An 88,215-nucleotide genomic window follows, 5' to 3' on the forward strand; every position below is an offset into this window, starting at 1 on the left:
CTGACCGACGAGTTCTGTCGGGTTCGGTACGCGGCCGCCCCCGTCACGGCCGACGTCGAGTCCCGTGTCCGGTGGGCGCTCGACCGCCTCCGTACCGACGAGGAGGTGCGGTCGTGACTCTCGCACGGCGACTCGCGACGGGTGTCGGCTTCCTCGCCGTCCTCGGGGGCCTCACCGTCGCCGCGGTCCCGTCGCTCGCGCCGGCGCTCCCGTCGGTGACGGCCCTGACGGCGGCGGTCGGCCTCGGTGCACTCCTCGTCGGCGGGCACGCGGCGTACGGCCGCTCGCGGGCGGCCGGCAGCACTCACCACGAACTCGCGGCGACGCCGACGTCGACTCCGCCTCCCGAGGCGGCGCTCGCGGTCTACCTCGACGACGTCACCGGCGTCCCCGGTCCGGTCGACGAGCAGGCACGGGCGGCGGCGTACCTCGACGTACGACGGCTGACGGTCGCGGCGCTCGTTCGGAGCGAGGGCTGCTCACCCGCGGCCGCCCGCCGTCGACTGACGACGGGCGAGTGGACCGACGACACGGTCGCGGCCGCGTTCTTCACGGGAGCGTCACCGTCGCTCCGGGACCGTCTCCGGGAGTGGGTGACCGGCGAACCGACGTTCGAGCGCCGCGGGACACGTGCCGTCGCGGCCGTCACTCGAATCGACGCGGCTCCCGAACCGGCCCCATGACGGCGGGTGCTCCCGACGAGCGGACGTTGGCGACCCGACGCTGGCACGGCGTCGCCGCGCTCGCGGTGGTGACGACGGCCGTCGGCGTCGTCACCGCGCGACCGGGGCTGCTGCTCGTCTCCGTCGTCGGGGTCGCGGTCGCCGCCTACGCCAGCACGGCGAGCGCACCGGCGACGACGCTCGCGCTGACTCGGACGGTCGACACCGAGCGCCCGAGCGACGGCGAGACCGTCACCGTCACCGTGACCGTCGAGAACACCGGGGAAGCGGCCGTCTCCGACCTCCGACTGGTCGACGGCGTCCCCTCGGGACTCGCCGTCGTCGAGGGGACCGCACAGTTCACGACCGCGCTTCGACCGGGAGCGATCGCCCGCTTCGAGTACGACGTGCGGGCGGCCCGTGGCGACCACCGGTTCGACCCGGCGACCGCCGTCGTCCGCGACGCCGGCGGTGCACGCGAACGCCGGGTCCGCCTCGTGGCTCCGACGCGACTCCGGTGTGTCCCACGACTCGGACCGCTCGCGCCGCCCGCGCTCCGGGCGCTCACGACCCGACACAGCGGCCCGCGCCGGACGCCGACGCCCGGTGCCGGGACCGAGTTCGTCACCGTCCGGGAGTACCGACGCGGCGACCCACCCTCGCGCATCGACTGGCGACGACGCGCCCGGACCGGCGACCTGGCGACCGTCGAGTTCGCCGAACCGCGGGCGCTCCGCGTGCTCGTGCTGGTCGACGCTCGACCGGTCGCGTACGCGGCCCCAGGCGACGACGAGGTCGGCACGCCGGACGCGTCGACGGGTCACAGCGACACCGCCGTCGACCGGAGCGTCGCCGCGGCCGGCCGCCTGTTCGCCGGTCTCCTCGACGCCGGCCACACCGCCGGTCTCGCCGCGCTCTCCCCGCGGTCGTTCTGGCTCGCTCCCGGCGGTGGTGCGGGCCACCGCGCTCGTGGCCGCCGCGAACTCGCGCTCCACCCGGCGTTCGACGCGACTCCGCCCGACGCGGACGTCGACGAGCGGCGCGCGGTCGACCGTCTCGTGGCCCGTCTCGCGAACGACACGCAGGTCGTCGTGCTCTCGCCGCTGGTCGACGAGAGCGTCCTCGGGGCGATTCGGCGACTCGACGCGGCGGGCCACCGTGTGTCGGTGCTGAGTCCCGACGTAACCGGGACGGCGACTCCGGGCGAACAGGCCGCCCGACTGGAACGGGTCGGACGAATACGGTCGCTCCGTGGTCGGGGCGTGCCGGTGCTCGACTGGCGGTCCGGGACGTCGCTCGACCGTGCGCTCGCCGGGAGGCGGTGGCTGTGAGTCGTGTCGTCCGGGTCTGTCGTGCCGGCCGGGTCGGACTGGTCGGGGCGGCGGGCGCGGGGACCGGTGCGGTGGTCCTCGTCTCGCCGTCGCCGACCGCGGCCGCCGTCGGTGGCGGTGCCGTCCTCGCGCTCGTCGGGGGCTGTCTCCGCTCCTCGCGGCGACTGCTGACGCTCGCGGCGACACTGCTGTTCGGCTGCGTGCTGACGGCGGCCGTCCTCGGCGTCCCGACGCCGCTGGTGCTCGTGGCGACGGTGCTCGCCGTCCTCGCTTACGACCTCGCGGAGAACGCCCTCGCGCTCCGTCGACAGGTGCCCGACGCCGCCACGACCCGAGTCGAACTCGTCCACGCGACGGCGACGACGACGCTCGCTGGCGGGGTCGCGGGTGTCGCCTACGCGCTGTCCTCGCTCGCGCCCTCCGGACTGCCGGGGGTCGCGTTCCTCGGTCTCCTCGCGGGTGCGGTGGTGCTCGTGTTGGGGTTGCGAGCGTGACCGGGACGCAACCGTCTTGCCCGCTCGCTCGGAGCACCGAGTGATGCCCTCCGACGACGGCTCTCCCGACGACGGTCCACCGAGTCTCGCGCACGCTGCGCTCCCGCCGTTCTCCCTCGTGGCCGCTGCGAACGCGCTCGCGCCGCCGGACGCCGTCACGCAGTTGTACTACCTCGGGCCGGCGCTCGTCGCCGCGACGTTCCTCACCGTCTGGCTGGCACGCGGGGGCGGGTGGGAGCGTCTCGGGCTGTGGACGACGCCCTACACGCTCCGTGTGTTCGGCGGGTCGTGGTTCCTCGTCGCCGTCGTCGGTGGCGTCGTCGCTGCGTCGCTCGACGGCGTGGCGGGGCTGGTCGTGGGCGTGCTGGGCTACACCGTCGCCACCGTCCTCGCGACGTGGCTGGCCTACCGTGGCGGGGCTGGGACGCTCCGCCGAGCAGTCCGCCGGTAAGTTCCGACGGGCACACAACGCTTAATCGCCGGACGTGCGACGTACGCACATGCGAATCGCGCTCTGTGGCGGCACGGGTGACGTCGGCGAGGGACTCGCGCTCCGGTGGGCGTACCACACCGACCACGAGGTGCTCGTCGGGTCGCGGGACCCCGACCGCGCCCGCGAGAAGGCCGAGGAGTACGAGACCGAACTGTCGAGTCGCGGCGTCGACTGCACGGTCAAGGGGTTCGACAACGCGATGGCCGCCGACCGCGCGGACGTAATCGTCCTCGCGGTGCCCGCGTACCACCTCGTCGACACCGTCGAGGCAATCGCCGACCGTCTCGACGGCGACGACGTGCTCGTCACGCCCGCCGTCGGGATGAAACGCGACGACGACGGTTTCCACTACAACCCGCCGAGCGCGGGGAGCGTCAGCGCACTCGCCGCCGACGCTGCCCCCGACGACGTCTCGCTCGTCGGCGCGTTCCACAACCTCGCGGCCGGCAAACTCGCCAACCTCGACGCCGACCTCGACTGGGACGTGCTGCTGTTCGGCGACGACCCCGACGCGAAGGACATCGTCTCGATGCTCGCCGAGGAGATTCGCGGTCTGCGAACGCTCGACGTCGGCGGCCTCGCCAACGCGGACGAGGTGGAGGCGTTGACGCCGCTGCTCATCAACGTCGCGACGAACAACGACGGGATGCACGACCTGGGCGTTCGGTTCCAGTAGCGACTCGCCGAGGTGAGCAGTGTCGAAAAAGCGGTTCTCGTCTACGCGCCGGCGGATTCGAGCGCGCCTTCGATGTCGTCACGCTGGGTGACGCCGACGAAGCGCTCGACGACGCCGTCGTCGTTCTCGATGATGAGCGTCGGGAGCGAGCGGACCTGGTACTCGTTGGCGACGTCCTGTTCCTCGTCGACGTTCACCTTCTCGACCTCGAAGCGGTCGCCCCAGTCCTCCTTGATGTCGTCCAGGATGGGGTCCTGGGTCTTACACGGGCCACACCAGTCGGCGTAGAAGTCCTTGAGTGTCACCGTCATCGGTACGACGACGTTGCCGTCCGCTCCGAATAAGGGTTTCCACTGTTCGCGAGCGGCGCGCCGAGACGGCCACCGACGGTCGTTCGCGGCGACGTCTCGGTGACGAAACGTTTAGGGCGTCGCGTCGCTCACCGTCGCACATGAGTGGAAGCAATAGCGGTGGGCTGATGTCCAGTGCCGGACTCGTCCGGTACTTCGACTCCGAGGACCGCAACGCCCCGCGCATCGACCCGAAGACGGTCGTCGCCTTCGGCGCGATGTTCGGCCTCCTCGTGATGGTCCTGACGGCCGTCGCCGTCTGAGGACGCCCCGACCGCTTTCTCGTCTCCGCGTGCCGTCGTCAGCGACCGCTCTCCGGTGTCGGCTCCGCCGCGAGACGACGTCACGACCCCACGACCGCCGTCCCGCGACACTTTTCCCCGGAACTCGCCTAGCAGGGCCATGACACTCGTAGCCGGCGTCGTCGCGGTCCAGGGCGACGTCTCGGAGCACGCCGACGCCATCCGGCGGGCGGCCGCGGCCCACGACGAGGACGCCGAGGTCAGGGAGATACGCACCCCCGGCGTCGTTCCGGAGTGTGACGTGCTGTTGTTGCCCGGCGGGGAGTCGACGACCATCTCCCGACACCTCGCGACCGACGGTATCGACGCGGAGATTCGCGAGCACGTCGCCGCCGGCAAACCGCTGTTGGCGACGTGTGCGGGGCTCATCGTCGCCTCGACGGACGCCAAGGACGACCGTGTCACGACGCTCGACGTGCTCGACGTGACCGTCGACCGCAACGCGTTCGGCCGGCAGGTCGACTCCTTCGAGGCTCCCCTCGACGTCGACGGCCTCGACGACCCGTTCCCGGCGGTGTTCATCCGCGCGCCCGTCATCGACGAGGTCGGTGCGGCCGTCGAAGTGCTTGCGTCGTGGGAGGGGCGGCCCGTCGCGGTCCGGCAGGGGCCGGTCGTCGCCACGTCGTTCCACCCCGAACTCACCCCGGACCCTCGACTCCACGACCTCGCGTTCTTCGAGTCGGTGCTGGCGTAGCGGCGCGACGTTCGGAGCGCCGTCGTCGGTCGGGAACTCCCGACGCGGCCGCACAATCCGTCCGGAGAGTGAGAGGTGTTATCCGTCGGGGTCTCCGAGAGGCGGCTATGAAAGCAGTGATAGAGTCGGTCCGGGTCGCCGGGACCCCTCGGGGACCCGCACCAGTCGTCCTCCTCGACGTCGAGGGGCAGGCCGACGTGCTCCCCATCTTCATCGGTTTCGAGGAGGCGACGAGCATCGCCCGCGGGATGGACGCCGCGGACATGGGTCGGCCGTTGACCCACGACCTCCTGCTGGACGTCGTCGAGGAACTCGGCGGCCGGGTCGACCGTGTCCACGTCGCCCGGCTGAACGAGGGGACGTTCATCGCGGACCTCCACCTCAACACGCCCCGCCAAGACGTCACCGTCGACGCTCGACCGAGCGACGCGCTGGCGCTGGCCGCCCGGACGAACTGCCCGGTGTCGGTCGCCGACGAGGTGTTCGCCGAGGCGAGCGACGACCCCGACCGCTACGCCGAACTCGACGACATCCGCGACGTCATCCGCGCGGAGATGGACGCCGAGGAGGAGGGGTTCCTGTGAGCGAGGGGTCGACGGGCGGGACCGGCGAGACCGGCGAGACCGCCGAGGACGCCCCCGCCGCCGACGTGCTCGACGACCTGTTCGCGGTCGTCGAGGAGCGCAAGGAGACGCTCCCCGAGGGCTCCTACACGACGTCGCTGTTCACCCACGAGAAAGGCGAGAACGCGGTGCTGGAGAAACTCGGCGAGGAGGCGACCGAGATCGTCCTCGCGGCGAAAGACGACGACGACGAGGAGTTGGCCCACGAGGCCGCCGACTTCGTCTACCACCTGCTCGTCCTCCTCTCGATGAAGGGGATGAGCCTCGACGACCTGCGCGCCGAACTCGAAGAGCGTCGCTGAACGCCTCGAACGCCGCTGAGCGCTCTTCTCTCGGCTTCTCGTTCCGACTCAGTCCCGTCGCTCGAACCGGTGGCGGACCACGTCCGCGTCGTCGTTCCACTCGAAGCCGTCGCTGTGGGCGTGTTCGAGTCGCTTCCGGTACGCGTCGAGGTCTTCCGAGCCTTCGGCGCGGGCGTCCGCGTCGGTCAGGTCCCCCAGCGTCCGGTGGGTCACCTCGACGACCTCGAACGTCGTGTCCTCGATGTCGAACGTGTCGCCTTCCTCCGCGTAGGGGTTCCCGCGGTGGATTTGGGTGATGTCACCCGACAGCGCCAACTGCTCGACGTGGTCGTTCGGCAACAGCGTCTCGGCGTCGATTCGCGTCATGGGCCGGCTACGTGCGGCGTGTGCAAACCGCTACTGGTGTCGTCACTCTCGGGTCGCAGTCGTTCGGAAAAACTGGGAGTATCAGGCCGCGGGTCGGCCGGTCTCGGTCGGTTCCTCGCGGGTCATCATGCCGCCGATAGCGCCACCGATGGCTGCCGGGACGGCGGCGAGGATGGCGAGCATGACGGCCGCGAGCGCGATACCGATGGACGCGAACACGCCACCGAGCGAGAGCGAGACGACCGAGACGGCGAGGCCGAGCACCGCGAGCACGGCGATGAGGACGAGCGCCCCGATAGCGCCGGCGAGCAGGCCGTTCCACGCGCCGTTGGCGGTCCCCATCCGGGCGAAGTACCCGGCGGTGAACCCGCCGATGATGCTACCGAGGACGGTGCCGAAGATAGCGAGCGACTCCACGTACGCGCCGACGATGCCGAGCACGGCGATGACCACGAAGCCGATTGCTACAGCGCGCCAGTTAGTTTCTACCATAACGGATACTCCTTGGCCGTCTGAGACGATAAACTATGTAACGAGACCGCCAGAAACTCCAGAAATTCGGTCTCTACCCCCGGAGTTAGCGCCAGAACAGTCGGTCAGTCCGATTGCCACGTGCCGGCCAGTTTGGCCGGTTCTCACGCCACCGCAGCGCCGAGCAGTCCCCCGACGGCGCTCGGGACGGAGACGAGGAGCCAGAACACGACGGCGAGCGCCGTGCCCGTGACACCGAGCACTGCCCCGCCGGGACCGCCCAGGAGGGTGAGAATCGCGGTTCCGAAGACGCCGACGAGCAACGCGATGACCAGTCCGCCGAGCGCGCCGGCGAGCAGGCCGTGCCACGCGCCGTTGCCGAGGCTGCCGCCCGCGATGTAGCCCGCGACGAACCCACCGACGACGGCGGCGAACAGTTGGCCGATGCCGGGGAGGACGAAGCCGACGATACCGAGCACCACCTCGACGGCGAAGCCGACGACGACGGCGTACCAGTTGACCATACCCCCGGTAGGGCGGCCGAGCGGATGAGGTTGGTGTCGGAACCGGCCTCCGCGACGGGGTATCCCAGCGGCGGGGACGGGCCCCCGGCCGACTGAGTGTCCCGTTGGCACGCCGACGACGGGAGGGACGCGCTTTTGCCCGTTCGTCCGATACGAGGGGTATGACCTTCGAAGACCTCCCCACCACGCCGCGTGCGGAGGAACTCATCGACAAGGCGTTCTCGCGGGCGGCCCGAGCGGGCCACGCGAAGTCCGGACTAGAGGCCCAGCAGTCGATGCTCCAGACGGCGTCGAACATCATCTCGGACAACCTCCAGAACGTCACGACGTCGTGGCCCGACTTCGACGTCGTCGACCCGTTCTACCGCGACCTGGCGGACGCGACGGTCGACGCTCACGGGGACTGTCCCGGCGGCGTCGACGGCCTCCGCAAGCACCTCTCGCAGGTGATGTGGGCGGGGCGGCAGGCCGACAAGATCCGCGACGAGTACCAGTCGAAGCTCCGGAACACCGACCCCGACACCGCGAAGAAACACCGCAAGCAGGCGTTCGCTCGTCTCGCCAGCATCACCGAGTCCGTCGGCGACGACCTGCTCGCACTCGGGGAGGCCCGCAACACGCTCCGTGACCTCCCCGACATCCGCCCCGACGAACCGACCGTCGTCATCGCGGGCTACCCCAACGTCGGGAAGTCGACGTTCGTCAACGCGGTGACGAACGCGCGCAACGACATCGACTCCTACCCGTTCACGACGACGCAGGTCCACGTCGGCCACGTCGAACGCGACCACATCCGCTACCAACTGGTCGACACGCCGGGCCTCCTCGACCGCCCGGCCGAGGAGCGCAACGGCATCGAGCGTCAGGCGGTCAGCGCCGTCGAACACGCCGCCGACACCCTGCTCGTCTTCGTCGACGCCAGCGAGGAGTGTGGCTACCCCCTGGAGACCCAACTCGCCCTGCGCGACGAACTCCAAGCGCACTTCGACGCCCCCGTCCTCACGGTCTGCTCGAAGGCCGACCGCTCGCGGGACGTCGAGGCCGACGTCTACCTCAGCGCCGAGACCGGCGACGGTCTGGACGACGTCGTCGACGCCGCGGTCGAGGCCGTCGACTACGAGATCGAGCTTCCCTTCGACGGCTGAACCGGTCGGGCGACCGAATCGGCCACCGAAGCGGCGGCCCGACCGCCGACCGTCGCCCTGCCGACGCGTGCCGTCTCTATCTCGACGTACCTGACCTGCACCTCGACGTCACGACCGGCCGCCTCGTCGACCGCCTGGTCGATCTGGTCGGCGAGCCCCGGCGGCCGGTTCCCCGGCGGCGCGCCGACGGTGACGACGACCCGCTGTGGTTCGGTGAACAGGACGGTGCGCGTCTCCAGTTCGATCTCGGTCTCCAGGAGTGTCAGCTGGGAGCTGTTGTTGACGACGCTCCCCGCGGCGTCGCGAATCGCCTGCTCGTCGGTCGCGGTCGTGTAGCTGTCGTAGGTGACCCCGCCGAGGAACACCGAGAGGACGGCGATGGCGACGACGAGCGTCAGCAGTCGCTTGACGGTCGCGCTCCGGGCCTGGTCGCGCTGGAAGAACCGCTCCGGGCGGTAGCCGCTGTACCACAGCACGACGAGCGCGGCGAAGTTGATGGAGAGCAGGTTGACGAGCGTCAGCACCGCCGAGCTGATGGCGGCGCTCGGGATGCCGTACGCGATTGCGAGCCCGACGGTCGCGGCGGGTGGGATGAGCGCGACGGCGATCATCACGCCGACGAGCGCCGTCGAGACGCCGGTCGTGAGGCTGACGACGCCGGCGACGCCCGCCCCGAGCGCGACGGCCAGCGAGAGCGCGTCGGGCGCGAGGCGTTCGCGCACCTGCGCGAGGTTCGTCGGGTCGAGCGACGGCGGCACGATGCCCGTGAGCTGGACGACCCACGCGAACACCGCGGCCGCACCGATCGACAGCCCGACGCCGAGGATCTGGTACCGGACGCCGCGGCCGAACAGTTCGTCGTCGTCGATGACCGTCCCGACGGCCGTCGCCATCGCCGGCCCGATGAGCGGGGCGATGACCATGCTCCCGACGACAGTCGCGGGGGAGTCCAGCAGGAGACCGGCGGTCGCGATGATGGCGCTGACGACGGTCATGACGACGTACGTCGAGAAGGTGCTCGCGAGCCCCTCGGCCTTCGACCGGAGCTCCTCGCGGGCGATGCGGTCGCCGTTGCCGTGGTCGGCGTACTCGTTCTCCAGCGCGTCGAACCGGTTGGAGACGACCGTCTCGGCCTCGGTCACGACGGTGTAGGCGCTCTCGTCGACGCCGACGTCACGGAGCGCTTCGAGCACCTCCTCGACGGCGTTCGTCGGTAGCGGGAACGCGACGATGGCCTCGTAGTCGTGGTTGCCCGTCTCGTCGCTGACGACGTACTCGACGTCCTCGTCGTCCAACACGCCGAGCACCACCGCCCGGCGGCCCTCCGGCACGCCCACCTGAACGAGTCGCACGCTCGGTGTCGACTCCCGGCGACGCGTTATAGCTACGGGTCGACGGCGGCGAGACCGTCCGTGAACCGACGGCTGGAGCGAGGTGGCTCCGATACTAGCGGCAAGCGTTATAGTTCTGAATTCGTGAGTGTCTGGTATGAAACGACGACGGTTCCTCGGACTCTGTGGCGTCGCGGGCGTCGGGGGCGTCTCCGCGATGACGCTGTACGACGACGGCGTCGCGGCGGGCGCGCCGGCGTTTCCACGCTCGGCAGCGGGGCACCCGCGACTCCGCGAGGACGACGGGGCCGAGTGGTCGATTCTCGACGAGGCGACCCGGACGGTCTCGGGCGGGAAGTTCGGCGTCGACGTCTCCGCGACCATCTCCTCGACGCTGTTCTCGTACGACGCCGCCAGCGAGCACGCCGCCGCCCGAACCGACGGGGCGTTCGACCGCTCGGTCGTCCTCGCCTCGCTCTCGCGTATCGACCTCGACAGCTACGTCAACCTCGCGGTGACGGCCGACCGTATCGAGGGGCAGGTGCTCCCGGCCGTCGAGTCGCAGTTGCGCGAGCGCGACGTCGGCGAGGTCGACTACGAGCGGACGACGCTGGCCGACGACCTCCGTGGCGTCCAGCGGACCTACGACGTGGGCGGGACGATGGGGGTCGGCCCCATCTCCTACGACGACCCCGACGCACCGGACGTCTCCGTCGACGTCCCCGGGTTCGACCTCGACGTCGCGGGCGTCGTCGCGCTCTGGAAGGCCTCGGTGGGGACGGTGTACGTCCTCGGCGGCGTCTACCCGGCCGCGTCCGTCACGCGGACGGCGACGGCGACCGCCGAGGGGCCGGACGGCGAGCACCACGAGACCGACCGCGAGGTCACGATGGAGTTCGAACCGGCGACCTATCGCGACGCGCTGCTCTCGTTGCTTGACGACGAACGGGCAGCCTCTGAGTAGCACGCCCCCGTCGACACGACCGCGACCGACACGACGTTACCGTCGCGCTTTCACTCGCGGACCCTCGCGAGCACCGGTATCTCCTCGATTCGCTCCTCGTCCAGCGCGTCCCAGTCGACGCCGTCGGGGCGGCCCGTCGCCCCCGTTCGAACCGTTCGTTCGGGGGTGACGACGACGTCCATCGGCACGTCGTGGTCGGCCGTCTCGAACGCCTCGTCGACGACCTGCCGCTCGTGGACCGTCGTGACGACCGTCGTCGTCTCGTCGACCAGTCCCAACTCCCGGAGCACGGCGAACTCCAGGTCCGAGTAGCCCTCGCCCTTCCCGATACGGTCGCCGGTCTCGGTGACGGCGACGCTCCCCGAGACGACGAGGTCGACGTGCGGGAGGGCGTCCGGACCGACCTGGACGCCGTGGTCGTCCATGCCGCTGACGGTCGCCGCGGCGTCGGTGTCGGTCAGTTCCGCGGGGTCGAGTTCGACGAAACACTCCTCGTCGCGCAGTCGCGGGACGGCCATGTAGACGGTCTTGCCCGCGTCGAGTGCCGCGCGGCGGACCGGCAACTGCGGCGCGTCGGGGTTCGCCTTGATGGCCGTCGCCGCCTCCCACTGGGGGAGCGCGGCGAGACGCTCGGCCGCCTCCTTCGCCCCGTCGAAGTTCGGGATGCGCCCGTGTGGCGGGAACGGGAACCGGGCGATACCCTCCGCCTCCAGCGCGTCCCAGATGCGCTCGCGGATGTCCTGCTTGTCCATGCGCTCGGGAGGGTCGGCCGGTCCAAAGGCGTGTCCACGTCCGTCCCGGCGCACTTATCGGCCGTGACGCGATAGGTGGGCCATGTTCGAAGGTCGCCCGGAACGGGGTGCCGAGGTCGTCCTGGTCGGACGGTCGAACGTCGGGAAGTCGACGCTGATGCGCGAACTCACCGGCAAGCAGTTCTCGACGGGCGGCAAGCCCGGCGTGACCCGCTCGCCGAACCACTACGACTGGTCGTCTCACGACTTCGTGCTCACCGACCTGCCCGGCTTCGGGTTCATGGAGGGCGTCGAGTCGGGCCACCGCGAGGCCATCAAGACGAACATCGTCCACTACCTCGAGGACAACGCCGACAGCATCCTCGTGGGCGTCGTCGTCGTCGACGGGAAGAGCGTCATCGACATCATCGACCGCCACTCCGGCCCCGACGAGATTCCCCACGTCGTCGAACTGTTCTACCTGTTCGAGGACCTCGGCATCCCGTGTGTCGTCGCGGTCAACAAGATGGACAAGGTCGACGACCGCGACGACCGCCTCGATGAGGTGTGTGACCGTCTCGGTCTCTACCCGCCGTGGAAACAGTGGCAGGACACCATCGCGCCCATCACGGCCAAGCGTGGCTCCATCACGCCGCTCACCGAGGCCGTCCGCACGCACCTCCACGACGCCGGTCGGGACGACCTGTTCCAGTTCTTCTAAGCGACCTTTTATCCACGAGCGGGGCGGCTTCGCCGCCCCACGGGGTAAAAGCTCGACCAAAAGGATTCGTCGCTCACTTCGTGCTCTCCGAGCACTCCGTTCGCTCCTCACCCCGCTCGCTCGTTCGCCTCTGGCTCACTCGCTCGCGGTACGGCACACCAACGGTCCCGCCTCGGCACCGCGACCGCTCCGGACGTTCAAGTACCAGCACGCGACCAGCGCCGACGTGTTCTGAGAACTGTGGCGTGACCGGTCGGGGTGCTCCCCAGCCGTGGTGTCGGTCCCACGGAGCGCGACACGCGGTCACGTCTCGGTTCGGTGTGTCGCCTGCTCGTCGACCGACTCGGAGCGCGCCGCACTCGCCGGACGCCCTCACCTGCTCGCCGCGGTTCCGTTGTCCACCCGAACCGCGTCGTCGGCGTCGTCGGGGATGTCGACGGTCACCGGGTCGCCGTAGCCGCTGAAGCGGAGGTCGACCGACCGCTCGAACTCGAACGACTCGCCGCGTGCCTGCCGGGTTCCCGCCAGGTCGACCTGCGAACGGACGAGCGTCGCGTTCGCGACGCTCACGTAGAACGTCGCCGAGACGGTCGAGACGTTGAGCACGCCCGCCGAGCGGAGACCGAGTCGTTCGTACTCGCTCTCCTCGACGGTCCCGTTCAGGACGTAGACGTCGGTGCCGTTCAGCCGCTCCGTCCCCTCGAGGGTGACGTTCGAGGCGTTCAACAGGGCGCGCTGGCGAGCGAGCGTGTCGTACTGCTCCCAGGTCGCCGAGAAGTTCCCCGAGACGTCGCTCCTGAGCCAGTTGGAGTCGAAGTCCTGAGCGTAGGCGGGACTGTACTGGTACAGCGTCTGGTTCTCGCCGTCGACGTACGTCTCGACGGTGAGCGAGACGCCGCTGGCCGAGACGTTGTTGACGAGGGCGGCGTCACGGACCGTCCGGTTGAACCGACCCGTCGCGGTCGTGTTCTCGGACTCGTTGCGCGCGACGTAGTCGGTGCGCTGGTCGACGGCGAGGCGGTACGTCGTCACCTCGTCGAGCGTCGCGAGCGTCTCGTTCTTGACGCTCTGAGCGGTGACGTTCTCGCCGGGAGGTGCCGGCGTGCCGGTGGCGGTGGCGTTCGGCGCGACGGTCGTGTCGTCCGCCCCGCCCGGGAGGCCGAGGCCGTTGCACCCGGCGAGGACTACCAGCGCGGCGAGGAAGAGGGGGAGAAGACGGCGCATGGTCCGACGTGTCTGCGCGTCGGGTTAAGGATTCCGTGACGGTGAGTCGACCACTGGAGGGCGGTCTGCTCTTTCGTCGCGGCGACCGACTACCGGACCGTCCCGCTGAGGACGCTGACGAACCCGAGGGCGTGCTCGTCGTACCGGCGGTCGAACGTCCGGTCGGCGAGCGCGCTGCGGGCCGCTCGGACCTTCCGGTCGAGACCGGTCCGAGCCTCGCCGCCGCCGAGCGCCTGCCGGGCGGAGTCCCCGAGCGAGTCGGCGGGTGCGCCCGCACCGACGAAGGCACCGAACAGCGGGTTCGCCAACGCGCCGACGGGGTGGTCGCTGCTCGTCCCGTCGAGGAGGGCGACTCGCCCCTCGGTGAGCGCACACCAGTCGGCGACCGTCTCGGCGGGGTCCGGGAGCATCCCGACGACGAACGACCCCAGGACGGCGTCGGCACAGGCGACCGGTGGCGCGGTGGCGTCGGCCTGGACGACGGCGACGTTCGACCAGCCGTGGCGTTCGACACGGTCACGTGCCCGGCCGAGTAGCGGCCGCGTGAGGTCGATGCCGAGCACCCGCCCGTCGGGGCCGACCCGCTCGCGGAGGAACGGGAGGTTCGCGCCCGTCCCACAGCCCATCTCGACCACGGTGTCGCCCGCCGAGAGGTCGAGCGCGTCGGCGGCGGTCCGTCGCCACTCCGCCACCCCGGGTGCGGTCGCGATGGCGTCGTACAGCGCGGCGTACCGACCGTAGAACTCCTGGACGGGGTCGTCACGGCCGCCGTCGGGGTCGCTCACACCAGCCTCCGGACGCGCTCGGCGGCCGACGCCGCGTCGTCGCCGAGGACGTAGACGACCGGTTCGATGCCGAACGCACCCGACTGGTACAGCACGTCGGGGTCGGTGCCGTCCGCGAGCGCCGTCGCGATGGCGTCGTCCAGCGAGGCCTCGGGGTCGAACGCGACGGTCGTCAGCCCCTCGGCGTCGAGCGCCTCGACGATCGCCTCGTCGTAGCGGACGTTGAGCGCCGCTCGGGCGCTGGCACCGTGTTCGCGGGCGGCGAGCAGCACACGGGCGACGTGTTCGCTCACGCCGAACTCCGGGTCGCCCGGGACCGTCGCCCGCCCCTTCACGTCGAGGATGCGCCCCGGAACGCCGGCCACGTCGTCGATACCGCCGGCCTCGGGGAGACACATCACCAGGTTCGACCCGACGGCGGGGATGAGCGTGGCGAACCCGCTGGTGTTCTCCAGGACGCGGAGCCCCCGGCGCACGGACGACAGCGCGCGCTCGGCCGCTCGGAGGTCGCTGTCGGCGTCGTGGATGGAGAACGAGCCGTCGTAGGCGGCGAGTGCGGGCATCGCCTCCTCGTGGAGCGTCGCCAGCAGGTCGCCGCGTTCGAGTCGCCGGACGAGCACCTCGGCGTCCGCGAGCGCCTGGACGGACGTCATCTCGCCGGTCGCGAGGCCCTCACCGAGGCGTTCGACGAGCGACACGACGCGTTCGTCGGCGAGCACGCGGTCGTTGCGCTCGACGTCGCCGTGGGCGTACTTCGAGACGGCGCTCTGAGAGATGCCCAGCAACCCGGCGACCTCGCTCTGGGTCAGTCCGCGCCCCCGGAGGTCCTCGGCGAGCATCGAGCGGAACGTCGGCAGGAACTCGTCGACGACGACCTCCTCGATGAACTTCATACCGGGGCCTCGTCACGCACCGGTCGACTCGCTCGCCGGGTGTGGTCCGCGGTGACCATCACTGGTCGCCTCCGAACTCCCGGTCCCCACGAATTCGGGACGCCTGCGGGCCGGCCTGGTCCTGGTACTTCGACCCGCGGCCGCTGCCGTAGGGGCGCGCCGCGGGGGAGGTCAACTCGGTGAACACCAACTGCGAGACGCGCATCCCCGGCGAGAGGGCGACGGGCGCGGTCCCGAGGTTCGACAGTTCGAGCGTGACGTGGCCCCGGAACCCGGGGTCGATGAACCCGGCGGTGGCGTGGACGACGACGGCGAGTCGCCCCAGCGAGGAGCGTCCCTCGACCTGTGCGACGAGGTCCGAGGGCACCTCGACACGCTCGTGGGTCGTCCCGAGCACGAAGTCCCCGGGATGCAGGATGAACTCTCCCCCCTCCTCGACTATCGTCTCGGTGACGTAGTCGTCGACCTCCGTCTCGCGATTGGGGTGGATACACGGGATGTTGGCGCGCTGGAACTCCAGGAACTCCCGGCCCAGGCGAACGTCGACGCTCGCCGGCTGGACCTGTAAGTCGGGGTCGTCCAGCGGTTCGACGACGAGGTCGCCCGCCTCCAGTCGCCGGAGGATGTCCGTGTCCGACAGTATCATGCGGGTACGAGCGACCGACAGCGGGTAAAACCTCCCGGTCGCGCGGGCGGCGGGGCGGCGGGGGGTCGTCGGCCGAGTCGCCAGCGCTTTGACCCGTCTCACCCAGCCTCGGGTATGAAACAGGCCATCGTCGCCCGCACGGACATCGGGATGGGCACCGGCAAACTCGCCGCGCAGGTCGCCCACGCCTCGCTCTCCGCCTACGAGAACGCCGGACCGGACGCCCAGCGGGCGTGGAAATCGGGCGGCCAGAAGAAGATCGTCCTCAAGGCCAGCGGCGAGTCACAGGTGTTCGAACTCGCCGAACAGGCCCGTCGCGAGGGCCTCCCCCACGCGGTCATCCGCGACGCGGGCCACACCCAACTCGACCCCGGCACCGTGACGACGCTCGCGGTCGGCCCCGCCCAGGAGTCGCTCGTCGACAAGGTCACCGGCGACCTCTCGCTGTTCTGAGACGGCACGCCGCCTCGCGGGTCGGCCGCGGTTCTCAGAACCCCCGGCCGTACTGGTCGGGTACGTCGACGGCGTCCATCCGGTCCAACTCCTCGGCGGCGTGGAGCGTGAAGTGCGGGTCGTTGAGGTGCTCGCGAGCGAGGATGGCGAGGTCCGCGCGCTCGTTGCGGATGACCTCGTCGGCTCCCTGTGGCGTCGTGATCTTCCCGACCGCACCCGATGGGACGTCCGCCTCGTGTTTGACGCGCTCGGCGTAGGGCACCTGGTAGTGTGCGCCCGTCTGTGGCACCTGCTGGTCGGGGTGGATGCCGCCGCCGCTCACGTCGACGAGGTCCGCGCCGGCCTCTTCGAGGTCCTGCGAGAGGCGGACAGTGTCGTCGACGGTCCACGACTCGCGGTCGGGGAGCCAGTCGGTCGCCGAGAGACGGACGAAGACGGGTTTGTCGTCGGGCCACACCTCCCGGACCGCGGCGGTCACTTCGCGGATGAGGCGCGTGCGGCCGTCGTAGTCACCGCCGTAGTCGTCCTCGCGGGTGTTGGTCACCGGCGAGTAGAACTCGTGGAGCAGGTAGCCGTGTGCGCCGTGGACCTCGGCGATATCGAAGCCGGCCTCCAGCGACAGCTCTGCGGCCCGCCGGAAGTCCTCGATGACCTGCTCGATACCGCCCTGGTCGAGTGCCTCCACGTCGTGCGGGTCGTCGTGGGGGTACGGCTCGTCGGTCGGGCCGACGGGCGTCCAGCCGGTCTCGTCGCGGACGGGCCCGGACTCGTCAGCGAACGGGCGGTGCGTCGAGGCCTTCCGCCCGGCGTGGGCGAGCTGGATGGCCGACGTCGCACCCTGCTCGTGGACGAACTCGGTGACGGGCGCGAGCGCCTCTGCGTGCTCTCGATTCCAGATGCCGAGGTCGTGTGGCGAGATGCGTCCCTCGGGGTTCACGGCCGCGGCCTCGGTCATGACGATGCCCGCTCCACCCCTCGCCAGCGAGCCGAGGTGGACGAGGTGCCAGTCGGTCGCCTGCCCGTCGAGGTCACAGGAGTACTGGCACATCGGCGACACCATCACGCGGTTCCGCATCTCGGTGCCCCGCAGCGTCAGGGGCGTGAACAGGTCCATCGACTGTCCCTCCGGGCGTCGGTAGAAAAGGCGCGTCGGAATCGGCAGCCCTTCCGGGTCTCGTCGGCGAACCGATACGACGGCCCTCCGCGATGGACAGTCCCTTACCAGCCCCCCGAGTACGCCGGGTATGATTTCGAGTTCGCGTCAGGGCCGTGAGGGTGGTCGATGACCCGTCCCGGTCACCCCGTCGAGCGCGCCGTCGGGATGGACCACTACGTCAGCGACGCCGACGGCATCGGCGGCCGCCTGCGCGCCCGCCCCGAGGACTTCCGGGTCCGCGAGTTGGAGGCCGTCGACGTCGAACCCGTCGACGCCGACCCGGGGTCGTACGGCCACCTCGTCTTCCGCGCGACGCTCTACAACTGGGACACGAACGACTTCGCCAGCGCGCTCTCGGACAAACTCGGGATGAGCCGCGAACGCCTCTCGTGGGCGGGGACGAAGGACAAACGCGCCGTCACGACCCAACTGTTCTCGGTCCGGAGCGACGAGAACGACCTCCCCGACCTCTCGGACGCCGACGTCGAGGTACTGGGGCGGACCGGCCGGCCCGTGCTGTTCGGCGACCTCCGGGGCAACGAGTTCGAACTGGTCGTCCGCGACGTCGAACGCCCCGACGACGTCTCCGAAATCGCGACGCAACTCGCTGCGTTCTGCGCCGGTGGTGACGACGAAGCACCACCTCTCGACTCGCTCCCGCTGGAGGCGTCGGTCTGCGTCCCGAACTACTTCGGCCACCAGCGCTTCGGGTCGAAACGACCGGTCACCCACGAGGTCGGTCTCGCCATCGTCCGCGAGGACTACGAGGGGGCGGTGCTGGCGTACGTCGGCAACCCCAGCGAACGCGAACCCGAGTCGACGCGGGAGGCCCGGCGGTACGTCGAGGAGACCCGCGACTGGCAGGGCGCGCTCGACCGCCTGCCGAAACGGCTGGGCTACGAACGCGCCATGTGTCACCGACTCGTGGAGGGCGACGACTCGCCCGAGGACTTCCGCGAGGCGCTGGAGACTGCCCCCTCGAACCTCCAGCGACTGTTCGTCAACGCCGCGCAGTCGTTCCTGTTCAACCGTATCTGCTCGGAACGGCTGGAGCGAGGGCTGCCGTTCGACCGCCCAGTCGCCGGCGACGTGGTCTGTTTCGCCGACGACGAGGGCCGCCCCGACACCGACCGTCTCCAGCGCGTCGACCAGCGCCGGGTCCGAACGGTCACCCGCCACTGCGAGCGTGGGCGGGCGTTCGTCACCGCGCCGCTGGTCGGCACCGAGACCGAGTTGGGCGACGAGGAACCGGGCGATATCGAGCGGTCGGTCCTCGCCGACGCCGGCCTCGAACCGGGGGACTTCGCGAACCCCCACGGCTTCGAGTCGACCGGGACGCGTCGCGCGATTCGCCTGCGGACCGACCTGAGCGTCGAGGCGACGGCAGACGACCGTGCCGACGGGGACGCCGACCCCGAGACCCTCCGGTTCACCTTCGGACTCCCCTCCGGGTCCTACGCGACGGTCGTCCTCCGGGAGTTCCTCAAGGCCGACCCCGAGACGCTCTCCTGAGCGGCACGAAACTCGTCGCTCTCGTCGGTCGTCGGCTCTCGCTCACGCCGTTCGCCCGAACCGTCCGCCTTATCCCGCGTACACTCCACCGTCCGACAATGACGTGTCGGCAGTGCGCGAGCGACCTCGACAGACCGGGAGACTTCTGTCTGGTCTGTCGAACCGCCAACGCCGACACCGTCGTCCTCGACCTCGACCGCGACCGGGCGCGCGTCGTCGCGCTGTTCGACGACGACGTCGTCTCCGACCGGACGGTCACCACCACCCCCGAGACCGGCGACCTCGAAGGCACGGAACTGCGGAACTTCGCGGGGTTGGTCGCCGACGAGATCCACCGCAAGCGCCCCGAGGAGGTGTACGCGACCGGCGAGCGCGACGTGCTCTCGGCGGTCCGCGCCCAGGCGCACTACCCGTTCTACCGCGTCGAGGGCGAGGACCCGGTCGAGGCCGTCGTCGAACGCCGTGGCGAACCCGCCCTCGAGACCGTCGACAAATCGCCCCACGAGAAACTGGGCGGCTCCCACAGCACGCTCATCGGGAACCGCGACGGCCGCCGCGCTATCGAGACGGCCGCTGCCCACCCCCACGTGAAGAAGCTCATCCCCGGTCCCATCGACGCCGGTGGCTCCGGTTCTCGCTCGGGCGTCCGCGCCAAGGCCACCCGCGCCGACGAACACGGGAACGTCCGACTGCTCATCCGTGACGGCTCCAGCGTCCAAGAGAATCGCGTCGTCACCACCGCCAGCGACCGCGAGATGGGTGAACGCATCCGCGACGACCTCGACCAGGCCCTCCGCGAGGAGGGCCTGCAGGACGACTGAACCACCACACGACGCTCGATTCCACGGACACCACGGGTGGGACTGAAAGGGGCCGGACGGTCGGCGAAGCAGGGCGACGCAAGCACCGAAGGAGCGAACGAAGTGAGCGACGAGGCGCGCAGCGAGCCGCGCGAGTCGACCGTCTGGGGGCTTTCGGGTTCTCGTCGTTCCGAACGATTCCGATGACCACGACACCGAATCACACGCCACAGACGAATCCTAGCGGCGACTCAACGGATTTATACCTGTGTCGAAGGTAGCGACACGTATCATGGCCAAGAAGAAAGGAACGGTCGGCTCTGCCGGTCGCTTTGGCGCTCGCTACGGCCGCGTCGCTCGCCGTCGCGTCGCGGAGATCGAATCGGACATGCACGACGACCACACCTGCCCCGACTGCGGGTCGGACGCCGTCGACCGCAAGGGCACGGGCATCTGGGCGTGTGGCCGCTGTGACTACACGTTCGCCGGCGGTACGTACCGCCCCGAGACGCCCGGTGGCCGTCAGGTCCGACGCTCCATCCGCGCCGCGCTGTCCGACAGCGAGTAACCCCCCGACCCCCTACACCAGCTATGAGCTACAAGTGTTCTCGATGCAAGCGTGACGTCGAACTGGACGAGTACGGCGGCGTCCGGTGTCCGTACTGTGGGCACCGCGTGCTCCTCAAAGAGCGTAGCCGCGACGTGAAGGAAGTCCAGGTCGAGTAGCCGTGACCGCCGGTCGGGGTGACGGCCACGCCGACCCGCCACACAGCGTCGTTCTCACGTTCACCTACCCCGACAGCCGAACGGCCGAAATCGTCGAGCGGAGCGTCCGTCAGGAGGTCGACGACATCGAGGGCGACCGAACCAGCGCGACCGTCTCGCGAGCGGGGACGGTGCTCACCGTCGACGTGGCGGCCGAGGACCTCGTCGCCCTGCGAGCGGGCCTGAACACGTGGTGTACGCTGGTGGAGGTCTCGGAGCGAAGCTCCGAGGCCAGTGAGCCGTAGTCTCGGGACGTTGCAGAACGAAGCTCCGAGGCCAGCGAATCGTGACGGGACCGGTCTCGGGGTGTCACGCCGCGTCCGTCGGAAAATCGTGTCGTCCGGTCGACGAGCCGAATAGCGGCCCTTTTTCACTCTGGAAGGCGAGTGACCGGACATGCAAGGAAATCTGCCGCCGGAAGCGCAGGAGAAGATCGAGGAACTGCAGGACCTGCAGGAGACGGCCCAGAACGTCGCGATGCAGAAACAGCAGGCCGACTCGACGCTCGCGGAGTCCGAGGCCGCTCTCGACCAGTTCGAGGAGATCGACGAGGACACGACGATGTACCAGGAGGTCGGCGAACTGCTCGTCCAGACCGACTACGACAACGCCAAGGACGACCTCGAGGAGAAGGTCGACAGCCTCGAGATTCGCGTCGAGACGCTGAACAAGCAGGAAGAGCGCGTCCAGGAGCGTTTCGAGGAGCTCCAGCAGGAACTGCAGGAGATGCTCCAGGGCGGCGGCGCGGGCGGCCCGCAGGGTCCCGGCGGCCCCGGCATGGGCGGTCCCGGCGGCGACTGAGCGATGCCGACGGAAGCAGACCGAGAACCGACCGACGAGGAGGTCGTCCAGACGGCCAGCGACGCCGCGGAGGGCGTCGTCCTCTCCCGGTACAAACAGAGCGAGGTGCGTGACGTCGACGTGACCGTCCACTTCGAGGACGGCACGCTGTCGGTCGACGTCTACCTCGACGCGCCCGGCGACGCCGAAGCGGTCGCCGACGAAGCGGCGCTCGCGGCACGCAGCGCGGTCGACGACCTGTTCGCCGAAGCCGAGGCCGACGCCGACGCGAACTGAGTCGTCCGCGGGCCGATTCTCTCTCCCGTTCGTCTCCACCGCGAGCGACGTGCTCGCGACGAGGGGCCGCCGTCAGTCGTCGGCCGGCGTGGGTGTCGTCGGAACGGGGTCGGCGTCGACGCCCAACTCGTCGATGACGGCCTGTGCGCCGACCTTCCCCGAGAGCAACATCGCGCCGAACGTCGGCCCCATCCGCGGGAGGCCGTGGGCGGTGGCGACGGCCATCCCCGTCGCGACGACGCCGTCGTGGACGACGCCGGTGTGTTCGACGACGGCGTCCTCGCTCCGACCGACCCACATCGAACCGTGGCCCGGCGAGTCGTGACCGGGGGCACCGTACTCGTCGTCGCCGCTGGCGTCCATGACGGTGCCACGGTCGCGGGCGGCCGCGATACCGGGGGCGTCGAGCGCACCGCGTTCGTCGAGTTTCGAGACGACCAGCGCCTCGTGGCCCGTCGCGTCGACGACGACGTCGGACTCGACGGCGACGGGGTCGACGCAGGTCAACTCCCGAGGGAGGGCGTGAACCGGCGTCCAGTTCATCACGATGCCGCCCACGCGGTCGTCCTCGCGGACGACGACGTCGGTGAACTCGGTCATGTTCTGGATGGCGACGCCCGCCGCACATGCGCGCTCGATGAGCGCCGAGCACGCGTGAGGGCCGCTCGCGACGTACAGTCCCTCGACGTCCTCGACGGGGTCGTACGGAACGCCCAGGTCGTCGAGAACCGTCTGAGCGGGCGCGCGGACGGTCACCTTGTTCATCAGGAACCCGCCCAGCCAGAACCCGCCGCCGAGGTAGTTGTTCTTCTCGACGACGGTGACGTCGACGCCGCGGTCGGCCAACTCGGTCGCCGCCATCAGCCCCGACGGGCCGCCGCCGACGACGATGACGTCGGTGTCGATGCGTTCTTCGAACTCCGCGGACCACGCGCCGGCGATGGCGCGGGTCACGTCTGCCTCGTCGACCGGACTGAAGCCTTCGAACTCGGGCATACGACTAGGTAATATTACTCAGTGATTTAGCGGTTGCGGTACCGTTCGGTCGAAGGGACTGTGTCCGAGCAGCGAGCGAGGGGACGAGTCTCGGGCGAGGGGACGGGTAACGGGGCGTGACGACGACCGACCGCTCTTCGCGGGTCACACGGCCGCGACACGAACGCTGATGGTGACGGGGACTGTCCGGTCGGACGGACAATGGGGTTCAGGCAGGACTTCGTCAACGCCGTTCGGCGACGCGTCTGGCCGAGGATTCACCATCTGCTCGCCGGGACGGTCGACGGCTACGCGGTGACCCACACGACCGAAGAGGAGTACGTGATGACGGTCCACTGCTCGGAGGCCGACCTGGAGCGAGTGCTCGACGAGGAACTCGGCTTCTCGCGGAACCCGATTTCGGCGCTGAAGGTCCGTCTCGACGGCAACACCGCCGAGGGGTCGTGGGTGTGGCGTGACTCCCTCCTCGCCGACTGGCAACTCCACGTCGTCCTCCACGCCGTCGACGGCGGCGCGGTCGACGTCTACGCCCACTGGGAGTACTCGTGGGTGACCCACCCGCTGGAACACTACGCCGGCCGGGGGTACGACGCGGAGAAGGGCGTCAGACTCGCTCGGTCGTGGCTCGCCGACCACGACGGCGAGCAGTTCCCCGAGGGACTCCCCTATCGCGTCGAGTCCGCGGCCTACCGCCGGGGCCGAGAGCTACTGTACGCCGTCTACCACGAACTCGAAGGGACCGAGGTCGCCCGCTACCTGGACCCGTTCGTCGCCGACCGGCGGGCACGGGGTGTGGACGGCCGACCGAACGTCTCCCCGCGCATCGTCGACTGACGCTCATGCCTCTTCGTCGACGCCACCACGAATCGCCCGCTCCGCGTCGGCCAGGGTCGCGTCGGCGTCGAACGCCTCGACGACGTCGCGCAGTTCCTCCTCGCTCGCGTCCGCGAGGTCGCGGGCGTGGCGCGTCACGTTCGGCACCGCCCGAATCACGTTGTCGACGATGGGGACCGTCGCGACCTGTGCCGACCGCGAGAGCGGGTTGAGGTCGACGACCAGTTCCACCTTCCCCATCGCCCCGAGCGCCTCCGCCCGGTCGCCGTCCTCCAGCGGGACGAGCACGACGTCGGCCGAGCCGATGCCGTCGGCGTCGACCTTCGCTCGCTCGTGGTCGATGCCGGGGATGCGCCCGTCGGCGGTGAGGCCCTTCACGTCCTCGGCACCGTGCTCGCGGAGGTGCTCGACGATGGCGCGCATCCGCTCGTCGGTACGGTTGAACAGGTTCACTTCGAGGTCGGCGTCGACCACCTCGGCGAGTTCGACGAGTTCGCCGGGACAGAGCGCGGCGACGTTCCCGTTGACCGAGAGCACGGGGTGGCCGGCGAGCAGGAGGTGGGCGGCCGCGGCACGGGCGGCGTCGTCGGCGCTCTCGGTCGTGCGTTCACCGAGCAGGTAGTCGAACGCCTCGCCGCGGCCCTGCGCGATGAGACCCTGTCTGCTGGTGATGCCCTTCTCGACGCCCTCCTCGATGCGGTGGCGCGTCAGGAGGGACTCGTACCGGGGGTGGCTCTCCGGGACGTCGATGTCGCTCATGGCCGACGGTTGGCGGGTCCGGGGAAAAGCGGTACGTTGTGTCGTGTTCGTCGTCGCGGCGACTCACTCCCCGACCAGCGCCGCACCGTCGGTCACTCGACACGAGCGGGCGTCGTAGCCCGCCCGCGAGAGGCCGTCGTCGAGCGCGAACACGGTCTGGCCGAGCATCGCCATCGCCGCCTCGCCGCCGGCCGCCTCGACGGCTTCGATGGCCGTCCGGACCTCGTCGGTCTGGAGGCTCGCTTCGCGGGAGAACCGGCGCGCCGCCCGCATGAACGTCTCGACGGTCGGGGTCTCGCGGAGCGTCGCGAGTGCCTCCTCGCCGGCCCGCGAGAGCGTCTCGGTGTCGCCGCCGATGACCGCGGCGGTGTCGAGGCCACCGAAGGTGACGTACTCGACGGCGGGCCGGGCGGGGAGGCCGTCGAGGTAGCCGTGTGGCGGCGCGCCCGGTTCGAGACGGACGGGCAGCCCGCCCCGGGCCTGCCCGACCACGTCGCCGAGGCCGGTACCGGCCTCGACCTCGCTGGCGTGGGCGATGGCGACGAGTTCGCGCTCGGTGTGGCCACCGGCGGTCGCCGCGTCGAGCGAGAGCGCGGTCCCGAGCGCGCACGCTCCCGAGACGCCGAAGCCGGCGCTGAGGGGGAGGTCGGTGTCGGCGACGACCCGGGCGTGGGCGTCGAGACGGTTGAGGACGCCAGTCACCGCTGGCATCTCGACGGTCTCGCCGTTCAACTCGACGGCGCGCTGGTCGGCGGAGGCGACCGGGTCGGCCGTGACGGTGACGCCGTCGGAGAGGGCGAGGCCCGCGCCCCGAGAGCCCGCGACGACCGGGTCGTCGTCGGGGTGGACGCTGAAGAAGCCGGTGACGTGGCCGGGGACGAACGCGCGCGGTGTCATCTGCCCGGAGTCGGCCCGTCGCGCACTAAAACGTTACAATCCGTCCCGCACCCGAAGGTCGTCTCGCCGTCAGGTCAGTCGGTGTCGGACGTCGGGTCGTCGTCGGGGGCGTCCGCCTCGTCGTCCGTGAAGAAGCCGGTCAGTTTCGCGGTCTCGTCGTCGGTCCCCCACGGCGGGTCGAACTCCTCGATGGCGAGTCGGGGCAGGTGTTTCGCGCAGTGGACGTACGCTTCCTCGACGTCGACGCGGACCCACAGCTTCTGGCGGTCGGTGTCTGCGGGGTCGATGGCCCCCGGCAGGTCCTCGTGGAGCGTCGCCTCGCCGTTGACGTGGAGGCCGACAGTCGTGTCCCACCAGTCGACGAACGTCAGGCTGGCGCTGGGGTTCTCCCGGACGTTGCCCAGCGAGGCGTGGACGCCGTTGCCCCGGTACTCCGGGTAGGCGACGGTTGTGTCGTCGAGGACGTTGACGAACCCGCGCGGCCCGAGCCGCGGCGAACAGTCGGTGTGGCCCTCGGCGTCGGCCGTCCCCAAGAAGAACATGATACGGTCGGCGAGGAACCGTTGCATCCGTGGCGTGAGCGCCTCGTGCATCGACCGCTCGTAGAACCCGTCGGCACGTGCTTCGGTCCCCAACTCCCGTTGCAGGTCGTGTTCCCCCGTACTGCCGGGTCGGTCCCGTCGGTCCGACATGACCGTCCGTTCGTGCGCACGTGGCAAACCCGTTCTGATTCTCCGAATTTCCGGGGCTCCGTGGGCCGTCCAGCACCCCGTCACCGCGACTCGCAGTGCCGGGTCGCGCCGCCAGAGCGGTCGACTCAGTCGTCGGCGGGTTTCGCGCCCTCGCTCCCGAGGCCCTGCCGGGTCACCGTCGGTTGCTCGACGGCGAGGAACCGCACGAGCAGGAACGCGAACACGAACTTCGCGCCCACGTCGAGGAGGCTGTAGAGCCACGACGTCACCGCGAGGCCCGCGATGCCCGTTCCGAACAGCGCCAGCCCCTCGGTACCGATGGCCCAGACGACGGGGTAGCCGACCCACAACACGACGGTCAGGTACTTCAGCCGGCCGAACAACCGCTGGACGGCGGCGTCCTGGCTCTCGACGTCGCGCGACCACGACCCCAGGATGACGGCGAGCACGACGAGGAAGAACGCCGTCGAGAGTGCGAACCACACCCAGCGGAGCCAGAGCGCTTGGGAGGTCATCGCCGCCGCCAACCCCGTCACGCACATCGCGACGTCGAAGACGACGGCCGTGAACAGCTTCGTGAAGTTCGTCCCCGCCAGCAACCCGAGCGCTGCGAGGATGAGCGGCGTCGAGAACGTCCACGTCAGGTAGCGACCCCACAGCGTCACCAACTCCCCGCGCCCGGGGATGTCGACGACACCGACGGTCAACCCGCTGATGAGCGCCAGATAGCTCGCGATGGACACCGCCGGGATGGCGATGGTAGCGACGACGATGAGCTTGGCGTACTCGTCGGTGACGGTCCGACCCATGTAGGTGAACGCGAGCAGCGCGAACCCCATCAGCGCGACGTTCACCCAGAGCGATCCGGCGAGCAGCGGGTCCGAGAGCGCCTCTCCGACGAGGTCGTCGGCCTGTAGTGTCGCGACGCTCGCAGCGAAGCCAGTTTGCACGACCATATAGTTCACAGAGGTGCCGCTCGTACTTGTAGCATCGACAACATGCAGGCAGGATTCGCCGCTCTCCGGGCTCACGGACTGTCTCGGCGGGTAAAGCGAGTGATTCGGTCTCGCGGGAACTGACTCGTAGTGAACTGCTCGCCGTTCCCGCTCGACGCTTGCGGTGTCGCTTACGGCGACAACCGCTGCCGGTCTCGCGGGAACACGGTCGCTTCGCTACGCTTCACTCCCTGTCCCCACCCTCGGACAGCGGCCTCGCCTCACGGCGAGAGCCGCTGTCGGTCGCGTGGGAACAACACAGCCTCCCGGATGTTGTCGAGTCCGAGCATCGTCATGACGAGGCGCTCGCCACCGAGGCCGAAGCCGGCGTGGGGCGGCATGCCGTAGCGGAACATCTTCGTGTAGTACTCGAACGCCTCGGGGTCGAGACCCTGCTGTTCGAACCCGGCGACGAGTTCGTCGTAGCGGTGTTCACGCTGGCCGCCCGAGACGAGTTCCATGTCCGGGTGCATCATGTCGAAGCCCGTCGAGAGGGACTCGTCGTCGTCGTGGTCCTTGATGTAGAACGGCTTGACCTCGCTGGGCCAGTCGGTGATGAAGTAGTGACCGCCGACGTCGGCTCCGAGCGCCTTCTCGGCCTCCGTCGAGAGGTCGTCGCCGAACACGAGCTGTTCGTCGAGTTCGCCCGTCGCGTTGACGCGCTCGATGGCCTCCTCGTAGGAGAGCCGCGGGAAGTCCTCCTCGGGCACCTCGAACTCGTCGGCGAGACCGAGCGTCTCCAGTTCGTCGGCGCACTCCTCGGCGACGGCCGCGTAGGCCGCCTTCAGCGCGCCCTCACAGACGTCCATCGCGCCCTGGTGGTCGGTGAACGCGCTCTCGAAGTCGATGGAGGTCGCCTCGTTGAGGTGTCGCGGCGTGTTGTGCTCCTCGGCACGGAAGATAGGGCCGATTTCGAAGACGCGCTCCAGTCCGGAGCCGACCATCAGCTGTTTGAACAGCTGTGGCGACTGGTTCATGAACGCCTCCTCGCCGAAGTACGTGATGGGGAACAGTTCGGTGCCGCCCTCGGTGCCGGTGGCGACGATCTTCGGCGTGTTGATCTCCGTCGCGTTCTGCGAGCGGAAGTAGTCGCGGACCGCTTCGAGGACGGTCGCGCGAATCTCGAAGATGGCCTTCGGCTCGTCACGGCGCAGGTCGAGGGTGCGGTTGTCGAGTCGCGTCGGGAGTTCGGCGTCGACCTTCCCGGAGGGGTCGAGGGGGAGTTCGGGGTCGGCGGGTGCGACGACCTCGACGCTCTCGGGGACGACTTCGACGCCCGTGGGGGCGCGTGGCTCCTCCTCGACCGCACCGGTGACCTGCACGACGGACTCTCGCGAGACGTTCGTGCCCGTCTCGACGAGGTCTTCGTCCATCTCGTCTTTCGCGAACTTGACCTGAATCTTGCCGGTCTTGTCGCGTACGATGAGGAAAGCGATGCCGCCGAGGTCGCGGATCTCGTGTGCCCAGCCGGCGACGGTGACGTGGTCGCCCGGTTCGGCGTCCGCTGTGTACGTTCGGTCGTCCATACGCCAGCGTGTCGGTCGAGCGGCTAAAGTGGGTCGGATTTACTTCCCGTAGTTCCCGGCGACCAGTCGCGAGTACGCCCGACGGAGGCGCTGGCTGATGGCCTGTTCGCTCACGTCGAACTCGACGGCGAGGTCCGCGAGCGTCGCCTTCCGCGGGACCTCGAAGTAGCCCTTCTCTAGCGCGAGGACGACGGTCTCGCGCTGGCGTCGGGTGAGGTTCGGCCCCTCGTCGTCGTCGTCCTCGACGTAGACGTTGTCGAGGTGGACGGCGGCGTCGCGCTCGGTGAGCCACGTCCGGTAGCTGTCGAGCGCGTCCTGGTCGGGGAACCGGGACTCGGTGTGCCACCAGTCGTCGTCGTACTGGAGGGTGAGCCAGGTGGCGTCGGACTCCTCGCTCGCGGCCGTCAGCGTCGCCCGAGTCTCGACCTGCGCGCTGTACAGTCGGTCCCCGGCCCCGTCGTCGTCGAGTCGAACCACCCCCGAGACGGTGCCGTCGGACTGGAGTCGTCGCTCGAACCCGTCGAGGTCGACGCCGTTGGCCCAGAAGTGAAGCCGTGACTGACCGGCAGTCGTCTGTCTCGCTCGTTCCAACGACACGCTCACGTCGCTCGCCGCGAGCGTGTCGGCCATCGCCAACGCAGGCGACTGGACGCGGTGTGCGGCGATGAGTGACATAAGCACCCTGCGTGAGCAAGGTGTATATATTGTCGGGTTAGTTGTTCGCGGCTGTCACGCCCTCGACGGTCTCTCTGACGGCCGCACAACCCGCGTCGTGGACGAGGTCGCCGACGACGACGACGTCCGAGTGCTGGCCCATCTCGAACGCCGAGTCGTAGTCGTGGACGCCCCCACCGTAGAACAGCGTCGCCTCGTCGAGTGCGTCGTGGGCCGCGCCGACTATCTCCGGGTCGCCGAGCGTCCCCGAGTACTCCACGTAGACGATGTCCTGGCCGAACATCTGCTCTGCGACCTCCGCGTAGGCGGCGACGTCCGCGGCGTCGAGGGTGCAGTCGGCCTGCGTGTACTCCGCGACGGAGGCCTCCTCGTTGAGCACGATGTACGCCTCGGTGTGGGTGACGTCCCACTGGATGTCGCCGTCCATGCGGACCCACTCCTTGTGCGCGCCGGTCACCCACGCGATGTCGCCCGCGTTGAAGACGATGGGGACGAGGTAGCCGTCCAGACCGTCGGGGTGGACGACGACGCCCGCGCTGCTCGGTTCGATGTACACCGGGATGTCGTGGCCGCGGGTGCCCTCGATACAGCCCTCGACGTACTCGGCCATCTTCTCCTCGGTCATCCCGAGAGTCCCGCCGACCATGATAGCGTCCGTCCCGGTCGCCGCCACGTCCTCGAACGTCTCGTCCTCGTACAGCGTCTTGTCCGGGTCCACCTTCACGATGTGGTCCCACTCGCTCCACGCGTTCATACTCGGAGGACCGAACGCCCGGACAAAACCGCTTCGACACGTTCACACACCGGGGCTATGTGTATTGCCTCCCGTTCGCGAGGGGCTACGTCTGTGGGCCCCACCCTTATCCCCCGTGCCGGTGGAGCGGTTGACATGTCCCACTGCGCCGACGGCGACCCCCCAGTTCCCGCCGACGCCGGTTCCGACACCGGTTCCGACGCCCGCCCCGACATCGAGCGCGTGAGCCGTCGGGACTTCGAGGAGGTCTGGCACGAGCAAGACCCCAGCGTCATCCCGGACCTCTACCACGCCGACTACCGCGGCCACGGGTTCCCGCTCCTCGGCACCGTCTCCCGTACCGGCTACCGTCGGGTGTCGGGACTGTTCCTCCGGGCGTTCCCCGACATCCGGTTCGACATCCACCGCCTCGACTCCGCGACCGGCCGGGTCGAGACCGACTGGACGTTCGAGGCGACGCACTCGGGGTGGGTCGGCCCGCTCCCGCCGAGCGGCGCGCGCATCAGCGTCGACGGCTGGGGTCGCCACCGCTACGAGGGCGACCGCGTCGCCGAGACCTGGCTGGACCTCGACTGGGCCGACCTCGCCGGCCAACTCGGTCGAGGGTACCTCGCCGCCGCCCGCGAGAAGGTCGGCACGCTGGTCTGAGCGTCGCTGCTCCCCCGTCGACTCGCCCGCCTGCACTCTCCCGCACGTTCTCCCCCGTCCTCGTGACGCTCTCCCCGTCGAGTGACCACCGCTACGGTCGTCGAGCACCATCCTCCCACATGGCTCCGAGACGCGAGTCGACCCGCCCGTCGCGCTCGGACGCGGGCGACGACCTCACCGAGCGACTCGTCGCGGCGATTCGGGACGCTCCGCGACCGGTGGTGAACACGGGGTATCTGGTCCGACAGTTGGACCGACCAGCCGCGGACCTCCGCCCCGAACTCGACGCGCTCGTCGAGGCGGGGGTCCTCGACCACCACGAGGTCCGCGGGCGGGGCCACCTCTGGTGGCTCACGCTCGACGCCGAACTGGAGGGGTAGTGTTCGTCCCACCCGTCGACCGTCCAGCGAGCGGTTCCTCCCGTCGGTCCGGTCGGGAGTGTGTACGACGAAAACCACCATCGAACGCTGTCGTAGGGTCTGGCGAGCGATGTCCGTTCAGGTCGCCGCCTGACTCTGCCACTCGCGAATGCGGTCGGCGCTGACGCCCTGGACCTCGCCCGCGACGGCGTCGGCCTCGGCGTCCCGGAGGTCGTCGAGGCTCTCGATGCCCGCCGCCGCCAGTTTCTCGGCGGTCTTCGAGCCGACGCCGTCGAGGTCCTCGATGTTCCGCATCGCGGTGCGCTCTCTGTACTCGGCGTAGTTGCAGATGGGACAGCCCAACTCCCACGGGTCGTCACCGTTGTGGACGACGAGTTCGGGCAGGTCGTGTTCGTCGCAGTACTCGTCGGTCACCTCGATGTCGCCCTTCCGTGGGAGGGGCAGCGAGTACTCGCAGTCGGGGTAGCGGGTACAGCCGACCAGTCTGGACCCCGAGCGGAGGGTCTTGATGGCGAGCTCCCCGTCGTGCTCTTCGCCACAGTCCGGACAGACGCCGATGACGCGGTCCTCGGCGTCGTCGGCCTCCTCGGCCCGACAGAGCGGGCAGCCGTGGGTGTAGGTGTCCCGGCCGGCGAGCATCTTCACCTCGTGGAGGCCGTGGTCTGCACACTCGTCGTCGAGCACCATCGGCTCGCCGTTGCTCGGGAGGGGTAGCGTGTACTCGCAGTCGGGGTAGCCGTCACAGCCGACGAAGTACGACCCGTAGCGCGAGCGCCGGACCAACAGGTCCTCGCCGCAGTCGGGACACGGGCCGAGCAGTTTGTCGGCCTTCAGCGCCTTCCGGAGGTGGTCGCCCACCTCGTCGCGGGAGGCGTGGAGGTCCTCGAACACACGTTTGAGGATGGCGCGGGACTCGTCGGTCACCTCGTCGAGCGTCGCCTCGCCCTCGGCGATGGCGCTCATGTCCGACTCCAGTTGCGCGGTCATCTCCTCGCTGACGACGAGGTCCGCGAACCGCTCGGCGGCCTCGACGACGCCCGTCGCCAGCTTGGTCGGGCGGGGCGGGTCGCCCTCGATGTAGCCGCGGTCGTAGAGCTTCTGGAGCGTGCCGTGGCGGGTCGCCTTCGTCCCGATGCCCATCTTCTCCATCGTCTCGATGATGCGCGACTGGCCGCGCCGACGGGGTGGCTGGGTCTGTTTGGCGTCGAGGCGGGCCTCGGAGACGGCGAGCGTCTCGCCCTCCTCGACGGCGGGGACGTAGTTCTCGGTCGTGGAGTGGTACGGGTACACCGCGTGGTACCCCTCCTCGACGAGACGCTTGCCGTTGGCCTTCAGCAGGCAGTCGTTCGCCTCGGCGACGACCTTGAGGTGTGCCCACTTCGCGGGTTCGGCGCAGGTCGCGAAGAACCGACGGACGACGAGGTCGTAGACGTCCCACTCGTCGTCGGAGATGTCCGTCGGGAACTCGCCGGTCGGGTGGATAGGCGGGTGGTCGGTGGTCTCCTTGTCGCCGCTGGTCGGTTCGATGTCGTCGCGCTCCAGCAGCGAGGCCGCGTCGTCGCCGAAGCGGGCGTGCTCGGCGAACCGTTCGAGCAGGTCGCGCTCGTCGAGGTCGTCGGGGTAGACGGTGTTGTCCGTCCGGGGGTAGGTGATGTACCCCGACGTGTAGAGGTCCTCGGCGATGGACATGGCGCGCTGGGCGGAGTAGCCGATGGAGCCCGCGGCACGGATGTACTGCGTCGTGTTGAACGGTGCGGGTGGGTCGTCGGTTCGGGTGCGGCGGTTGACCGACTCGACGTGGGCCTCGCTCGCTCCCTGGAGACGCTCGAAGGCGCTCTCGGCGTCGGCCTCGACCCAGACGCGGTCCTGTTCGTTGTCGTCCTCGTCGTACAGGAAGTACTGCGCCTCGAACGGCTCGTCGTCCTCGTCGTGTTTGGCGAGGTTCGCGTACAGCTCCCAGTAGTCCTCGGGGTCGAACGCCTCGATCTTCCGTTCGCGGTCGACGATGAGCTTCAGCGTCGGCGACTGGACCCGACCCACCGAGATGAAGTCGTTGCCCAGCTGTTTCGCCGACAGCGAGAGGAAGCGCGTCAGCGCCGCCCCCCACATCAGGTCGATTATCTGGCGAGCCTCACCCGACGCGGCGAGGTCGAAGTCCAGTTCCTCGGGGTTCGCGAACGCCTCGGTCACCTCGCGGTCGGTGATGGAGGAGAACCGGACGCGCTTGATGGGCGCGTCGCTCTCCTCGCGGACGAGTTCGTACGCCTCCTTCCCGATGAGTTCGCCCTCGCGGTCGTAGTCGGTCGCGACGATGGCGCTGTCGGCGTCACGGGCCAGCGAGCGCAGCGCCGCGACGATGTTCTCCTGGGTCTCGGTCTTGACGACCCGCGCGTCGACCAGTTCGACGGGACGGACGTCCCGCCAGTCGTTGTACTCCGGAGGGAAGTCGACGCCGACGACGTGCCCCGACAGCCCGATACAGCGCTTGCCGCCCCACTTGTACACCGGGACGCCGTTACGTCGGTCGACGCTCGCGCCACCCTCGCTGAGGATCTCCGCGATGCGCCGCGCCGCGTTGTCCTTCTCCGTGATGATCAGCTCCACCACGGCCCACCTCGTTCGGTCATTGGGGTCGCTAAGCCGACCCGGTACGTAACGTTTTCGCCGTCAAAACCGCAACACAGCGCGCGTGTGCGCCGGGCGCGAGCGAGCAGGCGACGGGCGCACTCGCGTCGCGCGCTCGGGCGCGCGGGAGGTGTCGTGTGGCCGGCGACACGGTCGACCGGCGGGCGACGTCGACCGCCGGTGACGGCCATCGGGTCCGGCGCGAAACTGACAGCCACTTATTCGTGCGGACCACACCTCCGGTATGGACGACGACCTGCTGGGCGGGCTTCACCTGTTGGTGCTCCAGTTGCTGGCACTGGACGCGGTGGTCCACTTCGAGGTCATCTGGCCGCGCCTCGTCGCGGTGATGCAGTCGGGAACGTACCCACGCGTGGCGACCACCCTGATGTTGCTGGCGGTTCTCGCCGTCGTGGCGGGAGTCGTCGCGTTCCGCCTCGACCTCGTCTCCCGTCGGACGCTCTACCTCGCCGGCGTCGCGCTCGTCCTGGGCCAGTTGTTCGCGTGGTTCGTCTACCACAACGTCCAGACGGCCAACTTCGGCCACAGCCACGGGACGGGACCGTTCGCGTTCGTCACGAGCACCTGGGAACACCTCACCGACCTCGACGAGGACCCACTGGAGACCGTCTCGAAGGTCGCCGAGGTCATCGCGCTCGGACTGCTGCTCGTGTTGCTCCGCGTCGACCCACGGGCGCGCTCCGGCGAGCGGAGCCGCGCACTCGGCGACCACGAGACCGACGTGGACGCCTGAACGAGTCCCACTTCTATCGCCCGTTCGACGCCACTGTCGGTCCCCTCCAGCGACGGTCAGCCGCGGGCCACGACGGCCACCGCGCCCGCTTTCCTCGTCTCGGCGTCCGCCTCCGCGGGCGTCGTCTCCGTGTCGTCGCTCGTCTCGTCGGCGTCGTCACCGGTGGCTGCGAGGATGCCGGCCGCCGACACCACGCCATGGCCCGACCCGTCGTCGATGCCGTCGACGCCGAGGTCGACGGCGGTGTCGTAGAGGTGCTGGCGGACCTCGGTGGCGTTCATCTCGGGGTTGGCGTCGACGGTGAGCGCCGCGACCCCGGCGACGTAGGGGGCGGCGAAGGAGGTGCCGCCGTCGATGGACGCTCCGGAGAGTGCGACGCCGTCGGGGGCGACGAGGTCGACGTTCGTCCGGGCGCTGAACGGCCGGAGCGTTCCGTTGTCGACCGCACCGACGGTGACGACGCCAGCGGCGCTCGCGGGTGCGGTCGTGCCGCCCGTCGAGCGGTTCGACAGGTCGTGACTGGTGAACAGTTCGACGCGGTGTGGCTCGCTGACGTTCTTCGCGTGGATGCCGACGTAGTACCGCCCCTCGGCGACCGTCGTCGAGAGGTGTTCGAACGGTTGGCCCTCGTGGCCCGTCGCCTTCGCGACGGCGTAGTCGCCGCCCGGGTAGTCGCGGTAGAGGTAGACGTCGAAGTCGTCCGCCGTCGTCGGCCAGCCGTCCCAGCGCACCGAGACGTCGACGGCCCCCGAGAACGACTCCCCGTCGTTGAGGTAGTTGCGGTCGTCGGTGTCGGTGAAGTTCACGAAGCTCCCGTCGGTGTAGTTGCCCGCCCAGTACCGGTTGGCGTGGTTGCCCGCGCTCGTGACGAACACGACGTCCTCGGAGACGTTGGCGACGATGCGCCCGAGCGTCCCGGTGCCGTCGCCAGGCTGGGCGTAGTAGCTCCCGGAGTCGACGACGACGTCCGCGCGGCCCTCGACGAGCCAGTCGACCGCCTCGCGGTACTCCTCGGGCGAGGTGGTCGGTCCGACCGCCGCGAGTCTGAGGTCGGCGTCCGGTGCCGTATCGGCGACGACGCTGGCGACGGCGGTGCCGTGTTCCCAGTCGCCGCCGGCGTCGAACGCGCGGTAGGTCGTGTCGGTCCTCGCGACGGCCGGGTGGCTCATCCGGAAGTCGCTGTCGATGATGCCGACGGTGACGTTCTCGCCGGTGACGTTCGCCGCGTGGAGTTCGTCGGCTCCGACGACGCTCACACCCGGTGAGACCGTGTCGGTGCGGTCGAGGGCTGCCCCGGTGATGCTGACGGAGGTGATGCGCGGGTTCCGTGAGAGCTGACGGATCTCGGTGTACGACACCGACCCCTCGACGATGCGGTCACCCGCCCGCGTGTACGTCCGCTCGACGTCGATTCTGGCGGTGTCGGGGACGCTCGCGGTTCCTTTCAGCCTGAGGATGACGGCGGCCGGCTGGTCGACGGTCGGGGGTTCCTGTCGCTGTTCGTCGAGACCGACGCGGAGGCTGTCGACGGGGTCGACGTTCACCGCGCGGTCGTCGGCCGTGGCCGGGAAGTCCGTGACTGGCGCGAGCACCAGCGCACAGACCAACGCGACGACGACCACGCGACGGGAACTCATCGGGGAGGCTCAGACGGTCGGGCCACTCACCCGTTGCCAGCGTCGATACGCGAGTGCGAGTCCCAGCACCAACAGCCCCCCGGCGAAGAACACCAGTCCAGGCGGGACGACCAGCGGACCGCTCGCCCCACCGGCGGCACCGTCGGCCATCCGGGGGAACACCTCCGACTGGACGGCGTCGGTGACGACCAACTGCTGGACGACGTAGCTCACCAGTCCGAGGACGCCCACGGCGGCCATCAGCCCCTTCAGCGAGTCGAGGAAGCTCGTCTTGCGCTCCTCGTTGCCGACGAACACGACGAGCGGCTCCTCGCTCGGGGCGTAGACGTTCATCTCTCGGCCCTTCTGGGAGTAGCGGGTGTCCGCGACGCGGACGAGGCCGGCCTCCTGGAGGTTGGTGAGGTGGTGGCGGGCGTTCTGCAACGAGGTGTCGACGCGGCCGGCAACCTCCGAAGCCGTCGCGGGGTCCTCGTGCAGGGACGTCAAGATCGCACGGGCCGTATCCGAAGAGAGCGAAGAGAGCAGTTCCCCGGTGTCCTCGCCGTCGAGCCAGAACGTCCGGAGGTCACCCTCCTGCTCAGAGCTGGCATCCGTGCTAGTAGGCAACAGCCCTGACATTGTTCGTGATAAACCCTCATCATACAAATATCTGCGGTCCAGCGTCCGACGGAACGCCGAGTACGTCCAACAGTTGAACTTATATTTTGAGGAGTTATATTTTTAGAAGTAGTTGCTGAAAAGTGCAGTACAGCTTAGCTGTCTAACTTCTCGCGGAGTAGTTCGTTCACCGCGCCCGGTTCGGCGCTTCCTCCGGTCGACTGCATCACCTGCCCGACTAGGAAGTTGAGCGCTCCCCCTTCCCCGTCGTGGTAGTCCTCGACGGCGTCCGGGTTGTCGGCGATCGCCTCCTCGACGGCCTCCTCGACGGCGTCGCCCGAGGTCTTCCCGAGGCCCTCCGCTTCGACGACGGCGTCGGGGTCCGAACCGTCGTCGAGCATCGCGCGCAGGACGACCTCCTCGGCGTTCTTGACGGTGATGTCGTCGCTATCGACGAGTTCGAGCAGGCGGACGAACGCCGCGCGGTCGACGCTGCCGACGCTCCGGTCTCGGTAGTTCAACTCGCCGAGCAGGCGGTCGACGACCCACGACGCCGCGAACCCGGCGTCGAACTCGTCGGTGAGCGCCTCGTAGAAGTCCGCGACCTGCTTGGTGGAGGTGAGCTTCGACGCCTCCTCCGCCGAGAGGTCGTACTCCTCGCGGAACCGCTCGCGTCGGGCGTCGGGGAGTTCGGGGATGGCGATCTCCTCTTTCCACCCCGAGACGCGCATCGGCGGGAGGTCCGCCTCGGCGAAGTAGCGGTAGTCCTTCTCCTCTTCCTTCGAGCGCATCGAGACGGTGATTCCCCGGGACTCGTCCCAGTGGCGCGTCTCCTGTTCGACCGCGCGCCCGCGACGGACGGCGTTCTTCTGGCGCGTCTCCTCGTAGCTCAGCGCCTTGGCCGCGCCCTTGTGACTGGAGATGTTCTTCACCTCCGTCCGGTTGGCGTCGGCGAGCACGTCCGTCGGGATGGTGCCGTCCTCCGCGACCTCTTCGGCGTCCACGACCGAGAGGTTCGCGTCGATTCGCAGCGAGCCGTCGCGTTCGGCGTCGAACACGCCGAGGTACTCCAGCACCTCTTCGAGTTTCTCGAGGAACGCGCGGACCTCCGTCGGCGACCGGAAGTCCGGGTCGGTGACGATCTCCATCAGTGGCATCCCGGCGCGGTTGTAGTCGACCATCGTGTACTCCGCGCGGTCGATGGCTCCGCCCTCGTGTTTCAGGCTGCCGGGGTCCTCTTCGAGGTGGGCGCGCTCGATGCCGATGGTTCGGCGCTCGTCGGCGACGGCGACCTCCAGACTGCCGTCCTGACAGATGGGTTCGTCGTACTGCGTGACCTGGAAGTTCTTCGGCAGGTCGGGGTAGTAGTAGTTCTTCCGGTGGAAGCGGGTCTCCTCGGGGATGTCGGCGTCGAGCGCCTTTCCGACCTTCACCGCGGCCTCGACGGCGGCCTCGTTGACCACCGGGAGCGCCCCCGGCAGACCGAGACAGGTCGGACAGGTGTGGGTGTTTGGCTCCGAGTCGGCGGTGTCGGTCGAACAGCCACAGAACAGTTTGGTGGCCGTCTCCAGTTGGACGTGGACCTCCAGTCCGATGACGACGGCGAGGTCCCGCGCCTGGGTCGTCTGCGCGGTCATTGATTGGTCGTGGTTTTCGGCGGGTGGGGTAAAACGTGTCGGGACTAGGATGGTGCGATGGTAGTATCGGAGCCGCTGAAGTCGAGTCTGTGACCTCCGAAGCCCTCGGGCGCTCGACTCGGGGGCCACACACTGCGCTCCTCGCTCGCTTCGGTGCTTGTGGTGTCCGCCATCGTAGAGCTCCCTCGCCCTTCGATTCCGCCAGGAACCGCACCGCGCCTACCTGTCCCGTCGGCCGCGCCTGAACGCGCGGCCAGCCGTCCGTGCTGTGGCCGGAAGCGCGTGGCTGAACACCGTGAAGCCCGCGCGACTCGGGGAAGGGCAGGGCAGCCTCGGAGGACTGAAAGGGCGAGTGCTCCCATCGAGGGCTTTCGAGATGTCGCCCTCGACTCTGGAGTCGACTGCTTTCAGCCCAGAAACTCGACCAACCGCTCCGACACCGCCTCGGCGCGTTCGTGTTGGAGCCAGTGGGACGCACCGTCGAACCGCTCCAGTGACCCGTCCGCACAGAACTGGAGGCTCCGCTCGGCGTTCTCCTCGACGAGCGCCACGTCGTCGGTGCCCCACAACACGAGCGTCTCGGGTTCGATACGCGTGTCCCGGGAGAACAGCCCGCTCCCGACACCGTTGGCGCGATACCAGTTGACCATCCCCGTCAGCGCGCCCTCGCGACTCCACGCCGTCCGGTACCGTCGCAGGTCGTCGTCGGAGAACGTCCCCGGACGGGCGCTCTCGGTGAGCATCCGGGTCAACAGTCGGTAGTCCCGCGCGCCCATCGCCGCCTCCGGGAGTCGCGGCACCTGGAAGAACCCGGCGTACCACGAACGGAACACCTGCTCCCAGTTCGAGCGCAGCGTCTCGCCGAACGCCGCTGGGTGGGGGACGTTGAGGATTCCCAGCCGCTCGACGCGCTCGGGGTGCTCCTGGGCGAGCACCCACGCAACCATCGCCCCCCAGTCGTGCCCGACGACGGCCGCCGACTCGTGGTCCAGCGCGTCGAGCAGTCCCGTCACGTCGTCGGCGAGTCGTTCGACGTGGTAGGCGTCGCGTCCCTCGGGTTTCTCCGAGAGGTTGTAGCCGCGCTGGTCCGGCACGAGCACGCGGTGGCCGGCGTCGGCGAGCGCGTCCAGTTGGCGGTGCCAGCCGTACCAGAACTCGGGGAAGCCGTGGAGGAGCACGACGGGCGGCCCGTCCGCCGGTCCGCGGTCACTCTCGCTCTCCGGTCCCGCCTCGCTCCGCTCGTCGGGACCGGCGGTCCGGACGTGCAGTCGGACGTCGCCCACGCGGACGTACTCGGAGTCGCCGGGGACCGTCTCCGTGCGCATGGTCACGGATACGGGGTCGTCCCCGGAAGCGCTGTCGCAACCGGCAGCGAGCGGTCGACCCCCACCGAGACGTGAGTGACACGAGACGGTGTTATTGTCTGACGCAGGTTTATACGTCTGGGACAGCCGACACTAGACATGAGCAGCGGGAACCGCGTCGAGGAGCTCGAAGCGCGCGTCAAACAGCTGGAAGCGTCGGTCACGGGCCTGACCGACGAACTCGTCGAGTGCAAGGAGCGTCTGCAGGCGCTCGAAGACGAGGTCGACCCCGAGATGGACATCATCGAGGGTCAGCCGACGCGTGTCGACGACGAGTCAGAGACCGACACATCCAAATCCGCACAGGAGAACGGAGAGGAAAGTACGGACTCCGACACCGACGAGATCATCGTCGCGTAACGGGGTTCGCACCACGAGCGCCCCCATGCACATCAAAGAGCTCGTCCTCGACGACTTCAAGAGCTTCGGCCGGAAGACGAGAATCCCGTTCTACGAGGACTTCACCACCATCAGCGGCCCGAACGGCTCGGGGAAGTCGAACATCATAGACTCCGTGCTGTTCGCGCTGGGTCTCGCACGCACCTCGGGCATCCGCGCGGAGAAACTCACCGACCTCATCTACAACCCCGACGACGACGGGACGGAGTTCACCGGCGAACGCGAGGCGAGCGTCGAGGTCGTCCTCGACAATTCGGACGGCACGCTCTCGCACTCGCAGGTGACGACCGCCGCCGGGACGGACAACGTCGGCGACACCGACGAGATAACCATCAAACGCCGGGTGAAACAGACCGAGGACAACTACTACTCGTACTACTACCTCAACGGTCGCTCGGTCAACCTCTCGGACATCCAGGACCTGCTCGCACAGGCCGGGGTCGCCCCCGAGGGCTACAACGTCGTGATGCAGGGCGACGTGACGGAGATCATCAACATGACCGCCGGGTCTCGTCGGGAGATCATCGACGAGATAGCGGGCGTCGCGGAGTTCGACGCCCGGAAGGCCGACGCGATGGACGAACTGGAGGTCGTCGAAGAGCGCGTCGACGAGGCCGACCTCCGCATCGAGGAGAAACAAGAGCGCCTCGCCCAACTCGAAGACGAACGCGAGACCGCCCTCCAGTACCAGGGGCTCAAGGAGGAACGCGAGGAGTACGAGGGCTACCTGAAGGCGGCCGAACTCGAAGACAAGCGCGCCGACCTGGGGAAGACCGAGGGCAAAATCGAGCGCGACGAGGAGAAACTGGCCGACCGTCAGCGCGCCCTCGACGAGAAGCAGGGCACCGTCGTCCGCCTCGAAGAGGACCTCGAGGACCTCAACGCGGAGATCGAACGGACTGGTGAGGACGAACAGCTCCGGGTCAAACGCGAGATGGAGGAGGTCAAAGGCGAAATCTCGCGCCTCGAAGACCAGGTGGAGAGCGCTCGCGAGCGCATCGAGGAGGCCGAGAACAAGCGCCGACAGGCGTTCGTCAAGGTCGACCGCAAGCAGGAGACCGTCGACGACCTCCACGCGAAGGTCCGGAACATCAAGGTCGAGAAGGCGTCGCTGAAGGCCGACGTCCAGGAGAAGGAGGCCGAACTCGAATCCGTCGAGGCGGACATCGCCGCCGTCGACGACGAGTACGAGCAGTTGAAGACCGACCTCGCGGACGCCCGAGAGCGACTGGAGGACGCCAAGGCCGAGAAGAACGAACTCCAGCGCGAACAGGACCGCCTGCTCGACGAGGCGCGACGACGCTCGAACGAACAGCGCGAGTTGCGAGAAGAAATCGAGGAACTGGAGGCCGAGATTCCGGACCTGAAGGCCGACCTCACCGACCTCGAAGCCGAACTCGGGAAACTGGAGCAGAACAAGGAGACCATCGAGTCGGTCGTCGACGACCTGCGCGGCGAGAAGTACGAACTGCAGGACGACCTCGACGCCATCGAGGACGAGGTCAGCGCGGCCCAGGCGGAGTACGCCGAACTCGAAGCGAAGGCCGGCCAGTCCGGCGACACCTCCTACGGGCGTGCGGTGACGACCGTCCTGAACGCCGACGAACAGGGCGTCCACGGCACCGTCGGCCAGCTCGGGGGGGTCTCCGCACAGTACGCCACCGCGTGTGAGACCGCCGCCGGCGGTCGCCTCGCGAACGTCGTCGTCGAGGACGACGGCGTCGGCCAGCGCTGTATCGAGTTCCTGAAGTCCAGAAACGCGGGCCGGGCGACGTTCCTCCCGATGTCGAAGATGCGGGGACGCTCGCTACCCTCGCTGCCGAACGACGACGGCGTCGTCGACTTCGCGTACAACCTCATCGACTTCGACCCGATGTACGCGGACGTCTTCTCGTACGTCGTCGGCGACACGCTCGTCGTCGAGGACATGGCGACCGCCCGCGACCTGATGGGGAAGTTCCGGATGGTCACGCTGGAGGGCGACCTCGTCGAGAAGTCCGGCGCGATGACTGGTGGCTCCCGGTCGGGGTCTCGGTACTCGTTCGCTTCGGGTGCGGGCCAACTCGAACGCGTCGCCAAGCGCATCAACGACCTCGAAGAGAAACGCCAGTCCGTCCGCGAGGACCTGCGCGACGTGGAGTCGCGTCTCGACGACGCCCGCGACCGGCAGGCGAACGCCGCCGACAAGGTCCGGGACGTCGAGAACGACATCGCCCAGACCGAGAGTCGTATCGAGGAGATTCACGACACCATCGCGGCGAAGGAGGAGGAACTCGACGCTATCGACGACGACCGCGAGACGGTGTCCGAGCGCATGGACGCCCTCGAAGCCGACATCGCCGACCAGGACGAGACCATCGAGGGAATCGAGTCCGAAATCGCCGACCTCGAAGCCGAACTGCGGGACTCGGAGGTCGCCGAACTCACCGAACGCGCCGAGGCCATCCGCGAAGAGGTCGCGACGCTCGACGAGGAGGCGGACGACCTCGACGGGACGCTCAACGAACTCCAACTGGAGAAGCAGTACGCCGAGGAGGCCATCGAGGACCTCCACGACGACATCGAGAGCGCCCAGAACCGCAAGGCCGAGGCCGAAGAGCGCGTCGCCGAACTCGAAGCCGAAATCGAGGACCAGAACGAACTGCTGGAAGAGAAACGCGAGCAGGTCGCGGACCTCGAAGACGAACTCGCCGACCTCAAGGAGGAACGCAACGACCTGAAGGCGGACCTCCGCGAGGCCAGAGAGGAACGCGACGCCGCCAAGGAGAAACTGGGTCGCGTCGAGTCCCGTCTGGAGAACGCCCGCGAGAAGCGCGACCGCCTGGAGTGGGAGGTCGACGAACTCGCCGCCCAGGTCGGCGAGTACGACCCCGAGGACGTGCCCGACCACGAGACCGTCGAGAAGGAGATCGCCCGCCTCGACGGCGAGATGGAGGCGCTCGAACCGGTCAACATGCTCGCCATCGACGAGTACGACGCCGTCGCCGAGGACCTCGCGGACCTCGAAGACAAGCGTGCGACGCTCGTCGAGGAGCGCGACGGCATCGTCGAACGCATCGAGGGGTTCGAGGCGAAGAAGAAGGAGACGTTCATGGAGTCGTACGAGGCCATCCGCGAGCACTTCGAGGACATCTTCGAGCGCCTCTCCAGCGGGTCGGGCACGCTCGTCCTCGAAGACGAGGCCGACCCGTTCGACGGCGGTCTGACGATGAAGGCCCAACCCCGAGACAAGCCCGTCCAGCGTCTGGACGCGATGAGCGGCGGGGAGAAGTCCCTGACCGCACTGGCGTTCATCTTCGCCATCCAGCGCCACAACCCCGCGCCGTTCTACGCGCTCGACGAGGTCGACGCCTTCCTCGACGCCGCCAACGCCGAGGCCGTCGGCGAGATGGTCGACGCGCTGGCCGACGACGCGCAGTTCGTCGTCGTCTCCCACCGCTCGGCGCTGCTCGAACGCTCCGAGCGCGCCATCGGCGTGACGATGATGGACGACAACGTCAGCGCCGTGACAGGCATCGACCTGAGCAGTCAGGGGGTGCCGGCGGATGATTGACGACGAGGAGTCACGCGAGCAGGAGCGAGCCGACCGCGAGGCGTTCTACACCGACGGCGGCCAGGAGATAGCAGACGGCGTCTCGCTGAACATCGCGGGCCACGACGAGCGCAAACGCGAGCGCGAGAACGGGCACGACGACGCGGCCGCGCTGTTCGGCGACGAGGACGGCGACACGGAGGACACACCGACCGTCGACGCTCCCTCGGACCTCCCGACCGACGACGACGGCGAGGAGGTCGAACCCGTCGAACTGCTCGTCCAACTGGCCGACCGTGGCGAGATAGAGCCGTGGGACATCGACATCGTCGCGGTCACCGACGCGTTTCTCGACGCACTCGACGACGCCGACATCCGTACCGGTGGCCGCGCGCTGTTCTACGCGAGCGTCCTCCTGCGGATGAAGTCCGACGCGCTGATGGAGTCCGACGACCCCGAGGAACCGGAACCGTGGGAAGAGCCGTGGGACGCCCCACCCGCAGACGCCGACGAGGACTGGCGACCGGACCCGTTCGACGCGCTCGACCGGGAGATGGACCGCCGACTCGAACGCAAGCGCGCTCGGGGGATGCCCGAGACGCTCGACGAACTGGTCCGAGAGTTGCGCGAGGCCGAACGCGGGTCGTGGTGGAAGGAGTCGCGAACCTACGACACGAGCGACTCGCCGAAGGGCTTTCGACGCGGGACCCAGACCCTCGACTACCACACCGCCGACGACCTGCGCCTCGACGACGAACCCACCGCCGACGACGTGACCGGCACCGCCCACCAGGAGGACATGGAGACGACTATCCAGCACGTCTACCGCGACCTGCGCGAGCAGTACGACGCGGGCCGGAGCGAGGTGCTGTTCGCCGAAGTCGAGCAGTCCGGCGGCGCGCGCGTCGAGACGTTCCTCGCGTTGCTGTTCCTCGCACACCGCAAGCAGATTCGCCTCGAACAGGACGAACTGTTCGGCGACCTCTGGATTCAGGACCCGGCGGCGGCGGACGCGCCCGCCGAGGCCGTCGCCGACTGACGCGACTGGACCTGTTCTCCCCACGATTTATCACTCGCCATACACACGTCCGTCCATGGCCCGCCCCCGGTCCCTCTCGGATGCGGTGGGAGACCTCCTCCCGATTGCCGCGTTCGTCCTCCCGGCACTCGCGTACAGCGCCGCACACGACGCCGGAATCGTCGGCGAGACCGCGGGCTACGCGCTCGCCACGTTCTACGTCGTGGTGGCAGTGCTCGCCAACCACCGTGAGTATTCGGTGTCGACGTTCGGGTGGACACGGAGCGTCGACACCGAATCGGTCGAAGAGTGCGACGACCGCTGTGCGTCCTGCGACGGTCCCGTCGCGACCGGTCTCGAACGGACCTACGCCGAGCAGTTCGTCGCCTTCGGCTACCCCCTGACGACGGGCGACTGGGGCGAGAACACGTACTGTGCGGCGTGTGCCACCGAGGAGTTCCCGGGTGAGCACCGCCGTTCGCACGACGAACGCGATGTCGCACAGGACGCAGAGGAACGGACCGACGAACTCGACACCGCGTAGTGTGACGAGAGCGCCGTTCTACAGGTACTCGCCGGCGAGCAGGTCCACCTGTTCTTTGGTCGCGTCGGGAATCTCCTCGCTGGGCGTGTTGATGGTGCCGTCGAGCGCGTGCCCGCAGTCACAGTCGCGCTCTGCGGGGAGGTGCTCGATGGCGTGGTCGATGACCCGCTTGATGGCCGTCTCGTTGGCGGCGGCGTTCTCCAGCACCTCGTCGAGCGTGACTTCGGCGTCCTGTTTCCAGACGTCGTAGTCGGTGATGCCGGTGATGGTCGCGTAGCACATCTCGGCCTCGCGGGCGAGTTTCGCCTCGGGGATGGCGGTCATTCCGACGACGTCCCAGCCCTGCTGGCGGAAGAACTCGCTCTCGGCGCGCGTCGAGTACTGCGGGCCTTCGATGCAGACGTAGGTGCCGCCCTTCTCCGCGCCCTCCTCGGTCGCTTCGTTCGCCGAGTCGGTGAGGTGGTCGACCATGTGCGGGCAGTACGGGTCGGCGAACCCCATGTGGACGACCATCCCGTCGCCGAAGAAGGAGTACGGCCGGTGGGAGGTGCGGTCGAATATCTGGTCGGGCACCAGCAGCGCCTGTGGCGGGAGGTCCTCGCGGAGGCTCCCCACGGCGTTGGAGGCGAGGATGCGCTCGACGCCTAACTGCTTCAGGGCGTGGATGTTCGCGCGGTACGGCGCGTTCGTCGGGTTGTACTGGTGGTTGCGGCCGTGGCGCGGGAGGAAGGCGACTTCAGTCCCGGCCATCTCGCCGACGGTGACGGGTGCGCTCGGTTCGCCGAACGGTGTCGTCACGTCCTCCTCGCGGACGTTCGAGAGGTCGAGCGCGTCGTAGATTCCACTGCCACCGATGAACCCTATCATACCTCTTGCTCCCGCGTGCGCCGCTAAAGCCTGACGGAAAACGACCATGCCGTTCGCGCGTCTCTTGGCGCCCGTGACTTCCGTGCCCCTCGCCGCGACGGTCGACAACGACCCGCTCGCGCTGGCCGCCGACTTCCTCCGGGCGGTCCGGTACGGCGACCCGACGACCGCACACGAGCGCACTCTGCGTGACCTCGACCCCGACGTACTCGCGGCGACGCTCGACACCGACGAACGCAGGCTGGCGTTCTGGCTGAACGTCTACAACGCCTCCGTTCAGGTGCTCCTCGACGCCGCGCCCGAGCAGTTCGCGGACCGTCGTCGGTTCTTCTCCGCGCCGGTCGTCGCCGTCGCCGGCCACGACCTGAGCCTGGACGACATCGAACACGGCATCTTACGCCGGTCACGGCACTCGCTGGGGCTGGGGTACCTCCCGCGTCGGGCCGACGCGTTCGAGCGGACCCACCGCGTCGACGAGCGCGACCCGCGAATCCACTTCGCGCTCAACTGCGGGGCCGAGAGCTGTCCGCCCATCCTCGCGTACGACCACGAGACCGTCGACGAACGACTCGACACGGTGACTGCGGGCTACCTCGACACGGAAGTCGAGTCCGACGCCGAGGGCGACGTGGTCCGGGTTCCCCGACTGTTGCTCTGGTACCGCGGGGACTTCGGCGGTCGTTCGGGTATTCTCGACCTGCTCCGGGAGTACGACGCGGTCCCGGCCGACGCGTCCCCCCGTCTCCGCTATCGCTCGTACGACTGGTCGCTCGCGCTCGACCGGTTCGCCGACCGAGCGGGCGGTCGCAGGCCCGAACGCACAGGCGGGAGCGAGGACGACGACTCAGACGGTGCACCACGCGAGTAGCTGGACGACGACGAGCGCGACCATCGCGGCGACGCTCGGGAACGGCACGCGCCGTTCGGTGTACCCCGCCGCGCCCCACACGGACAGCGGGAGGACGAGCAGGCTCGCACCCGCGACGACGACCGGGAGTACGCCCCCCGCGAGGAGCGCGAGCGACCCGAACGCGACCACGACGCACCCGACGTACAACGTTCGGAGGCGTCGCGGTGCGAGTCGGGTGACGAGCGTCCGTTTCCCGACGGCGGCGTCGGCCCGCCGGTCGGGCCACTGCGTCGCCAGCAGGTTCGCGAACACGAGTGAGAACAGCGGGACGCACGCGAGCAGTGTCGTCGCCAGCGGCCCGCCGAGCACGGCCGCGCCGTACGTCGGCAGGAGGAGACCGCCGAGTACGGCGTTGTCGAGTTCGCCCCACCCCCGCCAGGCGAGTTTCAACGGCCCGACGGAGTACTGCCAGCCGAAGACGGCGACCACTGCGAGCAGCGCGAGCGCGGGGAGCGGGAGGACGCCGAGCACTGCACCGACGAGCGCGAGCGCCGACCCGACGCCGAGCGCGACGACACCCGCGCGGAGGGCCATCGTCCGCGGGAGACCGGTCCGAGCCAGTGCACCGCTCCCGCCGGAGAAGGGCGTCCGGTCGGTCAGTGCGTCGGTCTCGTGGTCGGCGAACTCGTTGGCGTCGTGGACGCTCGCGGCGACGCCGAGCAGGGCGGCCGCCCCGACGACGAGCGCGGCCCAGTCGAGGGTCGCGCCGCTCGCCAGCGCTATCTTCGCACCCAGCGCGTAGACGGCGAGTATCAGGAGGAGCTGTGAGGGGCGGCTCAGCTTCCAGTACGCCCACAGGCGGGTCCGTGGCCCCAGCGACGGCTCGGCGGCCGCGCTCGTCGTCGGTGCCCGGTCCATACGCGAGAATCGGTCGCTCGGTGCCTAAACACGCCGGTCGGGTCCGGAAGTCGTCGGTCGCTGTGCGTGTCGGAGGTCGGTCGCGCGCTCGTCAGTCGGCGAGTCGCCAGGTGCCGCCCGAGGAGGCGATGACGTCGCGGCGTTCCATCTCCTGAAGGACCTCGTCCATCCGGCCCGGCTGGGCGATCTCCATCTCGATGCGCTCGACCTGGTGGTACTCGTTGAGGAGGTGGCGGATGTCGTCGCGGGTGTAGGGACCGTCGTCGTCGCGCTCCATCACGCCCGAGATGACGTCGGTCATGTCCTCGATGAAGTTCCACGGGTAGACCATCCACGTCCACTCCTCCAGGCGCTCGCCGATGAAGTCGGGTTCGAACCCGCTTGTCTGGAGCAGTTGGAGCGAAGCGGTGCGGACCTCGCCGGGGTCGCGTTCGGCGACGTACTCCTCGGCGCGACGGAACGACCCGCCGGTGTCGGCGATGTCGTCGATGATGAGGACGTCCTTGCCCTCGACGCTCCCCTCCGGCATCGGGTAGCGCACCGTCGGTTCGCCGGACTTCTGGGCGGTGCCGACGTAGTGTTCCATCTTCAGGCTCGCGAGGTCGTCCAGTCCGAGGAAGTCACAGACACACCGACCCGCGAACCAGCCCCCGCGCGCGAGCGCGACGACGACCTCTGGCTCGAACTCGGCGCGCTTGATGTCCTCGCTCACCTCGCGACAGAGGTCGTAGACGTAGTCCCAGTTGGTGATGGTGCACTTGAAGTCGTCCGGGAGGTCGCTCATTCCTTCCGTCAGTCCCCGGCCACCGACCATAAGGGTTTACAGCCGTGGTTCGTGCGGTGACGCCACGCACACCTCACGACGCGCCGCCGAGACCGTCTCGACCCGGTCAGTAGCTCCGGTGGGTCGCCGACCCGACGTCGACGCGGACGAGCGTGTTCTCGCCCTCCCAGGCGTCCTCGGGGACGCCGTACCGACGGTTGATGGCACGGTTCGCCGTCCGGGTCGCCGCCTCGTCGTCGACGACCGACGCGGTCCCGAGCACCGTGACGTGCCACTCGGGGATGCCCGCCGAGGCGCGCTCTATCGACAGCGCGACCCGCGGGTTCGCCCGCAGGTTGGCGAGCTTCCGCCCGCTGGTGACGAGTTCGACGACGCCGTCCTCGTAGCGGAACCACAGCGGCGCGACGTGGGGTCGACCATCGTCGCAGGTCGCGAGGTGGGCGGTCACGGGGTCGCCTGTGAGCAGTCGTTCGGCCTCCGCGGGGACGTTGGCTCCCATACCCGACGGGACGTGTCGAGCGAGGAAAACGTTCGTCCCGTCGACGTGGTTCGTCTCGACTCGCCGCCACGTTTCCCCCACTCACCGCCACGGCACGTCTGCCGCCCGTCAGACGACGACACCGACCGGCTACAGGTGTAGACGTGAACCACAAATACATCCACTCGTGAGTGTGCGACATGACACCAAACGCCAGCACGCCCGTCGACGGTGCAGTCGAGCGCCCTCGCTCGTGGCTCTACTGTGAGACCTGCGAGTGGACGCGGACGGTCCGGTCGGCGTCCTGCCAGTCGGCGTTCGCGCTGGCCGAGGAGGACGCCCGGATGCACGCGGCGCTGACCGACTACGAGGGCGAGAGCCACCGCGTCCACGCCATCGACGCCGAGACGGGGCAGGTCGTCGTCCGTGACTGACCACCAGTAGTCGGCGCGTCCCCGCCCGCCTCGACTCTCCCGGCCCCGAGATTGAAACCACCCCGCCGCGATTGGGTCCGTATGGACACCCGACGCACGCTCCTCGTGGACGCGTTCACCGACGACCCGTTGGCGGGGAACGCCGCGGGACTGGTCCCCGACGCCGAGGGCCTCGACGAGGGGCAGATGCAGGCCATCGCCCGCGAGTTGAACGCCAGCGAGACGGCCTTCCTCACCGACAGCGAGGAGGCCGACCGCCGCATCCGCTACTTCACGCCCGAGACGGAGGTGAACCTCTGTGGGCACGCCACCGTCGCGGCCCACGCGTTCCTCCACCGGGCCGAGGCCATCGACGACGGGACGCACTCGCTGGCGACGAACGTCGGCGTCCTCGACGTCGAGGTCGAGAGCGACGGGACGGTGTGGATGACCCAGGCCCCACCCGAGACCCACGCCGTCGACGTGGACTACGAGGAGGTGGCGGCGGCCATCGGCGTCGACCTCGACGCGCTGACCGACCTCGAAGCCGACCTCCCGCTGGGGTGGGCCTCGACCGGTCTCGCCTTCCTCTGTGTCCCCGTGACGTTCCTCGACGCACTCGGGGAGGCCGACCCGGACATGGCCGCCGTCGAGGCGCTGTGTGAGGCGGTCGACGCCACGGGCGTCTACGCGTTCACGTTCGACACCATCGACCCCGACGCGACGCTCCACGGCCGGATGTTCGCGCCCGGCGCGGGCGTCCCCGAGGACCCCGTGACGGGCACCGCCAGTGGGGCGGTGACGGCGTACCTCCGCGAACACGACGCGCTCGATTCGTACGCCGACCTCGCCTACGAACAGGGCCACTTCGTCGACCGGCCCGGGCGGGTCCACGTCCGGTACACCGAGGAGGTCCACGTCGGGGGACGCGCGGTCGTCACGCTCGACGGAGAACTCGCCGTGCCCGACCCCGACGAGGAGGACATCGTCGTCGCGTAACCCCACCAGCGACCCGGAGAGTACGCGATTTCGTATCTGCGTGAACTGTCCCGATGTCGTGGGTAGCGGCCCGCTACCGCCGGGTTACGCGGTGGGAAACGGTTGGGAGGTTCGGAAGGTTCTTTAGCGGTTCCGTTGACGGACCCGATACGCAATGGCTGTACTCTGGCTCGACGAAGTGGGGTCCGACGACCTCGCCGCCGTCGGTGGAAAGGGCGCGTCGCTCGGCGAGTTGACGGGCGCGGGCCTCCCCGTCCCGCCCGGGTTCGTGGTGACGGCGGGCACGTATCGTACCTTCATCGAGGAGACCGGCATCGACGAGGAGCTGTTCGCAGCCGTCGACGTCGACTCCGACGACTCGAAGGCGCTGGCTGCGGCCTCGAAACGGGCCGAAGAACTCATCCTGGAGACCGACATCCCCGAGGAGATGCGCCAGGGCATCCTCGACGCCTACGACGAGATGGGCGACGGCGAGGCGTTCGTCGCGGTGCGTTCCTCGGCGACGGCGGAGGACCTTCCCGACGCGAGTTTCGCCGGCCAACAGGAGACCTTCCTCAACATCACCCGGAAGGACCTGGTCCAGCGCGTCAAGGAGTGCTGGGCGTCGCTGTTCACCCAGCGGGCTATCTACTACCGCGAGGAGCAGGGGTTCGACCACGACATCGTCGACATCGCCGTCGTCGTCCAGCAGATGGTCGACGCCGAGAAGTCCGGCGTGATGTTCACCTCCCACCCCTCGACCGGCGAACCCGAGATCATCATCGAGGCGGCGTGGGGTCTCGGCGAGGCCGTCGTCAGCGGTTCGGTCTCCCCCGACAACTACGTCGTCGACCGCGAGAGCGCGACCGTCGAGGAGGTCACCGTCGCGGACAAGAAGATGATGATGGAGAAGGACGCCGAGACGGGCGAGACCGTCGAACGCGCCGTCGCCGACGACATGCGCAACCAGCAGGTCCTCGACGACGCCGAGATTCGACGTCTCGTCGAACTCGGGCGCATGGTCGAGGACCACTACGGCGTCCCCCAGGACGTCGAGTGGGCTATCTTCGAGGGCGAGGTGTACATGCTCCAGTCCCGCCCCATCACGACCATCTCGGAGTCGAGCGCGGCCGCCGCCAGCGCCACCGACGGCAGCGGCGTGCAGGCGATGGACGAGGGCGACAACGAGGTCATCCTGAAGGGGCTCGGCGCGAGCCCCGGCGTCGCCAGCGGTCCCGTCCGCATCGTCGACAAACTCGACGAACTCGACAAGGTCGGCGAGGGAGACATCATCGTCACCGAGATGACGACTCCCGACATGGTGCCCGCGATGAAGCGCGCGGCGGGCATCATCACCGACGAGGGAGGGATGACCTCCCACGCCGCCATCGTCTCGCGTGAGCTCGGCGTTCCGGCGGTCGTCGGCACGTCCAGCGCGACCCGCGAACTGGAGGACGGCCAGGTCATCACGCTCGACGGCGACAAGGGCACCATCCGCAGCGGGAAGGTCGCCTCGAAGGACGAGGAGAGCGACCCGCTCGACGACGTGCGCCCACAGAACCCCGTCAAGCCGATGACGGCGACGGAGGTGAAGGTGAACGTCTCCATCCCCGAAGCGGCCCACCGTGCGGCCGTGACGGGCGCGGACGGCGTCGGCCTGCTCCGCGTCGAGCACATGATCCTCTCGACGAACAAGACGCCCGAGCGCTACATCCGCGACCACGGCGCGGACGAGTACATCGAGGAGATCGTCGGCGGCATCCAGTCGGTCGCCGACGAGTTCTACCCGCGACCGGTCCGGGTCCGCACCCTCGACGCGCCGACCGACGAGTTCCGACAGTTGCAGGGCGGGGAGGACGAACCCAAAGAGCACAACCCGATGCTCGGCTACCGGGGCATCCGGCGCTCGCTCGACACGCCCGACGTGTTCGCCCACGAGTTGGAGGCGTTCCGCCGCCTCTACGACATGGGCTACGACAACGTCGAGATCATGTTCCCGCTGGTCAACGACGCCGAGGACGTCATCCAGGCGCGGAACCTCATGCAGCAGGCCGGCATCGACCCCGACAAGCGCTCGTGGGGCGTCATGATCGAGACGCCCGCCAGCGCGCTCTGTGTCGAGGAGATGGCGAAAGCCGGCATCGACTTCGCCTCGTTCGGGACGAACGACCTCACGCAGTACACGCTGGCCGTCGACCGGAACAACGGCAACGTCGCCGACCGGTTCGACGAACTCCACCCCGGCGTCCTCAAACTCATCGGCGAGACCATCGAGACCTGTCGCGAACACGGCGTCAACACGAGCATCTGCGGGCAGGCCGGCTCGAAGCCCAAGATGATTCGCTACCTCGTCAACGCTGGCGTCTCCTCCATCTCGGCGAACATCGACGCGGTGCGCGACGTCCAACACGAGGTCAAGCGCGTCGAACAGCAGCTCCTGTTGGACTCGGTGCGGTAACCGGGGTCCGACGCGGCGGCCCCGGTTCCCGGGGACTGCCACCCACTCATCTACTTTCTGGCCGGTCGCGAACCCCACGTGCTTTTTCCCGTCGCCGACGGACGAGGGCGTATGTCCACCCGACAGCTTCGACGCGCCCTCCCCGTCGTGGCGATGGCGCTGCTGCTCGTCACGGCCGGCTGTTCGCTCCCCGGTGGTGGCGACGGCACGCCGACGGCCGGGTCGCCCGAGCCGACGACCGGGACGACGACGCCGAGCGCGACCCCGACGACGAACGGGACGCCGGGCGACGTCTCGATAGCGGGCGTCGAGGACGGCCGGGTCGTCGACGCGAGCGCGCTCGCCGCGGCCCACGAGGAGGCGCTGGCCGCCGACAGCATGGAGACGCGACTCGTCCAGGACGCGAGCATCATCGTCCCGACGGGGCCGAACTCCTCGCAGGTGGCGAACGCGACCATCGTCCAGCAGGTCGTCGCCGAGGCCGGCGGGCAGCCGTACCGCTACCGCCTCGAACAGCGAGGTATCGGCTTCACCGCGCAGGTCTGGGGCAACGACTCCGTCGAGGTGACGCTGCCGAGTCAGGCCGGCGAGACCCAGCCACCGCGCGTCGGCGAGCCACAGGACCGCTCGCTCATCACCTCGACGAACGCCATCGGGACCTACCTCGACCGCGGGAACTACACCGTGACCGGGACGACCACCGAGGGCAACCGGACGCTCGTCACGCTCGAAGCCGACGAGTTGACCGTCGAGAACGACACCGACCTGTTCGTCCGCGGAGCGAGCGACTTCGAGAACTACCGTTCGACGGTCGTCGTGAGCGAGGACGGCGTCGTTCGGTCGCTGGAGATCACCGCGGAGTACACGCTGCGCGGCGAGCGCCGGGACCTCTCGATCACCTACGAGGTCCTCCGACAGGGCAACGTGAGCTTCGAACAGCCGGAGTGGGCCCGAACGGCGCTCGCGTCGACGACGGCGACCGAGGAGCCCGTCGGGACGGCCACACCCGCCTGACGGTCCGACAACGCAACCGATAAACGCGCGAACCCGGTATCGAGGGGTAATGCAGCGGCCGGAACCGCAGGAGTTCGCACGGGTGCTGTCGTCGATGTGCACCGAACCGCACCCAGCGGCCCGTGCGGCGGCCGAACGCTACCTCGCGACCAACCCCGGCGACCCGGGCACCTACGGGGCGGTCGCCGACCTCGAACGGGAGGCCGTCGAGATGCTCGGCGCGGTCACCCGCCTCGACGACCCGACGGGCTACGTCACCTCCGGGGGGACCGAGGCCAACATCCAGGCGATTCGCATCGCCCGCAACCGAAAGCGCGACGTCGTCGACCGGCCGAACGTCGTCGTCCCCGACCACGCCCACTTCTCGTTCACGAAGGCCGCCGACCTGCTGAGCGTCGACATCCGCCGTGCACCGCTCGACGAGGACTACCGTGCGGACCCCGAGGCGATGACCGCACTCGTCGACGGGGACACCGTCGGCGTCGTCGCCGTCGCCGGGTCGACGGAGTACGGTCGGGTCGACCCGGTTCCGGCCCTCGCCGACCTCGCACACGACAGCGACGCCCTCCTCCACGTCGACGCGGCCTGGGGCGGGTTCGCCCTGCCGTTCACCGACCACGCGTGGGACTTCGCCGACGCGCCCGTCGACACCATGACCATCGACCCGCACAAACTCGGGCAGGCGGCGGTGCCCGCCGGCGGGTTGCTCGCGCGCGCCCCGGCGCTGTTCGACACGCTCGCCGTCGACACGCCGTACCTCGAATCGACCTCGCAGGTGACGCTGACGGGGACGCGCTCGGGAGCGGGCGTCGCCAGCGCCGTCGCCGCGATGGAGGCGCTGTGGCCCGACGGCTACCGCGCGGAGTACGAACGCGCCCAGGACCTCGCCGAGTGGTTCGCCGACGAACTCCGCGACCGTGGCTACGACGTTGTCGACCCGACGCTCCCGCTGGTCGCGGTGGACGTCCCCACCGACACCGTCGAGGCGCTGCGGGAGGCGGGGTGGCGACTGTCGAAGACCGGCGCGGGCGAGGCGCGCGTCGTCGTCATGCCCCACGTCACCCGCGGGATGCTGCGGGCGGTGCTGGCCGACCTCGACCGACTGGGGTAACACACGTAGCCCTCCGTGGGGGCGGGGGCTACGACTGTTTCACGCAAGGCTTACACACGAACGCCCGAAGCCAGAAACGTGAACCTCATGGCCCTCGCCGCGGTGTTCCAGGCGCTGCAGAGCGGCGTGCTCGAAGCGCTCCGACTCGCCGTCGAGACGGCGACCGGTCCGGCGGGGCTGCTCGTCATCGCGGTCTACTCGTTCCTCATCGCGATCGTGTTGCCGCTTCCGAGCGAAGTGGTGCTGGCGGCCCCGCTCAACCTCGGTCTCGGCGAGTGGGGGACCTACGCCGTCATCATGCTCGTCAGCGGTCTGGGGAAGGCCGCCGGCAGCGTCGTCGCGCTCAGAATCGGTAACGAAGCCAAGGAGTACGGGCCGCTGATTCGGGCGCTGAAGCGCTCGCGGTTCGACATCATCTCGTGGTCGGAGAAGCGGACCGTCGAAATCGCGCGCAAGTGGGGGTACGTCGGACTGGCGGTGGCGCTGTCGATACCGTTCTTCCCCGACACGCTCTCCATCTACGCGTTCACCGTCCTCGAGGAGGACTACGTGAAGTTCTCCATCGCGACGTTCGTCGGGTCGGTCGGTCGCCTGGTCGTCTGGCTGGCCGGCGCGCACGCTATCGCGGCGGGGCTGACGATTCTGGGCTGAGTCGGAGTCGGTCGGCGGTCGGACGGTCGCTCTCCTTATCGTTTCAGGTGGTTTAGACGAACTATGGCCGTTCGACGTCTCACTGGGCAGACCGTACTGGGTGGTGCAATCGTCCTCCTCGGACTCCTCCTGCTCGTGAACACGACGGGCGTGGCCGACACCAGCGCCCTGCTGGTGTACGTCCCCTCGCTGTTCGTCCTCGTCGGCGTCTACGCGCTGGTTCGCAGTCGGTTCCACAACCTGTTCGGACCGGTGCTCGTCGTCGTGGTTGCGGGGGCGGCGCAGGTCGTCGCGCTCGGGTGGGTCGCAGCCGACGACCTCGTCGCGCTCTGGCCGCTGTTGGTGGTGCTGTTCGGCGTCTCGGTCCTCGCCGGGCGGATGCGGGCACGGGCGACCGCGAGTGACGACGCGTACGTCGACGCCTTCGCGCTGTTCGGCGGTGTCGACCGGCGGGCGACCGGCGACACGTTCACCGGCGCGACGCTCACGGCGGTGTTCGGCGGGACGGAACTCGACCTCCGCGACGTGAGGCTCGCCGAGCGCCCCGCTCGCGTCTCAGCGACGGCGCTGTTCGGCGGAGCCGAGGTCGTCGTCCCCCGTGACTGGCGCGTCGAGGTGGACGTGGTGCCACTCTTCGGCGTGGCGGAGGACGAGCGTCCGCGCCGGGCCGACGAACACGAGACGGTGGACCTCGTCCTCACCGGGTTCACGGCGTTCGGTGGCGTCAGCGTCAGCGATTGACTTTTGTAGCTCGGTCGTCGACGAACTGCCATGCTCGCAGCACGGCTCTCGCGGACTCTTTCGATGCGGATGGAGCCGTCGCTGCGGCGGTGAATCGTCACCCCGGACCCTCATACGGTCGTTCGGTGACGTGAACCCGTCGCGCCGTTCTCGCACCGACAGCGACCCGCTTCGACCGCCGCGTCGACGCGACCCACCACACCACCGATGGACACACCACACCAACCACCGAAATCGGCGGGCTTTAGGCCCGCGCACGAGGCATCGCACGTATGAGCCACGAGGAGTTCCCGACCGAGGAGACGGCCGTCGTCACCTGCGGCCTGCCGTACGCGAACGGCGACCTACACATCGGCCACCTCCGCGGCAACGTCGGCGCGGACATCTACGCCCGCGCGCTTCGCCGTCTCGGCCAGCAGACCGCCTACGTCTGCGGGTCGGACATGCACGGCACACCCATCGCGGTCAACGCCGAACAGGAGGGCGTCGACCCCGAGGAGTTCGCGCTGCGCTACCACGACCAGTACGAGGAGACGTTCGCGGGGTTCAACGTCGACTTCCAGAACTACGGCCACACACGCGAACCGTCGAACGTCGAGTTGACCCAGGAGATCGTCGCCACGCTCGACGAACGGGGCTACGTCTACGAGAAGGAGATCCTCGTCGCCTGGGACCCCATCGAGGACCAGCCACTCCCCGACCGCTACGTCGAGGGCACCTGTCCGTACTGCGGCGAGAAGGCCCGCGGCGACGAGTGCGACGAGGGCTGTGGGCGGCACCTCGAACCCGGCGAGGTCGAGGACCCGGTCTCGACGGTGACCGGTAACCCCGCGGAGTACCGCGAACGGCCCCACAAGTTCTTCGAACTGTCGGCGTTCCAGGAGTATCTCCAGGGGTTCATCGACCGCCTCGAAGGGACGTCGAACGCCCGCAACCAGCCCCGCGAGTGGATAGAGGGCGAGCTACAAGACTGGTGTATCACCCGCGACCTGGACTGGGGCATCGACTACCCGGACGAGGAGACGGACCTCGTACTGTACGTCTGGGTCGACGCGCCCATCGAGTACATCGCGGCGACGAAGGACTACTCCGCACGCGTCGGCAGCGACACGTACGACTGGGAGACGGTCTGGAAGGAGTCGGGCGAGATTGTCCACGTCATCGGCCCGGACATCATCCAGCACCACACCGTGTTCTGGCCGGCGATGCTCCACGGCGTCGACTACAACGAACCGCGTGCCGTCATGGCGAGCGGGTTCGTCACGCTCGCGGGCGACGGCTTTTCGACCTCGCGAAATCGTGCGGTGTGGGCGCGCGAGTACCTCGACGAGGGGTTCGACCCCGACGCGCTGCGGTACTACCTCGCCACCCAGAGCGGGTTCCAGCAGGACCTCGACTTCTCCTGGGAGCGGTTCCAGGAGAAGGTGAACTCGGACCTCGTCGGGACGGTCGGCAACTTCGTCTACCGGTCGCTGCTGTTCGCCCAGCGCAACTACGAGGGCACCCCGGATGCGGTCGTGAGCGACGACGTGCGCCACCGCATCGAGTCGGCCATCGACGACTTCGCGGAGGGCGTCAACGACTACTCCGTCCGCAAGGTCGGCAACGCGGTCACCGACCTCGCGCGGTTCGGCAACGAGTACATCCAGCGCAACGAGCCCTGGAAGCTCACCGACGAGGACCCCGAGCAGGCCGCCCAGGTCATCCGGGACTGCGTGCAGCTCGTGAAGGCCATCGCCGTGTTGTTCCAACCGGTCGCTCCCGGCGCGGCCGACCGAATCTGGGCGCAGTTGAACGAGGACGGTGTCGTCGCCGACGCGACGTTCGAGGACGCGCTGGCCGCGCCGCCGGCGACGTTCGACGCCCCGACGGAGCTGTTCGAGAAGATAGAGGACGAGCGCGTCGAGGAGCTCAACGAGAAGCTCGCCGAACGCACCGAGTCGCCCGACGACGAGGTCGAAGGCCGCGACGAGACCGACGACACCGCCAACGCGGACGAGACGGTCGACGTCCACGCCGACGTCGAGGCGCTCGCCGACGAACGCATCGGCTTCGACGACTTCCAGGCGCTCGACCTGCGCGTCGGCGAGATTCGCTCTGCCGAACCCATCGAGGGGGCGGACAAGCTGTTGAAACTGGAGGTGGACATCGGCGTCGAGACCCGGCAGGTCGTCGCCGGCCTCCGGCAGTTGCACGACGCCGAGACGCTCCCGGGGACGCGCGTCGTCCTCGTCGCGAACATGGAGAAGGCCGAACTGTTCGGCACCGAGTCGAACGGGATGGTGCTCGCCGCCGGCGAGGAGGCCGACCTGCTGACGACCCACGGCGACGCGCCGCTGGGGACGAAGGTCAGGTAACCGCGACGGACAACCGAGCCTCTTCCCGCACACCGTTCGCCACGCTCACCTCGCTCGCACGTCGCCGGTCGGACAGCTTTTTCGCCTGGGAGTCGTAGAGTCGGGTATGAGCGACGACGACTGGCGGTTCAGCACCGACGAGGTGGGCGACACCGCGTCGGCCGACGACACCGCCGCCACGGACGACCGCCCCGGCGAGGGCGTCCTCGGCCGCACCGACGGCGCGTTCGACGACCCCGAACCGCAGTCCATCGCCGCCGAGAACGTCTTCTTCGTCCTGCTCGGCGCGGCGACGATGGTCGGAATCATCGCGCTGCTGGTGGTCTGAGGTCAGGGGAAGCGTTAATCAGCGCCCGTTCGTATCTCGTAGCATGGTCGCCCTCCAACTCGGCGATATCCTCAACCTCTCGCTCCCGGTGTTGCTGTTGCTGGCGGGTACCGGCCTCATCGTCGCCGAGGCGGCGATTCCCGGCGCACACTTCGTCGTCCTCGGCATCGCGTTGCTCCTCGCGGGGCTCGTCGGCCTCGTCGTCGGCACGACGGCCCTCGGTCTGCTGGCGATGACGCTGACGCTCCTCGTCGCGGGCGCGGCGACGTTCTTCGCGTTCCGGGAGTTCGACGTGTACGGGGGCGGCGGAGCCGGTCGGACTCGCGACTCGGACTCGCTGAAGGGGACGACCGGTCGGGTGACCGAGCGCGTCACGACGGCCGACGGCGAGGTGAAACTCGACTCGGGCGGGTTCAACCCGTACTACCGCGCTCGGGCGATGGACGCCGACATCCCGGTCGGGACGGAGGTGATGGTCGTCGACCCCGGCGGGGGGAACGTCATCACCGTCGAACCGGTCGACGCCATCGAGGACTCCATCGACCGCGAACTGCGTCGTGACCGCGAGCAGAAGACGAACGGTGGGGACGGTTCGGCGTCCGGTCGGCGCGACGAGGACCGCGAGAGCGAGACCGCCTGAGCGGGGTCGTCGAGGGCGCTTCTGACACCGTCGAGACCTGACAGTGCGAACGTTTTTGGTAGCGCTCACCAAAGCTCCGGACATGTCCCCCGCACTGCCGGTCGTACCGATGCAGACAGGAACGATTCTCGCGTTCGTGGGCGTCGTCTTCCTGCTCATCGCCATCGCGGCGATATACAGCGCCATCGAAATCGTGCAGGCGTACGAGAAGCGCGCCTACACGCGCTTCGGTGAGTACCAGCGCCTGCTCGAACCGGGTATCAACTTCGTCTGGCCGTTCGTCTCCCGAACGTACGCGTTCGACATGCGGACGCAGACGCTCGACGTCCCCCGACAGGAGGCCATCACGCGCGACAACTCGCCCGTGACCGCCGACGCCGTCGTCTACATCAAGGTGATGGACGCGAAGAAGGCGTTCCTCGAGGTGGACGACTACAAGCGCGCCGTCTCCAACCTCGCCCAGACCACCCTCCGTGCCGTCCTGGGTGACATGGAACTCGACGACACGCTCAACAAGCGCCAGGAGATCAACGCCCGCATCCGCAAGGAACTCGACGAACCCACCGACGAGTGGGGGGTCCGTGTCGAGAGCGTCGAGGTCCGGGAGGTCAACCCGAGCGCCGACGTCCAGCAGGCGATGGAGCAACAGACCTCCGCGGAACGCCGCCGCCGTGCGATGATCCTCGAAGCGCAGGGTGAACGCCGCAGCGCCGTCGAGACCGCCGAGGGTGAGAAGCAGTCGAACATCATCCGCGCCCAGGGTGAGAAACAGAGCCAGATTCTCGAAGCGCAGGGTGACGCCATCTCGACCGTTCTCCGTGCGAAGAGTGCGGAGTCGATGGGCGAGCGCGCGGTCATCGAGAAGGGGATGGAGACGCTCTCGGACATCGGGACCAGCGAGTCGACGACGTTCGTCCTGCCCCAGGAGCTCACCTCGCTCGTCGGCCGCTACGGCAAGCACCTCACCGGGAGCGACGTGGCGACGGCGACGAACGGTGCCTCCCTCGACAGCCTGAACTTCGACGCCGAGACCCGCGAGATGCTCGGCCTCGACGACATCGAGGAGATCCTCGGCCAGATCGACAACGCCGCGGAGATGGACGTCGAGAAGATGGAACAGGAGGCCCAGGCCATCAAGTCCGGCGAGGACACCGCAGACATCAAGGACCCCGACGAGGTCATCGACGAAATGGACGCCGAGATGGGCGGTCCCGCGATGGACACGCCCGAGGACGCCGCCGGTGAGAACACCGACGCCGGCGCGAACGGGTCCGAATCGGCCGACACCGAACGCGAACCCGAACCCGAGTCGGAGTAACGTCGACCCGTCTCGGGTCGAAGCGGTTTTACTGTCGTCTCCACAAGGAGCCAACGAACTGTGACAGGTGACCAACGCGACGGCGTGGACGAGGAGAAGCGTGCCACGCTCAGGCGGTTCGCCGCGCTCGGAGCGGCCGGGCCGCTCGCGCGCCTCGCTGACACCGACACCGCTAGCGGCGAGAGTCCCGCCCGCGACGCCATCGTCGGCTACCTCTCGACGACGCCGGGCGCACACTTCTCGAAGGTCCGTGACGACCTCTCACTCGGAACGGGTGAGACCCAACACCACCTCCGGCGACTCGTCGACGCCGGTGCCGTCGAGTCGTTCAAGGACGGCGAGTACCGGCGGTTCGTCCCCGCCGGACGGTTCTCCGCCTTCGAGCGACGCGCACTCGGCTACCTCCGACGCTCGACGCCCCGCGGGATGCTCGTCGCACTCCTGCGCGACCCCGAGGCGACGGGCAGCGACCTCGCGACGGCGCTCGGCGTCTCGCGACCGACGGTGAGCAAGTACGCCAAGGAGTTGGAGGCGGCCGGTCTACTGAACCGCGACGACGGCTACGCGGTCGAGCGTCCCGAGGTCGTGTTGACGCTGCTCGTCCGCTACGCCGACTCCTTCGGCGAGGACGCCGCGGCGCTCGCCGACGACGCCGCGTCGTTGCTCAGCTACGACCCGTAGAACGAGTGATTCCGTCCCCGCTTCCGTTCCTGCTCGACCGTTCGTCTACGCCGTGACCTTCCAGGTCGTCCCCGACGAGTAGCCCCACTTCTCGATGGTGAGCGCGCTGGCCTCACGGACCGCTCGCATGTTCGCGCCGACCTCCTTCGCGCTCATGTCGAGTTCGTCGCCGATGAGTCGCGACTTGAAGTACGTCTGGGTGCCGGCGTGCTCCTCGAGGAACCGCGCGATTCGCCGCTGTTTGTCGCTCATCGTGGTCGTGGTCACCGACGCGCTCGTGCTCATATTCCACCGGAAGCACCAGCGACGTAAAGGGGGTTTGGTACGGTGGGTTAACACCGCGTTGTCTGGTGGTTTTGGCCGCGGCAGGGGTGGTTTCGACGCCCGTCGGTCCCCACGGTGGTACACGGGGGTAATCGTCCGGGGCGAGTGACACTGTTCGCGACGCCGTGGTCGGGCCGAGCGGCAAGGTTCACGTTACGGGAACGGTCCGACGGGGGTGGTCGTCGGTCTCGGTCGCGCGCTGGACGGGCCGTCCGGGGGCCGCACGGTGGTTTGTCGGTCGTTTATCCGACCGGTCGAGCGGTGGTCGCTCGTAACGGTCGCGTTACTCGATGATTTCGCCGACGGCGAAGTTCGACTTGACCTCGGTCACCTCGATCTTCACGCGTTCGCCGACCTCCGCGTCGGGGACGATGATGACGTAGCCGCGTTCGACGCGGGCGATGCCGTCGCCCTGTTTCCCGAGGTCCTCGACCTCGACGTAGCGAATCTCGCCGATCTCGACCGGTGGTTGTGGTTCGCCCGGGGCGGTCGTGGTGGTGGTGGTCGCCGTCTCGCTCCCCTCGGTCTCGCTGGTCGCGATGAGGGCGACACGGTAGGTCTCACCGGCCTCGACGGACCCGGTTTCGAGTTCGCGGCGGGGCACCTCCACGACGTAGCGGTCCCCCTCGTCGGAGACCTCCGCGCTAAACAGACACAGGAGCTTCTCTGAGATTTCCATAGAGCCTCGGGCGAACCGTTACGCTCCTGCCCTAAAAGCTTACCTCGGGGTTCCGTCGGGGCGTTTGGCCCCCTCGGAGTCGTGGACGACCACTTCGCCCGGAGCGGTGTCGACGGGGTCGTAGTTCGCGCGGACGGCGACGGCCTCCTCCAACTCCCGGACGGCGCGCTCTTTCAGCGCCGCGGCCAACTCCTCGGCGTCGGTTCGGGAGATGTCCCGACCCAGCCCCTCGCACTCGTGGGCACGGACGGACGCCTCGACCTGGGGGTCGTCGCTCTCGTCGTCGTCCGGGCGCGCCGGGAGGTCGACGCTGTCGACGGGTTCGCCCATCGGCTGACTCGTCCCCGTCAGGGCGACGCTGAACGGGTAGGTTCGACAGATGAGCGGTCGGTCGTCGTGGACGGTACACGCGCCCCGCCCCTCGTCGTCCTCGGCGTAGAACGTGCAGTCGCCACACGAGTCCGTCTGGAGCGCCCACTCGATGGTCTCGCCTTCCGGGCCCTCCTCGCCCTCCTCCAGACCGAACGGCATCGGGCGGGCGACGTCTCGCCACTCCCGCGAGGCGTCGTCGAGCGTCCGTACCTCGTCGGGGAACACCGTGGCGGTGTGCGGTTCGCGCGTCCCGTCGGGGTGGTCGTAGCCCTTACAGCACGCCCCACAGCGGGTACACTCGAAGCCCATCGACTCGATGGCGTCCGCGAGGTCGCTCACGTCGAGGGCGCGCGCTCGGTCGAGTTCGGCGTCGAGTGACTCCATACGTGGTCGTGGAGCGGCATCCGGAAAAACGGCGCGTTCGGCGGAACGTGCCGCCCGTCGCGGGACGCGCCCTCTCTCGTTCAGCGTGGGGTCGCACGCTCGCCGTCGAAACGGAGCCGACCCTCGACGGCCAGTTTCTCCAGGTGAGCGTGGACGGTCGCCTCCGCGAGCGGACGGACGTGCGAGACGTCCTTCTCGTAGGCGGCGTCGGTCACGTCGCTCACACTCGTCGCGCCCGCTTCGACCGCCGCCAGCACCGACGCTTCGCGGTCGAGACGGTGGTCGACGAGTCGGCGCAGGGTCTCGCGGGGAGCCTCGACAACGGGGCCGTGCCCGGGGAGGAGTCGGGCGGGGTCGCGGGCGTGGAGTCGCCGGAGCGCGGTGAGGTACGCCCGGAGGTCGCCCTCCGGCGCACCGACGACGACGCTCCCCTCGGCGACGGCGAGGTCGCCGGAGACGACCCACTCGTCCCCGTTGTCGCCGTCGTATTCGAACGAGAACGCGACGTGTTCGGGGGCGTGGCCGGGGACGTCGAGGACCGTCACGGTCCCGCTGCCGGTTTCGACGCGGGTTCCCTCCAGGAAGGTGCGGTCGGGAGCGACGCCCGTGGCCGTCTCGAAGGCTCGTTCGCGGCCCGCGCGACACCAGACCGTCGCGCCGGTCCGCTCGGCGACCCACTCCACCGCGCCCACGTGGTCGGGGTGGTGGTGGGTGACGGCGACGTGACCGACCTCGAACGGGCCGTCGACGAACTCGTCGAGGTCGTCGGTTCGCGCAGCGGGGTCGACCAGCAGGGCGTCGGCCTCGCCGACGAGGTAGCAGTTGGTCGCGCCCTCGGGGGCGGCGGTCTCGACGGGGAGTGCGACCGGGCCGAGCACGTGCTCGATGGGCATGGCTCACCGTGAGTGGTGACCGGACAAAACGGTGTGGCGTCCGTTACGCCGCGAGGAAGTAGACCTGCTTGCGCGCGTCGTGGAAGCTGTACCGCGAGTCCACGAGGTCGGCGTCGGCGAGGCGGTTGAGCGCGTAGCGGACGGTGCGGTCGGGCAGCAGCGACTCCTCGGCGAGTTCACCCTGTGAGAGCGGGGCTTCGCCCTCCAGGACCTTCGCGACCAGCTTCGCGCTGGGCGGGAGTTCGCGGAGCTGCTCGCGGAACTCGGGGTCCGCGAGTGGACTGTCGTCCTCGGCGACTTGTTCTTCGGCAGCGACGTCCTCGGCTTGCGTGCTCATACGGCGATATGTGGCAATCTGCGGTGTAAACCTTCGCTATAACCTGGTCAGTACAATAGGTACTCTGTAAGGAATCAATACGCCCTTATATAACGTTCCGGTGACAGCAACGGCGGCCGGGGGGCCGGGGGCGTCTCGGCGGGACACAACGACTTTCGTGTCACCGCGAGAGCGGTTCGCATGGCGATCCCCGAGCAGTTCCACGACCTCTTCGAGAAGGAGACGTTCGCCCACTTCGCGACGAAGATGCCCGACGGGACACCCCAGGTGACGCCCGTCTGGGTCGACTACGACGCCGAATCCGGCCACCTGTTGATTAACACCGAGCGCAACCGCCGCAAGGAGAAGAACGTCCGGGCGGACCCACAGGTGGGCGTCAGTATGGTCGACCCGGAGGACCCCTACCGGTTCGTCTCGGTCCGTGGGGAGGTCGTCGAAATCACCGAAGAGGGGGCCGACGTGCACATCGACGCGCTGGCGCAGCGGTACTTCGACGTCGAGGAGTACCCGAGTCGCGACCGCGAACAGTACGCTTGGGTCGTCCTGCGCATCTCGACGGACGAGGTCGCGACGTCCTGACGCCGTCGCCACGACGAGACGACAGTCACCCGGACTCGGCAATCCAGTATCGTTTTATGTGCCGCGGAGGTTGTCCCACGTAGTGAAGGGCCAGGAGTGGTATCAGACCGACGAGGTGGCCGAGGAGTACGACGCCAAGCGGTTCTCTCGCGGTGGCCGACTCATCGACGGCCGCGAGAAGCGAGCGGTCCTCGACGCGCTGTCGCCCCTCGACGGCAAACGGGTGCTCGAAATCGCGTGCGGCACCGGTCGGTTCACGGTGATGCTCGCCGAACGGGGTGCGGACATCGTCGGCCTCGACATCTCCGAGGAGATGCTCCAGCAGGGCCGTGAGAAGGCGAAGACCGCCGGCGTCTCCGACCACCTCCAGTTCATGCGCGGGGACGCCGCCCGACTGCCGTTCCCCGACGACCACTTCGACGCGGTGTTCGCGATGCGTTTCTTCCACCTCGCGGACACCCCGGCGTCGTTCCTCTCGGAGATGTGTCGCGTCTCGAAGGACCAGGTGTTCTTCGACACGTTCAACAGCTACTCGACGCGCTCCATCTACAACTGGGCGCTCCCGATGGGGTCGCGTCTGTACGCCGAGAGCGAGGTGCTCCGCCTGCTCCACGGGGCGGGCCTGCGCCTGCGCCGCGAGGAACACGACTTCCTGTTGCCCTACGGCTTCTACCGGGCTATCCCCAACAGCGTCGCCGAACCGTTCCGCGACGTCGACCGCTCGCTCGGGGACTCGACGGTCGGCCAGCGCCTCTCCTCGGTGTCGTACTGGGACGCGACGGTCAAGTAGTTCTTTTATCACTCGGGACCCCCAGTGAGACGTATGAAGCTCTCGGTAGTCGTTCCGACGCTCAACGGCCGAGAGCACCTGGGTCGCTGTCTCGACTCGCTGGCGACCCACGCGCCGGACGTCGAGACCGTCGTCGTCAACGGGCCGAGCGTCGACGGCACGACGGGGATGGTCCGGGACCGCCCCGAGGTCGACGTCCTCGTCGAGATCGACGAACGGAACGTCAACGTCGCGCGGAACGCCGGGGCCGAACGGACGACCGGCGACGCCGTCGCCTTCCTCGACTACGCGTTCACCGTCGAGGCGGGGTGGGCCGACGCCATCGACGAGGCGCTCGGGGGCACCGCCGGCAGCCACCGTGCCAGCGGGCACGGACCGGACCTCCCAGCGGTCGTGACCGGGCCGGTCCACCGCTCGATGCGTGGCGGGCACTCGGGTGACACCGCCGAGCGCCGCCGTATCCGTGGACGACAGGTGACGTACTTCGCGGGCGGGAACGTCGCGTTCGAGCGCGAGGCGCTCGACGCCATCGACGGGTTCGACGAGTACCTCCTGACGGGTGGGGCGCGCGACGCCGCCCACCGACTCGCCGCGGTCGACGCCACCGTCGAGTGGGTCCCGGAGATGGGCGTCCGCCGCGAGGAGGCGACCGCCGAAATCCGCCAGCCGTCGCTGCGCGCCGACGGCGGCCAGCACAATCGCGACTGGTACTGGCGCTATCGTTCGCTGGCCTACCGCCTCGCGAAGAACTACGGCACGCACTCCTCTTGGCGGGTCGCCCGCCACGCCATCGGCGACGGAGCGTCCGCGCTGGCCGACGTCGCTCGCGGCGACGGGGCGCTGTCGGGGTGGGGCGCGAACGGCCGCGACGTGCTCGTGGGGTCGGTCGTCGGTCTGAAGGACGGGGCCGTCGCCAGACTCCGAGACCGAAGCCCCGTCCGGAACCCCAGTGGCCTCTCCGACCGTGGCGACCGCGCCGTCTCCATCCACGACCGGCGGGAGTGACGGGCCACCCGGAACACCGACTCTGTGGAGGTGCCACCGCCCCGAGCGGTACGACCATCCCGTCCGTGTTCGACGTTGGCATGTCTCGCCGTGACGCGGTTTCTGCTCCCGACGACGACACTCTTATATAGAATCGCAAACCATGTCCCGATTGATTATGGCTCAACAGATGCGCGGTCAGCCGATGTTCATCCTCTCGGAGGACAGCCAGCGGACCCGAGGACAGGACGCTCAGTCCTCGAACATCGCCGCCGGGAAGGCGGTGAGCAACGCGGTACGCACCACGCTCGGTCCCCGCGGGATGGACAAGATGCTCGTCTCCGACTCCGGCGACGTCACCATCACGAACGACGGCGCGACCATCCTGGAGCGGATGGACATCGAGCACCCCGCCGCTCAGATGATCGTCGAGGTCGCGACGACACAGGAGGAGGAGGTCGGCGACGGCACGACGACGGCGTCCGTGCTCGCCGGCGAACTGCTCGCGCGTGCCGAGGACCTGCTGGAGGACGACGTCCACCCGACGGCCATCGTCGAGGGCTACCACGAGGCCGCTCGCCTCGCCCAGGAGGCCATCGACGCACAGCTCGTCGACGAGGAACTCGACGACGACCTGCTCCAGAAGGTCGCCAAGTCCTCCATGACCGGGAAGGGCACCGGCGACGTCGGTGCCGGCCCGCTCGCCGAGACCGTCGTCAAGGCCATCCGGCAGGTCTACGACGGCGAGAAGGTCCAGCGCGACAACGTCACCGTCCGCACGCGCGTCGGCTCCAGTTCCAGCGCGACCGACCTCGTCGAGGGCGTCGTCAGCGAGGACGAGCCCGTCCACGAGAACATGCCCCGCCGCGTCGAGGACGCGACCATCGGCGTGTTCAACCTCGACCTCGAGGTCCGCGAGGGCGAGATCGACGCCGAGTACAACATCACCGACATCGACCAGCTCGAAGCCGCCCTCGACGCCGAGGAGGGCGAACTGCGCGGCTACGCCGAGAGCCTGAAAGAGGCCGGGGTCGACGTCGCGTTCGTCACGGGCGACGTCGACGACCGCGTCGCGTCGTTCCTCGCCAGCGAAGGCATCCTCGCGTTCGACGGCGTCGGTGACGACGAGGCGACCGCCATCGCTCGCGCCTCCGGCGCGAAGCGCATCGGCACGCTCTCGGACCTCGACAGCGAAGACTTCGGCCACGCCGACCTCGTCCGCGTCGAGAAGTTCGGCGACGACGAACTGACGTTCGTCGAGGGCGGCGCGCAGGCCGAGACGGTCACCGTGTTCGCCCGCGGCGGGACCGAGCACGTCGTCGACGAACTCGAACGCGCGCTCAACGACGCGCTCGACGTCGTCACCGCGGCGCTCGACAAGGGCGGCGTCGTCCCCGGCGCCGGCGCGACCGAGATCGCCATCGCCGACCACATCCGCACCGAAGCGGCGTCCATCACGGGCCGTCGCCAGCTCGCCGTCGAGGCGTTCGCCGACGCACTGGACGTGCTGCCACGCACGCTCGCCGCCAACGGCGGCCTCGACCCCATCGACGCGCTCGTCGAACTCCGCTCGACGTACGAGAGCGACGGTCGCTCGGGCGTCGTCACGACCGGCGAGAACGTCGAGGTCGGCGACCCGCTCGCCGCCGGCATCGTCGACCCCGCCGCGGTCAAGCGCGAGGCCATCGAGAGCGCCACCGAGGCCGCGACGATGATCGTCCGTATCGACGACGTCATCGCGTCGAACTAGCGCGGTTCGGAGCGAGCGGAAGCGAGCGAGAACCGCGAACGGGCCGCCGGTCCGACCCCCGACTTCTCCGTTCTTTTCCCATCGAGAGCAGCGCGCTCTTGATACCTCTCGCGACTGTACTCCGTTCGTGATTCGTACGTGGTTCGTTCGTAACCGGGAGCGGTTCGTGGTCTGGCTGGTGGCGCTGCTGGTCGTCCTCGCCAGCGTCGGACTCTACTTCGTCCAGCCGTACCCGGTCGACGAGCGAGCTATCGAGGGAGTGAGCGACGACCTCGCGCTGACCGTGAGCGAGACCGACAGTGGTCTGGTCGTCCGCCCGGCCGACGGCGACCCGACGACCGGTCTCGTCCTCTCCCCCGGCGCGCTCGTCCCGAACGACGCGTACGTCCCGCTAGCTGGCGACATCGCGACGGAGACGGGTCTCACGGTGTACCTCGTCGACGCACCTCTCCAACTGGCTATCCTCGACGTCGACGCCGCGAGCGCCGTCGTCGACGCCCACCCGGAGGTCGACCACTGGTACGTCGGCGGACACTCGTTGGGTGGGGCGATGGCCTGTCGGTACGCGGACGCGAACGCCGACCGCCTCGCCGGCGTCGTCCTGCTCGGCGCGTACTGCGAGGTCGACGTGAGCGACACCGACCTCGACGTGCTCACCGTCGTCGGCACGCGCGACGGCATCGTGAACCGCGAGGCGGTCGCTACTTCGCGGGACCTCGTCCCCGCGGACGCAACGTTCGTCGAGGTCGAGGGGATGAACCACACGCAGGTCGGCGTCTACAGCGGGCAGGACGACACGCCGGGCACGATTTCGGGTCCGGAAGCTCGCGAGCGGGTCGCGTCGACCGTCGCGTCGTGGCTGGACAGTCAGACCGCAGAGAGCGTCGGCAGTCGCCAGTCGCCGCGGACCGCCAGCACGCGAACCGCGAACACGAGTGCGGCGGTCCCGAGCAGCGCTTCGTCGGCAGTGACGCCCGCCGCGGTCGCCGACCAGTAGCCGACCCCGCCGAGCGCCGCCGGAGTTGCGTAGAAGTCCTCGCGGAGGACGACCGGGACGCGCGTCAACAGCAGGTCGGCGAGGCTCCCGCCGCCGACGCCGGTGAGCGTCGCCAGCACGACCACACCGAACGGCGAGAGACCGGCGTCGACGCCGACGAGGGCACCCGTCGCGGCGAACGCGGCGAGACCGACCGCGTCCGAGACGACCAGCGCGGGGTGCCCGCGGACGTCCTCACTGCCGACGACGAAGGCGACGGCCAGCGCGACGCCCACGAGCGCGACGCCGACGTCCGCCGTCGACTGGAGCGAGGCGGGGACGCGCCCGACGAGCACGTCCCGGAGGGTGCCGCCACCGAGCGCGGTCAGGACGCCGAGCACTGCGACGCCGAACAGGTCGAGGTCCGCCTCCGCGCCCTTCAGCGACCCGGCGACCGCGAACGCGAGCAACCCGACCGCGTTCATCACGGTGAACGCCTCGACCATCAGCGCTCGACCGTCACCCGGACCCGGTCGCCGACGGCGAGTCCGAACGCCTCGTCACCGCGACCCCGGTTGACGGCCAGTTCGACGTACTCGTGACTGCCGACGGTCACCAGCGGGTCGCCCGCTCCGACGTGCGCGTAGGCGGGGGTGACGGGGTAGACTGCGCCGCCGCTGGCGTCGACCGGTCCGACGTGTACCCGTTCGTGACCGTCGAGCAGGTCGCCGGGGAGGTTCGTCACGACGTTGCCGAAGCCGTCGACGACCAGCACCTCGCCGGTCGCGGTGGTGCCGTCGTCGTCGACCGCCGGGTCCGGGAACCGCAGGTCGACGGACTCCCCGGTCGGCGTCGCTCGCCCCAGCGTCTCGATGGCGTCGACGCCCGCCTCGTGGACCGTCGCGGCGGCGGGCGCGAACACGTCTCGGCCGTGGAACGTCGAACTCGCGGGGTCGGCGACGTGCCAGTCGAAGGTCTCGACGGTGGCGTCGGTTCGGCGCGCTATCTCGCGAGCGGCCGGGAGCAGCAGGCCGTTGTCCGGGCCGACGAGTGCGTGGTCGCCGACGCGGACGACGAGCGCCGCGCGGTCGGTGCCGACGCCCGGGTCGACGACCGCACAGTGGACCGCGGGCGGGAACCACGGCAGCGTCTCGCGCAACCAGAACGCGCTGGCGCGGACGTCCTGTCTGGGGAAGTCGTGGGTGACGTCGACGACGCGGGCGTCACACCGGTCGAGAATCACGCCGCGCATCGCGGCGGGGTACGGCGTCCCGAAGTCGGAAGCGAGCGTAATCATGCTCGCACCTCCCGGCGCGAGGGGCTAAACGCAATCGGAACCGGGGACGCTTTCGTCTCGCTGCTGAACGGTCGCGTATGGCGTGGACGATTCAGGGCGCTCCGCCCGCACACTGCCCGTGGTGTGGCGAGTCGCTGGGCTGCCGCACGCACGACGGGTGGGACCTGCCGTACTGTGCGGACTGCGACCGAACGCTGTACCGGAACCCGGTCCCGATGGGGCGGGCGACGCTCGTCGACGGCGACAGCGTCCTGCTCGTCGAGCGTGGTCGGGGTGCGGACGTCGGCGAGTGGGTGCTCCCCGGCGGCCACCTCGAAGCACACGAACCACCAGCGGTCGCCGCAGCCCGCGAACTCGCCGAGGAGACGGGCCTCTCGACCCACCCCGACGACCTCTCGCTCCTCGGCACCGGATTCCTGCGGTTCCAGAGCGGCCACACGATGCTCTCGGTCAACTACGTCGGTGACGCCGCCGACGCGACCGGGACGCTGGAAGCGGGTGACGACGCCGCCGACGCTCGGTTCTGGTCGCGCGCGGAACTGGTGGCGGACACGCCACTGTTGCGCGCCTCGGGACTGGAGCAGGTGCTCCGGGCAGTCGAGATGGTCGGCGAGAACCGCGACTGAGTCCGCCCGCTCAGAGACCGGTGCCGTTCGAGTCGCTCTGTGAGACCTGCCGGAGGCGGCCGACGCCGTCGATTTCGTCGACGACCTCCTCGACGGCGTCGGGGACGAGGCCCCGCCAGTCGCCGTCGGTCCGGATGCGCTCGCGGACCTCGGAGCCCTCCAGTTCGTCGCGGCGGAACATCGGCGAGGAGCGCACCTCCTTGCCCGCCTCCTCGAACAGGCGGATGACGAGGGGGTTGTTCGAGTAGGCGATGTCGAACTTCGGGGACATGCTCTCGACGTGACTCACCCAGACCGCGTTGCGGTTCAGGTCCTCCAGCGGGACGGCGTAGGTGATGATGTCGAGGTCCGCGACGGCCTTCGTGATCATCATGATGCGCTCGCCCGCGGTGAACGGGTCGTGGGTGGTGTGTGACTGGTCTGCGCTCCCGATACCCAACACGAGTTCGTCGACCTCCTCGGCTATCTCCTCGACCATCCGGTGGTGGCCGTCGTGATAGGGCTGGAAGCGGCCGATGTAGCACCCCCGCAGCATACCCGAGGATGTGGCGCTCGTTTAATAAGGACACCGGACCCTTCCGGCGGTCCGGGGCAGTCTGGAAAACGGGCGGAGGCGGGCGTTTCCGGGTGTGTAGCCGCGACTGACGAGGGGAGAAAGTATATCAATCGACAGCCCGTCAGTTTGGGTGATAGCAACGGTTCTATGAGCGACAACAACGCAGACGAGGTTCCCTCGGAGGATGGGGAGGTCGAACTTCCGGCCGACCAGCCAGTACCGGAGGGGACCGAGCCTGACCTCGGGCGCGACGTCTCCGCCGACATGGTGGTCGACGACGACGCGACGGACGACCTCTTGGGCGGACTCCAGATCGACAGTACCGCCGACATCGAGGTTCCGGACCGACTCGTCGACCAGGTCATCGGGCAGGACCACGCTCGCGACATCATCCTGAAGGCGGCCAAGCAGCGCCGTCACGTCATGATGATCGGCTCTCCCGGTACCGGGAAGTCGATGCTCGCGAAGGCCATGAGTCAGCTCCTCCCCCGCGAGGAGCTCCAGGACGTCCTCGTCTACCACAACCCAGACGACGGCAACGAGCCGAAGATTCGTACCGTTCCCGCCGGCAAGGGTGAACAGATCGTCGAGGCCCACAAGGAGGAGGCCCGCAAGCGCAACCAGATGCGCAGCTTCCTCATGTGGATCATCATCGCCATCGTCATCGGCTACGCGCTGCTCATCGAGGGGGCGGTCCTCCTGGGCATCCTCGCGGCCGGTGTCATCTACCTCGCGTTCCGCTACTCCTCGCGGGGCAGCGACGCGATGATTCCGAACCTCCTCGTGAACAACGCCGACCACCAGACCGCGCCGTTCGAGGACGCGACGGGCGCACACGCCGGCGCGCTGCTCGGCGACGTCCGCCACGACCCGTTCCAGTCCGGTGGGATGGAGACGCCGAGCCACGACCGCGTCGAGGCCGGCGGCATCCACAAGGCCAACAAGGGCGTGCTGTTCGTCGACGAGATCAACACGCTCGACATCCGCTCCCAGCAGAAGCTGATGACGGCCATCCAGGAGGGCGAGTTCTCCATCACCGGGCAAAGCGAGCGCTCCTCGGGCGCGATGGTCCAGACCGAACCCGTCCCGACGGACTTCGTCATGGTCGCCGCGGGCAACATGGACGCGATGGAGAACATGCACCCGGCGCTCCGCTCCCGTATCAAGGGGTACGGCTACGAGGTGTACATGGACGACACCATCGAGGACACCCCGGAGATGCGCCGGAAGTACTCCCGGTTCATCGCCCAGGAGGTCGAGAAGGACGGCCGCCTCCCGCACTTCGACCGCGACGCGGTCCGGGAGGTCATCCTCACCGCCCAGCGCCGGGCGGGCCGGAAGGGCCACCTCACGCTCGAACTGCGGAACCTCGGTGGGCTGGTGCGCGTCGCGGGTGACATCGCCCGCGCCGAGGACGCCGACTACACCACCCGAGACCACGTGCTCCGCGCCAAGCGCCGCAGCCGCTCCATCGAGCAGCAGTTGGCCGACGAGTACATCGAGCGCCGCAAGGACTACGACATGACCGTCGCCGAGGGCGACGTGGTCGGTCGGGTCAACGGTCTCGCGGTGATGGGTGAGGACTCCGGTATCGTGATGCCCGTCATGGCCGAGGTCGCGCCCTCGCAGGGGCCCGGCGAGGTCATCGCCACCGGGAAACTGCAGGACATCGCCCAGGAGGCGGTCCAGAACGTCTCGGCCATCATCAAGAAGTTCTCCGACGAGGACATCTCCCAGCAGGACATCCACATCCAGTACGTCCAGAGCTACGAGGGCGTGCAGGGTGACTCCGCGAGCGTCACGATGGCCACCGCGGTCATCAGCGCCATCGAGAACATCCCCGTCGACCAGTCGGTCGCCATGACCGGCTCGCTGTCGGTTCGCGGGGACGTGCTCCCGGTCGGTGGGGTGACCCACAAGATCGAGGCCGCCGCGAAGGCCGGCGTGGACACCGTCATCATCCCCGCCGCGAACCTGCAGGACGTGATGATCGAAGACGAGTTCAAGGACCAGATCGAGATCATCCCGGTCAGCCACATCAGCGAGGTGCTGGACGTGGCGCTCGCCGGCGAACCCGAGAAGGATTCGCTGGTCGACCGCCTGAAGAACATCACCGGGCAGGCACTCGAATCCGGCTCCGGCTCTCGGGGCCACGGCAGTCCCAGCCCGCAGTAACGGATGCCCGACTGGGCGGCGTTCGTCGGCGTGACGGCCGTCGTCCTGTTCGTTCTTCTTTCACTGGCGCGACTCTCCCAGAGCGCCGCCAGCGGTGGCACCACCGACACCGAGTCGCCAGCCACCACGCCGCCGTCGCCCGCCCTCGACGTGGCCGCCACCGTCGACCGCGACGCGCAGTTCGCGCCGCTCGAAGTCGGGCAGTACCCCGAATCCCCCTCACTCGCTGAACGGTCCGTGACTCCCGACGAGCGGTCGTCGATGCCGACCGCCGCGTTGCTACTCAACGTCGCGCTGTCCCAGGGGCTCCTCGGGTCGTTCCTCGTCTTCGGGGCGTGGTACGGCGAGGTCCCGTTGCCCGCGCTCGGTGTCGACGTCGGCGACCCGCTCTCGACGGGTCTGCCCGCGCTCGGCGTCGGCGTGGCGGTCGGCGTCGGTCTCTACCTCGCGAACGCTGCCGGAGCGGCCGCCGCTGCCGCGGCCGGCGTCGAGTACGACGAGTCGCTGCGCGACCTGCTGACGCCCGCCTCCGCGGGTGGCTGGGGGCTGTTGCTCGTCGGTGCGCTGCCACTCATCGCCGGCTTCGAGGAACTGCTGTTCCGTGCGGCGCTCGTCGGTGGTCTCGGAGCGGCCTCCGGCCTCTCGCCGTGGCTACTCGCGGCGGGGTCGTCGGTGCTGTTCGCGGCCGGGCACGGTGCGCAGGGGCGGATGGGGATGGTCGTGACGGGTGTGCTCGGCTTCGTCCTCGCGGGGACGTTCGTCCTCACGAACAGCCTGCTGGCGGTGGTCCTCGCCCACTACCTCGTCAACGCGCTGGAGTTCGTCGTCGGGGGGTACCTCGGCGTCGAGTGGGGGTGACTCGGCGGCTCGGGGACCACCCCGACGGCCCGTGGGGTCGGTGAACTGATGGCCTCACCCGACGAACGAGCGTCATGACTGCCGGAGCGACGACACTGTACATCGCGACGAGCGTCGACGGATACGTCGCGGCCGAGGACGGCGGCGTGGACTGGCTCGAGGCGTTCGGCGGTGAGGACAGCGCCGCGGCGTACGAGGCGTTCTTCGCCGCCGTCGACTGTCTCGTGATGGGGGCGACGACGTACGAGCAGGTGCTCGGGTTCGGCGAGTGGCCCTACGAGGAGCGGCCGACGGTCGTCGTCACCAGCCGTGACCTCCCACGAGCGACCGACGCGGTCGAACTGTACGCCGGCGACCTCGATGCACTCGCGGAGCGGCTCACCGACGAGTACGACCACGTCTGGCTCGTCGGCGGCGCGCAACTCGCGCGGACGTTCCTCGCACTCGGCCGTGTCGACCGTCTCCGCCTCAGCGTCGTCCCGGTGGTGCTCGGAGCGGGCGTCCCGCTGTTCGACGGGGACGGCGACCGGACGGACCTGACGCTCCTCGACTCCACCAGCTTCGAGAGCGGTATCGTCGAACTGGACTACCGCGTCGTGGAGTGAGGGCTGCGGGTCGGGGGTCGGGAGGACGGGCGCGAGGGTCGCTCTCGGCGGTGGCTCGTCGCCGCTCGGGCCGTCGGACGTGCGTCTGACACAGAGCTTTGTGCGGGGAGTGGTAAGGCCCTCCATGACCAGCCTCACGGAGGTGTACAACGGGGGCGCTGGCGGGGCGAACCTCCGACGGCTGTACCTCGGCGTCGCGCTGTTCGTCGTCGGCGTGGCGTTCGTTCTCGGTGGTATCGTCCTCGCAGCCACGGAAGTCGGCTGGACGTGGTTCGACTCGGGGTGGCGAGGCGCGCGCGAACTCGGGATGACGCTCGCCGGCCTCGGCGTTCCGGCGGTGTTCCTCGGTATCCTCGCCGTCCTGCCGTCGAGTCGACTCGTCAAGGGCGCAGCGGTCACCGGCGCGGCCATCACCGTCGTCGGCGTGCTCATGTTCCGCGCCGGCTACCCGAACAACTGGCTCATGGACGACCTCGGTTACCTGTTCCAGACCGTCGCGGTCTACTTCGTCGGCGTCACCGTCACGTTCTGGTGTCTGTTCACCGGCGTCGCGAACTTCAAGACGCGCAACGACCCCGGTGGCACCGTCACACTGGAGATCACGCAGGAGGGCGAGACTCGTGTCGTCGAGGTCGACCGGAGCGAACTCGCCTCGATGGGAGGTCTCGGCTCCATCGGCGGGATGGGTGGCGTCGGTCTCCTCGGAACCGACCCCGACGGCGAGGTCGAGACCCAGACGGCGGGGACGCACTCGAGCGCACGGTCCGACGGCGGGACGACCACGTCCTCGACGCCGAGCACCTCTCCGGAACCGTCGCAGTCGACGCCCGACGCCCCGTCGCGGACCGCCTCGCCCGGTCGTTCGGGGTCACAGTCCGCCGCAGCGTCGACGCTCGGCTCCGACACGGGGGCTGTCGGCGGCGGTCGCGACGCCACCGACCGCTACTGCGGGTCGTGTGCGCACTTCCGGTACGTTCGGACCGACGACGGTCTCCAGCCGTACTGCGGTGCTCACGAGGAACTCATGGACGACATGGAACCGTGCCCGCAGTGGCGGCGCAACAACTGACGCTCCCCGCCGGAACTACTCCTCCGACGTGTTCGACGACGCCCGGACCGCCCGGAGCGTCTCGGCCACCCGCTCCCAGTGACTCCCCATCCAGAACTGTTGTCCACAGTCCCGACAGCGCCAGACGGCCTCGTCGTGGGCGTCGGGCGCGTAGTCGGCGGTCGGTTCGTCCGGCCCGACCCGGTCGAGCGGGCCGTTACAGACGCCACAGAACGCCGGTCGCTCGTCGAGGGTCAGGTCGACACCCGCTCCGTGGAGTTCGCGCAGTTGCTCGACGGGGTCGCGCTCACGGAGGAGTATCGCGTCGTCGACGCGTTCGGCCAACTGGACGTTCCGGGTGACGAGCGTCCGGTCCTCGCCGACCGCGAGACCGAGGGCGAACGCGCTCCCCTCCGCCTCACGGGTCGCGTCGCCCCCCGTCCGGCCCGAAGCTCCGCCGTGCTCGGCCTCGCCACCCCGGTCGAGCACGAAGACGGTGTCGTGGCCGCACATCCGCAGGTAGCTCCGCAGGCCGCCACACATCGCGTCGAGCAGGAGGCGCACGGCTACAGCCCCAGGAACGACTCGACTTCCGCCAGCGACCACGCGTTGAGCACGTCGTCGCGCTCGGCCCAGCCGCGACGGGCGGTGTGGACGCCGTAGCGAAGCAGGTCGAAGCTCTCGGGGCGGTGGGCGTCGGTGTCGATGGCGATGGTCGCGCCCGCGTCGACGGCGGCCTTCACCGCGCCGCCGCGCAGGTCCAACCGATTGGGGTTGGCGTTGACTTCGAGGGCGGTGCCGGCGTCGGCGGCCGCCACCGCGAGGTCGCCGAAGTCCACGTCCAGTCCGGGCCGCTGGTTCAACTGTCGGCCCGTCGGGTGGCCGAGGACGTTCACGGCCGGGTGCTCGACGGCGCGGACCAGTCGCTCGGTGCCGTCGCCGTCGAGCGACGAGTGCGGGGAGGCGACGACGCAGTCCAACTCGTCGAGCAGCGAGTCCCGGACCGAGATACCGCCCTCCGCGTCGACGTTCGCTTCGACACCCGCGAAGACGCGGATGTCGCTGTCGTCGTCGACCTCGCGTATCTCGGCGAGTTGGGTCTCGAGGTCGTCGTCCTCGACACCGACGCCGCCGACCATCCCCGGCCCCGTCGCGTGGTCGGTGATGGCGACGTAGTCGTAGCCGCGTTCCTCCGCGCCGGCGGCCATCTCGGCGATGGTGTTCCGACCGTCCGACCAGTCGGTGTGACAGTGCAGGTCGCCGCGCATCTCGTCGAGTTCGACGAGATCGGGCAGGTCGCCCGTGGCCGCCGCCTGGATCTCGCCGCGGTCCTCGCGGAGTTCGGGGGGAATCAGCGGCAGGTCCAGCGCGGCGTACATCTCTTCTTCTGTACGGCCCGCGACCTTCTCACCGGCGCGTTGGTCGGCGTCGGGGTCGTCGACCTCGCCGATGTCGAACACACCGTACTCGTTGACCTTCAGGTCGCGGTCGATGGCGCGGTCACGGACCCGGATGTTGTGGGCCTTGCTCCCGGTGAAGTACTGGAGCGCCGCGCCGAACTCCTCGGGGGCGGTCACCCGGAGGTCGACGCGGATGCCCCGTGAGCGGACGCTCGCCTTGCTCGTCCCGGCCTCGATGACGGTGTCGGCTGCGGGCCAGTCGGTGAACCCCGCGACGACGGCCTCGGGGTCCTCGCTGGCGACGAGCACGTCCACGTCGCCGATGGTCGCGCGCCAGCGACGCAGAGAGCCGGCGACCTCCCAGCGGTTCGCCGCGTCGACGCGTTCGACGTGCGCCAGCACGTCCTCGGCGAGCGGTCGGGCGTCGGCGAGCAACTGGCGCTCCTGGGTCTGGCGCGCGAAGTCGAGGTTGTCGAGGATGTTCTGCTCGGTCTTGGGGCCGAACCCCGAGACCTCCTGGATGCGCCCGGCCTCTGCCGCCTCCTCCAGATCGTCCAAGTCCTCGATACCGAGTGCCTCGTACAGACTGCCGACGGTCTTCGGGCCGACGCCCTCGACGCTCGTCAGGCCGGCCATGTCGACGGGCAACTCGGCGCGCGCCTCCTCCAACTCCTCGATGTCGCCGGTCTCGACGTACTCGACGACCTTCGCGGCGATGGCGTCGCCCACGCGGTCGATGTCGCCGACGCGCTCCGCGCCACCCTCGCGGGCCATCTCGGCGACGTTCTCGGGGAACGCGCGGATGTTCTCTGCCGCGAGGCGGTACGCCCGCGGTTTGTACTCCACGTCCTGTGCTTCGAGCAGGTCGGCGAACTCCTCGAACAGGTCGGCGAGTTCGTCGTTGCGGACGGTCATCGTCGCCCTCGCGAACTCGAACTGTCACGACCGAGCGCCTGCCGGAGGAACTTCATCCAGCGTTTCTGGTCGGCAGCCTCCTGGGCTTTCGCCTCACGCTCGACGTCGCTCGGACCGAGACTCTCCAGTGCGTTCAGCGCGCGGTCCAGGCCGACGATTGCCTCGACGATCTCCTCGCCCTCCTCGTAGCTGATGTCGGCCTCTTCGAGGCGCTGGCGACGCTGGAGGCGCTCGCGTCGGAGGTTCTTCTTCGCCTGGTCGACCCGGTCGCGCTCCCCCGGTGGGACGGTCTCCCGACGGTGCATCTCGAAGACGAACTCCTGTAGCTCGACGGTCTCGCCCTGCACCTCGATGGTGTCGGGGATGGACGCGCCGACCGTGGCTCCCTCGCGGTCGACGCGTTCGAGCAGGCCCTTTCGCTCGAACTCCTTCATACACACTCCTCGGAGCGGGAGGACAAAAGCCCAAACGAAAGGCATACCCCGTGGCCTGCCGCAGATTTCGACATGGCTGACGACGAGGAAGACGACGGACCCATCGTCGAACTGGGCGAGGGGCCCGCCGTCGACGGCGCGCCGCTCTCACGCATCAGTTCGCGGCTTCACTTCGGTATCGAGCGCTCGGAGGTCGTCCGACGCGTGGGCGACGAGGAGCTTCGTACGCCCGACGGTCCCCGGACCGTCGAGTCGATTCTCGACGAGACCGACGAGACGTACTTCCCGGCGTCCGAGGACCTCCGCGAGACCGTCGAGGGAATCGTCGGCACCGGGCCGGTCCCGACGCGCGAGCGCGAGGAGAGCGACACCGACCAGGAGAGCGAGGCCGACGACGCGGCCGACGCGGCCGACGGCGACGCCGACGAGAAGTAGCGAAACGCTCGCTGACGGTCGCGTCTCGGAGATTCCGAGCCGCGACGCAGGACCGCCGGAGGAGTAAACCACTTTCTCGCTGGCCCCGTACGGCGAGTGTGCTGCCAATTGACCCCAGCGACATCGACGCGGAGGACATCGGTGAGAAGCGCGCAACACTCACCATGAACCACGAAGACGCCATCGAACACGTCCGGGAGGTGTTCACGGACGCCGGGTTCGGCGTCCCCGTCGAGTTCTCGCCCTCGGAGATGCTCAACGAGAAGGTCGACGCCGGCCGCGACCCGTACTACGTTCTCGGGGCGTGCAACCCCGCGATGGCCGACCGCGCGCTCGACATGAGCATGGAACTCGGTGGTCTGATGCCCTGCAACGTCGTCGTCTGGGAGGAGGAACCGGGCGTCCAGCAGGTGTACCACCTCTCCATCATGCGTGCGGGCCGTCTGCTCGGCGTCGCCCCCGACTCCGAGGAGTGGTCCGACCTCGTGAGCGACACCGGCGAGATGGTCGAGGAGGCGTTCGCGAACCTCGACTCGGCGTAGGCGGTCTCGTCCTCCCGGCGCTCAGCCGTTCCGTCGGCGCTGGAAGTAGAGCATCACCACGATACCCGGTAGACCGAGGACGGCGAACGCGAGGAGTCCGGCGACCATCAGCTCCACCCCGGTGACGAGCGGGAGCGCCGCGGCGAGCGCCTCGCCGGCGACCGGGGCGGTCACCCGCCTACCCCCCAGTCCGCGAGACTCGACTGGAGGCCCGCAACCATCTCCGAGTTCCGTCGGAGGCGGTTCATCGACACCGGGAGCCGTGGCGTAAGTTGGTTCACGGCGTCGTGGAACGTCTCGGCGACGCCGGGGTCGCCCTCGGAGAACGCGTTGCGGACGGTCTCGCGGACCTGCCACACCCCGGCCGGCCCCCAGTAGTCCTCGGTGACGTGGCGGACGACGAGCACCTTCGCCTGTCGCCCCTCGTCGGCGAGGTGTTCGAGCGCGCCGAGACGGGCGGCGTAGTACGCGCCCGCGGTCTCCTCGACGTACCCCGTGCGGCCCTCGTAGTTCTCGTAGTCGGCGGCGACGAGGTAGTCGCCCTGTTTCCAGTTCCAGATGCTCCCCGGCGCTTTCAACTCGACCAGTTCGAACTCCCAGTCGCCGGGGGCGACGACGACCCAGAACCGGTTGCCGAGGTACTCGTTGTACCACACCTTCGTCTCGTCGACGCTCGGAGCGTTGCGGATCGACCCTCGCAGGAACTCGCCGACGGTGTCGTCGACCGCCGTTATCGACCACCGCGTCGGAACGAGCTTTCGCTGGCGGGTCTGGCCGAGCGCCCCCGCCGAGAGGATGGTGTTGATGTCGTAGACGTCGAACCCGCGGTTGTAGAGGTACGTCATCGCGCCCTCGGCGCGCCAGTCGTCGTCCGAGAGGGTCTTCTCGACGGCGCGGGGGACGTGGGGGTTCTCGGTCAACTCGGCGGACTCGGCGGTCGCGCGCGGCCCGGTCGGCGAGGAGACGTCCTCCATCGTGATGTCGAGGTCGACGTCGAGCGGACCGTCCAGTCCGACCTCCACGTCGACCGGGCGGTCGGCGATGGCGACCTCGCGCTGGACGCCGGTGAACCCGTCCCACTCGTCGGCGACGTGGACGTTGGTGCGCTGGTTGGAGTTGAGCAGGTTCGTCCGCGCCTGGAACACGTCCGAGATGGTGTAGCCCGAGCGGTACCAGTGGGGGCCGGTCTCGTACTCCGCGGCGTGTTCGGCGTCGCTGACGGGTGCGAGCAGGCCCGCCGAGACGTTCGGGTACGACGACCGCCCGACGAAGATGGAGGGGGAGGTCGACCCGAACAGGGAGTCGCCCTGCACGGCGTCGTCGAACTGGCGCTCCACGTCGGCGAGGTACTCCGTTATCTCGTAGGACTTCTCGCGGGCGAGGCGACGTTTCCGAGCCGCTTCGTCCTCGCTCACCTCCTCGAAGTACTCGCCGAGATTCATACGTTCGTCAGTCGGCCCGGTCGCCTATCAACCCCTCGCCAGCGCGGTGAAAGTGAACGCGCTCGGGGGTGGGGGCCGGCGAGTGCGGTTGCAGTCGGCGAGGCCGTCGCTGGTGGTCGTCGTTCGATGCGTGCCGCGAAAATCGGTACTCGGGGTGCGAGAGCGGGTCCTTACGAGTGGATGCCCATCGCTTCGATCTGCTCCTGATAGCGGTTGCGGATGGTGACCTCGGTCACCTGCGCGACGTCCGCGACCTCGCGCTGGGTCTTCTTCTCGTTGCAGAGCAGCGAGGCGGCGTAGATGGCCGCGGCGGCGTAGCCCGTCGGGGACTTCCCCGACAGCAGGCCCTCCTCCGCGGTCGTCGTGATGATCTCGTTGGCCTTCGACTGGACCTCCTCGCTCAGTTCCAGTTCCGAGCAGAACCGCGGGACGTACTTCTTGGGGTCGACCGGCTCCATCTCCAGGGAGAGTTCTTGGGAGATGTAGCGGTACGTGCGGCCGATCTCCTTGCGCTCGACCCGCGAGACCTCCGAGATCTCTTCGAGCGAACGCGGGATGCCCTCCTTGCGGCAGGCGGCGTACAGTGCGCTCGTGGCGACGCCCTCGATGGAGCGCCCGCGGATGAGGTCCTCGCTGAGTGCGCGGCGGTAGATGACCGACGCCACTTCGCGTACCGAGCGTGGCACGCCGAGTGCCGAGGCCATCCGGTCGATCTCGCTGAGCGCGAACTGGAGGTTGCGCTCGCCGGCGTCTTTCGTGCGGATGCGTTCCTGCCACTTTCGCAGGCGGTGCATCTGACTGCGCTTCTTCGAGGAGATGGAGCGCCCGTAGGCGTCCTTGTCCTTCCAGTCGATGGTCGTCGTCAGCCCCTTGTCGTGCATCGTCTGGGTGGTGGGGGCACCCACACGGGACTTGCTCTGCCGTTCGGAGTGGTTGAACGCCCGCCACTCCGGGCCTGGGTCGATGTTGTCCTCGTCGACGACGAGACCACAGTCGTCACAGATCGTCTCACCTCTGTCCGTCGACTTCACGAGTTGGTCCGACCCGCACTCCGGACACACTCGCTGTTGTTCCTGCTCCGATTGCTCCGATTCAGCCGCTTGCTCTCGCTCCCGAGTCCGGGTGGGCCGTGTCATCGCGTTTTTATAGTATCACGGGACCACTATTTAAAGCTTTCCCCTGTTGAGTTGCCTGGCTCTGGGCGGAACGGACCTATGGCGCGTGATTTCTCGGGGTTTACCCGTGGTTCGTGAGGGACCGAAACCCACTTCGCCGTCCCCCGGGGAGCGCGAGTATGCCGGTCATCGAGTGCGACCCCGCGGCCGCCCGCGAGCGTCTGGTCGCGGCGGGCGTCGCGGTACGCGAGGGGAACACCGACCACGAACGCTGGCGGGCCGACCACGAGGGTGCGACGGCCGTCGCCTACGACGACAAGGTCGTCGTCCAGGGGGGGAGTCCGACCCGACTCGTCGGGCTGTTGCAGGGCGGTGGCGGTCGTGCCCACGTCTACTTCGACGGTGCGTCCAGGGGGAACCCCGGTCCCGCGTCGGTCGGGTGGGTCATCGTCACGGGCGACGGAATCGCCGCCGAGGGCAGCGAACGCATCGGCCGCGCGACGAACAACCAGGCGGAGTACGAGGCGCTCGTCCACGCGCTCGAAGCCGCCGCCGACTTCGGGTTCGACAGCCTCCAGATTCGCGGCGACTCCCAACTCGTGGTCAAGCAGGTGAAGGGTGCGTGGAACACGAACGACCCCGAACTGAAGGAGAAACGGATTCGGGTTCGGGAACTGCTCCGCGAGTTCGACGAGTGGAGCCTCGACCACGTTCCGCGCGAGATAAACGACCGGGCCGACGAACTAGCCAACGAGGCACTCGATGACTGACGAGACTCCCACCGAACAGTCCGCCCCGCCCGACGAGCAGCGAGAGACGACCGACGACCCGCCGGAGTCGGTCGTCGAGGAGGCCGAGCGACTCACCCGCCTCGCGCGCGACGCCGTCGACCCCGAGGAGGCGGCGGCCGCACGCGCCACGCGCGACGACCTGCTCGACGAACACGACTTCGGCGCCCGCGAACGCGACGACGACGTCCTCGTCGTCCATCCGGCGGAGTGGGTCGAGGACGGGTCGGTCCGCGTCGAACTCGTCGACGACACCGCTCGGGCCGTCGAGATACCGCTCGAAGCCCCCGCCGAGGACGCCGACTGGGACACCGTCGACGCGCACAACCGAACGGTCGTCGAGCGCGTCCGCGAGACCCACGGCGAGGTCCACGGCGACAACGCCGCGGCGTTCGCCGACTTCATGGGGAACCACTATCTCAAACCCATCGAGGCGGCGACCGACCAGATGCGTGCGGAGTTCCTCGACGAGTACTTCCCGCGCAACGCGTGGCCCAGCGCCGACCAGCGCGCGGTCGTCGAGGAGTCCCTCGAGCGGACGATGGCAGTCGCTCGGGAGCGATAGCGCCTCGAAAAAATCCCGTGCCGTATGTCAGATTCGGTTACTGCTCGATCGCGTCGATGAGTTCGCGCAGGTCGTCTGCGCGGGACTCGTCGGTGACGTAGCGGGTGAACACCCAGTTGAGCTGGTCGAGGACGGCCTGCTGGCCCTCGTCGGTCAGCGCGTACTGGTTCGTCCGCTTGTCGAGTTCGCTCTTCTCGACGAGGTCGAGTTCGACCAGGTCGTCGAGGTTCGGGTAGAGCCGCCCGTGGTTGACCTCGGAGTCGTAGTACTCCTCGAGTTCCCGCTTGATCGCGAGCCCGTAACGGGGTTCCTCGGCGAGAATGACGAGGATGTTCTGTTGGAATGCTGTCAATTCGCGACTGATGCCCGGGTCGCCGGCTACTGACTGTGCCTCTGACATGAGCGAAGGGAGGACACGACACTATTTAAAACTTCTCAACCATCAACGTGTTTCTCTGGCATATCGCCTTACTGCGGAGGGATTCGCGACCATAATTATGCAGAGACTATCGCTATTTATAGACACTGCTGATTGGATAATTGCCGTACTCGTATACGGAGTGCCGTGCCGAAAGTACTTTTTGGCCGTTGCGCGCACATCCGACGATGACGAACCTCTGGGAAGACCTCGAAACGGGGCCGAACGCACCCGAGACCATCTACGCGGTCGTCGAGTGTCTGAAAGGCGAGCGCAACAAGTACGAGTACGACAAGGACGTCCCCGGCGTCGTCCTCGACCGCGTGCTCCACAGCAACGTCCACTACCCCTCGGACTACGGGTTCATCCCGCAGAGCTACTACGACGACGAGGACCCTTTCGACGTGCTCGTGCTCGTCGAGGACGCGACGTTCCCCGGCTGCGTCATCGAGGCGCGCCCGGTCGCGCTCATGAAGATGGACGACGACGGCGAGCAGGACGACAAGGTCATCGCGGTGCCCGAAGAGGACCCGCGGTTCGACCACGTCCAGGACCTCGAGGACATCCAGCAACAGACGCGCGACGAGATTGACGAGTTCTTCTCGACGTACAAGAACCTCGAGAAGGGCAAGGAGGTCGAAACGCTCGGGTGGGAGGACAAGGCTGCGGCCCACGACGCCATCGAACACGCCCAGGACCTCTACGAGGAGCACTTCGGCTGAATCGAGGTACCGAGACGCCGTCACCGCGCGCCGCCGTGGCGCGGTGACTCCCGGTAATTCCTGTCGGTAATCGGACCGCGAGCGACGGATGTGTTATGATTATGGGTAATTTTTAGTCCACACAAGCGGTAGGTGTTACCGTTATGAGCGCACGTCCGTTCGGCATGCACCACCGGACCGTCGTTCCCGAGAACTTCGAACGCCCCGAGGAGTCGGTCGAGGACCTCGACGCGGAGTCGGAGACGAAGCCCCCGCTCGCGACCGACGGCGGCGAGCGTCGCCGATAGCCCACCGCGCCTGCCGGTACCTTCGCGGCGTCGGTCGGTTCAGCCCCGTCGTGAGCGGCGCACGAGAGGGGTAGCTTCTTGTATCCTAGTCGTGGTAGGCGTACCATGGGATTGTTCGACCGGCTTCGCGGCGGTGACGGCCCCCGCGTCGCTTTCTTCGGTATCGACGGTGTCCCCTACAGCCTCGTCAGCGACAACCCGGAGGAGTTCCCCACCCTCTCGGCGATGGCGAGCGAGGGAACCGCCGGTGCCATCGACAGCATCGTCCCGCCGGAGTCCAGCGCCTGCTGGCCCTCCCTCACCACGGGTGTCAACCCCGGCGAGACGGGCGTTTACGGCTTTCAGGACCGCGAGAACGGCTCGTACGACACGTACGTCCCGATGGGACGCGACGTGCAGGCGACCCGCCTCTGGGACCGCGTGACCGACGCCGGCCGCGAGGCGACGGTGATGAACGTGCCCGTCACGTTCCCGCCCCAGCGCAACGTCCAGCGGATGGTCAGCGGCTTCCTCTCGCCGAGCGTCGAGAAGGCCGCCTACCCCGACGAACTGCGTGAGACCCTCGAAGCCGGTGGCTACCGCATCGACATGAACTCGAAACTCGGGCACAAGGAGGACAAGACCGAGTTCATCGAGGACGCCTACGAGACCATCGACGCCCGATTCGAGGCGTTCAGCCACTACATCGAGCAGGACGACTGGGACCTCTTCTTCGGCGTCTTCATGACGACCGACCGGGTCAACCACTTCCTGTTCAAGGACTACGAGGACGACACCGACGACAAGGAGCTGTTCATCGAGTTCTACAAGCGCGTCGACGAGTACCTCGGCAAACTCCGCGAGATGCTCCCCGAGGACGTGACGATGGTCGTCGCGAGCGACCACGGGTTCACCAGCCTGAACCACGAGGTCCACTTCAACACGTGGCTCCGCGAGAACGGCTGGCTCGACTTCGAGGACGACGACCACGACTCGCTGGGCGACATCTCCGACGACACCCGCGCCTACGCGTTCATCCCCGGTCGCTTCTACATCAACCTCGAGGGCCGCGAACCGCGCGGTAGCGTCGCCGAGGAGGACTACGAGGCCGTCCGCGACGAACTCAAGGCCGACCTCGAAGCGATGGAAGGACCCGACGGCTCGAAAGTCGCCGAGCGCGTCGTCACCAAGGAAGACGCCTTCCGCGGTGCCCACGACGACATCGCCCCCGACCTCGTCGTCATCCCGAACCACGGCTACGACCTCAAGGCCGGCTTCAAGGACGGCGGCGAGGTGTTCACCTCCGGCCCACGCAACGGCATGCACAGCTTCGACAACGCGTGTCTGTTCGTCGACGACGAGAACGTCCACGTCGGCGACGCCGACCTGCTCGACATCGCGCCGACCATCCTCGACCTGATGGACGTCGAGTACGACCGCACCGCGTTCGACGGCTCCAGCCTCACCCGCGCCTGAGCCGTCTCCGACGCGACCACCACGCGCACTCGTCGGTTCGGTCCGACTCCGTTCTCGCCCGAGCGTTCAAGTACGACGACGCGACCAGCGCTCGCCATGTCCGACGCCCCCACCGCGGACCGCTCGCTCGCCGACCGCGTCGACGCCATCGAACGCGCGCTGACCGACGACACTCCCCCCACGACCACGACGGTCGGGCCGGTCGGCTCCGGTCTCGACCGGGAGCGCGTCGCCGACCTCGAGACCGAACTCGCGGACCTCCGTGCCTCGCTCGATGCGCTTCGCGGCGTCGTCGCGGCACTCGACGAGGGGACCGACGCGGACGAAGCCGGCGCGAGAACCGGGGGTGCCACCGCGGACGGGGACCCGACCGGTCCGCTCCAGTCGCCGGGACCGCTCCACGCGCCGACCGGCCGGCCGATTCCCACCTCGATGGACGGCGACCGGGCCGACGGGGACGCCACGCCCGACGTCGCCGGCGAGGTCGACACACCGGCCGGGTCGTCCGAGGGGGAGGGGTCGCGCGCTGGAATCCTCGCGCGGGTCACCGAGACGCTCTGAGCGCCGCCGATGGCACTTCGAATCGTCCTCGCGGCGCTCCTCACGTCCGCGCTGGTGGCCGTCGCGCTCCCCGTCGTCGACGACGCCCGGACCGCGACCAGTGCGGCGACCCTCGACACGGCGAGCGACCGCGTCCGGACGGTCGGCGAGCGCCTGGTCGCGACGAGCGACCCGGTCGCCCGCGGGTCGGCCGCGCGTCGCGTCCTCACCGTCTCGGTCCCGAGGCGGGGGTGGGGGACGCGGACTGGCCACCTCCGCGTCGGCGACGGCCGAATCGCGTGGCGCGTCGGCGACGGTCCCTGGCACACCGAGCGTGCGCCTCGCCTCGTCGTCTCCGACGGCCCGCTCGTCGTCCGCGGCGAGACGCGACTGGTGTTCACGCACCGACTGCACGACGGCGAGTCCGTCGTCGTCGTCCGGCGAGGGTTCAAGACGGAAGCCGAGGCCACCGCCGACCATGTCACTGCTCGCACGCCTCCGCGGGGACGCCGCGGACGACTGTCGATGCACCCACTCGTTCGACGGTGACCGCCTCGTCGTCGACGCCGAGGCGTGTCCCGGC

The 88,215-nt window shown here is 68.9% G+C and carries 102 protein-coding genes and 1 pseudogene; 60 read left to right on the plus strand and 43 right to left on the minus strand.

Annotated elements, in window-relative coordinates; genetic code table 11:
- Positions 1-113 precede the first annotated feature (113 nt).
- The 5 genes from M1L36_RS00710 to npdG are packed head-to-tail and all read left to right on the plus strand — an operon-like array spanning position 114 to position 3,656.
- Positions 114-683 (plus strand): DUF7269 family protein, encoded by a 570-nt coding sequence (locus M1L36_RS00710; protein WP_250871780.1) that lies wholly within the window; start codon positions 114-116, stop codon positions 681-683.
- Complete coding sequence (locus M1L36_RS00715) at positions 680-1,993, plus strand: DUF58 domain-containing protein (protein ID WP_250871781.1); 1,314 nt, start codon at positions 680-682, stop codon at positions 1,991-1,993. Before M1L36_RS00710 ends, M1L36_RS00715 begins: the two co-directional genes overlap by 4 nt.
- A complete protein-coding gene (locus tag M1L36_RS00720; RefSeq protein WP_250871782.1) occupies positions 1,990-2,487 on the plus strand; it encodes a DUF7519 family protein in 498 nt (165 codons plus the stop codon). The genes M1L36_RS00715 and M1L36_RS00720 overlap by 4 nt, the downstream gene beginning before the upstream one ends.
- 43 nt (positions 2,488-2,530) lie before the next feature.
- Positions 2,531-2,938 (plus strand): hypothetical protein, encoded by a 408-nt coding sequence (locus M1L36_RS00725; RefSeq protein WP_250871783.1) that lies wholly within the window; start codon positions 2,531-2,533, stop codon positions 2,936-2,938.
- A gap of 49 nt (positions 2,939-2,987) precedes the next feature.
- Positions 2,988-3,656, plus strand: a complete 669-nt coding sequence (gene npdG / locus M1L36_RS00730) for an NADPH-dependent F420 reductase (RefSeq protein WP_250871784.1) — start codon at positions 2,988-2,990, stop codon at positions 3,654-3,656.
- Between the two features lie 41 nt (positions 3,657-3,697).
- On the opposite strand, the gene M1L36_RS00735 is transcribed toward npdG, so the two are convergent.
- Positions 3,698-3,967 carry a thioredoxin family protein gene (locus M1L36_RS00735; RefSeq protein WP_250871785.1) on the minus strand — a complete coding sequence of 90 codons (270 nt, stop codon included), beginning with the start codon at positions 3,965-3,967 and terminating at the stop codon, positions 3,698-3,700.
- Between the two features lie 140 nt (positions 3,968-4,107).
- Between M1L36_RS00735 and M1L36_RS00740 the strand changes: the two genes are divergently transcribed.
- The 4 genes from M1L36_RS00740 to hisE all read left to right on the plus strand — a co-directional run bounded on the left by M1L36_RS00740 (position 4,108) and on the right by hisE (position 5,927).
- The gene (locus M1L36_RS00740) at positions 4,108-4,269 is read left to right on the plus strand and encodes a preprotein translocase subunit Sec61beta (RefSeq protein ID WP_250871786.1); all 162 of its coding nucleotides are present in this window, start codon (positions 4,108-4,110) and stop codon (positions 4,267-4,269) included.
- 139 nt (positions 4,270-4,408) lie between these two features.
- Positions 4,409-5,002, plus strand: a complete 594-nt coding sequence (pdxT, locus tag M1L36_RS00745) for a pyridoxal 5'-phosphate synthase glutaminase subunit PdxT (protein WP_250871787.1) — start codon at positions 4,409-4,411, stop codon at positions 5,000-5,002.
- A 107-nt stretch (positions 5,003-5,109) separates the two neighbouring features.
- Positions 5,110-5,586 (plus strand): bifunctional nuclease family protein, encoded by a 477-nt coding sequence (locus tag M1L36_RS00750; protein WP_250871788.1) that lies wholly within the window; start codon positions 5,110-5,112, stop codon positions 5,584-5,586.
- A gap of 65 nt (positions 5,587-5,651) precedes the next feature.
- Positions 5,652-5,927 carry a phosphoribosyl-ATP diphosphatase gene (gene hisE / locus M1L36_RS00755; RefSeq protein ID WP_250871877.1) on the plus strand — a complete coding sequence of 92 codons (276 nt, stop codon included), beginning with the start codon at positions 5,652-5,654 and terminating at the stop codon, positions 5,925-5,927.
- Between the two features lie 48 nt (positions 5,928-5,975).
- Here hisE and M1L36_RS00760 read toward each other — a convergent pair whose 3' ends face one another.
- From M1L36_RS00760 to M1L36_RS00770, 3 genes are all read right to left on the minus strand, one after another.
- Entirely contained in the window at positions 5,976-6,293 is a 318-nt protein-coding gene (locus tag M1L36_RS00760) for an ASCH domain-containing protein (protein ID WP_250871789.1), read from the minus strand.
- Between the two features lie 81 nt (positions 6,294-6,374).
- On the minus strand, positions 6,375-6,785 hold the full coding sequence (locus M1L36_RS00765; protein ID WP_250871790.1) for a DUF5518 domain-containing protein: 411 nt from the start codon (positions 6,783-6,785) through the stop codon (positions 6,375-6,377).
- A gap of 143 nt (positions 6,786-6,928) precedes the next feature.
- Positions 6,929-7,288, minus strand: coding sequence for a DUF5518 domain-containing protein (locus M1L36_RS00770; protein ID WP_250871791.1), 360 nt, complete (start codon positions 7,286-7,288; stop codon positions 6,929-6,931).
- A 161-nt stretch (positions 7,289-7,449) separates the two neighbouring features.
- Here M1L36_RS00770 and M1L36_RS00775 point away from each other — a divergent pair, with 161 nt between their 5' ends.
- On the plus strand, positions 7,450-8,433 hold the full coding sequence (locus M1L36_RS00775; RefSeq protein ID WP_250871792.1) for an NOG1 family protein: 984 nt from the start codon (positions 7,450-7,452) through the stop codon (positions 8,431-8,433).
- Here the strand turns inward: M1L36_RS00775 and M1L36_RS00780 are convergent.
- Positions 8,403-9,785, minus strand: coding sequence for a TIGR00341 family protein (locus M1L36_RS00780; RefSeq protein ID WP_250871793.1), 1,383 nt, complete (start codon positions 9,783-9,785; stop codon positions 8,403-8,405). The genes M1L36_RS00775 and M1L36_RS00780 overlap by 31 nt on opposite strands.
- Before the next feature lie 136 nt (positions 9,786-9,921).
- On the opposite strand from M1L36_RS00780, the gene M1L36_RS00785 reads away from it, so the two are divergent.
- The gene (locus M1L36_RS00785; protein ID WP_250871794.1) at positions 9,922-10,728 is read left to right on the plus strand and encodes a hypothetical protein; all 807 of its coding nucleotides are present in this window, start codon (positions 9,922-9,924) and stop codon (positions 10,726-10,728) included.
- A 50-nt stretch (positions 10,729-10,778) separates the two neighbouring features.
- Here M1L36_RS00785 and M1L36_RS00790 read toward each other — a convergent pair whose 3' ends face one another.
- The gene (locus M1L36_RS00790) at positions 10,779-11,480 is read right to left on the minus strand and encodes a 5-formyltetrahydrofolate cyclo-ligase (RefSeq protein WP_250871795.1); all 702 of its coding nucleotides are present in this window, start codon (positions 11,478-11,480) and stop codon (positions 10,779-10,781) included.
- An 82-nt stretch (positions 11,481-11,562) separates the two neighbouring features.
- Between M1L36_RS00790 and engB the strand changes: the two genes are divergently transcribed.
- Positions 11,563-12,180: a GTP-binding protein EngB gene (gene engB, locus M1L36_RS00795; protein ID WP_250871796.1), complete on the plus strand. Its 618-nt coding sequence runs from the start codon at positions 11,563-11,565 to the stop codon at positions 12,178-12,180.
- A 372-nt stretch (positions 12,181-12,552) separates the two neighbouring features.
- On the opposite strand, the gene M1L36_RS00800 is transcribed toward engB, so the two are convergent.
- The 4 genes from M1L36_RS00800 to dcd all read right to left on the minus strand — a co-directional run bounded on the left by M1L36_RS00800 (position 12,553) and on the right by dcd (position 15,728).
- Positions 12,553-13,404: a LolA-like protein gene (locus M1L36_RS00800; RefSeq protein ID WP_250871797.1), complete on the minus strand. Its 852-nt coding sequence runs from the start codon at positions 13,402-13,404 to the stop codon at positions 12,553-12,555.
- Between the two features lie 89 nt (positions 13,405-13,493).
- Entirely contained in the window at positions 13,494-14,189 is a 696-nt protein-coding gene (locus tag M1L36_RS00805; RefSeq protein ID WP_250871798.1) for a class I SAM-dependent methyltransferase, read from the minus strand.
- Positions 14,186-15,082, minus strand: a complete 897-nt coding sequence (locus M1L36_RS00810; protein ID WP_250871799.1) for a thiamine-phosphate synthase family protein — start codon at positions 15,080-15,082, stop codon at positions 14,186-14,188. The genes M1L36_RS00805 and M1L36_RS00810 overlap by 4 nt, the downstream gene beginning before the upstream one ends.
- 58 nt (positions 15,083-15,140) lie before the next feature.
- Complete coding sequence (gene dcd / locus M1L36_RS00815) at positions 15,141-15,728, minus strand: dCTP deaminase (protein ID WP_250871800.1); 588 nt, start codon at positions 15,726-15,728, stop codon at positions 15,141-15,143.
- Between the two features lie 114 nt (positions 15,729-15,842).
- Between dcd and pth2 the strand changes: the two genes are divergently transcribed.
- The gene (gene pth2 / locus M1L36_RS00820; protein ID WP_250871801.1) at positions 15,843-16,181 is read left to right on the plus strand and encodes a peptidyl-tRNA hydrolase Pth2; all 339 of its coding nucleotides are present in this window, start codon (positions 15,843-15,845) and stop codon (positions 16,179-16,181) included.
- 34 nt (positions 16,182-16,215) lie between these two features.
- On the opposite strand, the gene M1L36_RS00825 is transcribed toward pth2, so the two are convergent.
- Complete coding sequence (locus M1L36_RS00825) at positions 16,216-17,295, minus strand: NADH:flavin oxidoreductase/NADH oxidase (protein WP_250871802.1); 1,080 nt, start codon at positions 17,293-17,295, stop codon at positions 16,216-16,218.
- Between the two features lie 168 nt (positions 17,296-17,463).
- Here M1L36_RS00825 and truD point away from each other — a divergent pair, with 168 nt between their 5' ends.
- The 7 genes from truD (at position 17,464) to M1L36_RS00860 (ending at position 21,491) form a co-directional block, all read left to right on the plus strand.
- Entirely contained in the window at positions 17,464-18,849 is a 1,386-nt protein-coding gene (truD, locus tag M1L36_RS00830) for a tRNA pseudouridine(13) synthase TruD (RefSeq protein ID WP_250871803.1), read from the plus strand.
- A 98-nt stretch (positions 18,850-18,947) separates the two neighbouring features.
- Positions 18,948-19,670, plus strand: coding sequence for a DUF2103 domain-containing protein (locus tag M1L36_RS00835; RefSeq protein ID WP_250871804.1), 723 nt, complete (start codon positions 18,948-18,950; stop codon positions 19,668-19,670).
- Positions 19,671-19,941: 271 nt separating this feature from the next.
- Entirely contained in the window at positions 19,942-20,217 is a 276-nt protein-coding gene (locus tag M1L36_RS00840) for a 50S ribosomal protein L37ae (RefSeq protein ID WP_250871805.1), read from the plus strand.
- A 23-nt stretch (positions 20,218-20,240) separates the two neighbouring features.
- Positions 20,241-20,375: a DNA-directed RNA polymerase subunit P gene (locus tag M1L36_RS00845; protein WP_247413635.1), complete on the plus strand. Its 135-nt coding sequence runs from the start codon at positions 20,241-20,243 to the stop codon at positions 20,373-20,375.
- Between the two features lie 2 nt (positions 20,376-20,377).
- Positions 20,378-20,659: a KEOPS complex subunit Pcc1 gene (locus M1L36_RS00850; protein ID WP_250871806.1), complete on the plus strand. Its 282-nt coding sequence runs from the start codon at positions 20,378-20,380 to the stop codon at positions 20,657-20,659.
- A 151-nt stretch (positions 20,660-20,810) separates the two neighbouring features.
- Positions 20,811-21,215: a prefoldin subunit beta gene (locus tag M1L36_RS00855; RefSeq protein ID WP_250871807.1), complete on the plus strand. Its 405-nt coding sequence runs from the start codon at positions 20,811-20,813 to the stop codon at positions 21,213-21,215.
- Between the two features lie 3 nt (positions 21,216-21,218).
- Positions 21,219-21,491: a DUF3194 domain-containing protein gene (locus tag M1L36_RS00860; protein ID WP_250871808.1), complete on the plus strand. Its 273-nt coding sequence runs from the start codon at positions 21,219-21,221 to the stop codon at positions 21,489-21,491.
- A 72-nt stretch (positions 21,492-21,563) separates the two neighbouring features.
- On the opposite strand, the gene M1L36_RS00865 is transcribed toward M1L36_RS00860, so the two are convergent.
- The gene (locus tag M1L36_RS00865; RefSeq protein WP_250871809.1) at positions 21,564-22,487 is read right to left on the minus strand and encodes a thiazole biosynthesis protein; all 924 of its coding nucleotides are present in this window, start codon (positions 22,485-22,487) and stop codon (positions 21,564-21,566) included.
- A 201-nt stretch (positions 22,488-22,688) separates the two neighbouring features.
- Between M1L36_RS00865 and M1L36_RS00870 the strand changes: the two genes are divergently transcribed.
- Positions 22,689-23,321 (plus strand): hypothetical protein, encoded by a 633-nt coding sequence (locus M1L36_RS00870; protein ID WP_250871810.1) that lies wholly within the window; start codon positions 22,689-22,691, stop codon positions 23,319-23,321.
- Positions 23,322-23,324: 3 nt separating this feature from the next.
- Here the strand turns inward: M1L36_RS00870 and M1L36_RS00875 are convergent, their stop codons facing one another.
- The 7 genes from M1L36_RS00875 to M1L36_RS00905 all read right to left on the minus strand — a co-directional run bounded on the left by M1L36_RS00875 (position 23,325) and on the right by M1L36_RS00905 (position 29,619).
- Complete coding sequence (locus M1L36_RS00875; protein WP_250871811.1) at positions 23,325-24,080, minus strand: 4-phosphopantoate--beta-alanine ligase; 756 nt, start codon at positions 24,078-24,080, stop codon at positions 23,325-23,327.
- A gap of 63 nt (positions 24,081-24,143) precedes the next feature.
- On the minus strand, positions 24,144-24,977 hold the full coding sequence (locus tag M1L36_RS00880; RefSeq protein WP_250871812.1) for a pantoate kinase: 834 nt from the start codon (positions 24,975-24,977) through the stop codon (positions 24,144-24,146).
- A 74-nt stretch (positions 24,978-25,051) separates the two neighbouring features.
- The gene (locus M1L36_RS00885) at positions 25,052-25,669 is read right to left on the minus strand and encodes a pyridoxamine 5'-phosphate oxidase family protein (RefSeq protein WP_250871813.1); all 618 of its coding nucleotides are present in this window, start codon (positions 25,667-25,669) and stop codon (positions 25,052-25,054) included.
- A gap of 125 nt (positions 25,670-25,794) precedes the next feature.
- Positions 25,795-26,625, minus strand: coding sequence for a bacteriorhodopsin (locus M1L36_RS00890; protein ID WP_250871814.1), 831 nt, complete (start codon positions 26,623-26,625; stop codon positions 25,795-25,797).
- Positions 26,626-26,885: 260 nt separating this feature from the next.
- Entirely contained in the window at positions 26,886-28,190 is a 1,305-nt protein-coding gene (aspS, locus tag M1L36_RS00895) for an aspartate--tRNA(Asn) ligase (protein WP_250871815.1), read from the minus strand.
- 39 nt (positions 28,191-28,229) lie between these two features.
- Positions 28,230-28,865 carry a helix-turn-helix domain-containing protein gene (locus M1L36_RS00900; RefSeq protein WP_250871816.1) on the minus strand — a complete coding sequence of 212 codons (636 nt, stop codon included), beginning with the start codon at positions 28,863-28,865 and terminating at the stop codon, positions 28,230-28,232.
- A 37-nt stretch (positions 28,866-28,902) separates the two neighbouring features.
- Positions 28,903-29,619 (minus strand): phosphoglycerol geranylgeranyltransferase, encoded by a 717-nt coding sequence (locus M1L36_RS00905; protein WP_250871817.1) that lies wholly within the window; start codon positions 29,617-29,619, stop codon positions 28,903-28,905.
- A gap of 135 nt (positions 29,620-29,754) precedes the next feature.
- On the opposite strand from M1L36_RS00905, the gene M1L36_RS00910 reads away from it, so the two are divergent.
- Together M1L36_RS00910 and M1L36_RS00915 are read left to right on the plus strand one after the other, a co-directional pair.
- Entirely contained in the window at positions 29,755-30,267 is a 513-nt protein-coding gene (locus tag M1L36_RS00910) for an ester cyclase (RefSeq protein ID WP_250871818.1), read from the plus strand.
- A gap of 119 nt (positions 30,268-30,386) precedes the next feature.
- Positions 30,387-30,647 carry a hypothetical protein gene (locus tag M1L36_RS00915; protein WP_250871819.1) on the plus strand — a complete coding sequence of 87 codons (261 nt, stop codon included), beginning with the start codon at positions 30,387-30,389 and terminating at the stop codon, positions 30,645-30,647.
- A 117-nt stretch (positions 30,648-30,764) separates the two neighbouring features.
- On the opposite strand, the gene M1L36_RS00920 is transcribed toward M1L36_RS00915, so the two are convergent.
- A complete protein-coding gene (locus tag M1L36_RS00920) occupies positions 30,765-33,251 on the minus strand; it encodes a DNA topoisomerase I (RefSeq protein ID WP_250871820.1) in 2,487 nt (828 codons plus the stop codon).
- 265 nt (positions 33,252-33,516) lie between these two features.
- Here M1L36_RS00920 and M1L36_RS00925 point away from each other — a divergent pair, with 265 nt between their 5' ends.
- A complete protein-coding gene (locus M1L36_RS00925; RefSeq protein ID WP_250871821.1) occupies positions 33,517-34,026 on the plus strand; it encodes a hypothetical protein in 510 nt (169 codons plus the stop codon).
- A gap of 56 nt (positions 34,027-34,082) precedes the next feature.
- Here M1L36_RS00925 and M1L36_RS00930 read toward each other — a convergent pair whose 3' ends face one another.
- The 4 genes from M1L36_RS00930 to M1L36_RS00945 form a co-directional block, all read right to left on the minus strand.
- Positions 34,083-35,663: a S8 family serine peptidase gene (locus M1L36_RS00930; RefSeq protein ID WP_250871822.1), complete on the minus strand. Its 1,581-nt coding sequence runs from the start codon at positions 35,661-35,663 to the stop codon at positions 34,083-34,085.
- 9 nt (positions 35,664-35,672) lie between these two features.
- On the minus strand, positions 35,673-36,281 hold the full coding sequence (locus M1L36_RS00935) for an ArsR/SmtB family transcription factor (protein WP_250871823.1): 609 nt from the start codon (positions 36,279-36,281) through the stop codon (positions 35,673-35,675).
- Between the two features lie 134 nt (positions 36,282-36,415).
- A complete protein-coding gene (gene gatB, locus M1L36_RS00940; protein ID WP_250871824.1) occupies positions 36,416-37,897 on the minus strand; it encodes an Asp-tRNA(Asn)/Glu-tRNA(Gln) amidotransferase subunit GatB in 1,482 nt (493 codons plus the stop codon).
- A 407-nt stretch (positions 37,898-38,304) separates the two neighbouring features.
- Positions 38,305-39,222, minus strand: a complete 918-nt coding sequence (locus M1L36_RS00945) for an alpha/beta fold hydrolase (RefSeq protein WP_250871825.1) — start codon at positions 39,220-39,222, stop codon at positions 38,305-38,307.
- A 138-nt stretch (positions 39,223-39,360) separates the two neighbouring features.
- Here M1L36_RS00945 and M1L36_RS00950 point away from each other — a divergent pair, with 138 nt between their 5' ends.
- The 4 genes from M1L36_RS00950 to M1L36_RS00965 are packed head-to-tail and all read left to right on the plus strand — an operon-like array spanning position 39,361 to position 44,754.
- On the plus strand, positions 39,361-39,621 hold the full coding sequence (locus M1L36_RS00950; protein WP_250871826.1) for a DUF7518 family protein: 261 nt from the start codon (positions 39,361-39,363) through the stop codon (positions 39,619-39,621).
- A gap of 25 nt (positions 39,622-39,646) precedes the next feature.
- Positions 39,647-43,213, plus strand: a complete 3,567-nt coding sequence (smc, locus tag M1L36_RS00955; RefSeq protein WP_250871827.1) for a chromosome segregation protein SMC — start codon at positions 39,647-39,649, stop codon at positions 43,211-43,213.
- The gene (locus tag M1L36_RS00960) at positions 43,206-44,231 is read left to right on the plus strand and encodes a segregation and condensation protein A (protein ID WP_250871828.1); all 1,026 of its coding nucleotides are present in this window, start codon (positions 43,206-43,208) and stop codon (positions 44,229-44,231) included. The genes smc and M1L36_RS00960 overlap by 8 nt, the downstream gene beginning before the upstream one ends.
- A gap of 55 nt (positions 44,232-44,286) precedes the next feature.
- The gene (locus M1L36_RS00965) at positions 44,287-44,754 is read left to right on the plus strand and encodes a DUF8108 domain-containing protein (RefSeq protein ID WP_250871829.1); all 468 of its coding nucleotides are present in this window, start codon (positions 44,287-44,289) and stop codon (positions 44,752-44,754) included.
- A gap of 18 nt (positions 44,755-44,772) precedes the next feature.
- On the opposite strand, the gene mtnP is transcribed toward M1L36_RS00965, so the two are convergent.
- Positions 44,773-45,621 (minus strand): S-methyl-5'-thioadenosine phosphorylase, encoded by an 849-nt coding sequence (gene mtnP, locus M1L36_RS00970; protein ID WP_250871830.1) that lies wholly within the window; start codon positions 45,619-45,621, stop codon positions 44,773-44,775.
- 73 nt (positions 45,622-45,694) lie between these two features.
- Between mtnP and M1L36_RS00975 the strand changes: the two genes are divergently transcribed.
- Positions 45,695-46,489 carry a DUF547 domain-containing protein gene (locus tag M1L36_RS00975; RefSeq protein WP_250871831.1) on the plus strand — a complete coding sequence of 265 codons (795 nt, stop codon included), beginning with the start codon at positions 45,695-45,697 and terminating at the stop codon, positions 46,487-46,489.
- Here M1L36_RS00975 and M1L36_RS00980 read toward each other — a convergent pair.
- The 3 genes from M1L36_RS00980 to M1L36_RS00990 form a co-directional block, all read right to left on the minus strand.
- The gene (locus M1L36_RS00980) at positions 46,466-47,389 is read right to left on the minus strand and encodes a prenyltransferase (protein WP_250871832.1); all 924 of its coding nucleotides are present in this window, start codon (positions 47,387-47,389) and stop codon (positions 46,466-46,468) included. The two genes, M1L36_RS00975 and M1L36_RS00980, sit on opposite strands and share 24 nt — an antisense overlap.
- A 91-nt stretch (positions 47,390-47,480) precedes the next feature.
- Positions 47,481-48,173, minus strand: coding sequence for a phosphoribosyltransferase (locus tag M1L36_RS00985; protein ID WP_250871833.1), 693 nt, complete (start codon positions 48,171-48,173; stop codon positions 47,481-47,483).
- Between the two features lie 106 nt (positions 48,174-48,279).
- Positions 48,280-48,672 carry a pyridoxamine 5'-phosphate oxidase family protein gene (locus M1L36_RS00990; RefSeq protein WP_250871834.1) on the minus strand — a complete coding sequence of 131 codons (393 nt, stop codon included), beginning with the start codon at positions 48,670-48,672 and terminating at the stop codon, positions 48,280-48,282.
- 179 nt (positions 48,673-48,851) lie between these two features.
- On the opposite strand from M1L36_RS00990, the gene M1L36_RS00995 reads away from it, so the two are divergent.
- The 12 genes from M1L36_RS00995 to M1L36_RS01050 all read left to right on the plus strand — a co-directional run bounded on the left by M1L36_RS00995 (position 48,852) and on the right by M1L36_RS01050 (position 61,341).
- The gene (locus M1L36_RS00995; protein WP_250871835.1) at positions 48,852-49,085 is read left to right on the plus strand and encodes a hypothetical protein; all 234 of its coding nucleotides are present in this window, start codon (positions 48,852-48,854) and stop codon (positions 49,083-49,085) included.
- Positions 49,086-49,166: 81 nt separating this feature from the next.
- The gene (locus tag M1L36_RS01000) at positions 49,167-50,063 is read left to right on the plus strand and encodes a PhzF family phenazine biosynthesis protein (RefSeq protein ID WP_250871836.1); all 897 of its coding nucleotides are present in this window, start codon (positions 49,167-49,169) and stop codon (positions 50,061-50,063) included.
- A gap of 154 nt (positions 50,064-50,217) precedes the next feature.
- Positions 50,218-52,500: a phosphoenolpyruvate synthase gene (gene ppsA, locus M1L36_RS01005; RefSeq protein WP_250871837.1), complete on the plus strand. Its 2,283-nt coding sequence runs from the start codon at positions 50,218-50,220 to the stop codon at positions 52,498-52,500.
- Between the two features lie 111 nt (positions 52,501-52,611).
- Positions 52,612-53,514, plus strand: coding sequence for a hypothetical protein (locus M1L36_RS01010; protein WP_250871838.1), 903 nt, complete (start codon positions 52,612-52,614; stop codon positions 53,512-53,514).
- 49 nt (positions 53,515-53,563) lie between these two features.
- Positions 53,564-54,625, plus strand: a complete 1,062-nt coding sequence (gene mfnA / locus M1L36_RS01015) for a tyrosine decarboxylase MfnA (RefSeq protein ID WP_250871839.1) — start codon at positions 53,564-53,566, stop codon at positions 54,623-54,625.
- 87 nt (positions 54,626-54,712) lie between these two features.
- Entirely contained in the window at positions 54,713-55,276 is a 564-nt protein-coding gene (locus M1L36_RS01020) for a YqaA family protein (protein ID WP_250871878.1), read from the plus strand.
- Positions 55,277-55,339: 63 nt separating this feature from the next.
- A complete protein-coding gene (locus M1L36_RS01025) occupies positions 55,340-56,017 on the plus strand; it encodes a LiaF transmembrane domain-containing protein (protein WP_250871840.1) in 678 nt (225 codons plus the stop codon).
- A gap of 272 nt (positions 56,018-56,289) precedes the next feature.
- Entirely contained in the window at positions 56,290-58,374 is a 2,085-nt protein-coding gene (gene metG / locus M1L36_RS01030) for a methionine--tRNA ligase (RefSeq protein ID WP_250871841.1), read from the plus strand.
- A 106-nt stretch (positions 58,375-58,480) separates the two neighbouring features.
- Positions 58,481-58,702 carry a DUF7312 domain-containing protein gene (locus M1L36_RS01035; RefSeq protein WP_250871842.1) on the plus strand — a complete coding sequence of 74 codons (222 nt, stop codon included), beginning with the start codon at positions 58,481-58,483 and terminating at the stop codon, positions 58,700-58,702.
- A gap of 43 nt (positions 58,703-58,745) precedes the next feature.
- On the plus strand, positions 58,746-59,342 hold the full coding sequence (locus M1L36_RS01040) for an NfeD family protein (RefSeq protein ID WP_250871843.1): 597 nt from the start codon (positions 58,746-58,748) through the stop codon (positions 59,340-59,342).
- 82 nt (positions 59,343-59,424) lie between these two features.
- Positions 59,425-60,660 (plus strand): SPFH domain-containing protein, encoded by a 1,236-nt coding sequence (locus tag M1L36_RS01045; protein WP_250871844.1) that lies wholly within the window; start codon positions 59,425-59,427, stop codon positions 60,658-60,660.
- A gap of 60 nt (positions 60,661-60,720) precedes the next feature.
- Positions 60,721-61,341 (plus strand): winged helix-turn-helix transcriptional regulator, encoded by a 621-nt coding sequence (locus M1L36_RS01050; RefSeq protein ID WP_250871845.1) that lies wholly within the window; start codon positions 60,721-60,723, stop codon positions 61,339-61,341.
- 45 nt (positions 61,342-61,386) lie between these two features.
- Here M1L36_RS01050 and M1L36_RS01055 read toward each other — a convergent pair whose 3' ends face one another.
- The 5 genes from M1L36_RS01055 to M1L36_RS01075 all read right to left on the minus strand — a co-directional run bounded on the left by M1L36_RS01055 (position 61,387) and on the right by M1L36_RS01075 (position 64,330).
- Positions 61,387-61,626, minus strand: a complete 240-nt coding sequence (locus M1L36_RS01055) for a DUF7123 family protein (RefSeq protein ID WP_250871846.1) — start codon at positions 61,624-61,626, stop codon at positions 61,387-61,389.
- 322 nt (positions 61,627-61,948) lie between these two features.
- Entirely contained in the window at positions 61,949-62,344 is a 396-nt protein-coding gene (locus M1L36_RS01060; RefSeq protein ID WP_250871847.1) for a TRAM domain-containing protein, read from the minus strand.
- 39 nt (positions 62,345-62,383) lie between these two features.
- A complete protein-coding gene (locus M1L36_RS01065; protein WP_250871848.1) occupies positions 62,384-63,100 on the minus strand; it encodes a YkgJ family cysteine cluster protein in 717 nt (238 codons plus the stop codon).
- 80 nt (positions 63,101-63,180) lie between these two features.
- Positions 63,181-63,993: an MBL fold metallo-hydrolase gene (locus M1L36_RS01070; protein WP_250871849.1), complete on the minus strand. Its 813-nt coding sequence runs from the start codon at positions 63,991-63,993 to the stop codon at positions 63,181-63,183.
- 43 nt (positions 63,994-64,036) lie between these two features.
- Entirely contained in the window at positions 64,037-64,330 is a 294-nt protein-coding gene (locus M1L36_RS01075; protein ID WP_250871850.1) for a MarR family transcriptional regulator, read from the minus strand.
- A 180-nt stretch (positions 64,331-64,510) separates the two neighbouring features.
- On the opposite strand from M1L36_RS01075, the gene M1L36_RS01080 reads away from it, so the two are divergent.
- The 5 genes and pseudogenes from M1L36_RS01080 to M1L36_RS01100 all read left to right on the plus strand — a co-directional run.
- On the plus strand, positions 64,511-64,909 hold the full coding sequence (locus M1L36_RS01080; RefSeq protein WP_250871851.1) for a PPOX class F420-dependent oxidoreductase: 399 nt from the start codon (positions 64,511-64,513) through the stop codon (positions 64,907-64,909).
- A gap of 82 nt (positions 64,910-64,991) precedes the next feature.
- Complete coding sequence (locus tag M1L36_RS01085; RefSeq protein ID WP_250871852.1) at positions 64,992-65,699, plus strand: class I SAM-dependent methyltransferase; 708 nt, start codon at positions 64,992-64,994, stop codon at positions 65,697-65,699.
- Between the two features lie 33 nt (positions 65,700-65,732).
- Complete coding sequence (locus M1L36_RS01090) at positions 65,733-66,704, plus strand: glycosyltransferase family 2 protein (protein ID WP_250871853.1); 972 nt, start codon at positions 65,733-65,735, stop codon at positions 66,702-66,704.
- A gap of 169 nt (positions 66,705-66,873) precedes the next feature.
- A complete protein-coding gene (gene thsA, locus M1L36_RS01095; protein WP_369694194.1) occupies positions 66,874-68,433 on the plus strand; it encodes a thermosome subunit alpha in 1,560 nt (519 codons plus the stop codon).
- Positions 68,434-68,716: 283 nt separating this feature from the next.
- A pseudogene (locus M1L36_RS01100) lies at positions 68,717-69,244 on the plus strand (alpha/beta fold hydrolase); the annotation flags it as partial.
- 56 nt (positions 69,245-69,300) lie between these two features.
- On the opposite strand, the gene M1L36_RS01105 reads toward M1L36_RS01100, so the two are convergent.
- On the minus strand, positions 69,301-69,915 hold the full coding sequence (locus M1L36_RS01105; protein ID WP_250871855.1) for a trimeric intracellular cation channel family protein: 615 nt from the start codon (positions 69,913-69,915) through the stop codon (positions 69,301-69,303).
- On the minus strand, positions 69,915-70,706 hold the full coding sequence (locus M1L36_RS01110) for an SAM hydrolase/SAM-dependent halogenase family protein (protein WP_250871856.1): 792 nt from the start codon (positions 70,704-70,706) through the stop codon (positions 69,915-69,917). Before M1L36_RS01110 ends, M1L36_RS01105 begins: the two co-directional genes overlap by 1 nt.
- 77 nt (positions 70,707-70,783) lie before the next feature.
- Here M1L36_RS01110 and M1L36_RS01115 point away from each other — a divergent pair, with 77 nt between their 5' ends.
- Positions 70,784-71,332, plus strand: coding sequence for an NUDIX domain-containing protein (locus tag M1L36_RS01115; RefSeq protein WP_250871857.1), 549 nt, complete (start codon positions 70,784-70,786; stop codon positions 71,330-71,332).
- A 10-nt stretch (positions 71,333-71,342) separates the two neighbouring features.
- Here the strand turns inward: M1L36_RS01115 and M1L36_RS01120 are convergent, their stop codons facing one another.
- Entirely contained in the window at positions 71,343-71,867 is a 525-nt protein-coding gene (locus M1L36_RS01120) for a nicotinamide-nucleotide adenylyltransferase (protein ID WP_369694191.1), read from the minus strand.
- Between the two features lie 168 nt (positions 71,868-72,035).
- Here M1L36_RS01120 and lonB point away from each other — a divergent pair, with 168 nt between their 5' ends.
- The 4 genes from lonB (at position 72,036) to M1L36_RS01140 (ending at position 76,595) form a co-directional block, all read left to right on the plus strand.
- On the plus strand, positions 72,036-74,063 hold the full coding sequence (lonB, locus tag M1L36_RS01125) for an ATP-dependent protease LonB (RefSeq protein ID WP_250871858.1): 2,028 nt from the start codon (positions 72,036-72,038) through the stop codon (positions 74,061-74,063).
- A 3-nt stretch (positions 74,064-74,066) separates the two neighbouring features.
- Positions 74,067-74,921 carry a CPBP family intramembrane glutamic endopeptidase gene (locus M1L36_RS01130; protein ID WP_250871859.1) on the plus strand — a complete coding sequence of 285 codons (855 nt, stop codon included), beginning with the start codon at positions 74,067-74,069 and terminating at the stop codon, positions 74,919-74,921.
- Positions 74,922-74,995: 74 nt separating this feature from the next.
- A complete protein-coding gene (locus tag M1L36_RS01135; protein ID WP_250871860.1) occupies positions 74,996-75,526 on the plus strand; it encodes a dihydrofolate reductase family protein in 531 nt (176 codons plus the stop codon).
- Between the two features lie 124 nt (positions 75,527-75,650).
- Complete coding sequence (locus tag M1L36_RS01140; protein ID WP_250871861.1) at positions 75,651-76,595, plus strand: cell division protein CdpA domain-containing protein; 945 nt, start codon at positions 75,651-75,653, stop codon at positions 76,593-76,595.
- A 15-nt stretch (positions 76,596-76,610) separates the two neighbouring features.
- Here the strand turns inward: M1L36_RS01140 and M1L36_RS01145 are convergent, their stop codons facing one another.
- From M1L36_RS01145 to M1L36_RS01155, 3 genes are read right to left on the minus strand one after another with little or no spacing between them, the layout of a single operon-like run.
- On the minus strand, positions 76,611-77,138 hold the full coding sequence (locus tag M1L36_RS01145; RefSeq protein ID WP_369694192.1) for a Mut7-C RNAse domain-containing protein: 528 nt from the start codon (positions 77,136-77,138) through the stop codon (positions 76,611-76,613).
- A gap of 2 nt (positions 77,139-77,140) precedes the next feature.
- Positions 77,141-78,889 (minus strand): DNA polymerase/3'-5' exonuclease PolX, encoded by a 1,749-nt coding sequence (gene polX, locus M1L36_RS01150; protein ID WP_250871862.1) that lies wholly within the window; start codon positions 78,887-78,889, stop codon positions 77,141-77,143.
- Positions 78,886-79,323 carry a DUF5788 family protein gene (locus M1L36_RS01155; protein ID WP_250871863.1) on the minus strand — a complete coding sequence of 146 codons (438 nt, stop codon included), beginning with the start codon at positions 79,321-79,323 and terminating at the stop codon, positions 78,886-78,888. Before M1L36_RS01155 ends, polX begins: the two co-directional genes overlap by 4 nt.
- Positions 79,324-79,395: 72 nt before the next feature.
- Here M1L36_RS01155 and M1L36_RS01160 point away from each other — a divergent pair, with 72 nt between their 5' ends.
- Together M1L36_RS01160 and M1L36_RS01165 are read left to right on the plus strand one after the other, a co-directional pair.
- On the plus strand, positions 79,396-79,758 hold the full coding sequence (locus tag M1L36_RS01160) for a DUF5789 family protein (RefSeq protein ID WP_369694193.1): 363 nt from the start codon (positions 79,396-79,398) through the stop codon (positions 79,756-79,758).
- 98 nt (positions 79,759-79,856) lie between these two features.
- Complete coding sequence (locus tag M1L36_RS01165; RefSeq protein WP_250871864.1) at positions 79,857-80,300, plus strand: DUF302 domain-containing protein; 444 nt, start codon at positions 79,857-79,859, stop codon at positions 80,298-80,300.
- 21 nt (positions 80,301-80,321) lie between these two features.
- On the opposite strand, the gene M1L36_RS01170 is transcribed toward M1L36_RS01165, so the two are convergent.
- The 3 genes from M1L36_RS01170 to M1L36_RS01180 form a co-directional block, all read right to left on the minus strand.
- Complete coding sequence (locus M1L36_RS01170) at positions 80,322-80,474, minus strand: hypothetical protein (protein WP_250871865.1); 153 nt, start codon at positions 80,472-80,474, stop codon at positions 80,322-80,324.
- Positions 80,471-81,742, minus strand: a complete 1,272-nt coding sequence (gene nreA, locus M1L36_RS01175) for a DNA repair protein NreA (RefSeq protein ID WP_250871866.1) — start codon at positions 81,740-81,742, stop codon at positions 80,471-80,473. Before nreA ends, M1L36_RS01170 begins: the two co-directional genes overlap by 4 nt.
- 170 nt (positions 81,743-81,912) lie before the next feature.
- Positions 81,913-82,878: a transcription initiation factor IIB gene (locus M1L36_RS01180; RefSeq protein WP_250871867.1), complete on the minus strand. Its 966-nt coding sequence runs from the start codon at positions 82,876-82,878 to the stop codon at positions 81,913-81,915.
- 158 nt (positions 82,879-83,036) lie between these two features.
- Here M1L36_RS01180 and rnhA point away from each other — a divergent pair, with 158 nt between their 5' ends.
- Both rnhA and M1L36_RS01190 read left to right on the plus strand, forming a co-directional pair.
- Positions 83,037-83,627, plus strand: a complete 591-nt coding sequence (gene rnhA / locus M1L36_RS01185) for a ribonuclease HI (protein WP_250871868.1) — start codon at positions 83,037-83,039, stop codon at positions 83,625-83,627.
- A complete protein-coding gene (locus M1L36_RS01190; RefSeq protein ID WP_250871869.1) occupies positions 83,620-84,210 on the plus strand; it encodes a DUF7108 family protein in 591 nt (196 codons plus the stop codon). Before rnhA ends, M1L36_RS01190 begins: the two co-directional genes overlap by 8 nt.
- Positions 84,211-84,247: 37 nt before the next feature.
- On the opposite strand, the gene M1L36_RS01195 is transcribed toward M1L36_RS01190, so the two are convergent.
- Positions 84,248-84,610, minus strand: coding sequence for a PadR family transcriptional regulator (locus M1L36_RS01195; RefSeq protein WP_250871870.1), 363 nt, complete (start codon positions 84,608-84,610; stop codon positions 84,248-84,250).
- A gap of 206 nt (positions 84,611-84,816) precedes the next feature.
- On the opposite strand from M1L36_RS01195, the gene M1L36_RS01200 reads away from it, so the two are divergent.
- From M1L36_RS01200 to M1L36_RS01220, 5 genes are all read left to right on the plus strand, one after another.
- The gene (locus tag M1L36_RS01200; protein ID WP_250871871.1) at positions 84,817-85,350 is read left to right on the plus strand and encodes an inorganic diphosphatase; all 534 of its coding nucleotides are present in this window, start codon (positions 84,817-84,819) and stop codon (positions 85,348-85,350) included.
- 143 nt (positions 85,351-85,493) lie between these two features.
- On the plus strand, positions 85,494-85,637 hold the full coding sequence (locus M1L36_RS01205) for a hypothetical protein (RefSeq protein WP_250871872.1): 144 nt from the start codon (positions 85,494-85,496) through the stop codon (positions 85,635-85,637).
- A gap of 105 nt (positions 85,638-85,742) precedes the next feature.
- Entirely contained in the window at positions 85,743-87,092 is a 1,350-nt protein-coding gene (locus M1L36_RS01210; protein ID WP_250871873.1) for an alkaline phosphatase family protein, read from the plus strand.
- 96 nt (positions 87,093-87,188) lie between these two features.
- Positions 87,189-87,653: a hypothetical protein gene (locus M1L36_RS01215; protein WP_250871874.1), complete on the plus strand. Its 465-nt coding sequence runs from the start codon at positions 87,189-87,191 to the stop codon at positions 87,651-87,653.
- A 9-nt stretch (positions 87,654-87,662) separates the two neighbouring features.
- Positions 87,663-88,181, plus strand: coding sequence for a DUF7311 family protein (locus M1L36_RS01220; RefSeq protein WP_250871875.1), 519 nt, complete (start codon positions 87,663-87,665; stop codon positions 88,179-88,181).
- The last annotated feature ends 34 nt before the right edge of the window (positions 88,182-88,215 follow it).

The organism is Halomarina rubra (assembly GCF_023699475.1).
In the GTDB taxonomy this organism is placed as follows: domain Archaea; phylum Halobacteriota; class Halobacteria; order Halobacteriales; family Haloarculaceae; genus Halomarina; species Halomarina rubra.

Excerpts from the sequence above, each read along its gene's own strand:
- M1L36_RS00715 (WP_250871781.1), top strand. The coding sequence starts at position 680 with ATGACGGCGGGTGCTCCCGACGAGCGGACGTTGGCGACCCGACGCTGG.
- M1L36_RS00725 (WP_250871783.1), top strand. The coding sequence starts at position 2,531 with ATGCCCTCCGACGACGGCTCTCCCGACGACGGTCCACCGAGTCTCGCG.
- npdG (WP_250871784.1), top strand. The coding sequence starts at position 2,988 with ATGCGAATCGCGCTCTGTGGCGGCACGGGTGACGTCGGCGAGGGACTC.
- M1L36_RS00735 (WP_250871785.1), bottom strand. The coding sequence starts at position 3,967 with ATGACGGTGACACTCAAGGACTTCTACGCCGACTGGTGTGGCCCGTGT.
- M1L36_RS00740 (WP_250871786.1), top strand. The coding sequence starts at position 4,108 with ATGAGTGGAAGCAATAGCGGTGGGCTGATGTCCAGTGCCGGACTCGTC.
- pdxT (WP_250871787.1), top strand. The coding sequence starts at position 4,409 with ATGACACTCGTAGCCGGCGTCGTCGCGGTCCAGGGCGACGTCTCGGAG.
- M1L36_RS00750 (WP_250871788.1), top strand. The coding sequence starts at position 5,110 with ATGAAAGCAGTGATAGAGTCGGTCCGGGTCGCCGGGACCCCTCGGGGA.
- M1L36_RS00760 (WP_250871789.1), bottom strand. The coding sequence starts at position 6,293 with ATGACGCGAATCGACGCCGAGACGCTGTTGCCGAACGACCACGTCGAG.
- M1L36_RS00765 (WP_250871790.1), bottom strand. The coding sequence starts at position 6,785 with ATGGTAGAAACTAACTGGCGCGCTGTAGCAATCGGCTTCGTGGTCATC.
- M1L36_RS00770 (WP_250871791.1), bottom strand. The coding sequence starts at position 7,288 with ATGGTCAACTGGTACGCCGTCGTCGTCGGCTTCGCCGTCGAGGTGGTG.
- M1L36_RS00775 (WP_250871792.1), top strand. The coding sequence starts at position 7,450 with ATGACCTTCGAAGACCTCCCCACCACGCCGCGTGCGGAGGAACTCATC.
- M1L36_RS00785 (WP_250871794.1), top strand. The coding sequence starts at position 9,922 with ATGAAACGACGACGGTTCCTCGGACTCTGTGGCGTCGCGGGCGTCGGG.
- M1L36_RS00790 (WP_250871795.1), bottom strand. The coding sequence starts at position 11,480 with ATGGACAAGCAGGACATCCGCGAGCGCATCTGGGACGCGCTGGAGGCG.
- engB (WP_250871796.1), top strand. The coding sequence starts at position 11,563 with ATGTTCGAAGGTCGCCCGGAACGGGGTGCCGAGGTCGTCCTGGTCGGA.
- M1L36_RS00800 (WP_250871797.1), bottom strand. The coding sequence starts at position 13,404 with ATGCGCCGTCTTCTCCCCCTCTTCCTCGCCGCGCTGGTAGTCCTCGCC.
- M1L36_RS00810 (WP_250871799.1), bottom strand. The coding sequence starts at position 15,082 with ATGAAGTTCATCGAGGAGGTCGTCGTCGACGAGTTCCTGCCGACGTTC.
- dcd (WP_250871800.1), bottom strand. The coding sequence starts at position 15,728 with ATGATACTGTCGGACACGGACATCCTCCGGCGACTGGAGGCGGGCGAC.
- pth2 (WP_250871801.1), top strand. The coding sequence starts at position 15,843 with ATGAAACAGGCCATCGTCGCCCGCACGGACATCGGGATGGGCACCGGC.
- M1L36_RS00825 (WP_250871802.1), bottom strand. The coding sequence starts at position 17,295 with ATGGACCTGTTCACGCCCCTGACGCTGCGGGGCACCGAGATGCGGAAC.
- truD (WP_250871803.1), top strand. The coding sequence starts at position 17,464 with ATGACCCGTCCCGGTCACCCCGTCGAGCGCGCCGTCGGGATGGACCAC.
- M1L36_RS00835 (WP_250871804.1), top strand. The coding sequence starts at position 18,948 with ATGACGTGTCGGCAGTGCGCGAGCGACCTCGACAGACCGGGAGACTTC.
- M1L36_RS00840 (WP_250871805.1), top strand. The coding sequence starts at position 19,942 with ATGGCCAAGAAGAAAGGAACGGTCGGCTCTGCCGGTCGCTTTGGCGCT.
- M1L36_RS00845 (WP_247413635.1), top strand. The coding sequence starts at position 20,241 with ATGAGCTACAAGTGTTCTCGATGCAAGCGTGACGTCGAACTGGACGAG.
- M1L36_RS00855 (WP_250871807.1), top strand. The coding sequence starts at position 20,811 with ATGCAAGGAAATCTGCCGCCGGAAGCGCAGGAGAAGATCGAGGAACTG.
- M1L36_RS00860 (WP_250871808.1), top strand. The coding sequence starts at position 21,219 with ATGCCGACGGAAGCAGACCGAGAACCGACCGACGAGGAGGTCGTCCAG.
- M1L36_RS00865 (WP_250871809.1), bottom strand. The coding sequence starts at position 22,487 with ATGCCCGAGTTCGAAGGCTTCAGTCCGGTCGACGAGGCAGACGTGACC.
- M1L36_RS00870 (WP_250871810.1), top strand. The coding sequence starts at position 22,689 with ATGGGGTTCAGGCAGGACTTCGTCAACGCCGTTCGGCGACGCGTCTGG.
- M1L36_RS00875 (WP_250871811.1), bottom strand. The coding sequence starts at position 24,080 with ATGAGCGACATCGACGTCCCGGAGAGCCACCCCCGGTACGAGTCCCTC.
- M1L36_RS00880 (WP_250871812.1), bottom strand. The coding sequence starts at position 24,977 with ATGACACCGCGCGCGTTCGTCCCCGGCCACGTCACCGGCTTCTTCAGC.
- M1L36_RS00885 (WP_250871813.1), bottom strand. The coding sequence starts at position 25,669 with ATGTCGGACCGACGGGACCGACCCGGCAGTACGGGGGAACACGACCTG.
- M1L36_RS00890 (WP_250871814.1), bottom strand. The coding sequence starts at position 26,625 with ATGGTCGTGCAAACTGGCTTCGCTGCGAGCGTCGCGACACTACAGGCC.
- aspS (WP_250871815.1), bottom strand. The coding sequence starts at position 28,190 with ATGGACGACCGAACGTACACAGCGGACGCCGAACCGGGCGACCACGTC.
- M1L36_RS00900 (WP_250871816.1), bottom strand. The coding sequence starts at position 28,865 with ATGTCACTCATCGCCGCACACCGCGTCCAGTCGCCTGCGTTGGCGATG.
- M1L36_RS00905 (WP_250871817.1), bottom strand. The coding sequence starts at position 29,619 with ATGAACGCGTGGAGCGAGTGGGACCACATCGTGAAGGTGGACCCGGAC.
- M1L36_RS00910 (WP_250871818.1), top strand. The coding sequence starts at position 29,755 with ATGTCCCACTGCGCCGACGGCGACCCCCCAGTTCCCGCCGACGCCGGT.
- M1L36_RS00915 (WP_250871819.1), top strand. The coding sequence starts at position 30,387 with ATGGCTCCGAGACGCGAGTCGACCCGCCCGTCGCGCTCGGACGCGGGC.
- M1L36_RS00925 (WP_250871821.1), top strand. The coding sequence starts at position 33,517 with ATGGACGACGACCTGCTGGGCGGGCTTCACCTGTTGGTGCTCCAGTTG.
- M1L36_RS00930 (WP_250871822.1), bottom strand. The coding sequence starts at position 35,663 with ATGAGTTCCCGTCGCGTGGTCGTCGTCGCGTTGGTCTGTGCGCTGGTG.
- M1L36_RS00935 (WP_250871823.1), bottom strand. The coding sequence starts at position 36,281 with ATGTCAGGGCTGTTGCCTACTAGCACGGATGCCAGCTCTGAGCAGGAG.
- gatB (WP_250871824.1), bottom strand. The coding sequence starts at position 37,897 with ATGACCGCGCAGACGACCCAGGCGCGGGACCTCGCCGTCGTCATCGGA.
- M1L36_RS00945 (WP_250871825.1), bottom strand. The coding sequence starts at position 39,222 with ATGCGCACGGAGACGGTCCCCGGCGACTCCGAGTACGTCCGCGTGGGC.
- M1L36_RS00950 (WP_250871826.1), top strand. The coding sequence starts at position 39,361 with ATGAGCAGCGGGAACCGCGTCGAGGAGCTCGAAGCGCGCGTCAAACAG.
- smc (WP_250871827.1), top strand. The coding sequence starts at position 39,647 with ATGCACATCAAAGAGCTCGTCCTCGACGACTTCAAGAGCTTCGGCCGG.
- M1L36_RS00960 (WP_250871828.1), top strand. The coding sequence starts at position 43,206 with ATGATTGACGACGAGGAGTCACGCGAGCAGGAGCGAGCCGACCGCGAG.
- M1L36_RS00965 (WP_250871829.1), top strand. The coding sequence starts at position 44,287 with ATGGCCCGCCCCCGGTCCCTCTCGGATGCGGTGGGAGACCTCCTCCCG.
- mtnP (WP_250871830.1), bottom strand. The coding sequence starts at position 45,621 with ATGATAGGGTTCATCGGTGGCAGTGGAATCTACGACGCGCTCGACCTC.
- M1L36_RS00980 (WP_250871832.1), bottom strand. The coding sequence starts at position 47,389 with ATGGACCGGGCACCGACGACGAGCGCGGCCGCCGAGCCGTCGCTGGGG.
- M1L36_RS00985 (WP_250871833.1), bottom strand. The coding sequence starts at position 48,173 with ATGAGCGACCTCCCGGACGACTTCAAGTGCACCATCACCAACTGGGAC.
- M1L36_RS00990 (WP_250871834.1), bottom strand. The coding sequence starts at position 48,672 with ATGGGAGCCAACGTCCCCGCGGAGGCCGAACGACTGCTCACAGGCGAC.
- M1L36_RS00995 (WP_250871835.1), top strand. The coding sequence starts at position 48,852 with ATGACACCAAACGCCAGCACGCCCGTCGACGGTGCAGTCGAGCGCCCT.
- M1L36_RS01000 (WP_250871836.1), top strand. The coding sequence starts at position 49,167 with ATGGACACCCGACGCACGCTCCTCGTGGACGCGTTCACCGACGACCCG.
- ppsA (WP_250871837.1), top strand. The coding sequence starts at position 50,218 with ATGGCTGTACTCTGGCTCGACGAAGTGGGGTCCGACGACCTCGCCGCC.
- M1L36_RS01010 (WP_250871838.1), top strand. The coding sequence starts at position 52,612 with ATGTCCACCCGACAGCTTCGACGCGCCCTCCCCGTCGTGGCGATGGCG.
- mfnA (WP_250871839.1), top strand. The coding sequence starts at position 53,564 with ATGCAGCGGCCGGAACCGCAGGAGTTCGCACGGGTGCTGTCGTCGATG.
- M1L36_RS01020 (WP_250871878.1), top strand. The coding sequence starts at position 54,713 with ATGGCCCTCGCCGCGGTGTTCCAGGCGCTGCAGAGCGGCGTGCTCGAA.
- M1L36_RS01025 (WP_250871840.1), top strand. The coding sequence starts at position 55,340 with ATGGCCGTTCGACGTCTCACTGGGCAGACCGTACTGGGTGGTGCAATC.
- metG (WP_250871841.1), top strand. The coding sequence starts at position 56,290 with ATGAGCCACGAGGAGTTCCCGACCGAGGAGACGGCCGTCGTCACCTGC.
- M1L36_RS01035 (WP_250871842.1), top strand. The coding sequence starts at position 58,481 with ATGAGCGACGACGACTGGCGGTTCAGCACCGACGAGGTGGGCGACACC.
- M1L36_RS01040 (WP_250871843.1), top strand. The coding sequence starts at position 58,746 with ATGGTCGCCCTCCAACTCGGCGATATCCTCAACCTCTCGCTCCCGGTG.
- M1L36_RS01045 (WP_250871844.1), top strand. The coding sequence starts at position 59,425 with ATGTCCCCCGCACTGCCGGTCGTACCGATGCAGACAGGAACGATTCTC.
- M1L36_RS01055 (WP_250871846.1), bottom strand. The coding sequence starts at position 61,626 with ATGAGCACGAGCGCGTCGGTGACCACGACCACGATGAGCGACAAACAG.
- M1L36_RS01060 (WP_250871847.1), bottom strand. The coding sequence starts at position 62,344 with ATGGAAATCTCAGAGAAGCTCCTGTGTCTGTTTAGCGCGGAGGTCTCC.
- M1L36_RS01065 (WP_250871848.1), bottom strand. The coding sequence starts at position 63,100 with ATGGAGTCACTCGACGCCGAACTCGACCGAGCGCGCGCCCTCGACGTG.
- M1L36_RS01070 (WP_250871849.1), bottom strand. The coding sequence starts at position 63,993 with ATGCCCATCGAGCACGTGCTCGGCCCGGTCGCACTCCCCGTCGAGACC.
- M1L36_RS01075 (WP_250871850.1), bottom strand. The coding sequence starts at position 64,330 with ATGAGCACGCAAGCCGAGGACGTCGCTGCCGAAGAACAAGTCGCCGAG.
- M1L36_RS01080 (WP_250871851.1), top strand. The coding sequence starts at position 64,511 with ATGGCGATCCCCGAGCAGTTCCACGACCTCTTCGAGAAGGAGACGTTC.
- M1L36_RS01090 (WP_250871853.1), top strand. The coding sequence starts at position 65,733 with ATGAAGCTCTCGGTAGTCGTTCCGACGCTCAACGGCCGAGAGCACCTG.
- thsA (WP_369694194.1), top strand. The coding sequence starts at position 66,874 with ATGCGCGGTCAGCCGATGTTCATCCTCTCGGAGGACAGCCAGCGGACC.
- M1L36_RS01105 (WP_250871855.1), bottom strand. The coding sequence starts at position 69,915 with ATGGTCGAGGCGTTCACCGTGATGAACGCGGTCGGGTTGCTCGCGTTC.
- M1L36_RS01110 (WP_250871856.1), bottom strand. The coding sequence starts at position 70,706 with ATGATTACGCTCGCTTCCGACTTCGGGACGCCGTACCCCGCCGCGATG.
- M1L36_RS01115 (WP_250871857.1), top strand. The coding sequence starts at position 70,784 with ATGGCGTGGACGATTCAGGGCGCTCCGCCCGCACACTGCCCGTGGTGT.
- M1L36_RS01120 (WP_369694191.1), bottom strand. The coding sequence starts at position 71,867 with ATGCTGCGGGGGTGCTACATCGGCCGCTTCCAGCCCTATCACGACGGC.
- lonB (WP_250871858.1), top strand. The coding sequence starts at position 72,036 with ATGAGCGACAACAACGCAGACGAGGTTCCCTCGGAGGATGGGGAGGTC.
- M1L36_RS01130 (WP_250871859.1), top strand. The coding sequence starts at position 74,067 with ATGCCCGACTGGGCGGCGTTCGTCGGCGTGACGGCCGTCGTCCTGTTC.
- M1L36_RS01135 (WP_250871860.1), top strand. The coding sequence starts at position 74,996 with ATGACTGCCGGAGCGACGACACTGTACATCGCGACGAGCGTCGACGGA.
- M1L36_RS01140 (WP_250871861.1), top strand. The coding sequence starts at position 75,651 with ATGACCAGCCTCACGGAGGTGTACAACGGGGGCGCTGGCGGGGCGAAC.
- polX (WP_250871862.1), bottom strand. The coding sequence starts at position 78,889 with ATGACCGTCCGCAACGACGAACTCGCCGACCTGTTCGAGGAGTTCGCC.
- M1L36_RS01155 (WP_250871863.1), bottom strand. The coding sequence starts at position 79,323 with ATGAAGGAGTTCGAGCGAAAGGGCCTGCTCGAACGCGTCGACCGCGAG.
- M1L36_RS01160 (WP_369694193.1), top strand. The coding sequence starts at position 79,396 with ATGGCTGACGACGAGGAAGACGACGGACCCATCGTCGAACTGGGCGAG.
- nreA (WP_250871866.1), bottom strand. The coding sequence starts at position 81,742 with ATGAATCTCGGCGAGTACTTCGAGGAGGTGAGCGAGGACGAAGCGGCT.
- M1L36_RS01180 (WP_250871867.1), bottom strand. The coding sequence starts at position 82,878 with ATGACACGGCCCACCCGGACTCGGGAGCGAGAGCAAGCGGCTGAATCG.
- rnhA (WP_250871868.1), top strand. The coding sequence starts at position 83,037 with ATGCCGGTCATCGAGTGCGACCCCGCGGCCGCCCGCGAGCGTCTGGTC.
- M1L36_RS01190 (WP_250871869.1), top strand. The coding sequence starts at position 83,620 with ATGACTGACGAGACTCCCACCGAACAGTCCGCCCCGCCCGACGAGCAG.
- M1L36_RS01195 (WP_250871870.1), bottom strand. The coding sequence starts at position 84,610 with ATGTCAGAGGCACAGTCAGTAGCCGGCGACCCGGGCATCAGTCGCGAA.
- M1L36_RS01200 (WP_250871871.1), top strand. The coding sequence starts at position 84,817 with ATGACGAACCTCTGGGAAGACCTCGAAACGGGGCCGAACGCACCCGAG.
- M1L36_RS01205 (WP_250871872.1), top strand. The coding sequence starts at position 85,494 with ATGAGCGCACGTCCGTTCGGCATGCACCACCGGACCGTCGTTCCCGAG.
- M1L36_RS01210 (WP_250871873.1), top strand. The coding sequence starts at position 85,743 with ATGGGATTGTTCGACCGGCTTCGCGGCGGTGACGGCCCCCGCGTCGCT.
- M1L36_RS01215 (WP_250871874.1), top strand. The coding sequence starts at position 87,189 with ATGTCCGACGCCCCCACCGCGGACCGCTCGCTCGCCGACCGCGTCGAC.
- M1L36_RS01220 (WP_250871875.1), top strand. The coding sequence starts at position 87,663 with ATGGCACTTCGAATCGTCCTCGCGGCGCTCCTCACGTCCGCGCTGGTG.